Source organism: Pseudomonas sp. CC120222-01a (assembly GCF_003097235.1).
In the GTDB taxonomy this organism is placed as follows: domain Bacteria; phylum Pseudomonadota; class Gammaproteobacteria; order Pseudomonadales; family Pseudomonadaceae; genus Aquipseudomonas.
Window position 1 is genome coordinate 114,799 of sequence record NZ_QEQQ01000007.1, and the last position, 110,879, is coordinate 225,677.

Annotated in this window: 112 protein-coding genes, 5 tRNA genes and 1 pseudogene (2 of these 118 only partly in view); 68 read left to right on the forward strand and 50 right to left on the reverse strand. The window is 59.1% G+C overall.

Annotation, left to right across the window (positions count from 1 at the left end; genetic code table 11):
* From N430_RS11680 to N430_RS11700, 5 genes are all read left to right on the forward strand, one after another.
* On the forward strand, positions 1 to 361 hold the end of the coding sequence (locus tag N430_RS11680) for a proline/glycine betaine ABC transporter permease (RefSeq protein ID WP_110638744.1). It extends 479 nt beyond the left edge of the window; the window shows 361 of its 840 coding nt (coding positions 480-840); the start codon falls outside the window, past its left edge; it ends in the stop codon at positions 359 to 361.
* 30 nt (positions 362 to 391) lie between these two features.
* A complete protein-coding gene (locus N430_RS11685; protein WP_110638743.1) occupies positions 392 to 1,864 on the forward strand; it encodes an aldehyde dehydrogenase family protein in 1,473 nt (490 codons plus the stop codon).
* 205 nt (positions 1,865 to 2,069) lie between these two features.
* Positions 2,070 to 2,924 (forward strand): glycine betaine ABC transporter substrate-binding protein, encoded by an 855-nt coding sequence (locus N430_RS11690; protein WP_110638742.1) that lies wholly within the window; start codon positions 2,070 to 2,072, stop codon positions 2,922 to 2,924.
* A 247-nt stretch (positions 2,925 to 3,171) separates the two neighbouring features.
* Positions 3,172 to 4,500 (forward strand): MFS transporter, encoded by a 1,329-nt coding sequence (locus tag N430_RS11695; protein ID WP_110638764.1) that lies wholly within the window; start codon positions 3,172 to 3,174, stop codon positions 4,498 to 4,500.
* Positions 4,501 to 4,613: 113 nt separating this feature from the next.
* The gene (locus N430_RS11700; RefSeq protein ID WP_110638763.1) at positions 4,614 to 5,219 is read left to right on the forward strand and encodes a helix-turn-helix domain-containing protein; all 606 of its coding nucleotides are present in this window, start codon (positions 4,614 to 4,616) and stop codon (positions 5,217 to 5,219) included.
* Between the two features lie 227 nt (positions 5,220 to 5,446).
* On the opposite strand, the gene N430_RS11705 is transcribed toward N430_RS11700, so the two are convergent.
* Together N430_RS11705 and N430_RS11710 are read right to left on the reverse strand one after the other, a co-directional pair.
* Positions 5,447 to 6,046, reverse strand: a complete 600-nt coding sequence (locus tag N430_RS11705) for a helix-turn-helix domain-containing protein (RefSeq protein WP_110638741.1) — start codon at positions 6,044 to 6,046, stop codon at positions 5,447 to 5,449.
* 209 nt (positions 6,047 to 6,255) lie between these two features.
* On the reverse strand, positions 6,256 to 6,954 hold the full coding sequence (locus tag N430_RS11710; protein WP_110638740.1) for a GntR family transcriptional regulator: 699 nt from the start codon (positions 6,952 to 6,954) through the stop codon (positions 6,256 to 6,258).
* A 308-nt stretch (positions 6,955 to 7,262) separates the two neighbouring features.
* Here N430_RS11710 and N430_RS11715 point away from each other — a divergent pair, with 308 nt between their 5' ends.
* The 3 genes from N430_RS11715 to yddG all read left to right on the forward strand — a co-directional run bounded on the left by N430_RS11715 (position 7,263) and on the right by yddG (position 9,753).
* Positions 7,263 to 8,003: an aldolase gene (locus N430_RS11715; RefSeq protein WP_110638739.1), complete on the forward strand. Its 741-nt coding sequence runs from the start codon at positions 7,263 to 7,265 to the stop codon at positions 8,001 to 8,003.
* 112 nt (positions 8,004 to 8,115) lie between these two features.
* Positions 8,116 to 8,721 carry an NAD(P)H-dependent oxidoreductase gene (locus N430_RS11720; protein WP_110638738.1) on the forward strand — a complete coding sequence of 202 codons (606 nt, stop codon included), beginning with the start codon at positions 8,116 to 8,118 and terminating at the stop codon, positions 8,719 to 8,721.
* A 123-nt stretch (positions 8,722 to 8,844) separates the two neighbouring features.
* On the forward strand, positions 8,845 to 9,753 hold the full coding sequence (gene yddG, locus N430_RS11725) for an aromatic amino acid DMT transporter YddG (RefSeq protein WP_110638737.1): 909 nt from the start codon (positions 8,845 to 8,847) through the stop codon (positions 9,751 to 9,753).
* Between the two features lie 240 nt (positions 9,754 to 9,993).
* Here yddG and N430_RS11730 read toward each other — a convergent pair whose 3' ends face one another.
* Positions 9,994 to 10,743: an SDR family NAD(P)-dependent oxidoreductase gene (locus N430_RS11730; protein ID WP_110638736.1), complete on the reverse strand. Its 750-nt coding sequence runs from the start codon at positions 10,741 to 10,743 to the stop codon at positions 9,994 to 9,996.
* 10 nt (positions 10,744 to 10,753) lie between these two features.
* Positions 10,754 to 12,073, reverse strand: a complete 1,320-nt coding sequence (locus tag N430_RS11735; protein WP_110638735.1) for an MFS transporter — start codon at positions 12,071 to 12,073, stop codon at positions 10,754 to 10,756.
* A gap of 348 nt (positions 12,074 to 12,421) precedes the next feature.
* Here N430_RS11735 and N430_RS11740 point away from each other — a divergent pair, with 348 nt between their 5' ends.
* Positions 12,422 to 13,030, forward strand: a complete 609-nt coding sequence (locus N430_RS11740; protein ID WP_110638734.1) for a helix-turn-helix domain-containing protein — start codon at positions 12,422 to 12,424, stop codon at positions 13,028 to 13,030.
* A 213-nt stretch (positions 13,031 to 13,243) separates the two neighbouring features.
* On the opposite strand, the gene N430_RS11745 is transcribed toward N430_RS11740, so the two are convergent.
* Entirely contained in the window at positions 13,244 to 13,741 is a 498-nt protein-coding gene (locus N430_RS11745) for a heme-degrading domain-containing protein (RefSeq protein WP_110638733.1), read from the reverse strand.
* Positions 13,742 to 14,096: 355 nt separating this feature from the next.
* Between N430_RS11745 and N430_RS11750 the strand changes: the two genes are divergently transcribed.
* The 4 genes from N430_RS11750 to N430_RS11765 all read left to right on the forward strand — a co-directional run bounded on the left by N430_RS11750 (position 14,097) and on the right by N430_RS11765 (position 17,037).
* Positions 14,097 to 14,918 carry an SDR family NAD(P)-dependent oxidoreductase gene (locus N430_RS11750; protein WP_110638732.1) on the forward strand — a complete coding sequence of 274 codons (822 nt, stop codon included), beginning with the start codon at positions 14,097 to 14,099 and terminating at the stop codon, positions 14,916 to 14,918.
* A 54-nt stretch (positions 14,919 to 14,972) separates the two neighbouring features.
* Positions 14,973 to 15,377 carry a heme-binding protein gene (locus N430_RS11755; RefSeq protein ID WP_371922772.1) on the forward strand — a complete coding sequence of 135 codons (405 nt, stop codon included), beginning with the start codon at positions 14,973 to 14,975 and terminating at the stop codon, positions 15,375 to 15,377.
* Between the two features lie 69 nt (positions 15,378 to 15,446).
* The gene (locus N430_RS11760; RefSeq protein ID WP_110638731.1) at positions 15,447 to 16,403 is read left to right on the forward strand and encodes a DMT family transporter; all 957 of its coding nucleotides are present in this window, start codon (positions 15,447 to 15,449) and stop codon (positions 16,401 to 16,403) included.
* Between the two features lie 31 nt (positions 16,404 to 16,434).
* Positions 16,435 to 17,037 carry an SDR family NAD(P)-dependent oxidoreductase gene (locus tag N430_RS11765; protein ID WP_218278052.1) on the forward strand — a complete coding sequence of 201 codons (603 nt, stop codon included), beginning with the start codon at positions 16,435 to 16,437 and terminating at the stop codon, positions 17,035 to 17,037.
* Between the two features lie 870 nt (positions 17,038 to 17,907).
* Here N430_RS11765 and N430_RS11770 read toward each other — a convergent pair.
* Complete coding sequence (locus tag N430_RS11770; protein ID WP_110638730.1) at positions 17,908 to 19,161, reverse strand: arsenic transporter; 1,254 nt, start codon at positions 19,159 to 19,161, stop codon at positions 17,908 to 17,910.
* A gap of 151 nt (positions 19,162 to 19,312) precedes the next feature.
* Positions 19,313 to 20,812 (reverse strand): diguanylate cyclase, encoded by a 1,500-nt coding sequence (locus tag N430_RS11775; protein WP_110638729.1) that lies wholly within the window; start codon positions 20,810 to 20,812, stop codon positions 19,313 to 19,315.
* Between the two features lie 239 nt (positions 20,813 to 21,051).
* Between N430_RS11775 and N430_RS11780 the strand changes: the two genes are divergently transcribed.
* Entirely contained in the window at positions 21,052 to 22,425 is a 1,374-nt protein-coding gene (locus tag N430_RS11780) for an oligosaccharide flippase family protein (RefSeq protein WP_110638761.1), read from the forward strand.
* Positions 22,426 to 22,449: 24 nt separating this feature from the next.
* Positions 22,450 to 23,166, forward strand: a complete 717-nt coding sequence (locus N430_RS11785) for a glycosyltransferase family 25 protein (RefSeq protein WP_110638728.1) — start codon at positions 22,450 to 22,452, stop codon at positions 23,164 to 23,166.
* A 12-nt stretch (positions 23,167 to 23,178) separates the two neighbouring features.
* Here the strand turns inward: N430_RS11785 and N430_RS11790 are convergent, their stop codons facing one another.
* Together N430_RS11790 and N430_RS11795 are read right to left on the reverse strand one after the other, a co-directional pair.
* Entirely contained in the window at positions 23,179 to 24,507 is a 1,329-nt protein-coding gene (locus tag N430_RS11790; RefSeq protein ID WP_110638727.1) for an MFS transporter, read from the reverse strand.
* Positions 24,508 to 24,650: 143 nt separating this feature from the next.
* Positions 24,651 to 25,664: a GlxA family transcriptional regulator gene (locus tag N430_RS11795; protein ID WP_110638726.1), complete on the reverse strand. Its 1,014-nt coding sequence runs from the start codon at positions 25,662 to 25,664 to the stop codon at positions 24,651 to 24,653.
* 355 nt (positions 25,665 to 26,019) lie between these two features.
* Here N430_RS11795 and N430_RS11800 point away from each other — a divergent pair, with 355 nt between their 5' ends.
* Both N430_RS11800 and N430_RS11805 read left to right on the forward strand, forming a co-directional pair.
* On the forward strand, positions 26,020 to 27,255 hold the full coding sequence (locus N430_RS11800; RefSeq protein WP_110638725.1) for an SRPBCC family protein: 1,236 nt from the start codon (positions 26,020 to 26,022) through the stop codon (positions 27,253 to 27,255).
* A 115-nt stretch (positions 27,256 to 27,370) separates the two neighbouring features.
* Positions 27,371 to 28,309 (forward strand): AraC family transcriptional regulator, encoded by a 939-nt coding sequence (locus tag N430_RS11805; protein WP_371922773.1) that lies wholly within the window; start codon positions 27,371 to 27,373, stop codon positions 28,307 to 28,309.
* Positions 28,310 to 28,340: 31 nt separating this feature from the next.
* On the opposite strand, the gene N430_RS11810 is transcribed toward N430_RS11805, so the two are convergent.
* Entirely contained in the window at positions 28,341 to 30,254 is a 1,914-nt protein-coding gene (locus tag N430_RS11810; protein WP_110638723.1) for a tyrosine-protein phosphatase, read from the reverse strand.
* Positions 30,255 to 30,390: 136 nt separating this feature from the next.
* Positions 30,391 to 31,437, reverse strand: coding sequence for an alpha/beta fold hydrolase (locus N430_RS11815; protein ID WP_110638722.1), 1,047 nt, complete (start codon positions 31,435 to 31,437; stop codon positions 30,391 to 30,393).
* A 557-nt stretch (positions 31,438 to 31,994) separates the two neighbouring features.
* On the opposite strand from N430_RS11815, the gene N430_RS11825 reads away from it, so the two are divergent.
* Positions 31,995 to 32,189: a hypothetical protein gene (locus N430_RS11825; protein ID WP_110638721.1), complete on the forward strand. Its 195-nt coding sequence runs from the start codon at positions 31,995 to 31,997 to the stop codon at positions 32,187 to 32,189.
* 116 nt (positions 32,190 to 32,305) lie between these two features.
* Here N430_RS11825 and N430_RS11830 read toward each other — a convergent pair whose 3' ends face one another.
* A complete protein-coding gene (locus N430_RS11830) occupies positions 32,306 to 33,226 on the reverse strand; it encodes a LysR family transcriptional regulator (protein WP_110638720.1) in 921 nt (306 codons plus the stop codon).
* Positions 33,227 to 33,325: 99 nt separating this feature from the next.
* On the opposite strand from N430_RS11830, the gene N430_RS11835 reads away from it, so the two are divergent.
* The gene (locus N430_RS11835; RefSeq protein WP_110638719.1) at positions 33,326 to 34,084 is read left to right on the forward strand and encodes a TSUP family transporter; all 759 of its coding nucleotides are present in this window, start codon (positions 33,326 to 33,328) and stop codon (positions 34,082 to 34,084) included.
* A 1-nt stretch (position 34,085) separates the two neighbouring features.
* Here the strand turns inward: N430_RS11835 and N430_RS11840 are convergent, their stop codons facing one another.
* The 4 genes from N430_RS11840 to N430_RS11855 form a co-directional block, all read right to left on the reverse strand.
* Positions 34,086 to 35,504, reverse strand: a complete 1,419-nt coding sequence (locus tag N430_RS11840; protein WP_110638718.1) for a GGDEF domain-containing protein — start codon at positions 35,502 to 35,504, stop codon at positions 34,086 to 34,088.
* 138 nt (positions 35,505 to 35,642) lie between these two features.
* Entirely contained in the window at positions 35,643 to 37,472 is a 1,830-nt protein-coding gene (locus N430_RS11845; RefSeq protein WP_110638717.1) for an SLC13 family permease, read from the reverse strand.
* 154 nt (positions 37,473 to 37,626) lie between these two features.
* Positions 37,627 to 38,016 carry a glycine zipper domain-containing protein gene (locus N430_RS11850; protein ID WP_103446745.1) on the reverse strand — a complete coding sequence of 130 codons (390 nt, stop codon included), beginning with the start codon at positions 38,014 to 38,016 and terminating at the stop codon, positions 37,627 to 37,629.
* A 74-nt stretch (positions 38,017 to 38,090) separates the two neighbouring features.
* Positions 38,091 to 38,273 carry a hypothetical protein gene (locus N430_RS11855; RefSeq protein WP_027920554.1) on the reverse strand — a complete coding sequence of 61 codons (183 nt, stop codon included), beginning with the start codon at positions 38,271 to 38,273 and terminating at the stop codon, positions 38,091 to 38,093.
* A gap of 173 nt (positions 38,274 to 38,446) precedes the next feature.
* Between N430_RS11855 and N430_RS11860 the strand changes: the two genes are divergently transcribed.
* Positions 38,447 to 38,797 carry a hypothetical protein gene (locus N430_RS11860; protein WP_103446747.1) on the forward strand — a complete coding sequence of 117 codons (351 nt, stop codon included), beginning with the start codon at positions 38,447 to 38,449 and terminating at the stop codon, positions 38,795 to 38,797.
* A 59-nt stretch (positions 38,798 to 38,856) separates the two neighbouring features.
* Here the strand turns inward: N430_RS11860 and N430_RS11865 are convergent, their stop codons facing one another.
* The 4 genes from N430_RS11865 to N430_RS11880 all read right to left on the reverse strand — a co-directional run bounded on the left by N430_RS11865 (position 38,857) and on the right by N430_RS11880 (position 41,985).
* Entirely contained in the window at positions 38,857 to 39,624 is a 768-nt protein-coding gene (locus N430_RS11865) for an SDR family oxidoreductase (RefSeq protein WP_110638716.1), read from the reverse strand.
* Between the two features lie 23 nt (positions 39,625 to 39,647).
* A complete protein-coding gene (locus N430_RS11870; protein WP_110638715.1) occupies positions 39,648 to 40,715 on the reverse strand; it encodes a phosphotransferase family protein in 1,068 nt (355 codons plus the stop codon).
* 185 nt (positions 40,716 to 40,900) lie between these two features.
* Positions 40,901 to 41,218 (reverse strand): SCP2 sterol-binding domain-containing protein, encoded by a 318-nt coding sequence (locus N430_RS11875; protein ID WP_110638714.1) that lies wholly within the window; start codon positions 41,216 to 41,218, stop codon positions 40,901 to 40,903.
* Between the two features lie 56 nt (positions 41,219 to 41,274).
* Positions 41,275 to 41,985, reverse strand: coding sequence for a histidine phosphatase family protein (locus tag N430_RS11880; RefSeq protein ID WP_110638713.1), 711 nt, complete (start codon positions 41,983 to 41,985; stop codon positions 41,275 to 41,277).
* A 195-nt stretch (positions 41,986 to 42,180) separates the two neighbouring features.
* Here N430_RS11880 and sohB point away from each other — a divergent pair, with 195 nt between their 5' ends.
* Complete coding sequence (gene sohB / locus N430_RS11885; protein ID WP_110638712.1) at positions 42,181 to 43,200, forward strand: protease SohB; 1,020 nt, start codon at positions 42,181 to 42,183, stop codon at positions 43,198 to 43,200.
* Between the two features lie 153 nt (positions 43,201 to 43,353).
* Positions 43,354 to 43,427: transfer RNA gene (locus N430_RS11890), tRNA-Cys, on the forward strand.
* Positions 43,428 to 43,538: 111 nt separating this feature from the next.
* On the opposite strand, the gene N430_RS11895 is transcribed toward N430_RS11890, so the two are convergent.
* The 3 genes from N430_RS11895 to N430_RS11905 all read right to left on the reverse strand — a co-directional run bounded on the left by N430_RS11895 (position 43,539) and on the right by N430_RS11905 (position 45,041).
* On the reverse strand, positions 43,539 to 43,910 hold the full coding sequence (locus N430_RS11895) for a type II toxin-antitoxin system HigA family antitoxin (RefSeq protein WP_110638711.1): 372 nt from the start codon (positions 43,908 to 43,910) through the stop codon (positions 43,539 to 43,541).
* A 5-nt stretch (positions 43,911 to 43,915) separates the two neighbouring features.
* Positions 43,916 to 44,218 carry a type II toxin-antitoxin system HigB family toxin gene (locus N430_RS11900; protein ID WP_110638710.1) on the reverse strand — a complete coding sequence of 101 codons (303 nt, stop codon included), beginning with the start codon at positions 44,216 to 44,218 and terminating at the stop codon, positions 43,916 to 43,918.
* A gap of 148 nt (positions 44,219 to 44,366) precedes the next feature.
* A complete protein-coding gene (locus tag N430_RS11905) occupies positions 44,367 to 45,041 on the reverse strand; it encodes a polysaccharide lyase family 7 protein (protein WP_110638709.1) in 675 nt (224 codons plus the stop codon).
* A gap of 617 nt (positions 45,042 to 45,658) precedes the next feature.
* Here N430_RS11905 and N430_RS29590 point away from each other — a divergent pair.
* Positions 45,659 to 45,853, forward strand: coding sequence for a hypothetical protein (locus N430_RS29590; protein WP_103446755.1), 195 nt, complete (start codon positions 45,659 to 45,661; stop codon positions 45,851 to 45,853).
* 1 nt (position 45,854) lies between these two features.
* Here N430_RS29590 and N430_RS11915 read toward each other — a convergent pair whose 3' ends face one another.
* Entirely contained in the window at positions 45,855 to 46,268 is a 414-nt protein-coding gene (locus tag N430_RS11915; RefSeq protein ID WP_110638708.1) for a DoxX family protein, read from the reverse strand.
* Positions 46,269 to 46,372: 104 nt separating this feature from the next.
* A tRNA-Leu gene (locus N430_RS11920) sits at positions 46,373 to 46,457 on the reverse strand.
* 204 nt (positions 46,458 to 46,661) lie between these two features.
* On the opposite strand from N430_RS11920, the gene N430_RS11925 reads away from it, so the two are divergent.
* The 4 genes from N430_RS11925 (at position 46,662) to N430_RS11940 (ending at position 50,008) form a co-directional block, all read left to right on the forward strand.
* Positions 46,662 to 46,946 carry a hypothetical protein gene (locus N430_RS11925; protein ID WP_110638707.1) on the forward strand — a complete coding sequence of 95 codons (285 nt, stop codon included), beginning with the start codon at positions 46,662 to 46,664 and terminating at the stop codon, positions 46,944 to 46,946.
* A gap of 84 nt (positions 46,947 to 47,030) precedes the next feature.
* Entirely contained in the window at positions 47,031 to 48,191 is a 1,161-nt protein-coding gene (locus N430_RS11930; RefSeq protein WP_110638706.1) for a nitrogen regulation protein NR(II), read from the forward strand.
* A 5-nt stretch (positions 48,192 to 48,196) separates the two neighbouring features.
* The gene (locus N430_RS11935; RefSeq protein ID WP_110638705.1) at positions 48,197 to 49,642 is read left to right on the forward strand and encodes an ATPase domain-containing protein; all 1,446 of its coding nucleotides are present in this window, start codon (positions 48,197 to 48,199) and stop codon (positions 49,640 to 49,642) included.
* Between the two features lie 12 nt (positions 49,643 to 49,654).
* Complete coding sequence (locus tag N430_RS11940) at positions 49,655 to 50,008, forward strand: response regulator (protein ID WP_110638704.1); 354 nt, start codon at positions 49,655 to 49,657, stop codon at positions 50,006 to 50,008.
* Between the two features lie 70 nt (positions 50,009 to 50,078).
* Here the strand turns inward: N430_RS11940 and csrA are convergent, their stop codons facing one another.
* The 8 genes from csrA to N430_RS11980 form a co-directional block, all read right to left on the reverse strand.
* Positions 50,079 to 50,276, reverse strand: coding sequence for a carbon storage regulator CsrA (gene csrA / locus N430_RS11945; RefSeq protein ID WP_012315047.1), 198 nt, complete (start codon positions 50,274 to 50,276; stop codon positions 50,079 to 50,081).
* Between the two features lie 254 nt (positions 50,277 to 50,530).
* The gene (locus N430_RS11950) at positions 50,531 to 51,553 is read right to left on the reverse strand and encodes a DNA topoisomerase IB (RefSeq protein WP_110638703.1); all 1,023 of its coding nucleotides are present in this window, start codon (positions 51,551 to 51,553) and stop codon (positions 50,531 to 50,533) included.
* A gap of 57 nt (positions 51,554 to 51,610) precedes the next feature.
* Positions 51,611 to 52,702 (reverse strand): molybdenum ABC transporter ATP-binding protein, encoded by a 1,092-nt coding sequence (modC, locus tag N430_RS11955; protein ID WP_110638702.1) that lies wholly within the window; start codon positions 52,700 to 52,702, stop codon positions 51,611 to 51,613.
* Position 52,703: 1 nt separating this feature from the next.
* Complete coding sequence (gene modB, locus N430_RS11960; protein WP_110638701.1) at positions 52,704 to 53,384, reverse strand: molybdate ABC transporter permease subunit; 681 nt, start codon at positions 53,382 to 53,384, stop codon at positions 52,704 to 52,706.
* A complete protein-coding gene (modA, locus tag N430_RS11965; protein ID WP_110638700.1) occupies positions 53,384 to 54,142 on the reverse strand; it encodes a molybdate ABC transporter substrate-binding protein in 759 nt (252 codons plus the stop codon). Before modA ends, modB begins: the two co-directional genes overlap by 1 nt.
* A 226-nt stretch (positions 54,143 to 54,368) precedes the next feature.
* Positions 54,369 to 55,445 carry a nitronate monooxygenase family protein gene (locus N430_RS11975; RefSeq protein WP_110638699.1) on the reverse strand — a complete coding sequence of 359 codons (1,077 nt, stop codon included), beginning with the start codon at positions 55,443 to 55,445 and terminating at the stop codon, positions 54,369 to 54,371.
* A 24-nt stretch (positions 55,446 to 55,469) separates the two neighbouring features.
* Positions 55,470 to 55,640 (reverse strand): hypothetical protein, encoded by a 171-nt coding sequence (locus N430_RS29450; RefSeq protein WP_165837353.1) that lies wholly within the window; start codon positions 55,638 to 55,640, stop codon positions 55,470 to 55,472.
* 8 nt (positions 55,641 to 55,648) lie between these two features.
* On the reverse strand, positions 55,649 to 55,951 hold the full coding sequence (locus N430_RS11980) for a DUF1883 domain-containing protein (protein ID WP_008090281.1): 303 nt from the start codon (positions 55,949 to 55,951) through the stop codon (positions 55,649 to 55,651).
* Between the two features lie 159 nt (positions 55,952 to 56,110).
* On the opposite strand from N430_RS11980, the gene N430_RS11985 reads away from it, so the two are divergent.
* From N430_RS11985 to N430_RS12020, 8 genes are all read left to right on the forward strand, one after another.
* Positions 56,111 to 56,470, forward strand: coding sequence for a hypothetical protein (locus N430_RS11985; RefSeq protein ID WP_110638760.1), 360 nt, complete (start codon positions 56,111 to 56,113; stop codon positions 56,468 to 56,470).
* A gap of 145 nt (positions 56,471 to 56,615) precedes the next feature.
* Positions 56,616 to 57,266, forward strand: coding sequence for a cytochrome c (locus N430_RS11990; protein ID WP_110638698.1), 651 nt, complete (start codon positions 56,616 to 56,618; stop codon positions 57,264 to 57,266).
* Positions 57,263 to 58,183, forward strand: a complete 921-nt coding sequence (locus N430_RS11995) for a c-type cytochrome (RefSeq protein ID WP_110638697.1) — start codon at positions 57,263 to 57,265, stop codon at positions 58,181 to 58,183. The genes N430_RS11990 and N430_RS11995 overlap by 4 nt, the downstream gene beginning before the upstream one ends.
* A 208-nt stretch (positions 58,184 to 58,391) precedes the next feature.
* Positions 58,392 to 59,231, forward strand: a complete 840-nt coding sequence (gene galU / locus N430_RS12000; RefSeq protein WP_012273146.1) for a UTP--glucose-1-phosphate uridylyltransferase GalU — start codon at positions 58,392 to 58,394, stop codon at positions 59,229 to 59,231.
* 99 nt (positions 59,232 to 59,330) lie between these two features.
* Positions 59,331 to 60,686: a glutathione-disulfide reductase gene (gorA, locus tag N430_RS12005; RefSeq protein WP_110638696.1), complete on the forward strand. Its 1,356-nt coding sequence runs from the start codon at positions 59,331 to 59,333 to the stop codon at positions 60,684 to 60,686.
* 298 nt (positions 60,687 to 60,984) lie between these two features.
* Entirely contained in the window at positions 60,985 to 61,548 is a 564-nt protein-coding gene (gene ahpC / locus N430_RS12010) for an alkyl hydroperoxide reductase subunit C (protein ID WP_004375926.1), read from the forward strand.
* Positions 61,549 to 61,672: 124 nt separating this feature from the next.
* Positions 61,673 to 63,235, forward strand: a complete 1,563-nt coding sequence (ahpF, locus tag N430_RS12015) for an alkyl hydroperoxide reductase subunit F (protein WP_110638695.1) — start codon at positions 61,673 to 61,675, stop codon at positions 63,233 to 63,235.
* Positions 63,236 to 63,340: 105 nt separating this feature from the next.
* Positions 63,341 to 63,529, forward strand: a complete 189-nt coding sequence (locus tag N430_RS12020) for a hypothetical protein (protein ID WP_110638694.1) — start codon at positions 63,341 to 63,343, stop codon at positions 63,527 to 63,529.
* A gap of 5 nt (positions 63,530 to 63,534) precedes the next feature.
* Here the strand turns inward: N430_RS12020 and N430_RS12025 are convergent, their stop codons facing one another.
* From N430_RS12025 to nhaR, 3 genes are all read right to left on the reverse strand, one after another.
* Entirely contained in the window at positions 63,535 to 64,182 is a 648-nt protein-coding gene (locus N430_RS12025; protein WP_110638693.1) for a YceH family protein, read from the reverse strand.
* 173 nt (positions 64,183 to 64,355) lie between these two features.
* Positions 64,356 to 65,567, reverse strand: a complete 1,212-nt coding sequence (gene sstT, locus N430_RS12030) for a serine/threonine transporter SstT (RefSeq protein WP_110638692.1) — start codon at positions 65,565 to 65,567, stop codon at positions 64,356 to 64,358.
* A 74-nt stretch (positions 65,568 to 65,641) separates the two neighbouring features.
* Positions 65,642 to 66,535, reverse strand: coding sequence for a transcriptional activator NhaR (gene nhaR / locus N430_RS12035; RefSeq protein WP_110638691.1), 894 nt, complete (start codon positions 66,533 to 66,535; stop codon positions 65,642 to 65,644).
* A 132-nt stretch (positions 66,536 to 66,667) separates the two neighbouring features.
* On the opposite strand from nhaR, the gene N430_RS12040 reads away from it, so the two are divergent.
* Complete coding sequence (locus tag N430_RS12040; RefSeq protein ID WP_110638690.1) at positions 66,668 to 66,907, forward strand: hypothetical protein; 240 nt, start codon at positions 66,668 to 66,670, stop codon at positions 66,905 to 66,907.
* Positions 66,908 to 66,935: 28 nt separating this feature from the next.
* Complete coding sequence (locus N430_RS12045; protein ID WP_110638689.1) at positions 66,936 to 67,688, forward strand: TerC family protein; 753 nt, start codon at positions 66,936 to 66,938, stop codon at positions 67,686 to 67,688.
* Positions 67,689 to 67,751: 63 nt separating this feature from the next.
* On the opposite strand, the gene N430_RS12050 is transcribed toward N430_RS12045, so the two are convergent.
* Positions 67,752 to 67,931 carry a hypothetical protein gene (locus N430_RS12050; RefSeq protein WP_110638688.1) on the reverse strand — a complete coding sequence of 60 codons (180 nt, stop codon included), beginning with the start codon at positions 67,929 to 67,931 and terminating at the stop codon, positions 67,752 to 67,754.
* Positions 67,932 to 68,087: 156 nt separating this feature from the next.
* Here N430_RS12050 and N430_RS12055 point away from each other — a divergent pair, with 156 nt between their 5' ends.
* Entirely contained in the window at positions 68,088 to 68,831 is a 744-nt protein-coding gene (locus tag N430_RS12055) for a peptidase C39 family protein (RefSeq protein WP_110638687.1), read from the forward strand.
* Positions 68,832 to 68,951: 120 nt separating this feature from the next.
* Here the strand turns inward: N430_RS12055 and N430_RS12065 are convergent, their stop codons facing one another.
* Complete coding sequence (locus N430_RS12065; RefSeq protein ID WP_110638686.1) at positions 68,952 to 70,235, reverse strand: FAD-binding oxidoreductase; 1,284 nt, start codon at positions 70,233 to 70,235, stop codon at positions 68,952 to 68,954.
* A 202-nt stretch (positions 70,236 to 70,437) separates the two neighbouring features.
* Here N430_RS12065 and N430_RS12070 point away from each other — a divergent pair.
* From N430_RS12070 to N430_RS12090, 5 genes are all read left to right on the forward strand, one after another.
* Positions 70,438 to 70,514: transfer RNA gene (locus N430_RS12070), tRNA-Val, on the forward strand.
* Positions 70,515 to 70,694: 180 nt separating this feature from the next.
* Positions 70,695 to 70,771 (forward strand) — tRNA-Val (locus tag N430_RS12075).
* 185 nt (positions 70,772 to 70,956) lie between these two features.
* Complete coding sequence (locus N430_RS12080; RefSeq protein WP_110638685.1) at positions 70,957 to 73,872, forward strand: RHS repeat domain-containing protein; 2,916 nt, start codon at positions 70,957 to 70,959, stop codon at positions 73,870 to 73,872.
* A 104-nt stretch (positions 73,873 to 73,976) separates the two neighbouring features.
* Positions 73,977 to 74,549, forward strand: a complete 573-nt coding sequence (locus tag N430_RS12085) for an SPOR domain-containing protein (RefSeq protein WP_110638684.1) — start codon at positions 73,977 to 73,979, stop codon at positions 74,547 to 74,549.
* Between the two features lie 62 nt (positions 74,550 to 74,611).
* Complete coding sequence (locus N430_RS12090; RefSeq protein ID WP_110638683.1) at positions 74,612 to 75,037, forward strand: GTP pyrophosphokinase; 426 nt, start codon at positions 74,612 to 74,614, stop codon at positions 75,035 to 75,037.
* A 3-nt stretch (positions 75,038 to 75,040) separates the two neighbouring features.
* On the opposite strand, the gene N430_RS12095 is transcribed toward N430_RS12090, so the two are convergent.
* Positions 75,041 to 75,283, reverse strand: a complete 243-nt coding sequence (locus N430_RS12095) for a DUF1654 domain-containing protein (protein ID WP_103446780.1) — start codon at positions 75,281 to 75,283, stop codon at positions 75,041 to 75,043.
* A gap of 185 nt (positions 75,284 to 75,468) precedes the next feature.
* Entirely contained in the window at positions 75,469 to 76,557 is a 1,089-nt protein-coding gene (locus tag N430_RS12100) for an asparaginase (RefSeq protein WP_110638682.1), read from the reverse strand.
* Between the two features lie 405 nt (positions 76,558 to 76,962).
* Here N430_RS12100 and N430_RS12105 point away from each other — a divergent pair, with 405 nt between their 5' ends.
* The 7 genes from N430_RS12105 to N430_RS12135 all read left to right on the forward strand — a co-directional run bounded on the left by N430_RS12105 (position 76,963) and on the right by N430_RS12135 (position 84,021).
* Positions 76,963 to 77,919, forward strand: a complete 957-nt coding sequence (locus N430_RS12105; RefSeq protein WP_110638681.1) for a sugar ABC transporter substrate-binding protein — start codon at positions 76,963 to 76,965, stop codon at positions 77,917 to 77,919.
* A gap of 20 nt (positions 77,920 to 77,939) precedes the next feature.
* Positions 77,940 to 79,493: a sugar ABC transporter ATP-binding protein gene (locus N430_RS12110; protein ID WP_110638680.1), complete on the forward strand. Its 1,554-nt coding sequence runs from the start codon at positions 77,940 to 77,942 to the stop codon at positions 79,491 to 79,493.
* Entirely contained in the window at positions 79,490 to 80,485 is a 996-nt protein-coding gene (locus N430_RS12115) for an ABC transporter permease (protein ID WP_110638679.1), read from the forward strand. Before N430_RS12110 ends, N430_RS12115 begins: the two co-directional genes overlap by 4 nt.
* A gap of 4 nt (positions 80,486 to 80,489) precedes the next feature.
* Positions 80,490 to 81,512: a LacI family DNA-binding transcriptional regulator gene (locus N430_RS12120; protein ID WP_110638678.1), complete on the forward strand. Its 1,023-nt coding sequence runs from the start codon at positions 80,490 to 80,492 to the stop codon at positions 81,510 to 81,512.
* Positions 81,513 to 81,521: 9 nt separating this feature from the next.
* Complete coding sequence (rbsK, locus tag N430_RS12125) at positions 81,522 to 82,430, forward strand: ribokinase (RefSeq protein ID WP_110638677.1); 909 nt, start codon at positions 81,522 to 81,524, stop codon at positions 82,428 to 82,430.
* Positions 82,427 to 82,825, forward strand: coding sequence for a D-ribose pyranase (rbsD, locus tag N430_RS12130; protein ID WP_110638676.1), 399 nt, complete (start codon positions 82,427 to 82,429; stop codon positions 82,823 to 82,825). The genes rbsK and rbsD overlap by 4 nt, the downstream gene beginning before the upstream one ends.
* A 188-nt stretch (positions 82,826 to 83,013) precedes the next feature.
* Positions 83,014 to 84,021, forward strand: coding sequence for a nucleoside hydrolase (locus N430_RS12135; RefSeq protein WP_110638675.1), 1,008 nt, complete (start codon positions 83,014 to 83,016; stop codon positions 84,019 to 84,021).
* Here the strand turns inward: N430_RS12135 and N430_RS12140 are convergent.
* The gene (locus tag N430_RS12140) at positions 83,993 to 84,205 is read right to left on the reverse strand and encodes a hypothetical protein (RefSeq protein WP_103446789.1); all 213 of its coding nucleotides are present in this window, start codon (positions 84,203 to 84,205) and stop codon (positions 83,993 to 83,995) included. The genes N430_RS12135 and N430_RS12140 overlap by 29 nt on opposite strands.
* 261 nt (positions 84,206 to 84,466) lie before the next feature.
* On the opposite strand from N430_RS12140, the gene N430_RS12145 reads away from it, so the two are divergent.
* Positions 84,467 to 84,787, forward strand: coding sequence for an I78 family peptidase inhibitor (locus N430_RS12145; RefSeq protein ID WP_027920506.1), 321 nt, complete (start codon positions 84,467 to 84,469; stop codon positions 84,785 to 84,787).
* 218 nt (positions 84,788 to 85,005) lie between these two features.
* On the opposite strand, the gene N430_RS12150 is transcribed toward N430_RS12145, so the two are convergent.
* The gene (locus N430_RS12150; protein WP_003250656.1) at positions 85,006 to 85,218 is read right to left on the reverse strand and encodes a cold-shock protein; all 213 of its coding nucleotides are present in this window, start codon (positions 85,216 to 85,218) and stop codon (positions 85,006 to 85,008) included.
* 162 nt (positions 85,219 to 85,380) lie between these two features.
* Positions 85,381 to 85,683: a hypothetical protein gene (locus N430_RS12155; RefSeq protein WP_110638674.1), complete on the reverse strand. Its 303-nt coding sequence runs from the start codon at positions 85,681 to 85,683 to the stop codon at positions 85,381 to 85,383.
* A 330-nt stretch (positions 85,684 to 86,013) separates the two neighbouring features.
* Between N430_RS12155 and thrS the strand changes: the two genes are divergently transcribed.
* The 14 genes from thrS to N430_RS29275 all read left to right on the forward strand — a co-directional run bounded on the left by thrS (position 86,014) and on the right by N430_RS29275 (position 100,810).
* Positions 86,014 to 87,936, forward strand: coding sequence for a threonine--tRNA ligase (gene thrS, locus N430_RS12165; protein WP_110638673.1), 1,923 nt, complete (start codon positions 86,014 to 86,016; stop codon positions 87,934 to 87,936).
* Positions 87,936 to 88,487 carry a translation initiation factor IF-3 gene (infC, locus tag N430_RS12170; RefSeq protein ID WP_177328455.1) on the forward strand — a complete coding sequence of 184 codons (552 nt, stop codon included), beginning with the start codon at positions 87,936 to 87,938 and terminating at the stop codon, positions 88,485 to 88,487. The genes thrS and infC overlap by 1 nt, the downstream gene beginning before the upstream one ends.
* A 62-nt stretch (positions 88,488 to 88,549) precedes the next feature.
* Entirely contained in the window at positions 88,550 to 88,744 is a 195-nt protein-coding gene (gene rpmI, locus N430_RS12175) for a 50S ribosomal protein L35 (protein ID WP_003250667.1), read from the forward strand.
* Positions 88,745 to 88,771: 27 nt separating this feature from the next.
* The gene (gene rplT / locus N430_RS12180; RefSeq protein WP_003250671.1) at positions 88,772 to 89,128 is read left to right on the forward strand and encodes a 50S ribosomal protein L20; all 357 of its coding nucleotides are present in this window, start codon (positions 88,772 to 88,774) and stop codon (positions 89,126 to 89,128) included.
* Between the two features lie 109 nt (positions 89,129 to 89,237).
* On the forward strand, positions 89,238 to 90,254 hold the full coding sequence (gene pheS / locus N430_RS12185; protein ID WP_054887103.1) for a phenylalanine--tRNA ligase subunit alpha: 1,017 nt from the start codon (positions 89,238 to 89,240) through the stop codon (positions 90,252 to 90,254).
* A gap of 33 nt (positions 90,255 to 90,287) precedes the next feature.
* Positions 90,288 to 92,669 carry a phenylalanine--tRNA ligase subunit beta gene (gene pheT / locus N430_RS12190; protein WP_110638672.1) on the forward strand — a complete coding sequence of 794 codons (2,382 nt, stop codon included), beginning with the start codon at positions 90,288 to 90,290 and terminating at the stop codon, positions 92,667 to 92,669.
* Between the two features lie 4 nt (positions 92,670 to 92,673).
* On the forward strand, positions 92,674 to 92,976 hold the full coding sequence (gene ihfA, locus N430_RS12195) for an integration host factor subunit alpha (RefSeq protein ID WP_003250679.1): 303 nt from the start codon (positions 92,674 to 92,676) through the stop codon (positions 92,974 to 92,976).
* Positions 92,957 to 93,313, forward strand: coding sequence for a MerR family transcriptional regulator (locus N430_RS12200; protein ID WP_008100384.1), 357 nt, complete (start codon positions 92,957 to 92,959; stop codon positions 93,311 to 93,313). The genes ihfA and N430_RS12200 overlap by 20 nt, the downstream gene beginning before the upstream one ends.
* Before the next feature lie 103 nt (positions 93,314 to 93,416).
* Positions 93,417 to 93,493, forward strand: a tRNA-Pro gene (locus N430_RS12205).
* A gap of 199 nt (positions 93,494 to 93,692) precedes the next feature.
* A complete protein-coding gene (locus N430_RS12210; RefSeq protein ID WP_110638671.1) occupies positions 93,693 to 96,320 on the forward strand; it encodes a Z1 domain-containing protein in 2,628 nt (875 codons plus the stop codon).
* Between the two features lie 11 nt (positions 96,321 to 96,331).
* Positions 96,332 to 97,330, forward strand: coding sequence for a PD-(D/E)XK motif protein (locus N430_RS12215; protein ID WP_110638670.1), 999 nt, complete (start codon positions 96,332 to 96,334; stop codon positions 97,328 to 97,330).
* A gap of 731 nt (positions 97,331 to 98,061) precedes the next feature.
* Complete coding sequence (locus tag N430_RS29720; RefSeq protein ID WP_256592125.1) at positions 98,062 to 99,162, forward strand: hypothetical protein; 1,101 nt, start codon at positions 98,062 to 98,064, stop codon at positions 99,160 to 99,162.
* Positions 99,159 to 100,064, forward strand: coding sequence for a hypothetical protein (locus tag N430_RS12225; protein WP_110638668.1), 906 nt, complete (start codon positions 99,159 to 99,161; stop codon positions 100,062 to 100,064). Before N430_RS29720 ends, N430_RS12225 begins: the two co-directional genes overlap by 4 nt.
* 8 nt (positions 100,065 to 100,072) lie before the next feature.
* Positions 100,073 to 100,810 (forward strand): hypothetical protein, encoded by a 738-nt coding sequence (locus N430_RS29275; RefSeq protein WP_133248842.1) that lies wholly within the window; start codon positions 100,073 to 100,075, stop codon positions 100,808 to 100,810.
* 16 nt (positions 100,811 to 100,826) lie between these two features.
* Here N430_RS29275 and N430_RS12230 read toward each other — a convergent pair whose 3' ends face one another.
* Positions 100,827 to 101,321: a very short patch repair endonuclease gene (locus tag N430_RS12230; RefSeq protein ID WP_110638667.1), complete on the reverse strand. Its 495-nt coding sequence runs from the start codon at positions 101,319 to 101,321 to the stop codon at positions 100,827 to 100,829.
* Here N430_RS12230 and N430_RS12235 point away from each other — a divergent pair.
* Complete coding sequence (locus tag N430_RS12235) at positions 101,287 to 102,996, forward strand: DNA cytosine methyltransferase (RefSeq protein WP_256592126.1); 1,710 nt, start codon at positions 101,287 to 101,289, stop codon at positions 102,994 to 102,996. The two genes, N430_RS12230 and N430_RS12235, sit on opposite strands and share 35 nt — an antisense overlap.
* A gap of 1,015 nt (positions 102,997 to 104,011) precedes the next feature.
* On the opposite strand, the gene N430_RS29280 is transcribed toward N430_RS12235, so the two are convergent.
* Positions 104,012 to 105,361, reverse strand: coding sequence for a hypothetical protein (locus N430_RS29280; RefSeq protein WP_133248843.1), 1,350 nt, complete (start codon positions 105,359 to 105,361; stop codon positions 104,012 to 104,014).
* Positions 105,358 to 106,566: a hypothetical protein gene (locus N430_RS12250; RefSeq protein WP_110638664.1), complete on the reverse strand. Its 1,209-nt coding sequence runs from the start codon at positions 106,564 to 106,566 to the stop codon at positions 105,358 to 105,360. Before N430_RS12250 ends, N430_RS29280 begins: the two co-directional genes overlap by 4 nt.
* A gap of 930 nt (positions 106,567 to 107,496) precedes the next feature.
* On the opposite strand from N430_RS12250, the gene N430_RS29285 reads away from it, so the two are divergent.
* Together N430_RS29285 and N430_RS12260 are read left to right on the forward strand one after the other, a co-directional pair.
* The gene (locus tag N430_RS29285; protein WP_133248844.1) at positions 107,497 to 108,309 is read left to right on the forward strand and encodes a hypothetical protein; all 813 of its coding nucleotides are present in this window, start codon (positions 107,497 to 107,499) and stop codon (positions 108,307 to 108,309) included.
* Positions 108,309 to 108,986, forward strand: coding sequence for a DUF262 domain-containing protein (locus N430_RS12260; RefSeq protein WP_110638662.1), 678 nt, complete (start codon positions 108,309 to 108,311; stop codon positions 108,984 to 108,986). The genes N430_RS29285 and N430_RS12260 overlap by 1 nt, the downstream gene beginning before the upstream one ends.
* Before the next feature lie 22 nt (positions 108,987 to 109,008).
* On the opposite strand, the pseudogene N430_RS12265 reads toward N430_RS12260, so the two are convergent.
* The 4 genes and pseudogenes from N430_RS12265 to N430_RS12280 all read right to left on the reverse strand — a co-directional run.
* Positions 109,009 to 109,382: pseudogene (locus tag N430_RS12265) on the reverse strand (AAA family ATPase); the annotation flags it as partial.
* 158 nt (positions 109,383 to 109,540) lie between these two features.
* Entirely contained in the window at positions 109,541 to 109,807 is a 267-nt protein-coding gene (locus N430_RS12270; protein ID WP_079228827.1) for a DUF3077 domain-containing protein, read from the reverse strand.
* A gap of 103 nt (positions 109,808 to 109,910) precedes the next feature.
* Positions 109,911 to 110,153 carry a hypothetical protein gene (locus tag N430_RS12275; RefSeq protein WP_060513428.1) on the reverse strand — a complete coding sequence of 81 codons (243 nt, stop codon included), beginning with the start codon at positions 110,151 to 110,153 and terminating at the stop codon, positions 109,911 to 109,913.
* 389 nt (positions 110,154 to 110,542) lie between these two features.
* On the reverse strand, positions 110,543 to 110,879 hold the final stretch of the coding sequence (locus N430_RS12280) for a DUF2167 domain-containing protein (RefSeq protein ID WP_110638661.1). Its footprint extends 572 nt past the window's final position; the window shows 337 of its 909 coding nt (coding positions 573-909); its start codon lies off the right edge, out of view; the stop codon is at positions 110,543 to 110,545.

The window sequence follows — 110,879 nt, forward strand, 5'->3', positions numbered from 1 at the left end:
GTTTGGGGTGCCGCCGATGATCCGCCTGACCCTTTTGGCCATCCGGCAGGTGCCTATCAATCGCCTTGAGCTGGGTGCCGCCATCGGTGCCAAGCCCAGTGAAATCTTCTGGAAGATCGAGCTGCCCTCAGCGCTGCCGACTTTGCTGGTTGGCGTCAACCAGTGCGTGCTGTTGTCCTTAGGCATGGTTGTGCTTGCAGGCCTGGTGGGGGCTGGTGGGTTGGGCTCGGAAGTAACACGGGGATTGACCCGCATGGAGTTTGGCCTGGGCGTGCGCGCCAGCTTGGCCATCGTGGTGTTGGCACTGATTCTGGACCGCATCTGTCGCGGCTCGGTGCCCGCCCGTTATTTGAACACTTGAAGTACACCCATCATGAACAAGGGAGTTAGCATGCGTACCAAGCTCTATATCGACGGTCAATGGCGCGATGCCGCTAACGGCAAGCAAGCGGATGTTGTAGACCCGGCAACCGAGGAGGTCGTTCACCAGTTCGCTTCGGCCTCGCCTGAAGACGTCGACCTGGCGGTCAAAGCTGCCCGTCGTGCCTTCGATCAGGATGGCTGGTCGCGCACTACAGGTAAGCAGCGTGCACAGTACCTGCGTCGTATTGCCAAAATCATTGGCGAGCGCCAGCAAGAGCTGGCTGCGCTGGAAACCCTGGACAACGGTAAACCGCTGCCGGAGGCTATGTGGGACGTTGGCGACTCGGCGGGATGCTTCGAGTATTACGCCAAGCTGGCTGAAGAGCTGGATAACGACGAGCACGCCATCGCCGTCTCCGATGATCGCTTCGCATGCCGTATCCGCCGCGAGCCATTGGGGGTGGTCGGTGCGATCACGCCATGGAACTACCCACTGCTGATGGCTTCGTGGAAAGTCGCCCCGGCCTTGGCTGCAGGTTGCACGGTTGTGCTCAAGCCCGCTGAGTTGACTTCGCTCACCGCATTGGAACTGGCCGCCATTGCTGAACAGGCCGAACTGCCAGCTGGTGTGCTGAACGTACTGACCGGCAGTGGCAGCGTCGCTGGCGACGCTTTGGTCAAGCACAAGCAAGTGGACAAGGTAGCGTTCACGGGTTCTGGCCCAATCGGTTCGCAGATCATGCGTGAAGCGGCGACCGATATGAAACGCGTAACCCTGGAGCTGGGCGGCAAGAGCCCAATGGTAGTGTTCGAAGACGCCGATATCGAAGCCACGGTCGAGTGGATGATGTTCGGCATTTTCTGGAATCAGGGCCAGGTCTGCTCCGCAACCTCGCGTGTGCTGATTCACGAGTCGGTGTACGACAAGGTGCTTGAACGCCTGGTCGATGAGGCTGGCAAGATCAAGATCGGCAACGGCAAAGATGAGGGTACGCTGCTAGGCCCGCTGGTCTCGAAGAAGCAGCTGGATCAGGTCAGTGCTGCCGTCGAGCGCGCTCGCTCGGAAGGTGCGACCGTTGTATGTGGCGGCCGTCGTGCGCCAGGCTTCGACAAGGGCTATTACTACGAACCGACGGTGTTGGCAGACCTGAAGCTCGATAGCGATGCCTGGGTTGAGGAAATCTTCGGGCCGGTTCTGTGTGTGCGCTCGTTCAAGACTGAAGCCGAAGCTATCGAAGTGGCCAATGAAAGCCGCTTCGGCCTGGCCGCCGCGGTGATGACCCAGGACCAAGCTCGCGCTGAACGCGTCAGCAATGCGCTGCGCGCCGGTATTGTCTGGGTCAACTGCTCGCAGCCTGGCTTCACCGAGGCACCGTGGGGTGGCTACAAACAGTCCGGCATTGGCCGTGAACTGGGCCCATGGGGGCTGGACAACTACCTGGAAACCAAGCAAGTCACCAGCTACGTGACGCCAGCTCCATGGGGTTGGTACATCAAGTGATCATCCGCGGGGGCTCTTCATGAGCCTCCGTTGATGTATGGGTTGACGAAGAGATCGTCGAGTAATGCAATAGTTTCATGGCTCAAGGAGAACTCAGCGCTTCACCAAAACAAGAATCAATGCCCCAAGCGGGTGGCGACATCACACTGCAAAAAAATAAAAAACCTGCCAGAACTACGACAAGTCAGTACTGAGGAATGTGAAAATGAGTGTGTTTCAGAAAATCCTTGCGATTGTGCTTATGACGTGTGCGTGCGCCTTTGCCAACGCAGACGAGTTGAAAACTATCAAATTAGGCGCCATGGGATGGGAAGACCAGAGTTCTCTGGTTTTCGTGGGCAAACGCGTTCTCGAGAGGGAAGGCTACAAAGTCGAAATTACCAATTTTTCGGAGTGGGGCATCGCCTACGCTGCGCTCGCCCGCGGTGACATTGATCTGATGGTCTCTCAGATCAACTACGTCGCCTTCGACTATTGGAAGAAGAACAAGAACCGCCTGGAGAAAGTCTCTGTGGCCTCCCACGGCCTTAGGCAGGGCATCGTCGTACCCAGCTACATGAATATCGACTCGATCGATCAGCTGAACGGTATCAAGGACCAAGTTGGCGGCAAGATCGTCGGTATCGAACCGGGTTCAGGCTTGATGCGTGAGCTGAAGGAGGCGGTCAAGCAATATCCACTTGACTACACCGTCATTGACTCCAGTACTGCAGCGATGGCCGCCGAGCTCGAAGGGGCTATCCAGCGCAAGGCACCGATTGTAACTGTGCTGTGGAAACCGTCTTGGCAGGTCTACAAATACGACGTCAAGTTCCTTGATGACCCCAAGCATATCTTTGCTCCACCACAAAGCTATTACTGGATTGCCAAGAAAGGCTTCTCCCTGAAGAACCCTCACGCGCGTGAAGCTCTGGCCAGCATGTTCGTTTCTATCGACGATGTCACGCACATGAATGCTGAAATGAATGAAGGTATTAGCGCCGACGAAGCAGCGGAAAGGTGGTGGAAGGCGAATGCCGATGTCACCCAGCGTTGGTCGGAACTCTCCAAGCCCGACTGATAGTGTTGCTGAATGTGGGCGGGCATTTATAGCCCGCTACACAGTCGTGTGACTCGTCGGGTAGCGTTCGATTCAGTAGCGTCTGCCCGGCGAGAGCCGCGGGTCAAAGATAACTTGCTCATTAGTCATGTTGACGTAGCACATGTTGCAGTTCGGCTAGCGCGCAGTGCACCGCTGATTGATCTTGCGATCACCAGTGTAGGGGGGGGGCTGCGCCGCTGTTGGCCTGGTTAAGGAAAAAACAATGATGAAAAAATCCAGTATTTCTATTGAAGACGTGCCCCTCAGTGGCTTCCATCAAAAGCTGACTGTTGCTGCCTGGGGTGGGTCTTTCGTAGACGGCTACGTCCTGAGCATCGTCGGTGTGGTGATGTTGCAGATGTCTCTGGCAGCCGGGCTTGATAGCTTTTGGGAAGGCATGATCGCTGCAGCGGCTTTGATCGGCATCTTTTTTGGCGGTTTGCTGGGGGGGTGGCTTACCAACCAGCTGGGACGTAAACGTATCCTCTTCGTGGGGCCGCTGATTTTCATGTTTGCCTCGTTGGCGCATCTCTGGGTTGAATCAGCCCCTATGTTGTTTGCCATGCGACTGTTGATCGGGGTTGCCGTGGGTATCGAGTACCCTGTGGCCACCGCCATGTTGGTCGAATTCATGCCACGCCGCAGCCGTGGCCCTCGCCTGGCAGCACTGGCGTTGAATTGGTTTATTGGTGCAGCTTGCGCATACGCGGTAGGTGAGCTGATCCTGCGAAGTGGCGTAGGTGACGCCTGGCGCATAGCGCTGGCCAGTGGCGCGTTCTTTGGTGCGCTTCTGTTCATGGTCCGTGTGGGTTTGCCGGAATCCCCACGTTGGTTGATTGCCAAGGGTCGGGCCAAAGCCGCTGAGCTGGTGATCAAACGCGTTTATGGGCCACAGTTCTCACTGGCCAACTTGCCTGAGGCTAGCGCAGAGCAACGTCTGCCGCTGAGTGCTCTGCTGCGTTCCGGCTATGGCAAACGGCTGTTTTTCGTGGTGATGTTCTGGACGTGCTCGATCGTGCCGGTGTTCGCTGTGTACGCCTTTGCGCCCAAAGTGCTGGCAGCACTTAAGCTCGACAGCAACATGGGTTCGCTGGGGTCGGTGGTCATCACGGTGTTCTTCGTTTTGGGATGCCTGGTGTGCACCTGGCTGATCAATCATATCGGTCGGCGAAACATGCTGATCTACAGTTTCCTGCTGTCGACGCTTGCACTCTCAGGTCTGGCTTTCAATCCGGCTGGTCATGGGATGCTGGTGGTGGTGTTCTTCTCGTTGTACGCATTGTTCATGGGCGGTGCGCAAGTGTTGGCGCTGGTCTATCCCAATGAGATTTTCCCTACCGAAATGCGTGCTTTGGCCGTAGGCGTTGGCACTGCGTTCTCGAGAATCGGCGCGGCAGTGGGCACCTACCTGGTTCCGATTTCGTTGGAAAGCCTGGGTGTCGAGCAAACACTTTATATTGCCATTCTGATTACCTTGGTTGGCTTGGTGATCTCTTGGATGATGGCTCCCGAGACAAGTTCTTTGAACTTGCAGCAGGCCGCTGCTCTGAACTGACTAGATCAATCACCGATAATTTAAATGGTTGATTCAGTGCTGGAGTGTCATTGAATCTTAACTAGTAAACTTCGCCAGCAATGGCGGTTAACCAGGGCAAGGCGGGAGGTAAAATGCAAAGCGATGATAGTGAGCTCGCAGATGCGTACGACAGTAACGCCATCACCGGCCGCGTTGCCCTCGGCGAGGAAATTCGAAAACTGCGCAGGGCCAGGGCCAAGACGCTGGCGGAAATCGCCCTCGCCACAGGTCGTTCAGTCAGTTTCATCAGTCAGCTTGAGCGCGGGCGTGCGGAGATTCCGATTTCGGATCTCAAGCGTATCGCGCTCTCGCTGGGGGTGCCGCTAGCCTGGTTTCTCAGGACGGACGAGCAGCCAGAGAACGAGATAGGGCGGATTGTCAGGAGCCGGGCGCGTCGTCGTGTGGGCTCTGTGACGCTTGGCGTCGATGAAGAGTTGTTATCGCCCAGCATTGGCGGCAAGTTTGAAATGTACCTGACCACGTTTGCGCCTGGATCCAGCTATGAAGCCGTGCCCCCCCGGGGCGGGGAAGAAGAGGGGTTTCTGATGTCCGGAGAGCTGACGGTGTGGATCGCGGACAATGAATTCAATCTCAGGGCCGGTGACAGTTTCCGAATTGCCAACGAGCCGTATCGCTGGGCCAACAGGACTGAGAACGAAGCGTTAGCGGTGTGGGTGATTGCCTCTCCTGCGTATTGATCTGCCGGCTAAGGAGGTTGAACGGCGAGTGGGGCAATGCGCTTGGCGTTGCGTACTGTGCTTGATTCACGCGTTGCGCAAAGAAATCACTAACAAAAAAACCATCAAGCGTTATCCCTTTCAGGGGCCGGCATTGTTCTGACGGAGAATGCGCCAGCCCCTTTTTTTTGCAATTCTGAACGGCTACAGGGTCTCGGCCTGCATCCGCAACTGCCGACGTGTCTATTTCAACCGGCAGGCGGGGCTATGACCCACAAGACGACGGCGTCGGCCTCGCCCCTGTTTTCCCACCGGTAGGTTTCCTGCGCGATGCGGAAGCTGTCTCCGGCGCCTAACTGGAAGCAATTGTCACCGATCCACATTTCCAGTTCACCGGCTATCACATAACCTTCCTCTTCGGTTTCTTTGGCAGACTTGATCCCGTTTGAGGCGCCAGGGCTCATGGTACAAATGTACATGTCGAATTTCCCGCCTACGCTTGGAGAGAGCAATTCATCAGCCCCTCCACCTGAAGCCGGGCCAAGCCGTCGACGTTCGCCCAGGCGTACAACCCTGCCAACCTCGGCAGGTGGTTGCGCTTCGGATGTGAAGAACCAGTTCAGAGGAACACCCAAGGTCAACGCAATGCGCTTGAGGTCCGAGATGGGTATCTCTGCTCGGCCGCGCTCCAGCTGGCTGATGAAGCTGACCGAACGCCCTGTTGCCTCAGAGACCTCTGCAAGGGTCTTGGCGCGGGCCTTCCGTAGCTTGCGGATCTCCTGCCCGAGCATGACGCGATCTTTGTAGGTATCGTGCCCCTGGCCGGAACCCGCGTCTTCGATTGCCATTTTTTTTCCTAATCGTTTACGTGGAGTCAGATAACGAAAAATAGCGAAACATGTCTTTGCATCAAAGAAAATTTTTCGCTTCTTCGCTGCACAGAGAATATGAGTATGGCTTCGCTAACACAATGGCGCAGCAGCTCGGCGGCATTTCCAGCTGCCGGCCGGGCAACCTGATCGCTGCGTTACCTAAAGTGGGGCGTACTTTGCAGCGTTCATAGAGAGGCTGTTGAGTGGGCGCGATCGGCCCCCTCGATCAAATCGGCAAGGCGTTCCCCATCGTACGCATTGTGCAGCCAGGCGAGCTCTCCGGCTCGTTCGCTATTACCATCAAGGATGGCCTGTACGAACGCCTTGTGCTGCTCAAGGATAGTATCGGTGGTGGGGTGCATCAGCACGTTCGTCGAACTGATGACCCATCGTATTTGCTGTTGAACCAGGGCGTACTGCCTGATGAGCCGCTGGTGGCCGGTGCCTTCGATAACGGCTTGATGAAGGGCGAAGTCACATTGGTTAATGGTCTTGGTTGAGCCTTTTTCGCAAGCATTCAAAAGGGTGTCGAATGCATTTTTAACCTTGGACAACACCTCGGCATCTTTCTTTTGCGCCACGAGTGTAGCGGCCAAGCGCTCAAGGCTGCCTCGTAACGTCCAGATTTCCCACACATCGGATGGCGTCAGCTTGGCGACTTCCCATCCCACATACGGGGTTTGAACGACGATGCCCTCGGTCGCCAGCCTGTTCAATCCGGTACGAAGGGTGCCACGGGCGATCCCCAACTGATCGGCGAGGGCGGTTTCGGTGATGCGTTCTCCAGGTTTCAGATAGCCCGAAAGAATGGACTCCCTCAGGCTATCGGTCGCTTGTTGCTCAGCGGAGAGCTTCGAGATGGGCCGAAGCTGTGTCGGTTTCATGGCAGGGATCCTGATGTTTGCGGACCGAGATATAGCACTGCAAAGGGGATTTTGTACACGTTTGCCTGGCTGAGGATAGATGATGCGACGAAAAAAAGTACTGATGCGTCATCTAAATCATTGAATTATAATGTGTTGATTGATGATTGTTGACAATAAACGGTGTTGAGATTAGCTTTTCATCGGGCGGTACCCGTTGTGAATGCAAGGCTGCGAGCAACAATGGCATTGAATAGACGGTGAGCGGCTGAGTGCCAGAATTGCCGGCAGCTCGAAATCAGCGTCCCAGCAACCTTCAGAGGTGAATCATGAAAGTAGTGAGTAGTGTCGAGCAGGACCTGTATCACGATACTGAAGTCAGAATTCTGCGTCAGGATCTCGCCTTGGCGTTGCGAGCTGCCGCTTATCATGGGCTCGCCGAAGGCGTGTGCAACCACTTCAGTGTCACCCTCCCAGGGCGCCCGGACTTATTCTTGCTTAACCCGAGGGGGTTGATGTGGGAAGAAGTTCAGGCGGACGACATCGTGCTGGTGGATGATTTCGGCAACCGCATCGCTGGGCGGCATGAAATTGAACCTACGGCAATGTTCATTCACGCAGCAATTCACCGCATTGCCAAGAAAACATGTGTCTTGCATACGCACATGCCGTATGCGACAGCGCTGACCCTGACCGAAGCCGGTGGGCTGGATACGACGCTCTCGCAGAACGCCATGCGGTTCCATGAGCGTACAGTGGTCGATAAACAGTACAACGGCTTTGCGCTGGATCACTCCGAAGGTGAGCGAATCGCGCGTGCAATGAACGGTGCCGATATCGTGTTCCTGGGCAACCACGGGGTGGTTGTCTGCGCTGAGCGCATTGACTATGCATACGACGACCTTTACTACCTGGAGCGCGCGTGCAATGCAGAAGTCCTTGCGCGCTCGACCGGATTGCCACTGCGTCCAGCCGACGCGGGCATTGCAAAAATGGTGGCGGGTCAGGTCGACAGTGAGCGGCTGCAGTCCGAGCTTTTCTTTGAGGCGCTCAGCCGCAAGATAAAGTAATCCCGTGTTGCGTCCTAATATCTCGAACGTGAGCACTTCCCGGAGTTCGTCATTTCGAGAGGTGGTGACCAATCGCCTTTGGATTGGCACCTGACCTGTATGGAGAGTGTTAATGCACGCCCTTATTGTAGTTGCACATCATGACCCCGATTCGCTTACACATCGTGTAGCGGCCACTATTGCCGAGCACGTTTCATCGTATGAATCGCAGCACACCTGTGAGATCGCTGACCTTGCCAAGGAGGGGTTCGACCCGCGGTTTACCGCTTCGGATCGCGATACGTACCATCGCGTTGCACCGGTAGCACCCGATATTGTCGCGCAACAGCAGCGCATCGATAACGCCGATGCATTGGTGTTGGTGTTCCCGGTCTACTGGTGGTCGATGCCGGCGTTGCTCAAAGGCTGGATAGATCGCGTGTTCTGCAATGGGTGGGCCTTTGATTTCGGCGTAGAAAATCCTGAATCCAGCAAGTTGAGGGACCTGCGCGTGCACCTGGTCGCGCTGGGGGCATCTGGCGCTGAAGCTTATGCACGCCATGGTTACGACCAGGCGATGAACACCCAGATTGAGCACGGCATTTTCGGCTATTGCGGTGCGCAGATCGTAAGCTCGCGACTGTTGGGTGAGTCCGAGAGTGGCACCGCGGGCGCTCACTTGCTGACGGCCGCCGAGATTGGCCGGTCCTTGTTCGAACCCTCGCAACCCTCGCTGTAAGGCGCGGAACGAAGTGGGCCCGGCCTTGGGCATCAGGTGCTGATGTTCACGGGCGGGCACCTGATTGCTGGGATATTGACTGCGCAGTGACTCTAAAATAACCGATGGATGTTGGGTCCAAGCATGGAAAGTGAGCGTAAGGCGACCAGTTACGGGCTGCTGGCAATTCTGATCTGGAGCACTGCAGTCGCGTTACTTCGCCGTGTCAGCGAAACATTTGGCGCCATTGGCGGCGCTGCGTTGATGTATACACTCGGTGCCGTGATGCTTGCGGTGCTGTTGGGAAGACCGAGGCTAAGAGGGATCTCCCGATTTTATTTGCTAGCGGGTACAGGCATGTTTGTGCTGTTTGAGGTCGCTTTCTCTCTCGCGCTCGGCTACGCCGGTACTGACCAGCAGGCTATCCAGGTCGGTATCGTCAACTATCTCTGGCCGAGTTTGACCGTTCTGATCGCCATCGTAATGAACAACCAGCCTGCCAGGTGGCCGGTCATTCCGGGCACGCTGATGGCGTTAGTTGGCATTGCCTGGGTAGTGAGTGGGGATACGCTGACTGGGGTGGGTTTCCTTGCTGCTATCGAGGCTAACGCACTGAGCTTCGGGCTGGCGACACTCGGGGCAGTGAGCTTTGCGTTGTACTGCAATGTCACGCGCAAATATGCGAACGGTAAGAACTTGGTCACGTTGTTTTTCTCTGTGACGGCGTTGGCATTATGGCTGGACTATGCGTTCAGTGATGAGCGGGCCATTACGTTGACGTTCAGGGGTACGCTTGAGCTCGTAGCGGCGAGCCTGTCCTTCGCCCTGGGCTACGCCCTCTGGAATATTGGCGTCTTGCGCGGCAACCTCACGCTGCTCTCTACGGTTTCTTACTTTGGGCCAGTCTTTTCCTCTTTATTCGCCGCATTCTGGCTCGATGTTCAACTTTCGGTGCATTTCTGGCAGGGCACGCTTCTGGTGACTTTGGGTTCACTGCTTTGTTGGGGTGCGACCCGGCAGCACCCGGCGGCTCGCCTTGCCCAAGCGGATTGAGCTACCTCGCGATTGCCGGGCGGAAGGCTCTGGCCTTTGCAGCGCATTTGCCCGTGTCTGATACGGTTGAAACCCACGTCAAGGCAGCGGCGGGGAGGGCTCTCAGGTTGGGGAGTTTTCCCTGGCGGGTTGAGCGAACGCTCAGCCCGCCAGGAATGTGCCCCGTTGACCGTTGACGAACCCTGTCACGCTTGGCGGGTTAGCCTGATGAGCCTCGATTTCATGCGCGCGCAGGCCACCTTATTGGGGTAATGGCAGCTTGATGGTGCGACCGCCATCTACCACCATCACCTGGCCGGTAATGAAGGATGCGGCATCGCTCGCCAGGAACAAGGCCATGTCACCGATGTCTGCCGGTTCTCCCAATCGGCCGGCGGGGTGAAGGTTTAGCAGATTTGCCATTGCGCCTTCGCCGAGCTGCTCGTCGAGATAGGCCTTGCTGAGCGCAGAATTAATCCACCCAGGTGCAATGGCATTGCACCGGATCCCCTCTGTACCCAAGTCGACCGCAAGGGCTCGAGTAAGCCCGTGCACGCCGGCTTTTGAGGTGCAGTAGGCCGTATGCAGCGGATTGGCGCCTAGCCCTTCTATCGAGCTGATGTTGATCACACTACCCCCACGTCCCCGAAGTAGCGGCAGCAAGTATTTCACCAGAAACACCGGTGCCCGCAGATTGATCGCCATCATGCGATCCCATTCTGACTCGGCCATGTCGTCCAGGCTGCTTTCGAACATGATGCCGGCGTTATTGACCAGGATATCCAGGCCGACGAATTTGTCTGCCACTGCTGCCGCAATAGTGGCAGGCGCCTTGGATACGGCCAAATCAGCCTCGACCCAAGTTACGTTTGGGTGGTCACTCAATGCCCCATCAAGCGGTTGGCGCTGTGCAATGACCACCTGCGCGCCGGCGGCGAGGAATTTTTCGCAGATACCGCGGCCAATCCCTCGGCCGCCACCGGTTACAAGCGCAATTTTGCCATTCAACATAAAGTGATCCTCAACCTTTATTGAATGTTGAAGGTGCGAATGCGAACAGCATTGCACCGAGAAAAGCACAGGCCGCGACGATGTAAAGCGCCAGGTCGGTGCTGTGGGTAAGGTCCACGGTCCAGCCCACCAACCAGGGGCTGACCAGTCCCGCGAGGTTGCCGATGGAGTTGATGAGTGCTACGCCTGCGGCCGCGCTTGCCCCCAGAAGTGTCGTGGGTACGCTCCAGAACACAGGGAAGGCGGCCATCACTCCGCAGGTAGCCAATGTCAGGCCAACCATTGCGACGGCGCCATGATGAGCGAAGCGAGCCGCGATGATCAGGCCAGCCATGCCTATCAACAGTGAGATCGCCAGGTGCAGGCGACGTTCTCTGCGCAGATCCGAGGAGCGACCCACCACAATCATTACAATGCTGGCAACCAGGTAGGGCACAGCACTGAGCAGGCCGATTGATCGCAGGTCTGAGAAACCGGAGTTCTGGATAATGGTTGGCATCCAGAAACCCAGTGCGTACTCACCCATCTCTATGAAGAAGTACACCATGCTGAAGTACCAGACCACCGGTGAGCGAAGAAACGCTAGCCGGGAGTGGCCTGCTCGCGGGGCGGGAACATTTTTGGCGAGGTCACGCTGCAGCGCTTGGCGCACCAATTGTTTTTGCGTTGAACTGAGAAACGTTGCTTCCTCGAAACTGTTGGGGAGGCAGTGCTTGACCATCAGCCCTACAGCAACAGTGGGCACGCCGTAAATCACAAACAGCCATTGCCAGTTGGACAGGCCCATGGCGCCCCAAGTCATGGCTTGCATTACCCAGCCAGAAATTGGCCCGCCGATGACGCTGGACAGCGGCGCAGCTGCCATGAACATCGCAATGACTCTTCCGCGTCGCTCACTGGGGAACCAACGAGTGAAGAAATAGATCACCCCCGGGAAAAAACCTGCCTCGGCAACGCCGATCAGGAATCTGAACACATAGAAGCTGCTCACGTCAGAGGTCAGCATCATGGCCACTGTCAATAAGCCCCAGGTGACCATCAATGTGCCGATCCAGCGGCGCGGCCCGACACGCTCCAGAATCAGATTGCTCGGTACCGCGAACACCACATAGCCAATGAAGAAGATGCCGGCACCCAAGCCGTAGGCCGTTTCTGAAATGTTCAGGTCGGTCAGCATCTGCAGTTTCGCGAAGCTGACGTTGATCCGTGCGAAGTACGCCAGGATGTAGCAGAGGAACAAGAAAGGTATCAATCGCCAGCTCATGCGACGGTAGGCGGATTCGAGCAAATCGATTGAGGAGTTGCGTATGCCGTTATCGGTCAATTCCATGTGAGTCCCTACAGGCTTGGTGTTTGAGGTTACCCAACCATTCACATTGCTCTGCTGGGTCGGAATCTGCGCACGAGAAGCGTTCGAGCCCACCTGCAGGATCCAGCTGAATGGATGAGGACGCTTGGAAGCAGGCGGCTCCCGCTCGGTATTGCTGACCGCCTGTCAAACATAGCTACAATAATAATTTTTTGTAAAAAATTTTCATAAAATTGATAAAATGTCAGATAATTTCTATATGGGTTATTTATTGGCTTTGATTTGTCTTTTGTGGAAATTCGCTGCGTGCCCCGGTGGAGCGTTTTTGCCGCTCGCTAGGGCTGGCTCGAAGAGAATGATGAGGTTCGTATGACTGGTAATGCTGCAGGCGACGCTTTAATTGAAGGCGGATTCGAGTTGTCAGAGCCTGCCCCTGCTTGGGGTCACGAAATCCGAAAGCTGCGCAAGGCGCGCGGCAAAACGTTGGCCGAGCTGGCCCTGGCCACCGGCCGTTCTCCCAGCTTTCTGAGCCAGCTGGAGCGAGGAAACACCGATATCTCGATCACTGATTTGAGGAACCTGGCGGCCGCTCTTGGAGTGCCGCTCGGTTGGTTTTTTACCGCTGACAGCAAGCCACAATCAGAAGTGGGGCGGGTAGTGCGAGCGGATAGCCGGCGCCGCTTGGGCGCCTTTCTTGATGGCATTACCGAAGAGCTGCTCTCGCCCGACATCGGTGGCAGGTTCGAAATGTTTCTCAGCACATTTGCAAAGGGCGCCACGCGGCCGGCAGCGGTGCCCCGGGATACCGAGGAGGAAATTTACGTCGTCAAAGGGCAGTTCGATATCTGGATAGATGACGACATGTTCAGCCTCAAGGCCGGGGATAGCTTCCGTATCGTCCATGAGCCTTACCGATGGGTGAATACCGGCGATACCGAGGTTGTGGTCGTGTGGGTGATCGCGCCGCCGATTTACTGAAGGTCATCATGACCTGTGGGTTATTCGTGCCGATGTGCGCCTGCTGCGATCATGGGCATGTCGTTATGGTACGCAGCGCTTTGGTAAAGGGCGGGTTAGGTCGCCTGGGGCGTGCTCGGGCGTTCCGGCGTTCTGTACCAGGGCCTGGGTCCCTTGAGTGACTGCGTAGCGCGGTTGCTCGCAGTTGCTCAAGCGCTGCGCATAAGCCAGATATCAGCTGGCGGGAAGTGAGATCGTCTCCGACGACTTGCCGAGCACTGCGCAAAGCGCATCGATGATGATCTGGTGGTCTTGTCTGTCTGGCAGGCCTGAAACGGTCACGCTGCCGATGGGGCCCGTGCCGCGAACGATAATGGGAAACCCTCCTCCAAAACTGGCGTAATCCGCAGGCGGCAGATGATAGCGCTGGCTGATGTCCTTACCTTCCAGTTTGAGCTGGTGAGCAACCCGGTAAGAACTGCGCAGAAACCGTTGAACGGTATTGTTCTTGCGCCGTACCCAGTCATGGTTATCGGCGGTGACGCCCGGTCTGGCGGCCAGGAATAACGGGCGGTCAAAGCGCCTTACATCGATGACCAGCGGCCAGTTCTCGCGTGTGGCCTTGCTGTAGAGAAGGGCTCCTAGCTCCCAGGCGTTGTCCTCGTCGAAGCTTTCGAACTGTAACACCTGCTCTTGGTGAATCAGTACTGCCAACTCTTCCTTTAGATCCATTTAAGACGCCTCTGCTGTGGGTGCTTCACGCCAAGCGAGAAGCATTGGGGGCTTGAGTGAATGGGCAAACGGCTCGGTATGGCTGGCCTGCCCGTGACACCTAGGGCCGCAAGCTGCGGCCTTGGCAGGTGGCACGCCGTCGTCTCGGCGCGCATCACACATTCAATGCAGCATAAAATTCGCTACTCAATAAAAACAGATAAATAATTATCCAATAAAATATAAACTGTCTATATTTATCTGGCGAGGGAGCAGGAATGTTGACCCGCTGGTGCACGGTGCTGGCTCAGCAGTGTCACGAAAGCGAATGGCGGGACGGCGGTAGGTGCATCTGATCACTTAAAAGGAGCATTACATGAAGAACTGGTTCATCACGGGGGTATCCCGCGGTTTGGGCTTGGCCATGGCGCGAGCTGCATTGGCAAAAGGAGATCGGGTGTTAGGCACTGCGAGGGCAGCAGTTCCCGAACTTCAGGGCATGGGCGAGAACCTGCGAATCCTCAACGTCGACATGGGCGATGCGCAGGGTGTGGTGGAGGCCGTTCACGAGGCATTCAAGAGTCTTGGCCGGATCGATGTCGTCGTCAACAACGCCGGTTACGGCGTGCTGGGCGCTGTGGAAGTTTCATCGGATGCGCAAGTCCGGCAGTTGTTCGAGGTGAATCTCTACTCGCCTATTCGCATCGTCCGCACGGCCTTGCCATACCTGCGCGAACAGAAAAGTGGCCATATCATCAACATCACCTCGATTGCAGGGCGCGCTCCTGGTGTCGGTTCTGCTATCTATGCGGCGTCCAAGTTCGCCCTGGAGGGGTTCTCGGCTTCGTTGGCGCAGGAAGTCGAACCGCTAGGATTGCACGTGACGGCCGTAGCGCCCGGTCAGTTTCGTACGGATTTCCTGGCTGAAACCTCGCTGCAAGAGACGGCTGCGTTGGCAGAATATTCGCCGACCGTGGCAGCAGCGCTAAAGTCGATGTCCACTCTCCATGAGCACCAACTCGGTGACCCGGCACTGGCCGCAGAGGCGATCGTGCAGCTGGCGCATACCGAAGAGCCGCCTCTTCATCTGCTGCTGGGTTCGGATGCTTTGGACCGTGCCAAAGGCAAGTTGAAGACGATAACGGCAGAAATGGCACGGTGGGAATCTGTGACTATCGGGACTGATTTCAAGAGCTAAACGGGAACGTGAGTTGAGAGGATGACCCGCCCCTGCTTTTTCAAGGAGCAATGGATGATGCAAACCCGTTACGCATTGGATCTGGACGTTGTCAGCGTCATTTTGCAACAGGCGATAGATCACGCAAGTGCCCAAGGTTGGGCGGTATCGATCGCCGTTGTGGACGAAGGCGGCGGCCTGTTGGCTTTCGCGCGCATGGATGGCGCCAGCCTGCTCAGTGCAGAGCTTGCCCAAGGGAAAGCCAGAACCGCGGCCATTGGCAAGCGCGACTCGAAGGCCTTTGAAACGATGGTCCAGGAGGGGCGCCTGAGCCTATTGAGCGTACAAGGCCTTACCTGCCTGGAGGGCGGCTTGCCGCTGCGATACGAAGGGCAGTGCCTGGGCGCGATTGGCGTTTCTGGCGTTGCATCGCACCAGGACATCCTGATCGCCAAGGCCGGAGCGGCCGTCATCGATTGATTCGATATTCACGAAAGGTCCAGTTGTCACGACGGGCTTTGCTCAGCGTTTTCATGGGTAGCGTTAGCAATGAAAAGAACCACGGCACTGACTTGCTTGGGGCTAGGCCTCATCTGGGGCTGTACTTACACCTTTCTCCAGTGGGCGACGCAACTGATCACGCCGCTGCAGACCACCTTCATTCGCGTGCTGTTCGGTTTTCTGCCTATTGCGGGTTACGGCCTGTTCACCGGCGTGCTGCAGTGGCGGCACATGCGCCACCTTCACCACTTTGCCGCGATGTCCATCCTGGCAGGCAGTGTCTACTTTTTTGCCATTACCGCAGGTACGGCATTGCTACCGTCAGGCGTTGCGGGGTTGCTCAATGGTGCGATCCCGCTGTTTGCCTTTCTGTGCGCTTGGCTGTTCCTGCGTGAGGAGCGGCTTGGGTTGCTCAAAGGCGCGGGTATCCTGATGGGCTTTTGCGGCATGCTACTGATCGCCGCCCCGTGGTCGAGCGCGCAAGCCGTGGATCCCGATGGCGTGGCCTTCATGCTGTTCGGGGCGCTGTGCTTCGGTGCCTCGTTCGTCTACACCAAACGTTTCATATCGCCACTGAAGATACCGGCCGTGGCGTTGACCACCTACCAGTTGGGGTTGACCTTGCTCACCCTGGCCGCTCTCACGCCCATGACAGGGATTGCCAACCTTGCGGCCAGGCCGGCTGCGATGGTGGGTATCGTGCTTGGGCTGGGCGTACTCAGCACCGGCATTGCCTACATCGCATTCTACCGCCTGGTGGAAACCGAAGGCGCGGTGGCGGCCTCGGTGGTGACCTACATCCCACCGGTGGTTGCTCTTTTGATAGGTGTGGCGGCTGGCGAACCTACGTCAGCCACTACCTGGATTGCAATGTTGTTGATTCTTGCTGGCGTGGCTGTGGTTCAGCTTGCGGGCCACTTTGAGCTGCGCTTTGGTTCGAGGTCGACTGATAAAGATAGTGGTCCTGAGCGGTCATCTGGTAGGTCCGAAACTGTCGGAGGCTAACTTCGAAAGGTCCAAGGAGGCGAATTATGAAGTGCTGGATCATTACTGGAGTTTCTCGAGGCTTTGCGCGGCCCTTGCAAATGGCGACAAGGTGATCGGGACCGTACGAAGCGAAGCGCCAGCTCTGGAATACCCCGAAGGCCGCTGGCGCGTGCTCAAGGTCGACATGCATGATGATGAAGACGTTATCGCTGCAGCTCACCAAGCATTCGAAACCTTTGGCAGAATCGATGTGCTCGTCAATAACGCAGGTTATGGGTTGCTTGGGCCGATCGAAAGCTCGACCGATGACGACTTGCACAAGCTGTTTCAGGTAAACGACTTCGCGCCGATCCGGATCATTCGCAAGGCCCTACCTTACTTGCGCAAGCAACAAGGCGCGCACATCGTCAATATTTCCTCAATCTCCGGACGCGCGCCGGGCTTAGGGGCCGGGCTTTACGCCGCCACCAAGTTTGCCGTTGAGGGGGTTACCGCCACTTTGGCTCGTGAGGTCGAACCCTTTGGCACCAATGTTACCGCCGTTGCCCCTAGCCAGTTTCGTACCGACTTTCTCGATGCAGAGCCGCGGCAAGCGGATACGCAAGATGCAGCTTACGGGGCAACCGTGGGTGTAGCACTGGACGCTTTGTAACGCTCGAACCACCTCCAGCCAAGCGATCCTGAAAGCGGTAGCGGCAGAACAGCCACCGCTGCACCTGCTGCTGGGCGCCGATGCGATGGAACGGGTGAGGACAAAAATGAGGGCAGTGGATGAGGAAATAATCCGCGGGGAAGCAGTCAGTGCCAGTACAGGCTTCCGGAAAGCCTAGATTGACTGTCGCCCATGCTGGCTGCGGCTTAGCGCGAGGTGAACTGTGGCCGGAGTGGTCAGCGAGCCGGTGGCTAGAATAGCGCCAGTTCTGCTGCTTGCCATGGCATAACTTTAAGTCCAGAATCAAGGCTATCCCTGTTTCAGGGATAGCTGAAAACCTATAGATTTCAAAGGCTCGCAGGCCCGATGCGAGTCTCGTTTCCCGCTCCAAATTGGCCTTAACGAAGTATTTCGGTAAGGCAAGAAAGAAGGCCCTTCGGGGCCTTTTTTCGTTTCTGGCTACTACAAAAATTCAGATTTTTTCCCTTCCTTGTCCACCCCACGATATTCATTCCCTGGAAAACACGCTTATTCAGGCTGCGGGCTTTGCTCGAGTCAGCCTTGATTCAGGTGCAGATGCCCACCGGGCCTCGGACTTTGCACTGAGGCTCAGGTGATGTGCTGACTGGTCTGGCCTCTTCGCGGGCAATAGAGATCAGGGAGATTTACACAATGTCCACAGACAACCTCTTCCAAGGTGAAAACCTGACCCACCCACTGTTCTGCGTTGAGCCTGGCATCCCTTGCCAGGATGCCCGCGAGCAGCCTCGGAACTGATTGGCCGGGGTTGAGGGCGCGTCAGGACCGCCAGGTGCATGCGCGTGGAGCTCGATTTATGGCTCACCACTGAATCAAGGCAGACATGCTGATTCACACCCACAGCACCAGCAACGCAGCCACCAGGGCTGGAGGCATCACCAGCAGGCCCAGGCGCAAGAATTGCCAGGCACTGACATGTTCGCCTTCGCGACGGATTGCCACCAGCCAGAGCAAGGTCGCCAGTGAACCGGTAATCGACAGGTTCGGCCCCAGGTCTACGCCGATCAGCAGTGCAGCGGTCGCCTGTTGCGGCAGTTGCACCAGCGAACCCATGGACCCGGCTATCAGCCCCGTGGGCAAGTTGTTCATCAGGTTACTGGCAATGGCGACACCCACACCCGCCACCCAGCTGGAGGTGACCGGCGAGTCCTCGGCCAGTGTTGCCAACGCTTGGGCAAGACGCACGATCACGCCGGTTTGAGCGACCGCCTCGACCAATACGAACAAACCCGCCACCAGTGGCAGGACGCCCCAGGCCACATGGCGCAACACCGGCATCGGGCTGCGCCGCTGGCGCAGGTGAACCAGTGCCGTGGTCGCCATACCGGCGCAGAAGGTCGGCAGGCCCAGTGCCCGGTCCAGTGCCGACGCGCCCAGCAACAAGGCTGCGGTAAAGCCGATGCCCACTGCGCTCAGGCGCGCGCCTGCGGTCAATGGCTGGGTATCCACGGTCAAGGCCAGCGGCTGGCGGATCTGCCGGCGCTGGGCCAGGCGCAGCGTCAGGTAGGTGAGGGCAATCGCCGCCAGCGACGGCAGGCTGAACTGCCTCAGCCAGTCCAGCAGCGGTGGCATCTGGCTGCCGAACACTACCAGGTTGGCCGGGTTGGAGATCGGCAACACGAAACTGGCAGCGTTGGCGATGAAGGCACAGATGAACAGGTACGGTAACGGTTCGGCTCTGGCGGCCTTGCACGCGGCATACACCGCCGGGGTCAACACCACTGCCGTGGCGTCGTTGGACAGGAACACGGTAACCAGCGTGCCCACCAGAAACACCAGGTCGAACAGCCGTTGCCCGGAGCCCCGCGCATGGTGCACTGCATAACGGGCCAGCCAGTCGAACAGGCCTTCCTGACGAGCCAGCTCGGCCAGCACCATCATGCCGATCAGAAACAGGTAGACGTCACTGCCTTTGGCTACGGCGGCCAGCGCGTTGCCAGGAGTGATCAGCCCCAGACCGGCCAACAGCAATGCGCCGCCCATGGCCCAGACGTATTCGGGGATACGCCAGGGGCGCAGGATTACGCCGCAGGTGGCCAAGGCGGCCACCGTCCAGATGATCGATGCGTTGTCGCTCAAAGGCATGCTGGGTCAGTTTCCTGAAGGTGCAGAGGAGGGTGACGGCGAGGGGCCGGATGGGGCTCGGGCAGCGCCACCAGCCTGACAATGCCAGGGGTGCATGCCGGCTGCCACTGATGCGCGGCGAGCCTGTGGGCCGTTGCCGTCCGCGTCATTTTCAGCCGATATGCAGGCGGTTGCGCCCCGCGTCCTTGGCGACGTACAACGCTTGGTCGGCGCGTGCCAGCAGCGCCTCGTTGTTTTCCAGGTCGCAGCCTTGGGCACTGGCGACGCCGATGCTCACGGTCACCTGTTCAAAAGGACTGTCAGCGTGGGCAAGAGGTTCCAGGGCCAGGCAATCGAGCATCGCCTGGGCGACCCTGGCCGCGCCTGCGCAGTCGGTATCCGGCAGGATTGCCGCCAGCTCCTCGCCGCCGTAGCGCGCCAGCAAGTCGGGTGGCCGGCGCGTGCAGGCCGCCAGGCGCTGGGCCACTTGCTGCAGGCAGGCGTCACCGGCCAGGTGGCCGTGGCTGTCGTTGTAACGTTTGAAGTGGTCGATGTCGATCATCAACAGCGCCAGGGGCCTGCCACTACGCCTGGCCCTGCCGAGCTCCTGGGCTAGGGTCTCGTTGAAGCAGCGCCGGTTGGCAAGCCCGGTCAGCGCATCGTGCATGGCCAGGCGTTCCAGTTGCTGGTTGCTGTCGAGCAGTTGCTGCTGGGTCACCCGCAGTTCACCTTCTGCCAGGCTGCGACGACGCATGGCGCCGATCAACAGCCAGCCGATACTGCCAGTCAGCAACAGCAGGCCGCTCACCACCAGCGCCGACAGTTGCGCTTCCAGCTGCCAGGCCGCCAGTGCCTCACGCTTGCCCAGGGCGACAGTGGTCACCAGAGGAAGCTGGTCGCTCTTGCGAAACGCATACAGGCGTTCGACGCCATCCAGGCTTGACGTGAACGAAGCGGTACCCACCGACTTGTCGATCAGGTACTTGGCATAAATGGGCGAGCTGGAAAAGTTGCGCCCCATGTCCTGCTCGCGAAACGGGTAACGCACCAGCAGCGAGCCATCGGTGTAGGACAGCCCGATGGCCCCGTCGTGGCCGAGGTCGATCTGGCCGAACAGGCGCAGGAAGTTCTCAACGCCCAAGGTGACGGCCACCACACCGGCGAATTGCCCGGTGGCGTCGTCGAAGCGGCGGCTGATGGTGATGACCCATTCCTGATTGGCGCGGCTGCGAATAGGCAGCCCTATGAAGGGCTCGCGGGAAGGGTCGTCGCGGTGGTGGATGAAGTACGCACGGTCGCTGCTGTTGGCACCGGCCGGGATAGGGCGGTTGGACGACATCAACCAGCGCCCGTCCCTGTCGTACACGGTGATCCCGCTCAACTGCGGCATCAGCGGTTGCTGCCTGCTGACAAGCTGGGTGAGGCGTTCGATCTGCCGTGGCCCGCTGCCTTCGGTTTCAAGGCGTTCGACCAGCCCGAGCAGGATCATGGAGCTTTGCCGGACAATCCCCTCGGAGTAGGTGGACAGGGCTTGGGTCAGGTTCAGGCCATGGATGTCGACTTCTGCAAGGGCGCGTTCGCGGGAAGCCATGACTTTCCAGAGCGTCAGCGAAGCGAGGGAGCAACCAATGACCGATAGCAGCAGAACGACGAGTTGAATGTCACGCTTCACGGTGGTACCTGATGGAAATCCGAATTCCGGCGCTGGCGATCAATCGTTGAAAGCCATGGCATATAGCCATTCCTGGCTGCGGGCAAGCATACAAGGCGCTACCTGAAAGCGCAGTAACTACCGTAAAACCGGGCCATGCCGAGCAGGGTGTCGCCATCGGTAAGCATGAGCACTGGTGCCATAGCAACATGGCAGATTGAGACTATAGTAACGTCTTAAAAACAGGGACTGTGGGTGCCATGTCTACGATCGATCTGTCGTCCTCGCAAAGTCTTCGCAAACGCGTGTTGTTGGCTGGGGCGCTGAATATCGGCTCCATCGTCGCTTCCCAGGTCATACGCCTGGGTGGCAACCTGATCATCACCCGCCTGCTGCTGCCGGAAATGTTCGGCCTCATGGCCATCGCCACCACGGTTTCGGTGTTGCTGCTGTTGCTGTCCGATGTGGGGTTGCGGCAGAACATCATTCAAAGCCCGCGCGGCGACGAGCCGCTGTTCCTCAATACCATCTGGTCGCTGCAGATCATTCGCGGCCTGGGGCTGTTCGTGGTGATGCAGTTGGTGGCGCTGGCGTCGTGGATTTCCCAGCACTTCGAAATGTGGCCGATGCATTCCACCTACGCTGACCCTCAGCTGCCCGGGATATTGGCTGTCACCGGCTTTTTCGCAATCATCTTCGCCTTCCAGTCGACCAAGATCGATGTGGCCATCCGCACCTTCCAGCAGAAGAAAGTGGTGCTGGTCGAGCTGGTGTCGCAAATCGCCGGCCTGGTGGTGATGCTGGTGATCGGTTACCTGTTCCGTTCCATCTGGGCGCTGGTGGCGGCAGGCCTGGTCTCCACCCTGGTCACCACGGTGCTCAGCCACATGATTTTCCCAGGGCACAAAGACCGCCCGCAGTGGGACCCGGCAGCCCTGCGCGAGATCGTCAACTACGGCCGCTGGGTGTTTCTGTCGTCCGCCGTCGGCGTGCTGGCCATGCAGGGCGACCGGATCTGGTTCGGCGGCAGCATGACCGTGGCGCAGCTGGGGGTGTATTCGATTGCCGTGGGCATTCTGGCCGCCTTCCAGCTCAGCCTGCAGCGGCTGGCCGGGGCCGTGGCCTTGCCGGCCTTCAGCGAGGCGGCCAGGACCGGCGACATGGAGCGCCTGCGCAATCTGTATTTCCGCTTCAGGCTGATCTTCGATGTGCTGACCCTCTTCACCTGCGGCTTCCTGTTCACCGCAAGCCCGCTGATCATCCATTGGCTGTATGACGCCCGGTACCAGGACGCCGGGCAGATGATGGCGATCCTGTCGCTGTCGCTGTTCACCTTGCGCTACGGCCTGACGCAACAGATCTGGATGGCCCTGGGGCTGACCAAGTACATGGCCATGGACAACATCATCCGAGTGGTGGCGCTGTTCACCCTGATGCCGTTGCTGCTGGCCATCGGCGGGGTGACCTACGCACTGTGGGGGGTGGCCCTGCATACCTTCTTCACGCTGATCCTGATCTTCAAGGTCAGCCACCAGCTGGGCATGCTGAGTATCAAGCGTGAGCTGGTGGTGCTGCCCGTCATGGTCTTTGGCGCCCTGTGTGGCCAGTTCATCAGCCACCTGTTCGCCTTCTGACCGGCTGTACCAAGGACCTGAACGATGAATGTGATCGACTTTTTTGATCGGACCCGAATCATCAATATCCCGTCCAGAACGGACCGCCGCGAAGAAACCAAAGCCGAGTTCGCCCGCAACGGCTTCCACATCGATGACCAGAAGATCGGCTTTTTCCCGGCAGTGACGCCTACTGACCAAGAGGGCTTCCCCAGCATCGGCGCCCGGGGCTGCTTCATGAGCCACATGCAGATACTGGAAGAAGCCGTGCGCCTGAATGTCGACAACATCCTCATCATGGAAGACGACATCCAGTTTTCCCGGCGCATTGGCCCGTTTGGCAAGAAGGCCATCGAGTCCCTGCAAGGCATGGACTGGGACATTGCCTACCTGGGTCATTCCTGCGAGGGCAATTCCGATACCCCCGGCTGGGTGCTGGTCGATCGCCCCATCCACCTGTCGCACTTCTATGCGGTGAATGGCAAGAGCGTGGGCAAGTTGCGGGACTTTCTCGCGCAGATCCTGCAGCGCCCGCCAGGGCACCCCGACGGCGGGCCGATGCACTATGACGCGGCCCTCAATACGCTGATCCACACCGACAAGAACATCCAGGCCTACTACTTCACCTGGAACCTCGGTTACCAAAGGCCTTCGCGCACCGACCTGCATGCCTTGTCGATATTCGACCGGTTGGCCATGCTGCGGCCGGTGATGGCCCTCTATCGGCGCTTGAAGGCGGAAAAGCTCAGGAGAACCCGATAGCCCTCAGCGTATTTAACCCAGCGCTGCGGCCTGCTGAAGGTTCAATGAGCGTGTCTCCGGCGCCAGCAGCCACGACAGCAGCAAGCCGAAGAAGGTGATGCCTGCGGCCACATACATGGTCTGGGCGATGCCGAGTGTATCCAGCGAAATCGGCACCAGGTAGGTGCCCACCGCCGCGCCAATACGTGAGATCGAAGTGCCCACGCCCACCGCGAATGCGCGGATCTCGGTCGGGAAGATTTCGTTCGGATAGACCAGCGTCAGCACCTGGGCGCCGCCAATGAACAGCGCGTAGAGGGCGAAGAACAGCAACACCCAGATGCCCGCGCCGTTGTTGAATGCGCCAAGGCAGAGCAGCGCCAGGCCCGACACGCTGAAGCTGTACAGCAACAGGTTACGACGGCCGAGGGTGTTGATCAGGCGGGTGGCGATGATGCAGCCGAGCACGAAGAACAAGGTGATCAGCACCGAGCCGATGGCGGCGCTGTCGCCTTTCACGTTCATCGCCGCCAACACCTTGGGCGCGAAGGCGTATACGGCGAACAGCGGGATGATGCAGCAAGTCCAGAACACGATGACGAACAGCATGCGCTTGGCATAGCCCGAATAGATCAGGCTCCACACGTTGACCTTGTAGTTCGGGCTCTCTTCCGGAAGGTTGTTCAGGGAAAAATCATTGCCGTACACGCGTTTGATGATCTGCTCTGCCTCGGCGCCCCGGCCTTTGCCCAGCAGCCAGCGTGGCGATTCCGGGGTGCCGATACGCACCAGGAACAGCGCCAGGCCGATGCTGGCCGAGCTGGCCAGCACCCAGCGCCAGGCGTCGTCACCGCCGCTGCGCAGCACCAGTTCACCGACGATGTAGGCCGCCGCTGCGCCGGCGAACCAGAGGATCGTCAACATCGCCAGGCGTGGGCCGCGATACTTCTTTGGCATGAACTCCACCAGCAGCGAAGTGGCGACCGGGTACTCGATGCCCACGGCAATGCCGATGACCAGGCGCAAAACAAAGATCGTTTCAGCGGAATCAGCCCAGAACTGAGCGATGGAGGCAAGCATGAACAGGGTAGGGCCGACAAAGAACAGGCGCTTGCGACCCAGGCGATCGGTCAGCCAACCACCGAGAAAGCCGCCGAAGAAGATCCCGATCAAGGCCGATGCCGCAATCAGGCCTTCCCAGAAGTTGCTCAGGGACAGCGAAGCGCTGATGTGTGCCAGGGCCACACCGATAATACTGAGCACATAACCGTCGACGAACGAGCCGCCGCCCGAACGCAGCGTGAGTAGCCGGTGGAAGTTGTTGAGCGGTACATCTTCTACTGAAAGTGTGGGGCGGGTCATTTTTATATCCTGATACAAGGCGTTTGAAGTTCGGCAGGGCAACACCGCGAACAATAAATTCCGCGGCGGAACTCTCGCAAAAACATCAGTGGGCGATAGTTGTGGTTATTGTTGTTATGCAACGGGGCCTGTCCTTGACCTGATCAGGTTTCATACCTGATTTCTTTCGACGGCGGGTGCCCGAAAAAAGCACTGTAGGATCGGCTGAAATGCGTGCACGAGACGAAACCGCACGCCAGCGAAACATCGAAGATCGATGCACTGGAGTTTTGTATCAAGCGGCGTGCTTCGGTGATTCTGAGTTGGAAATAGTACTTCTGCGGCGTGGTGTTCAGTTGATCCTTGAACAGCCGCTGGACCTGCCGTATCGACAGGCCGACGACCTGGGCAAGCTGCTCCGGGCACAGCGGCTCTTCGATATTCGCCTCCATCAAGGCGATGACCTCGCGCAGCGCCTTGCTCACCTTGGGTTGCTGCGGCTTCTGCACACTGCGGTACTTGCTCCGGTCGGCATCCAGCGTGTCCAGTACTGCGTCGGCCAGCTGGGGGCCGGCACCCGATGCGAGCCAGCGCATCATCATCTCGAAAGCGCCATTGGGCGTGGCGGATGTCATCCGGTTTCGGTCGAGCACCAGCGGTTCATGGGTCACGTTGGCGTGCGGGGCACGCTCTGCCAGGGCCGTGCGCTGCTCGGCGTGGATCGCGCAGCGGTAGCCATCCAGCAGGCCTGCGCTGCCCAGGTACCAGGCACCGTTCCACAGCCCGCCAAGGGCGATCGGCAGCCTGGCGATCTGCTTGAGCAAGGTCGACAACCAGTTCGGTGCGGTCCTGGCAGCACGCAAGCCGCCACAGATGACCATCAGGTCGAGGTCGGACAGGCGAATGTCGGTCAGCGGCGTGTCAGGCCTGATCGGGATGCCCAGGTCGCTCATGACTTCACGGTGGTCATGGCTGAACGTGTGCACGCGCACCGCGCCCGGCGCCAGCAGGTTGGCGGTGACCAGCACATCCAGTGCCTGGGTGAAGCACGGTAAAGAGAAGTTCTCGAGCAGGAGAAAGCCGACGCTGGAGGTGTTTCGTTCGACGCGCTCCTGGGAGATGAAACCCAGATTACGGTCGGCGAAGGTACGGCTGAACGCTCTTGTACTTGTTTTCATGGCGGCACCCGGTAGCCCAGGCGCAAGGCCTGAGCAACTCATTGAATGACGATGCTTTATTGATGGGTAAAGTTGCCATCAGTGTGCGCATTAATATAAAGGCCGAATCAGGCGTTGGTCTAACGACTTTGTCAGGCCTTTTTCGATAACCCCTTGTTATGGCTGCGTAACATAAGGTCGCGGATGGCTGATTGTCCAGCAGGAATTAAGTGGATTGCTCGCATGAATTTTAGTTATGCGTAAGGTAATTTTTGTGCCGGTGTAACTTTCTCGGCGCGGTGTACTATGTGAGGCAGTGATTAAAGTTTCACTCATTTGCACCACGACAACGGGCTTTGGTGTCTGGAGGATAATAATGAACAGCAACGAATCCGTGATTGGCCTGATCAAGCAGCGCAAGCCTCGCCATGTGTTGCCGCGCGAGCTCTACCTCGACCCTGAGGTCTATCGGCAGGACCTTGAGCACATCTGGCACAAGGACTGGGTGTTTGCCGGGCATACCTTCGAGATTCCAAAGGCTGGGCAGTATTTCACCCTGCAGATCGGCGATTACCCGGTGGCCGTCGTGCGTGGCAAGGATGGCGAGGTTCGCGCGTTCCACAACGCCTGCCGCCACCGCGGTGCCAAGGTGTGCGAGCACGCCAGTGGCAAGGTCGCCAAGCTGGTATGCCCGTACCACAAGTGGACGTTCGAGCTCGATGGCAACCTGATCTATGCCGGCAACATGGGCGCCGAGTTCGATAAATCGAACTACGGCCTGAAACCCGTGCATATCGAAGTGGTGCACACCTACATCTATGTCTGCGTCGCGCAAAAGGCCCCGGACTTCTCCAGCTTCCGCGCCGCCGTCAGCCCGTTCATCGCGCCGCACTTCCTGGAAAACTGCAAGGTCGCCTTCGAGTCGAACCTGATCGAGAAGGGCAACTGGAAACTGGTCTTCGAGAACAACCGCGAGTGCTACCACTGTGACGGCACCCACCCGGAGTTGCTCAACTCCTTCGTCGAGAACCTTTCGGTTGCCGGCGTGGGCGGCGATGACGACCCGGAACTGGTCGCGCACTGGGACCGCTGTGAAGCCGCCGGCATGCCCAGCCGGCTGAACATGGACCCGCTGGGGCGCTTCCGCATGACGCGCATTCCGCTGTCTGCCGGTGCGGTCAGCTACACCATGGACGGCAAGCCGGCCGTTGCCGGTCGGTTGGACAAGAGCGGTGAGCCAGACATCGGCGCATTGCTGTACTTCAACTACCCCTCGACCTGGAACCACTTCTTGGGCGACCACGCATTGAGTTTCCGCGTGCTGCCAATCGGGCCCGGCGAGACGCTGGTGACCACCAAATGGCTGGTGCCGGAGTCTGCCGTGGAAGGGGTCGATTATGATCTCGACCGCCTGACCAAGGTCTGGTTGGCCACCAACGACCAGGATCGTCGCCTGGTCGAAGGCACCCATGCCGGCGTTTCCTCGCCGAGCTACGAGCCTGGCCCGTTCTCCGAGAATGCCGAGAATGGTGTCTGCCAGTTCGATGACTGGTACTGCGAGACCATGCTCGAGCGCCTGGAAGGGCGGCCGCCGCTGAAGTCGGTAGGTTGATTGGGCCAAGACAGGGCGTCACATGCCTGTCATGCGCGGCTGATAGTGTGCCGGTCCCCTTTCGTGGCACAAGGTGTGCGACACGGTGTATCCCGGCACGATCCGCAAGCAGTTCATGCTCCGCTCCAGCGACATGCGCAGCGATGAGTTCGCTGCCTTGTTCACCCAGCTTTACGGCAACCTGTATGCCGACATGCCGCCGCTGGGCGAGGGCATTGCCATCGGTGGCGTCTATGGCCGCTTTGACGGCATGAGTGTGCGGCGCATGCACTACCAGGGCGATTTCACCATCGTCCTGCCGACGCCGCAGGACGAAATCACCTTTGTGCTGCCCACGGCGGGCAAGATCATCTTCGACCACCGCGGCGAGTCGATCGGCGGTGCCCAGGTCGGCCTGGCAGTGGACAAGCTCGACATCCGTTCGGTGCGCATCACCGAGGGCCACGCCCAGTGCGGTATGTCGATCCGCCGTGGCGCGTTCGCCGAGCGGCTTTCGACCCTGCTCGAACAACCCTTGCCCGCGCCGATTCGCTTTGCGCCGCAGGTCGACCTGGGCAACCCGGCGTTTCAGGGGATCCGGGCCTTGCTCGAACTGGCAACCGGGACCGAGTTCGACCAGCTGATCAACACCGGCCTGCTGATGCCTGTACGCTTGCAGGAGATGCTGGTCGACGCGCTCCTCGAAACCTGGCCGCACAACTACAGCGAGGCATTGCGCAAGCCTGCACCGGCGATTGCACCGCGGCACGTGAAGCTGGCCATGGCCTATTTGCGCGAGCATCCGGCCAGGCAGGTCAGTGGCAGCGAGCTGGCGGGGTTGGCCAATGTCAGCCTGCGGGCGTTGCAGGATGGCTTCCGGCGTTTTGCCGGGACATCGATCGTTGGCTATCAGCGGCAGGTGCGGCTGGAGCAGGCACGAGAAGTGCTGGCGCGCGGGGAGGGCGGGTCGGTGGCGGAGGTTGCCTTGCGCCATGGTTTCAGCAATGCCGGGCGGTTTGCCCAGTACTTCCAGCAAGCCTTTGGTGTCAGCCCGGCTTTGATTCGGCGCCGTTAGTCGGGGGCCACAAAGTGGCCCCCTTCAGGCATCAGAAGGCATAGCTGGCCTTGAGGCTGCCACTGACGCCATGGCTGTCCCCGCCCCCCATGGCTGCCACCTCGGCCCCCACACTCAGCGCCCCGAGGTTGGCCATCAGGTTCACGCCACCCACGAACTGGTCACGATTATCAAAGGCCGCCCGCTGCTCGATATCCAGCCCCAGCAGATGGCCTTCGCTGTCGACCTCATGATCGCCCAGCACATGCTCGTAACCCACCTCGACCCCCGGCACCAGCTGCCAGCTGCCCACGGCGACCGGCGCCAAGGAGGCCTTGAGGTTGGCCACGGCAGCGCGACGGGTTTCTTTCAGGTCATCCACCTGCAGGGCCAGCTCGCTGCCTTTCTCGGTGAAGCCATTCATGTCAACGCGGCTGACCCGCAGCCCCAGGCTCGGCTCCAGCACCAGGGCGCCGGTGGGCAGGCGATAGCCCAACGCCAGGCTGCCGCCGGCCAGGGTGCCGTGGCTGTCGCCCTTGGCCGTGCCCAGGCCGCCGCCGAGTTCGCGCTTGCTCGAATAGTCGAGCCAGCCGGCGCTGGCATCGGCGTCGATGAACAGGCCTTGTTCCAGGCCATTCGGTGCGAAGCGCGCCCCCAGGCTGAGGAAGGTCAGGTCGGTGTCCGCCTCGCCACCGGCGCCCCCGACATTGCCATTGCTGTAGCCGAAACCGGCATGGGCGCTGAGCTGTTCGGAGAAGCGCTGGGTCATGCCGACCATCAGGCCCTGGCTGTGCTCGTTGCTGCTGGCCGCGTGGGATGAGCCATCGGTGCCCAGGTAGCCGGCCAGCGCGGTGCTCCACAGGCGCGACTGGCCGACCTTGAGGTCGGTGCCATCGGCAAAGGGTGCGGCCGCTCGGTCGATCATCGCCCCCTGGCGCAGCAGGAAGCTGGCGGCGTCGGCATGTACCTGGCCACCCACGGTCGACTCAACGCCACCCAGCGTGCCGGCGTCGATGGCCGACTGCAGGTAGTAGTTGTAGGCGGTGTAGTTGCCCGAAAGCGCGGTGTCTTGCAGTTGGCCTAGCAGCTGTGCACCCGCCGCGGCGTTGCCCAGCAGGCCGGCTTCGCCGGGCAGCGTGCCGTAGCGCACCATCTTGCCGCGCAGCACGTAGAGGGTTTCCTGTGACAGCCCCAGGCCCTGTTTCAGGTAGTTGTCCATGGTCCCGTATTCGGCGGTGACCTCATCCAGGCCAGCCTGCAGGTAGCTGGCTTCGACCCCGAGCAGCGGCGCGTAGATCGCGGCCATGCTCGCCGGCATGGCGGCCAGTGTCGCGGCCACGCGGGCAGCGGTGTAGTCGTTGGTGGCCAGGTAGTTGCTCATGATGGTCGCGTCGTCGACCCCAGCGATGCTCAGCAGCACGGCGGCGGTCCAGCCAGTGCGGTCCTTGCCGGCGGTGCAGTGGAACAGCGCGGCACCGTCGGCGCTGGCCAGTTCGTTGAACAGCACGCTGAACTGCCCGCGCATGCCGGCATCGCTGACGAAGGCGCGGTTGGTTTCCTGCATCATCGCCCGCGCTTGCTCGGCGCTGGTGAACGAGATGCTGGTGATGTTCGAGCCCGAGGTAGTGCTGCCGATGATGTCGATGTTGGTGTAGCTGGCGCCGGCCGGCAGGGTGTCGGGCGTGCTGGCGATTTCGCTGGCGGTACGCAGGTCGTAGACATCGCTGATGCCCAGGCCGTTGAGGATGGCGAGGTCGGCCGCCGTCGGGGTCAGGGCGTTGGAGCGGTAGAACACGCCAGCGCGCATCACGCCATCATGGCTGGTGGTGTAGGCGCTGGTGGTGCCGGCGATGTCGCGGAAGTTGTCCATGCCGGCCAGGCGCGGGGTGTCGAGTGCGTCGGCGGCATTGGCGGCGGAAATGGCCAGAGCAAGCAGGGACACGGAGCAGAACAGACGTTGCAACACGGAAGTAGCCTCGATCAGGTGCGTTGGGCTGGCTACTGTCCGTGGGCAAGATGAAACTGAATGTTACAAGTTGCCGCGCAGCGCAAATGGCTGCGCGTTCTGTCTGCTGCGTGCGTTTTTCGTCTCTGTGGGCCGGTCAGAGGTGATCGGCATCCACCACTGCCTTGGCGAATGCCTGTGGGGCCTCTTGTGGCAGGTTGTGGCCAACACCGCCAGTGATCAGTCGGTACTCGTACTTGCCGGTGAAGCGCTGTGCATAGGCCTCGGCCGGCGGGTGCGGCGCGCCATTGGCGTCACCTTCGAGGGTGATGGTTGGCACACCGATGCTGGGCAGTTTGGCCAGCCTGGCTTCCAGTGGGTCGTACTGGGTTTCGCCCTGGGCCAGGCCCAGGCGCCAGCGGTAGTTGTGCACGGTGATGGCGACCTGGTCCGGGTTGTCCAGCGCCTTGGCGCTGCGATCGAAGGTGGCGCTGTCGAAGCCCCACTTGGGTGAGGCGGTCTGCCAGATCAACTTGGCGAAATCGTGGCGGTTCTTCTCGTAGCCGGCTTGGCCACGTTCGGTAGCGAAGTAGTACTGGTACCACCACTGCAACTCAGCGCTCGGCGGCAACGGTGCCTTGGCAGCTTCCTGGCTGCTGATCAGGTAGCCGCTGACCGAGACCAGTGCCTTGATCCGCTCGGGCCACAGCGCCGCCACGATATCGGCGGTGCGCGCGCCCCAGTCGAAGCCGGCCAGTACCGCGTGCTTGACCTGCAGTGCATCCATGAAGGCGATCACGTCGCTGGCCAGTGCCGAAGGTTGGCCGTTGCGTGGCGTATCAGGCGAAAGGAAGCGGGTTTCGCCATAGCCGCGCAAGTAGGGCACCAGTACCCGATAGCCCTTGGCGGCGAGGGCGGGGGCGACGTCCTGGAAGCTGTGGATGTCGTAGGGCCAGCCGTGCAGCAGGATCACCACCGGCCCGTCGGCCGGGCCTTGCTCGACGTAGGCGACGTCGAGGACGCCAGCCTTGATGTGTTTCAGCGGGCCGAACGTGTCGCTCGCCTCGGCGGCAGGCTGCGCCTGCGCCGCCTGGGTAGTGGTGGCTGCCGTGACGGCCAGTGGCAGCAGGGCACAGGCAAACAGGATGGAACGGCTGAAGCGACGGGGTGCGGTCGATGCGACGGGTAGTTGGCGAGCTTGCATGGGGCGTCTCCTTGGCTTGGCCATCGGCGCTGTGGGATGCAAGTCATTCAAGACGATCGCTGTATCGAGGATGTGTCGATTGCAGCTGCGGTGAGCGTTCTTGTGTATCCGGTCTCAGTTTGTACACATTGAGATACAGGCGCGGCGCTCGATGCCGTGCGCCGAGCACCTCATCTGATCCGCTTTTTTTCTTCGAACCTGCATCTGTAACCGTATCAGCCTGAAGCCGACAATGCTCTTCATCCCTGCTATCACACTGAAGAGGTTTCGATGGGCAAGCTCGCGCTGTTTCTGGGTGGCTTTCTGCTGTTGACCATTCTGATTGGCCTGTTGGGCACCATTCCGCCAAGCTGATGCTCCCCCCGCCCTCCGGCCCGTCTACCTCGCGAGATGGGCCAGATTGCTGCCAGATCCTGGCAGTCCTCCTCGGCCGTACCGCTGGACCAGTGGTAGGTGCAAGTCGTTCTCAAGTGTAAAGGCCTCGTGTAGTCTCCCGCTGCGTCATAATGGGTCGTACATAACGAACCCAGTCTTTTGCCTTGGGAGTCAGTACATAGATGGAATGCAAGAAGGGCACTTCAGCCATGCTGGAGTGGCGTAGCCGTTATCTCAGCGAAGGCATCCTCGAAGAGGAGCAATACGATCAGGCGCTGCGCTGTGCCGAGTCACTGGAACAGACCGGGGTGATCAGCGCGCAGGAATGGATCGAGCTGGTCAAGGCGGCGAATATCGCGCTGCTGAGCGTACGATAAGTCCTTCATTGCTCGGGGAAATCTGTCCACAAAAAACGTGGGTAGGTCTGTGGATAAAGTTCTGTAAGCCAGGCAAATGGCGGGCTCTGTTAAATTGAGCAGAATTTGAACAGCGCTCAGCACGCCCGTTCAGAGGCGGCTTCCCCGGCCTGGCGCAAGGCCAGCAGCAACTCACGCACCCGGGCCGGCAACTCGCCGGAGGGGTACACCGCATGCATCTGTGGGTCCTGGCCGGTGCTTGAGGTCAGCCGGTAATCCGCGCACACCCGCACCAGGCGCCCAGCCTTCACCTGTGCCTCTGCCACCCAGTCGGCCAAGCGTGCGATACCTGCGCCGGCCAGGGTGCTGTGGTACACCGCGTCGCCCGAACCCAGGCGCAAGCGTGGGTGTGGGCGCAGGCTGGTGATCTGGCCATCACGGCAGAAGTGCCAGGCTTTGAGGATGCGCGGCGCGGTATGCAGGATGAGGGCGTGCTTGTCCAGCTGCTCGGGCCGCTCGGGCATGCCAGCGCGGGCGACATAGGCAGGGCTGGCATACAAGTGGCGATGATAGCGCCACAGCGGATAACCAATCAGCTCACTCGACTGCGGAAAGGCACCGCGGACCACAAAATCGAACTTGCCGTGCAACGGGTCGAGGGCCGCGTCGCTGTACTGCACGTCGAGGGTCACTTGCGGGTGGCGCTGGCTGAAGCTGGCCAGCACGTCAGGCAAGACATGCTCGCCGAGCAGTTGCGGCGCGGCAAAACGTACCCAGCCTTGCGCACTGCCGGTCAGCGCGGCCAGTTCATCGGCAGCGTCGCGTTGCACATCCAGCAAGCGTTCGGCGTGGGGTAGCAGCCGCTCACCGGCTTCGGTGAGGGACACGGCGTTGGCGTTGCGGTTCAGCAGCTTGCACCCGCTATTGTCTTCCAGGGTTTGCACCGCACGGGTCACCGCGCTGGGTGAACGGCCGAGAGCGCGTGCGGCGGCAACAAAGCTGCGCTTGTGCGCAACACTGACGAAGGCCTGGATTTCGCGCAGCATGTCCAATGCCATGGAGGGCTCCTGATTGCAGTTTTCGCAATATGGCATTTCAACACAAGCGCGCCGCTTTGATTAGCCTTGCAGTCTGTTTTCACTGCCTGGAACCGCGCCATGATGGATATCGCCGTACTTTCCCTGTTCGCATTCGCCGCCGGCCTGATCGATGCTGCCGTCGGCGGCGGCGGGTTGATTCAGATCCCGGCGCTGTTCAATGTGCTGCCTACTGCGCAACCAGCAGCGTTGCTCGGCAGCAACAAGCTGGCCTCGGTGTGCGGCACGGCCTTTGCGGCGCGCTCGTTCATTCGCAAGGTGACCCTGGACTGGGGCCTGATCGTGCCGGCGGCGGTCAGTGCTTTCGTTATGTCGTTCGCCGGCGCAGCCACGGTCTCGCTGGTGCCACCTAGCGTGATGCGCCCGGCGGTGCTGGTGCTGATCGTGCTGATGGCGATCTACACCTTCTGCAAGAAAGACTTCGGCACCTTGCACAAGCCGGCCAAGATCGGCCGCCGGGAGCAGTGCCTGGCAGTGCTGATCGGGGGGGCGATCGGCTTCTATGACGGCTTGTTCGGCCCGGGCACCGGCAGCTTCCTGATCTTCCTGTTCATCCGTTTCTTTGCCCTCGACTTCCTGCATGCCTCGGCGTCGGCGAAGGTGGTCAACATCGCCACCAACCTGGCGGCCCTGGTGTTCTTCGTGCCGTCGGGCAATGTGCTTTACGCCATTGCCTTGCCGATGGCCGCGTGCAATATCCTCGGCGCATTGACCGGGACCTGGCTGGCGGTGCGCAAGGGCGCAGGCTTTGTGCGCGGCCTGTTCCTGATTCTGCTGTGCGTGTTGATCGCCAAGCTGTCCTGGGACCTGCTGACCTGATTCAGATTACCTGGCGCTGTGCCTCGGCCTGCTCGACGCGGTTGCGGCCATGGGCCTTGGCCCGGTACAGCGCCTGATCGGCGCGTGCCAGCAGTTCGTCCAGGCTGGGCGCGGTTTCGTCCGCGGCGCAGCCAGCCAGGCCAATGCTGACCGTGATCTGCAGGCGCGCATCGCCCTGGGCCGCATGCAGGTCCTGCACGGCGCGGCGCAGGCGTTCGGCGGTGAACTTGGCCTGCTCCGGTGGCAAGCCCGGGAGCACCACCACGAACTCTTCGCCGCCCAGGCGAGCCAGCAGTTCTTCGTCGTGCAACTGGTCCTGCAGGGTGCGGGCGAACTGGCGCAGGACCTGGTCGCCCACCGCATGGCCATGGCGGTCGTTGATCGATTTGAAATGATCGATGTCGAGCATCATCAAGGTCAGCGGCAGCGCCTGCTGCTGACGGCTCTCTAGCAGGGCATTGGCTTGGCGGGTGAAGGCACTGCGGCTGAGCAGGCCGGTGAGGTGGTCGATGGTGGCCTGGCGTGCCAGGCGTGTCAGCAGGCTGCGATTGGCCTGGCTGACACAGGCGACCACCAGCGGGCCGAGAACCAGCATGGCGATACCCAGGCGTGCCGACATCAGTGTGGTGACCCCGGGTTCGCTCTGCGGCACGCTGAAATGCATGAGGTTCTGCGCCACCGCGACGATCAGCGTGCTGCCAGCGGTGAGTGCCAGCAACGACACCAGAAAGGGTGAGTACGTCCAGGCACACCACAACAGCGCGGCAATCGGAAAGGCGATGGCGCCTGGCCCACCAAAGGCAATGCTGAAGGCCAGTGAGGCCAGCAGCACCAGCAAGGGCGCCAGGCGGATGGCCTGGGCGCCGCTGCGCATCAGTACACGCGCCGAAGGGGCGGTGAGCAGCACCGGCAACACCAGCACGCTGGTCGAGAACTGTTCGCTGAACCAGGCCAGCCAGGTGGCCTGCAGCGATTTTTCGAACCACGGTGCGGCCATCACGCAGGCCATGCTGGCTGCCACCACGGCACCCGCCGCGCAGGCACCGAACACACTGAGCACGCCATGCGGGGTGCGCATGCGCCGATGCAGGCGGGGCAGGCGTGACAGCAGCCACCACACCGTCACCACCACGCCGAGGTTGCACAGGTTGAACCACAGAGCTGGCCCCCAGGTACTGCCACAGGCCAGGTCGGCCGCAACCATCGCCAGCCACACCAGGGTAATGCCCAACAGGCTGGCCTGGCGCGGGTAGCGCAAGAGCACGCCGGCCATCACTGCATTGACTGGCCAGAACAGTGATAACGATTCGATCGGCCGGGCCAGGATCCCGCCAAGGGTCAGGGCAAAGGTCAGCCCGAACAGGGAGATAAAGGGCAACAGACGCGATTGTGCTGGAAAAACCATAGGCTCGACCGACAAGCGGGAACGAAATCCAGGACAACGGCAATAAGCACCTGGGGCGTTGACGCGTCAGTGTGTTGGCACCGGGTGCTTGATGTCAATCTGCCGTAATCGTGCAAGTTGATGTCAAATAGCCTCCATTCCTTGCCAGATTGCCTAAAGGCCGAAGAACCAGGGCACCATCAGCACGGTCACCAGCATCACCAGCACGGTAAAGGGCACGCCAATTTTGACGAAGTCGCCAAAGCGGTACTGACCCGGGCCGAGCACCAGGGTGTTGACGGGTGAAGACACTGGCGTCATGAACGCCGCCGATGCCGCCAGGGCCACGGTCATGGCGAACGGGTAGGGCGACATCCCCAGTTGCGTTGCTGTGCTGATCGCCACCGGTGCCATCAGCACGGCGGTGGCGGTGTTGGAAATGAACAGGCCGATGACGGCCGTTACCGTGAACAGGCAGGCCAGCATGGCCAGCGGCCCGGCCCCGCCCAGCAGGCTGACCAGCCCGCCCACGGCCAGGTCGATGCCGCCGGTTTTCTGCAGTGCCTGGGCGAACGGCAGCATGCCGACGATCAGCACCAGGCTCTGCCAGTGAATGGCCCGGTAGGCGCTGTTCATGTCGATGCAGCGCCCGGCGCCCATCAGCAGGCAGCCGATCAATGCGGCGATGACATTGGGCACGGCACCGCTGACCATCAGCCCGACCATCACCGCCAGGCTGACCAGCGCGTGCGGTGCACGGGTGCGGGCGGGCGCGACCTGATCGATTTCGGCCGGCAGGCTTAACACCAGGAAGTCCTTTGGCTGGCTCTGCAGCTGGCGCACGGCCTTCCACGGGCCGACCACCAGCAGGGTATCTGCGAGGCGCAGTTTCTCTTCCACCAGTTGCTCTTCGATGGCCGCCTGCTCGCGACGCAGGCCGACCACGTTGAGGTCGTAGCGGCTGCGGAAGGCCAGCTCCAGAATGCTTTTGCCGATCAGTTGCGAGCCCGGCGGCAGCGACACTTCTGCCATGCCCAGGTCCTGGGACTGGTCGATGAAGTAGGCCGCCTTGAAGTGCAGCGGTTCCAGTTGCATGGTCTGGCACAGGTTGCGCAAGTCATCGCGGTTGGCGAACAGGTCGAGCAGCAGCACATCGCCCTGTTGCAGGGCGGTGCCCGAGTCGGCGGCGATCACCCGGGTGGTGAACTTGTGCTGGCGTTCGATGCCGATCACGTTGGCGCCGTGCTTGGTGCGCAGCTCCAGTTCACCCAGGGTATGGCCGATCAGGGGCGACTGCGGGCGGATGCGCAGGCGGCGTTCGCGGCCGTTGAGCTTGTAGTCGAGCACCAGGTCGAGCAGCGTACGACGGCTTTCCACGCGGCCGTCCTTGCGCACTTCGCCATTGAGCCAGTGGCGGGTCAGCAGCATGTAACCGATACCCAGTACCAGCACCACCAGGCCGAAGGGGGTGAAGCTGAAAAAGCTGAAGCCGGGCACGCCATGGCGTACCAGTTCGCTGTGCACCACCACGTTGGGGGGCGTGGCCACCAGGCTGAGCATGCCGCTGATCAGGCCGGCGAAGCTCAGCGGCATCATCAGCCGGCTGGGTGACAGCTTCAGGCGCGCGGCAATGCTCAGCACCACCGGAATGAAGATCGCCACCACACCGGTCGAGCTCATCACCGAGCCCAGCCCGGCCACTGACACCATCAGCAAGACCAGCAGGCGGGCCTCGCTGTTACCGGCCCGTTCGCTCATCCACTCACCAATGCGGTAGGCGATGCCAGTGCGTACCAGCCCTTCGCCGATCACGAACAGGGCGGCGATCAGCACCACGTTGGGGTCACTGAAACCGGCCAGGGCTTGTTCCACGGTAAGGATGCCCGACAGCGGCAGGGCGAGGATCACCAGCAGGGCGATCACGTCCATGCGTGGGCGGTTGATGACAAAGAGGATGACGACGACAGCCAGCAGGCCGAGGACCCAGAGCAGTTCCTGGTTCATGGGGCGGGGGTGTTCCTTCACTCAAGGGGGCACGAAAGACAGTAGCAGTCAGTGTGGCAGCTTGCGCTGAAGGTGATGTTGATGTGCTGCAAGGTTTGCACCCCTGCCACAAATGAAAAGGGCCGCAAGTTGCGGCCCTTTTCGTTGTCATTACTCAGTGACGGCGGTGATGGTGCTTCTTGCTGCCACCGTTGTCGCCCAGGTGGTTACCCAGGGCACCACCGGCTGCGCCGCCCAGGCCGGCACCGATGGTGGAGCCATTCTTGCCGCCTACCGCGCCGCCCAGCAGCGAGCCGCCGGCCGAACCCAGGCCACCGCCGATGGCGGCTTCAGTACGGTTGCCTTTCTTCGCTGCTACCGCACTACCGGCCGCACCGCCGACACCGGCGCCGATGGCTGCGCCGGTGCGGCCGCCCATTTGCTGGCCGACAACGTTGCCCAGGACACCACCCAGGCCACCGCCAATGGCGGCAGTACCGTCACCGGCGAAAGCGCCCTGGCACAGCAGCAGGCCAAGAGCGAGGGAAGGTAGAGTCAGACGCATGATTGGAACCTCGAAGGAATCATCAGGTTAAGGTGCCGCACGGTTGGGCGGCGGGTCAGGGTAGGGGAGACGCTTCAGCGGTCGTAACGGTCACCGCGCCATTGGCGGTCGTCGTCATCGTCGCGATCGTGTCGGTGGTGGTGACGGTGGCCGCGATCGTCATCGCGCCAGCCGCCGTCATCACGGTAGTGGTCGTGATAGCAGCCCGACAACAGCAGGAAGGCGGCGATCAGCGAAAAGCTTGCAAAGCGGGTCATCTCGATATAGGTCCTTGATCCGCATAGGTTTACGGGACACTTACTGAGACTGGGATCGATCCATTTGGTTTCCATGCCCTGCAAAATTTTGCCGTGTGGACGATGAATGGCGTACTTGGGCCAATTCATTGGCAGTGCTAGAGTCGCTTTCTTTTTTGCCCCGAGGATGGAACATGCGAGCAATTCTGCCGATGGCTGCGGCGCTGGTGTTGGTCGGTTGCGCGAGCGCGACCATGGATACGGCGCGGGGCGGCAAGCCGACGGCCCAGCTTGATTCGCGCAAGGCGCCGGAGTTGGTGGCGCAGTGCATCCAGTTCAGCTGGCAGAAAGAAGATGTGTTCGGCGACGACGCCAGCGGCTACCTGGAGCCGCGCAAGCAGGGCGGGTTGACGGTTTATACCCGCGAGGCGGAGTCGTTCGTGGATGTGTATCCACAGGCGGGCGGGACGCGGGTGGATTACTACGCGCAGAAGAATGATGGCATGGCCCTGCAGCGCCGGGCGGCGGCGGCGACCTGCTTGTAACAGGTTCGCAGGGCCGGCCTCTTCGCGGGCGAGCCCGCGAAGAGGCCGGCAAGCCATGATCAGGACAGGAAACCACCATCGACATTCAGCGCAGTGCCGGTGGTGTAGCTGGACGCATCGCTGGCCAAGTACAGCACGGCGCCGGCCATTTCCTTGGGATCAGCCACACGCTTTAGCGGGATCTGCTGCAGCGCAGCATTGAGGATGGCGTCGTTCTTCACCAGGGCCGAGGCGAACTTGGTGTCGGTCAGGCCTGGCAGCAGGGCGTTGCAGCGAATGCCGAACTGCGCACATTCCTTGGCGAACACCTTGGTCATGTTGATCACTGCAGCTTTGGTCACCGAATAGATGCCCTGGAACAGGCCCGGCGAAACGCCGTTGATCGAGGCCACGTTGATGATGCTGCCGCCACCGTTTTCGCGCATCAGCTTGCCGGCTTCCACCGACATGAAGAAGTAGCCGCGGATATTCACGTCGACAGTCTTCTGGAAGGCATTCGGGTCGGTGTCGAGCACGTTGCAGAACTGCGGGTTGGTGGCCGCGTTGTTGACCAGGATATCCAGGCGCCCGAACTGTTCACGGATACCGGCGAACACCTGCTGGATCTGCTCCAGTTCGCCAATATGGCAGGCGACCGGCGTGGCCTTGCCGCCCGCTGCGATGATGGCGTCGGCCACCTGCTGGCAGCCCTCCAGCTTGCGACTGGAGACGATCACGTGGGCACCTTGCTGGGCCAGCAGATGGGCAATGGCTTCGCCGATGCCACGGCTGGCGCCGGAGACGAAAGCGATCTTGCCGTCGAGGTCGAACAGTTGGGTCTTGGACATGCTGTTTTCCTTGTTGTCTGGCGTCAGAGCGTGGACTTGCCGATGACCTGCAGGCTCATCTGCTCCAGCAGCCGGTTCATGTGGATGAACTGGGCGAAGCGTTTGTCCTGGGTCTGGCCGTGGTAATAGCGGTAGTAGATCTGCTGGACGATGCCGGCCAGGCGGAACAGGCCGTAGCAATAGTAGTAATCGAAGTTGTCCAGGCGGATGCCGGCGCGCTCGGCGTAGTAGTCGACGAACTGGCGGCGGGTGAGCATGCCCGCGGCATTGCTCGGCTGGCGGCGCATCAGTTGCACCGGCGCCGGGTCGCTGGCCTCGATCCAGTAGGCCAGGCTGTTGCCCAGGTCCATCAAGGGATCACCGATGGTGGCCATCTCCCAGTCCAGCACACCGATGATGCGCATGGGGTTGTCGGCGTCGAGGATCACGTTGTCGAAGCGGTAGTCGTTGTGCACGATGCCCGGGCGCGGATGGTCGGCGGGCATCTTCTCGCGCAGCCAGGCGATCACGTTCTCCCAGCGTGGTGCATCGGGAGTCAGGGCTTTTTCGTAGCGGCTGGTCCAGCCCTCGATCTGGCGCTGTACGTAACCTTCCGGCTTGCCCAGGTCGGCCAGGCCACAGGCGTGGTAATCGACCTGGTGCAGCTCGACCAGGCGGTCGATGAAGCTTTTGCACAGGGCCTCGGTGCGTCCGGCGTCCAGGCCCAGCTCGGCGGGGATGTCGGAGCGCATAATCACGCCCTTGACCCGCTCCATTACATAGAACTCACCACCGATCAACGATTCGTCGGTGCAGTGGGCATAGGCCTTGGGGCAATACGGGAAGCCGCTGTTGAGCTGGTTGAGGATGCGGAACTCGCGGCCCATGTCATGGGCCGACTTGGCTTTCTGCCCGAACGGTGGGCGGCGCAGCACGAATTCACGGCCCGGGTAGCTGACCAGGTAGGTGAGATTGGACGCGCCGCCAGGGAACTGGCTGATGCTCGGCGTGCCTTCGAGGCCAGCAATGTGGTCCTTCAGGTAAGGATCGATGACGGCCGCGTCGAGTTCTTCGCCGGGGCGTACCTGGGTGGACTGGTCGGTGAGCGTCATGCGTTTTCCTTATTATCTGGCGCAAGGACTATTGGTTAATCTAATGGCGTGTTGGCTGTGGAACAAGCGTGCCAGGTGCCATATAGGTGAGGGTGTTGCTGGTCGATCACTGCACCGAATGCCGGGCAAAAAAAAACCGAAGCCGGTCAGGCTTCGGTTTTCTCATCGTGCGTTGTGCCCATCACTCAGGAAGGGAACAGCTCGCTGAGTTTCATCGACAGCATCATGTCGCCTTCGACGCGCAGCTTGCCGCCCATGAAGGCCTGCATGCCGTCGGTTTCACCGCTGACGATGCCCTTCAGGGTTTCGCTGTCCAGCACCAGGGTGCAGTTGGCATCCGGGTTTTCACCTTCCTGGATGTCGCAGGTGCCATCTTTGACGATCAGCGCGTATTGCTTGTTTTCGTCGGTGATATTGAAGCCGAACACCAGGTCCAGGCCGGCAGCAGCGGACGGGTTGAACTTCTCTTGCATCTTTTTCACGGCATCAGCTACGGAGGTCATGGTGCATTCCTTATAGAGTGATATTCACATCCCCGCAGGGACATAACAGGCCGGGCTCAACGGTAGGTAATGAGCTCCGGCGCCCTCAACAGCTGCACATGGGCTTGGCTGTTGAAGGAAGCCAGTGCCACGTCGCGGCCGCGGAACTTCAGCTGGCTGAGCGACGTGTTGATGATCTGCCAGTTCAGCGCAAAGGCCTGGCTGGGGGTGATTCGGGTAATCAGGTGGAGCAGGGCGGCGATGGTGCCTCCGGAGGTGAAAACAGCGATGTTGTCGCCACTCTCAGCAGTGCCCAGCACACGCTGCAGGCCGGCTTCGACCCGCGCGGTGAACGCCTGCCAGGTCTCCAGGCCGTCATCGGCATGCTCGCCTGCGTGCCAACGCTGCACCATCAGGGCGAACAGGCGCTGGAACTCGCTGCGGTTCTGCGCACCGTTGCGCAGGACCTCCCGGGCATGCGGCTCCTCAGCCAACAGGCCAGGCAGCAGGGAACGAATGACACCGTCGGCGTCGAACTCATTGAACGCCGGGTCGGTCTCAATGGCCGGCACCGCGCAACCGCAGGCGTTCAGCGCCTGCAGCGCGTGCCGGGCAGTGTCCTGCTGACGGCGCAGATCACCGGCCACGCAGCGGTCCAGGCGCAGGCCGAGCTGGGCGAGGTGTTCACCCAGGGCCTGGCTCTGGCGCACACCGATGGGCGAGAGGACGTCGTAGTCGTCTGCACCGAAGGAGGCTTGGCCATGTCGGATCAGGTAGAGATTGCCCACTGCGGTATCCGGCGTTGGAGGTTGCTGCGAGGTTAGGATGCGCCACACAGGCTGTCAACGAAAAAACATACAAGCGTTTGAAAAGGTTGTTTGAACTGTGTTGCCAGCGTTTACCTCGGCTGGCGAGGGCACGGGCGCAACGGTATGCTTGCTACAGTTTCGCGCCGATCTGGCGCAGGTTCATAAGGAGTCAACGTGGAGTTTCTTGCCGAATACGCAAGCTTTCTCGCCAAAACCGCCACCCTGGTAATCGCCATCCTGGTGGTGTTGTCCGCCATCGCCGGTTTGCGCGGCAAGGGGCGGCGCAAAGCCGGTGGGCAGTTGCAGGTCACCCGCCTCAACGAATTCTATAAAGACTTGCGCGAGCGCCTGGAAAGCGGCCTGCTCGACAAGGCCCAGCTCAAGGCCCTGCGCAAGCAGCAGGCCAAGGCGGAGAAACAGCAGAAGAAGGGCAAGGGCGAAGACAAGGGCCGTGTGTTCGTGCTCGACTTCGACGGTGATATCAAGGCTTCCGCCACCGAAAGCCTGCGCAACGAGATCACCGCGCTGCTGACCCTGGCCACCCCACGCGATGAGGTGGTGCTGCGCCTGGAAAGCGGCGGTGGCCTGGTGCACAGCTACGGCCTGGCCGCCTCGCAACTGGCGCGCATCCGCCAGGCCGGCATCCCGCTCACCGTGTGCATCGACAAGGTCGCGGCCAGCGGTGGTTACATGATGGCCTGCATTGGCGAGAAGATCGTCAGTGCGCCATTCGCCGTGCTGGGTTCGATCGGTGTGGTGGCGCAGCTGCCCAACGTCAACCGCCTGCTGAAGAAGCACGACATCGATTTCGAAGTGCTGACCGCCGGCGAGTACAAGCGCACCCTGACCGTATTTGGCGAGAACACCGAGAAGGGCCGGGAGAAGTTCCAGGAAGACCTGGACATCACCCACCAGCTGTTCAAGGACTTCGTGGCCCGCTACCGCCCGCAGCTGCACATCGATGAGGTGGCCACCGGCGAAGTCTGGCTAGGCGTTGCCGCACTGAACCGCAAGCTGGTTGATGAGCTGCAGACCAGTGACGAGTACCTTAGCCAACGCGCCCGCACGGCCAACCTGTTCCACCTGCACTACGCCGAGCGCAAGAGCCTGCAGGAGCGAATCGGCATGGCCGCCAGCGGCACTGTCGAGAACACCGTGGTAGGTTTGTGGAGCAAACTCGGGCGCTTGCGCTAACACCTTGAACCCGTTGAAATTTTTTTTCGTTCAGGGGGTTGCAAGGTGAAAGGAATGCGGACATAATGGCGCCCATCGAAACGCAGCAAACCTTGAAAAGGTGCGGTGTTTCAAGGAGATAGCGAAGCGCAAGCTGCTAGATCCGAACTTTGAGGCCGAGTAGCAAAGTGGTTATGCTCCGGATTGCAAATCCGTCTACGCCGGTTCGATTCCGACCTCGGCCTCCACCATTCGAAAGCCCCGCAGATGAGAATCTGCGGGGTTTTTATTTTTAGGCTCACAAAAGCCATGGGTTCCGAAACCCTGGCTTTTCAGTGATCGGGGCCGGATAAAGTGCTTCAAGCTACTTTGACTGGCTTGATCAGGCTTTCCGCTGGAATGCCAAACAGCTTGTGCAACCTCCAAATCATGGGGAGTGTCAATGAGCGCTTTCTGTTAAGCACTTCGTACACCCGATTGGTCTTGCCGATAGCGGGCGCCAGGTCCGCAGCAGTAAGCCCGGACTGCTCCATGCGAAACTTGATGGCCTCGATAGGGTCCGGCAAATCAACCGGAAAATGCTTTGCTTCGTAAGCCTCGATCAACGTGATCATGACTTCAAAAAAGTCACCCTCAGCGGTGCCAGGTTCGGGCTCATTTTCGAACAGTGGTGATATCTCCTTGAGCGCTGCCCGGTAGTCTTCGTCAGTGCGGATTGGGCGGATATTCATGAGGGTCACTCCATCTCCACGGTGTTTGCGTCGATCTTGTCGTACGCCTTGTGAGTACCGACAAACTTTATGTATACCGCGCCAAAGCGGTAGGCAATGGCAGCTACCAACCTGTAGTCGTTGCCTTTGATGTTGAAGACGACACGCCTTCCTTTGAGAATGCTAGCGCTACGGTACTGCCGCTTGATCGCGTCCGGACTGGTCCATGTGGCCTTCCTGGCTTCGTCGATCCATGCAAGTAGCGGCTGTTCGGCGTCTGCGTAGGTTTCCCAAAACGCCTTGAGCTGGCTGATGGCGATGATCTTCATGATTGGTATGTTAGTCCCGCCTTGGGACTTCCGGCAAGGGATGGTAGTGAGTGGCAAGGATTCGCGCCGTATCGGCTCGATTCAGCTCGGCCTCCTCTATTCAAAAAAACCGCAGAAGGAATCTGCGGTTTTTTATTGCGTCCAGCAGTCAGCCATGACTGAGCGAAAGCTCACTGATGATGCACACCGAACCGTCATCAGCCGGCGTCGCATCGGTGTAATCGACCTGGTTGTAGATCCCGCCATGGAACTCGAACAGGCGAGTGTCCCAGCTGTCATCTAGCTGCAGTTCACTCGATGTTCTGGAGACGCCATTGCACCTGGCGGTCACCTTGACCACACCCGCCGAGGTGGCGTGAATGATCACGTCGAATTTCGTACCGAGCGGCACGCCTTGCAGTAGGGTGCTGTTCACCGGGTTGGTCTGGTTATAGGACGTCCGGAAACCCAGGGTGATGTTGCCCTTGTTCCAGAACACCTTCACTGGCGGGCTGTCGTCCCCCCTGACGTGCATCTGGCTGACGACTACCTTCTGCGCCGAGTTGACCTTGGTCAGGGTCATGGTCTGGCGATTCCAGTGATCCGGGGCGCTGCCCAGCGTCCAGTTCTGTGTCTCCGACCACTCGCAACGGGTTCTGTGGGTGCTCTTGCTCGAAGCCCCTTTGGTCGGTGCCGTGAACTGCACTGACCCGTCGCTGAGCACTTTAACCACACTGGGGAACTCGGCGATGGCTTCGGCGCCATTGAGTTCAAGCGCCACGGGGTTCGTTGAAGAGACTGCCACCGGGGTAGCGATCGTTAGATTGCTGATGTTTACGGTCATAAATACTCCTGACGATAAAATCATTGGCCTGGCACGATTGCCTTCCAACCGTGATGCGTTCCTCCGCATCCGGCTGGGCACTCGTAAATGCGCAGGCGGATGATTTGGAATGCGCGATAGCTGTATGCATATACAGTATATTCGAATGATCTTTTTGCAAGGCCTGCAAATAGGTAAGGCGTGATGACAGGTAAGAAAGTGGCTCAGGTCTGCGGGTGACAGCCAAAGAAAAGCCCGGCTCAGGGCCGGGCTTTGCTCAGGTTTTTCTGGCGATGAGGAGCTCGCCTGCGTGCGGTCGGGCATAGGATGCGACAACCTTCCGTACACATTTCCAATACCCGGAAAAAGAAAAACCCGCCAACCAGGGGCGGGTCCTAAAGAACGTACGGAGCAGGGTCAGAATGCCAAAGCGCTTGTCATGAACTCGTGAAGTTCACGTTGATAGCGTGTCGACACGCTTCATGAGCAAAAAAAGCCCGCCATGAAGGCGGGCAACAGACGTTTTGAAGGGAGAGATTTCAGCCTGAGGCCTGCTGGTTAAGTCAGCATTAACCGCAATCCATTGACCACGGCCAACGATGCGCCTATACAGGCGTGCCAGATTTCCAGGAGCCACCATGCGCGACGAAGACGACCTGCACGAACCCGAGCACGATCACCTGCTCGATCACGAATTCCTCTATGAAGACTACGACCCTGAAGCGGATGCCCAAGGCGCCGAAGACGAAGTCGAGGAGGACGAAGAGCTGCTGGATGACCTCGATGACGAAGAGCGCGATCACCCAGCCTGGCACGACGACCTGGACGACTGAATCAGCGCCCGTCGACCGAGAAGCGCCCTGGGCCGCTGACCGCCAACACCAGCAGGCCGCCGCAGATGCTGAGGTTTTTCAGGAACTGGGTCATGTTGGCGGCGCGCTCCGGGTCGACCATGTTCCAGAACGGATGGCCAAGCAGCGCGGTCCCCAGCACGAACAGGGCAAACAGGAAGGCCAGCGGGCGGGTGTAGAAACCCAGGATCAGCAGGATGCCGACAACGAACTCCATGATCACCGCAACCGCTGCCGCCAGCATCGGGGCAGGGGCGCCCAGTGAGGTCATGTAGCCGACCGTGCCTTCGAAGCCGGTGAGTTTGGCCCAGCCGGAAAGAACGAAGAGGATCATGAGCAGCACGCGGGCGATCAGCAGGATGATGTCGCGTTGACCATCGAACAGGGAATAGCGCATGGCGGCATACCGGTGGATGGGGACAAGCTCCACTCTAGCAGTTGTGCGGGGGATTGCTGGCGGGCAGCAAAAAGGCGCCGCAAGGGCGCCTTTTCAAAGGAGTTTGGTGCGAGTGGCGGGACTCGAACCCGCAAGGCTCACGCCGACAGATTTTAAGTCTGCTGTGTATACCAATTCCACCACACTCGCACGCTTGACAGGGTCGTAACGACCGGCGCGCTTCTAGGCAGAAGGGCCTGACAATCAAGTGCGCTTTATAACCCATTGTTATAGTTGAGTCAATCGCAGCACCTATGATCAAAGGAATGAGGGGGTCGATCGATTGGGCAATTGACACCTTGCTGTCATTAGGCCACTGTTGCCCACTTCATTGGATCCAATGAGTGTGACGCCATGTCCCAGGGCACTTCCTCGACTCCTCCCGGGCGTACCGTTCGTCCCCGGTTGTTCTGGCGTCTGCTGTTCGCGCAAGTGTTGCTGCTGGGCGCTTTTCTGTACCTCAGCCTGATTACCCTCGGTGGCTACCTGCTGCTGCTCGGTTTTGATGCCGAGCACCCGCAACCACAGCGCTTGATGGCGCTGGCAGGTGGCAGCCTGATACTGTTGGTGGGCCTGTGGCTGCTGAAGGTGGCGATGCCGCGGCGCATCAGCCCGGTGATGGTCGAACCCGAACGTTGATCATCTGTTGCATCGCGCACTGTTGCAGAAGGGTACGCTTGGCTAGGCTGTCCAGATCCCTCCCGCTGTGCCTGTGGAGTTTGCATGGTTTCAGCTGACTGTATCGATCACCCGGTGATGCCCGCCAGCCGCTATGAGCAGCTGGTGCAATCGGTGGTGGATTACGCCATCTACATGCTTGACCCCTCCGGCCATGTGGTGTCCTGGAACGCAGGCGCCGAACGGATCAAGGGTTACCGCGCCGAAGAAGTCATAGGCCGGCATTTCTCGCTGTTCTTCACCCCTCAGGATTGCCTCGAAGGGCGCCCGGAGCGCCTGCTCAAGCAGGCCCTGGAACAGGGCGTGGCGCAGGACGAAGGCTGGCGCGTGCGCAAGGATGGCACGCAGTTCTGGGCCCTGGCCGCGCTCGATGTCATCCGTGACGAACAGGGGCAGATCGTCGGCCTGGCCAAGGTCACCCGTGATATCACCGACCGGCGCGAATCGGCGCTGCAGCTCGATGCCGTGCGTGCCCAGCTGTTCCAGGCGCAGAAGCTCGAAGCGTTGGGCCAGCTCACCGGCGGCCTGGCGCACGATTTCAACAACCTGCTGACCATCATCATCAACTCGGCGCGCCTGGCGCAGGCCAGCCAGGACCCGGTGCGGGTGCAGCGCATGCTCGAGCACATCCTCGATGCCGGGCAGCGCGGCACCGAGCTGACCCAGCAACTGCTGAGCTTCGCCCGCCACCGGCAGCTCGATGTCTCGCTGATCGCCCCGGCCCAACTTCTGGCGTCCACCCGTGGTCTGCTGGAACATGCGCTGCCGCGTGAGATCGTATTGCAGGAGTACTTGCAGCCCGATCTGCCAATGATCGAGGTGGATACCGGGCAGTTGCAGATGGTGCTGCTCAACCTGCTGTTCAACGCGCGCGATGCGATCGGCGAGCGAGGCACGATCGACCTGGCGGTGCTTACAGTCGATCTGGCGGGCGAAGTGGAGGGGCTGCACGGCACGTTCGTGTGCTTCGAAGTGAATGACAGTGGTGACGGTATAGACCCGCTGGTGCTGCCGCGCATCTTCGAGCCGTTCTTTACCACCAAGCCTTTCGGCAAGGGCACCGGCCTTGGCCTCAGCCAGGTCTACGGCTTTGCCAAGCAGAGCAATGGCACCATCAGTGTCGAAAGCACGCCAGGCCAGGGCACATGCATGCGCCTGTACCTGCCGGCCTATCAGCCCGATGCGGGAACACAAGACGACAGGTAGCGACCATGGTGCAGGCACTCAAGCGGTTGGTCACCGGGATCGATGGGCTCGATGCGCTGCTCAAGGGCGGCCTGATTGCGGGCGCTTCGTACATCGTGCAGGGGCCGCCCGGCGCGGGCAAGACCATCCTGGCCAACCAGTTGGCCTGCAACCACGTGCGTGAGGGTGGCAGGGTGCTGGTGGCGACCTTGCTCAGCGAATCCCATGAGCGATTGTTCCAGTACCTGGCGACCCTTGAGTTCTTCGACCCAGCGCTGGTCGGTGACCGGATCCAGTTTGTCAGTGCCTTCGACACCCTGGAGCAGGAGGGGCTCGATGCGGTGGTCAGGTTGCTGAGCCAGGAAATCGGCAAGCAGCAGGCGAGCCTGCTCATCGTCGATGGCGTGCTCAATGCCCGGGTGCGTGCGGAAACGGCGCTGGACACCAAGAAATTCGTCTCGGAACTGCAGGGCCATGCGGCCTTCGCCGGTTGCACCGTGCTGCTACTGACCAGCGCCCGCCTGGATGACAACAGCCCGGAACACACCATGGTCGATGGTGTGATCGAGTTGGGTGAGCAACTGGTCGGTAGCCGGGCGGTGCGCCATGTGCAGTTGCGCAAGACTCGCGGCAGCGGGGCATTGTCCGGGCGCCACGAGTGCCTGATCGATGAGGCGGGGATGCACGTCTATCCGCGCCTGGAATCGCTCTACAGCCACCCCAGTCAGCTAGGCAGCGCCTCCTTGAGCCGCGTGTCTACCGGTGTCGAGGCGTTGGATGAAATGCTCGGTGGAGGCCTGACGCTGGGTTCGGTCAGTCTGCTGATGGGGCCCTCGGGGATCGGCAAGACCTCTTTGGGCCTGGCATTTCTAGCGGCAGCCAGCGCCGAGCAGCCGGCCCTGCATTTCGGCTTTTACGAAACCCCCGCAAGGCTGCGGCTGAAGGCTGCATCGCTGGGTTACGACTTCGCCGCACAGGAAAGCACGGGTGCCTTGCAGCTGTGCTGGCAACCGACCACCGAAGGCCTGCTGGACCAGGTGGGTGCGCGCCTGCTCGAGCAGGTCGAACGGCAGGGTAGCAAGCGTGTGCTGATCGACAGCCTGGGCGCGTTCAGCCGCCTTGCGATCGAGCCGGCGCGGCTCAACGCCTTCTTCCGTGCCTTGACAGGCGAGCTACGAGCGCGGGATGTCAGCGTCATGCTCACCTGGGAGATGCGTGACATCTTCGGTTCGGAAATCACCGCCCCGGCGCCGGACCTGTCGAGCATCGTCGACAACCTCATGCTGATGCGCTTCGTCGAGCTGGACTCGCAACTGCGGCGCATGCTGTCGATTCTGAAAGTGCGCGACAGCCATCACGACCCTGCGCTGCACGAGCTGCACATCGGGCCGCAGGGCATCAGCCTGCGCAAGGCGTTCGAGGGCGCCTGTGGCGTTCTTTCGGGTACGCCGGTGCCGCAAGGGGGTGGCTAACGGGGCCTGCCGATGAACACTATCCTGATCGTCGATGACGAATACCTGATCGCCGATATCCTCGGCTTTGCCCTGGAGGACGAAGGTTTTCTGGTGGAAAAGGCGAGCAATGGGCGCAAGGCGCTGGAAGCACTGAAGGAAAAACGTGTGGAGTTGGTGATTACCGACTACATGATGCCGGTGCTCAACGGCGAAGAACTGGTGCGGGCGATTCGCGACGAACTGGAGTTGCCTGACCTGCCGGTGATCCTCATGAGCGGCGCCCAGGCCAACCAAGGGCGCCCGGAGCTGTTCGCTGCGGTCTTCGACAAGCCGTTCGACATGGACAGGATGATCGCCAAGGTGCGCGAGCTGCTCGGCACCTGAGGTTCAGGTTGCGGCTTGCGCCGGCCTTTCGATCAAGCGCATCCGTGCGGCTTGAAGCGAGGCCCTCAGGTCAATGTTGGTCGTCGTGCTTTTCCGGAGCCGGGCTGCCGGCCTGGATGCGTTTGAAGATTTCTTCACGGTGCACCTGGACATCCTTTGGTGCATCGATGCCAATCCTCACCTGCATCCCTTTTACGCCCAGAATGGTGACTTTAATGTCATCGTTGATGACGATACTTTCGCCAACCTTACGGGTGAGTATCAGCATGTAGTTCTCCTTGGTGATGTAGAAATCCGATGGGCCAATGGGCCGCAACGGTGGGAGCGTGTCCCTCTTCCTTCTCATTAAAGACGCTTTCGGCGGATAGTAATTCCCCGAAAGACAAATTCTGTTGCGTGTCTTTAGTCGCAGGTGCCGAGGTAAATGCCGTCAAACGTTTCGGCGAAGGTGCTCGATGGCAAGAATAGGGGGCTTCGGCCTTTATGGGAAATTTCTCTGCATGATGGGCTGAATAGTTCGACTCAATCATCGTCTTTTGTTTCCAGGGCCTGAAGAAACAGCAACAGGGTCACCTCTTCGGCGTCCAGTCCTTTGCGCACCCGGCGCCCGGGCAAGTCGGCCAGGCGCCCGAGGGCGTAATGTTCGAGCACTGCCGGGTGGATATAGCAGCGCCGGCAAACGGCAGGGGTGTTGCCCAGGCGTGCGGCCACCTGTTTGACGATGGCCGCGACCTGGCGTTTGGCTTCGCTTTCCGGCTCCCACGCCAGCGGCCGGAGCAGGCTCAGGGCAAGGCTGCTGCCGGCCCAGGTGCGGTAGTCCTTGGCAGTGAAGTCGGCGCCGGTCAGTTGCTGCAGGTACTGGTTGACCTCGCTGGAACCGACACTGTGCCGCTCGCCGTCGTCGTCCAGATACTGGAACAGCGCCTGCCCGGGCAGTTCCAGGCAGCGCTTGAGCAGGTTGGCCAGGCGCCGGTCACGCAGCGTGACATTGTGTTCCACGCCGCGCTTGCCGCGGAACTGAAAGCGCACGGTGCTGCCCTTCACCTGAACGTGACGATTGCGCAGGGTGGTCAGCCCGTAGGACTGGTTGTCGCGCAGATAGCGTTGGTTGCCGATGCGGATCAGCGTGTGGTCGAGCAGGCTGACCACCAGCGCCATGACCTTCTCGCGGTCAAGGCCCGGGCGGGCCAGATGTGTTTCCAGCTGCGCGCGCAGTTTCGGCAGGGCTCGGGCAAAGGCCAGCATCCGCCCGTACTTGTGCTGGTCGCGCAGTTCGCGCCACTGAGCGTGATAGCGGTACTGCTTGCGGCCTCGGGCATCGCGACCGGTGGCTTGCAGATGGCCCTGCGGGTCGGCGCAGATCCACACATCGGTATAAGCCGGCGGGATCACCAGGGCGGCGATGCGTGCCAGGGTCTGCTTGTCGCGGATGCGCTGCCCTTGGGCATCGAGGTAGATGAAGCGGTCACGCCAGCGGCGCCGGGTCAGGCCCGGCTGGCTGTCGTCGACATAGTGCAGGCTGGGTGGCAGAGGGCAGTCGAGCATCGGTGGCGGGCCTCGATCAGGTCACTGATCAATGGACAACGGCCGCTTCGATGATGCTCAGCCCAGTAGTGCCACCGACTTGATCTGCGCGAACAGCGCCTGGCCTGTGTGCAGGCCGAGCTGGTCTGCCGAGAACCGGGTGATGCGCGCCAGCAAGGCGTTGCCGCTGGCATCCAGGCTCACTAGCACATGGGCCGGGTTGTCCGCCGGGCGCGTTTCGCGCACCCGCACCGGCAGGCGATTGAGAATGCTCGAGGTGCTGTCGGCGCGCAGGGCCAGGCTCACATCCCTGGCCTGGACCTTGACCCGCAAGGTACTGCCCATGCTGTGCGCCGGGTGGGCGATACGCAGCAACGGCGCGTCACTGCCGGGCAGGCGCAGGTCAAGCAGGTCGTAATGCGGGTCGTGGCCGACCACCATGCCCTCGAACACCACCCCGGCGTCCTCGCCCTGGGCCAGTGACAGGTCGAGGCGGGCCAAGGTCTCGCCGATCGGCCCGCTGGCCATGGCCCGGCCTTGCTCCAGCAGCACCAGATGGTCGGCCAGCCGTGCCACTTCGTCCTGGGCATGGCTGACATACACCAGCGGGACGTCCAGTTCGTCGTGCAGGCGCTCCAGGTACGGCAGGATCTCGCGCTTGCGAGGCCCGTCGAGCGCCGCCAGCGGCTCGTCCATCAACAGCAGCTGCGGGCTGCTGAGCAGTGCGCGGGCAATGCCGACCCGTTGGGCTTCGCCACCCGACAAGGTGGCGGGCTTGCGATCGAGCAGATGGCCGATGCCGAGCAACTCGCAGGCTTGTTCGAGGCTGACCTTGCGCTCGGCAGGGGCGATCCGTCGCCAGCCGAACTCCAGGTTGCCGCGCACCGACAGGTGCGGGAACAGGCTGGCCTCCTGGAATACGTAGCCCACCGGGCGCAAGTGTGGCGCCAGGAAGTGGCTGCGGCTGCTGTCCTCCCAGACCTCGCCATTGACCTCAATGTAGGCATTGGCTGCCCGCTCCAGCCCGGCCAGGCAGCGCAGGCACGAGGTCTTGCCCGAACCCGAGTGGCCGAACAGCGCGCTGATGCCACGGCCGGGCAGGTTCAGGTCGACGTCCAGGGTGAAGTCGTCGCGCGCCAGCTTCAGGCGCGCCACAATCGATCCGCTCATTTCAGCTCCAGCCAGCTTTGCTACGGCGCCCGGCGTAGAGCAGGAGCAGTACCAGGAACGAGAACACCAGCATGGCTCCGGCCAGCCAGTGGGCTTGCGAATATTCCATGGCCTCGACGTGATCGAAGATCTGCACCGAGACCACGCGGGTTTTGTCGGGGATGTTGCCACCGATCATCAGCACCACGCCGAACTCGCCCACGGTATGGGCAAAGCCGAGGATACTGGCGGTGACGAAGCCGGGGCGGGCCAGCGGCAGCACCACGTGGACGAAGGTGTCCCAGGGGCTGGCGCGCAGGGTCGCGGCCACTTCCAGCGGGCGCTGGCCGATGGCGCCGAAGGCGTTCTGCAGCGGCTGCACCACGAAGGGCATGGAGTACACCGTCGAGCCGATCACCAGGCCCGTGAAGCTGAACACCACGGTACCCAGGCCCATGGCCTGGGTAGCCTGGCCAAGCCAGCCGTGCGGGCCGAGAGCGATCAGCAGGTAGAAGCCGATCACCGTCGGCGGCAGCACCAGTGGCAGCGCCACCACCGCGCCCACCGGCCCGCGCAGCCAAGAGCGCGTGCGCGCCAGCCACCAGGCGATGGGCGTGCCGACGATCAGCAGGATCAGCGTGGTCAGGCTGGCCAATTTGATGGTCAGCCAGACCGCGCCGAAGTCACTGGCGTCCAGTGGCATCAGATTTCATAACCGTAGGACTTGATCACCGCTGCGGCTTTCGGGCCTTTCAGGTAGTCGACCAGGGCCTTGGCAGCCGGGTTGTCCTTGCCTTTGTTGAGGATGACTGCATCCTGCAGGATCGGCTCGTGCAGGTTGGCCGGGACGATCCAGGCCGAACCGCTTTCGACCTTGCCGTCCTTGTAGATCTGCGACAGGGCGACGAAGCCCAGCTCTGCATTGCCGGTGGAGACGAACTGGTAGGCCTGGGTGATGTTCTGGCCTTCGACGATCTTGGCCTTGGTGGCCTCGGTCAGCTTCAGCTTGTCCAGCACCTGGGTGGCGGCCAGGCCGTAAGGGGCGGCTTTCGGGTTGGCGATGGACAGGTGCTGGAACTGGTTCTTCTTCAGCACCTCACCTTTGTCATCCACATAACCCGGCTTGGCCGACCACAGGGCCAGGGTGCCGGTGGCGTAGGTGAAGCGCGAGCCTGGGACGATTTCCTTTTCCTCTTCCAGCTTCTTCGGGGTGCTGTCGTCGGCAGCGAGGAACACTTCGAACGGCGCGCCGTTCTTGATCTGCGCGTAGAACTGCCCGGTGGCGCCATAGGCGGCGACCAGTTTGTGGCCGGTGTCTTTCTCGAAGTCCTTGGCGATGGCCTGGATCGGCGCGGTGAAGTTCGCGGCGACTGCAACCTGTACCTCGTCAGCCCAGGCGCTGTTGAGGGTGATCAGGCTGGCCAGGGCGGTGGTGGCCAAGTGGGACAGGCGAATACGCATGAAGACAGCTCCTTGAGGTGGTTATCGTTATGGTGCTGACTATATAGCGATAGGCCATTTGTCGGGAAGGGGCTGGGGAGGAGTTATATCCTGGGAGTCAGGTTTTGGCAGTGCCGGCCTCTTCGCGGGCACGCCCGCTCCCACAGGATTTTCACAGGCCTCAAGGCATGCACTGTACCTGTGGGAGCGGGCATGCCCGCGAAGCAGCAAACACGGATTCAAAATCCTATTGCTTGATCTGCGCCAATGCCTTTGAGGCAATCTCCCGAGTCAGCTGCTCAGCCGGCATATGCCTACCGAGGCGCAGCGCCTGCCCCGACCACAGGTTGCTGAAATCACTGTTGCCCTGCGCATCGGTAACCGCCCGCAGCGGCATCAGGGCGCCGCCGGCCAGAGGGAATCGTGGGGCCAGTTCACTCATCGGCCCCAGCTCACGCATGATGCGGTTGTTGATGCCACGCGCCGGGCGCCCGGTGAACAGGTTGGTCAGCGCGGTGTCGCTGGCCGGTGCGGTGTCCAGTGCGCGACGGTGGGCAGGGGAGACCTTGGCCTCCGGGCAGAACAGGTAGGCCGTGCCGATCTGTACTGCGCTGGCGCCCAGGGCCAGGGCCGCCACCAGGCCACGGTGGTCGCCGATGCCGCCAGCGGCGATCACCGGCAGGCGCACGGCATCGGCAATTTGCGGCACCAGGGCGAAGGTGCCGACCTGGCTGGTGATGTCATCGCTGAGGAACATGCCGCGATGGCCGCCGGCTTCATAGCCCATGGCGATGATTGCATCGCAGCCATTGGCTTCGAGCCACAGCGCTTCTTCCACCGTGGTGGCACTGGACAGCACCTTGGCGCCCGTGGCCTTGACCCGCTGCAGCAGCGCAGCGTGCGGCAAGCCGAAGTGGAAACTCACCACCTCCGGGCGCAACTGCTCGACCAGCAGGCAGCCCTGCTCATCGAAGGGCGCACGGTTGGAAACAGGCGTCGGCGCATCGAAGTCGGCGCCGACTTCGGCGTAATACCCTTTCAGTGCCTGCTTCCAGCGGGCGTCGCGCTCGGGGTCGGGCGCTGGCGGCTGGTGGCAGAAGAAGTTGAGGTTCAGCGGCTTGCCCGGGCAGGCCGTGCGGAAGGCCTCGATCTCGCCACGCACCTGGTCGCCGCTGAGCATGGCGCAGGGCAGGGCACCCAGGCCCCCCGCGCTGGCCACGGCAATGGCCATGGCCGAACCCGTGGCGCCGGCCATCGGTGCCTGGAGAATGGGCAACGCGATGCCCAGCAGATCGAGGATACGACGGTCGGGCCAGTTGCTCATGCGCTGCTCCTTGTCGCGGCTGCCTTACAGTGCTTTGCTCACCTGGATGTCGCTGATCTTCTCGGCGTCTTCGCCGTGGATCTTGCGCAGGGCTTCCATGGCCTGTTCGTGCGAGGCGTCCGCCATCACCGCGAAGTCCCAGCGGCGCTGGCCGTCGAGCTTGTACTTGATGACGTATTTGATGTTCTGGGTCATGGTAGGCCTTATCCGAGTTTCGACGACGAGCGGCGGATGATCTTGATCTTGTGGGTCAGGGTCGGTTTGCGCGTTACCGAGATCGGGCGGGTGGTCACGGTATCGATGGTGATGTTCCAGAAACCGGTGCTCGGCACGGTGATCTTGGCCGGGAAGCGCTCGAAGTGGCCACCGTGGTAAGTGTGCCGGCCGCCGTTCTTGAAGCTGCGGAAGTTGGCGTCGTTCATCAGGCGGATGTTACAGCGCTGGGAGCACTCGATGACGACGATGTCGTCCTCGTTGAGGTGCTCGCGCTGGTGTACGAATTTCATGGGGTGCTCCGCAAGGTTTGGTTCTGCAAAGGCGAACGATACCACGATGTCGACTTGCACTGCCGCGCCTGATGGCACTTGGCAGATAAAACAGCCAAAGTGGGGAGCAAAACCGCCTGGCTGCTGTCCTACGCTTTCTTGTCATTCGAGGTGCGTCAAATGAAGTGGACGGTGGCGGCGTTATGCCTGGCGCTGGGCGGTTGTGTCAGTGTTGCGGAACTTGAGCAATCCCATGAAACCATGGATGTCATGTCTGGCAAGACGCCGCGCGAATACGCCGATTGCGTCAAGGCGCACCTGGCCAAAAGCCGTGATCCTTTGGTGGAGGAACAGCGTGATGACGGTTTGCGTCTGATCGTGCCGCAAAAGCTCACGGCAGGTTCCGGGCCGGCAGCATTGCTCGACATCCACAAGCGCGGCAGCGGCAGCAGCATCAAGCTGCATGAGCGGCTGAACAACTTCCCGCTGCGCCCGGGTGATGTGCGCAAGGCAACGACCGAGTGCATCTCTGGCAGTTGATCTGGCTCAACGGATCGGTGGTTAGAAGGCCAATTGCCAGCTGGTGGTCGGCTTGGGCGTTGTTGCGAATTCCCTGACAGGGCTAGTATCCATTTGCTTATGTTTTTTAAGCCTAAGCTTATAACAAAAGAAATGGAGATTCGTGATGACACCGTTGAGTCGCGTCGTGATCGGCAGCCTGCTGATCCTGGCCTGGCCCGCGGCGCATGCCGCCGATGGCCAGAAAGTCTTCACCCAGGGCGGGGCCGATCCCGCCGCCATGGCCTGCCTGGGCTGCCATGGCCCGGACGGCAAGGGTATTGCCGCCGCAGGGTTCCCCCGCCTGGCTGGCCTGCCGGCCAGTTACCTGAGCAAACAACTGCATGATTGGCGCAGTGGCAGCCGCCAGCAGCCGGTCATGGCACCACTGGCCAAAGCCCTGAGCGAAGATGAGATCGAGGCCGTCAGCCATTACCTGGCTGCGCTGCCGAGTGATCCTGCGCCAGACTGGCGTCGCCAGCAGATCGCAAGCAACCCCACCGAACGCCTGGCCCTCTACGGCGACTGGAGCCGGCAGATCCCCGGTTGCGTGCAGTGCCATGGCCCAGGCGGCAGCGGTGTCGGTGAGCACTTCCCGCCGCTGGCCGGGCAGCCTGCTGCCTACCTGATGGCGCAGCTCAACGGCTGGCGCGACGGCAGCCGCAGCAATGACCCCAACCAGCTGATGGTCGGTGTGGCCAAGGCCATGACCGACGCCGAAGTCAAGGCGATTGCCGAGTACTTCGCCCACCCCGCCAGCCCGGAGGTCAAGCCATGAAAACCTTGCTGCCAACGTTACTACTGCTGGCCACGGGCACTGCCTTTGCCAATCAGGCCCCCATTGCCATGGAAGATCAGTCGCAACTGAAGGTCCCTGGCGCCCAGGCCGCGCCACAATTCGCCCCCCCTGCCGAAAGCGAGCTGCCGGACAATGCTTTCGGCAAGATGGTCCGCGAGGGCCACGCACTGTTCGTCGATACCCGCCGGCTGATGCCCGAGGCAGTCGGTAATGGCATGAACTGCAGCAACTGCCACCTCGATCAGGGCCGCCTGGCGCATTCCGCGCCGCTGTGGGGCGCTTACCCGATGTACCCGGCCTACCGCAAGAAGAACGACAAGGTGAACACCTTCGCCGAGCGCATCCAGGGCTGCTTCCAGTTCAGCATGAACGGCAAGCCGCCGGCCGCCGACAGCCCGCAGATGACGGCGCTGGCCGTGTATTCATACTGGCTTTCGACCCAGGCTCCCACCGGTGTGGAAATCGCCGGTCGCGGTTACCCCGAGGTGCCACAGCCAAAAGGTGGCTACGACTTCAAGCGCGGCCAGGAGGTCTACCGTGATCAGTGCGCTATCTGTCACGGTGACAACGGTGAGGGGCAGAAGGTAGCCGGTGAGTATGTGATGCCACCCCTCTGGGGCAAGGACTCCTACAACTGGGGGGCCGGCATGCACCGGATCAATACCGCGGCATCGTTCATCAAGTACAACATGCCACTGGGCAAGCCGGGCAGCCTGAGTGACCAGCAGGCCTGGGATGTGGCCGCCTGGGTCAACCGCCACGAACGCCCTCAGGACCCGCGCCTGGTGGAGGGTTCCATCGAAAAAACACGGCTGAAGTTCCATGCCAACGACGGCGTCAACCTGTATGGCCAGCAGGTCGACGGGGTGCTGGTCGGGCAGGGCACAGGTAGCTGAGCGGGCGTTGCGCCAGCCCTTTCGCGGCTGCTCACTCAAGGGCCGCGCAAGGGCCGGATGACGGGATTTTCACGAACTTTTTGGAACTATCTACACTGGGTTATCTCTATGATGGCAGCGGTCGTCACAGGCAGGGCATTGTAAGCTGCATGCCGCCTGATTAGACTGCGCCGAATTCCACAGGCCTCGCCTATGTTTAAGGATGTTTATGATCAAGAAATGCTTGTTCCCGGCAGCCGGCTACGGCACTCGCTTCCTGCCTGCTACCAAAGCCATGCCCAAGGAAATGCTGCCGGTGGTCAACAAGCCACTGATCCAGTATGGCGTTGAAGAAGCATTGGATGCTGGTCTGAACGAGATTTCCATCGTCACCGGCCGCGGCAAGCGCGCGCTGGAAGACCACTTCGACATCAGCTACGAGCTGGAAAACCAGATCAAGGGCACCGACAAGGAAAAATACCTGGTCGGTATCCGTCGCCTGCTCGACGAGTGCTCGTTCTCCTACACCCGCCAGACCGAAATGAAAGGCCTGGGCCACGCCATCCTGACCGGCCGCCCGCTGATCGGTGACGAACCGTTCGCCGTGGTACTGGCGGACGACCTGTGCGTCAACCTCGAAGGCGACGGTGTGCTGGCGCAGATGGTCGCGCTGTACAAGAAGTACCGCTGCTCGATCGTCGCCATCCAGGAAGTCGACCCGCAGGAAACCAACAAGTACGGCGTTATCGCTGGTGAAGAGATCAAGGACGGCATCTTCCGCGTCGATTCCATGGTCGAGAAGCCAAAGCCGGAGGACGCACCGTCCAACCTGGCGATCATTGGTCGCTACATCCTGACCCCGGACATCTTCGAGAAGATCGAGCAGACCGAGCCGGGCAAAGGTGGCGAGATCCAGATCACCGACGCACTGATGAAACAGGCCGCCGAAGGCAACGTGATCGCCTACAAGTTCAAGGGCAAGCGTTTCGACTGCGGTGGCGCCGAAGGCTACATCGAGGCGACCAACTTCTGCTTCGAGAACTTCTACAAGGCCGGCAAGGCGTACTGATACGCCCATGCAGGTTCAAAGAGCCACCCTTCGGGGTGGCTTTTTTGTTTGCGGCGGGTAACAGCGGTATGCTGGGCGCCTGCCTAGGAGAGTGAATACATGGCCTACGATTTTGATCTGTTCGTGATTGGCGCCGGTTCCGGCGGTGTGCGCGCGGCGCGCTTCGCTGCGGGCTTCGGGGCGAAAGTGGCAGTGGCCGAGAGCCGCTACCTGGGTGGCACCTGCGTCAACGTCGGCTGCGTGCCGAAAAAACTGCTGGTATACGGCGCCCATGTCGCCGATGAGCTGGAGCAGGCCGCTGGCTTCGGCTGGACCCTCGAAGAGGGCCACTTCGACTGGGGCACGCTGATCGCCAACAAGAACCGCGAGATCGAGCGCCTCAACGGCATCTACCGCAACCTGCTGGTAAACAGCCGCGTGACCTTGCTGCAGGGCCATGCCCGCATCACCGGCGCCAACGAAGTGGAAGTGGATGGCCAGCGCTTCAGCGCCGAGCACATCCTGATTGCTACTGGCGGCTGGCCGCAGGTGCCAGACATTCCGGGCAAGGAACTGGCCATCACCTCCAACGAGGCGTTCTACCTCAAGGACCTGCCGCGCCGCGTGCTGGTGGTCGGCGGTGGCTACATCGCCGTCGAGTTCGCCGGCATCTTCCAGGGCCTGGGCGCTGACACAACCTTGCTCTATCGCGGTGACCTGTTCCTGCGCGGCTTCGACGGCTCGGTGCGCACCCACCTCAAGGAAGAGCTGGAGAAACGCGGCCTGAACCTGCAGTTCAACGCCGACATCCAGCGCATCGACAAGCTCGACGACGGCAGCCTGAAAGCCACCCTCAAGGACGGCCGCGAGCTGGTCGCCGATTGCGTGTTCTACGCCACCGGCCGCCGCCCGATGCTCGACAACCTGGGCCTGGAAAACACCGGCGTTGAGCTGGATGCCCGCGGCTTTATCCGCGTCGACGAGCAGTACCAGACCACCGCACCGTCGATCCTGGCCGTTGGCGACGTGATCGGCCGCGTGCAGCTCACCCCGGTGGCCCTGGCCGAAGGCATGGCCGTGGCGCGGCGCCTGTTCAAGCCTGAGCAGTACCGCCCGGTGGATTACCAGAACATCCCGACCGCAGTGTTCAGTCAGCCTCCGATCGGCACCGTGGGTCTCACCGAGGAGCAGGCGCTGGAAGCCGGGCACAAGGTGCAGATCTTCGAAAGCCGCTTCCGCGCCATGAAGCTGACCCTCACCGACATCCAGGAAAAGACCCTGATGAAGCTGGTGGTGGACGCCGAGACCGACAAGGTACTGGGCTGCCACATGGTCGGCCCGGATGCCGGCGAGATCATCCAGGGCCTGGGTATCGCCCTCAAGGCCGGCGCGACCAAGCAACAGTTCGACGAGACCATCGGCGTGCACCCGACTGCCGCTGAAGAGTTCGTCACCATGCGCACGGTTACCCGCTGATCGCTTTTGTGGGAGCGGCCTTGTGTCGCGAAAGGGCTGCAGAGCAGCCCCAGCAACATCAGTTTTTTCGCCGATATCCTGGGGCTGCTCTGCAGCCCTTTCGCGACACAAGGCCGCTCCCACAAAGGGTCAGCGCTGCCTTCGAAACCGTTTGCTCAGCCCATTCCCTTCTATTAATTATCCCCGGTTATAGCCAAAACCAATCACAAGCATGAGCTTTGCCAATGAGCCTTTATCGGGACCAGCAGTTAGGATTCTCTCCATCAACTGATTCCAACCCCATGAAGGAGCGTCTCTCATGCCAATCATCAACAGCCAGGTCAAACCGTTCAACGCCACCGCCTACCACAAGGGCGAGTTCGTTCAGGTCAGCGAAGCCGACCTGAAAGGCAAGTGGTCCGTCGTGTTCTTCTACCCGGCCGACTTCACCTTCGTCTGCCCGACCGAGCTGGGTGACCTCGCCGATAACTACGCCGAGTTCCAGAAGCTGGGCGTGGAAATCTACGGCGTGTCGACCGACACCCACTTCACCCACAAAGCCTGGCACGACACTTCGGACACCATCGGCAAGATCCAGTACCCGCTGATCGGTGACCCGACCCACGTCATCTCGCGCAACTTCGACGTGCTGATCGAAGAAGCCGGCCTGGCCGATCGCGGTACCTTCGTGATCAATCCGGAAGGCCAGATCAAGATCGTCGAACTGAACGACGGTGGTGTTGGCCGCGACGCAGCCGAGCTGCTGCGCAAAGTGAAGGCTGCCCAGTACGTTGCCGCTCACCCAGGCGAAGTCTGCCCGGCCAAGTGGAAAGAAGGCGAAGCCACTCTGGCGCCATCGCTGGACCTGGTCGGCAAGATCTAAGGTCATGCATCAACCGCGGGCGGTGAGCAGCCGCCAAAGCTGAACTACCCACCGCCCCGAAAAGCGCCCGGGCGACCTCGCCTGGGCGTTTTTGTATCCGAGTTTTGAAAAAGGAATCGCCCGTATGTTGGACGCCACGCTTAAATCGCAACTGAAAACCTACCTGGAGCGGGTCACCCAGCCGATCGAGATCGTTGCCTCCCTCGACGACGGCGCGAAGTCCCGCGAATTGCACGACCTGCTGGTGGAAATCGCCGGCCTGTCGAACCTCATTACCTTCAGCGCGGATGGCAGCGATGCCCGTCGCCCTTCGTTCTCGCTGAACCGCCCGGGAGCCGACATCAGCCTACGTTTCGCCGGCATCCCCATGGGCCACGAATTCACCTCCCTGGTGCTGGCGCTGCTGCAAGTCGGCGGCCATCCGTCCAAGGCCAGCGCCGAAGTGATCGAGCAGATCCAGGCACTGGAAGGCGAGTTCACCTTCGAAACCTACTTCTCGCTGTCGTGCCAGAACTGCCCGGACGTGGTCCAGGCACTGAACCTGATGGCGGTGCTCAACCCCAATGTGCGCCACGTGGCCATTGACGGTGCGCTGTTCCAGGAAGAAGTCGAGTCGCGCAAGATCATGGCGGTGCCGAGCATCTACCTGAACGGCGAAGTGTTCGGCCAGGGCCGCATGGGCCTGGAAGAAATCCTCGGCAAGATCGACACCAACGCAGGCAGCCGCCAGGCCGAAAAGATCAACGCCAAGGACGCCTTTGACGTGCTGGTAGTCGGTGGTGGGCCTGCCGGCGCTGCAGCGGCTATCTATGCCGCACGCAAAGGCATCCGCACCGGTGTCGCTGCCGAGCGTTTCGGCGGCCAGGTGCTCGACACACTGGCCATCGAGAACTTCATCTCGGTGCAAGAGACCGAAGGGCCGATGCTGGCCACGGCGCTGGAAGAGCACGTCAAGCAGTACGACGTCGACATCATGAACCTGCAGCGCGGCGAAGCGCTGATCCCGGCCACCGACGGCGGCCTGCATGAAGTGCGCCTGGCGGGCGGCGCCTCGCTCAAGGCCAAGACTGTGATCCTCGCCACCGGTGCCCGCTGGCGTGAAATGAACGTGCCGGGCGAGCAGGAATACCGCGCCCGTGGCGTAGCCTACTGCCCGCACTGTGACGGCCCGCTGTTCAAGGGCAAGCGCGTGGCGGTGATCGGCGGCGGCAACTCCGGCGTGGAAGCGGCCATCGACCTGGCCGGTATCGTCGCCCAGGTGACGCTGATCGAGTTCGACAGCCAGCTGCGTGCTGACGCGGTGTTGCAGCGCAAGCTGCACAGCCTGCCGAACGTCAAGGTGATCACCAGCGCGCTGACTACCGAAGTGGTCGGCAATGGCGAGAAAGTGACGGGCTTGCGTTACAAGGACCGCACCACCGATGAGGTGCATGACCTGGCGCTGGAAGGCATCTTCGTGCAGATCGGCCTGCTGCCGAACACCGATTGGCTCAAAGGCACGGTCGAACTGTCGCCACGTGGCGAGATCATCGTGGACGCCAAGGGCCAGACCAGTGTGCCGGGTGTGTTTGCCGCAGGTGACGTGACCACCGTGCCGTACAAGCAGATCGTCATTGCGGTGGGCGAGGGCGCGAAGGCTTCGCTGGCGGCGTTCGATCACTTGATCCGCACTTCGGCACCGGCGTAAGCCTGCACGGGCCTCTTCGCGGGCTTGCCCGCGAAGAGGCCAGCACTGACAAAGCAAAACCTGAGGGTGTCTATGCTTACCGCAGATACCCTCAGGAGCTTCACCATGACCCTGATCAGCCGCGAACCCTGGTGGCTAATCCCCCCCAAGCCCGGGCAGAAAGAGCAGGATCTGCACTGGGGCTACCTCGAGATCTATGCCGACGGCCGCACCGTGTTCGTCGACCAGCGCCCCAGTGAGCGGGAGCTGGCCGAGCGCAAGAGCTGTCGCAACTTCCCCGACCCGGAACCGTAGGTGGCTCAGCCTTCCAGCTCGGCCAGGCGTGCCTCCAGCGCCGCGATCCGCGCCTCCAGGGCTTCAATGCGTTCTTCCGAAACATTGCCACCACTGCCGCGAACGCCGCCTTCCTGCTGGCGTGCGGCCAGAATGGCTTCGATTTCCGCCGGGTCACCGAGGGCATGGGTATAGCGGTCTTCCCGCTGCCCGGCCTGGCGTGGCAGGTGCAGGGCCAGGTCACGCGAAATCAGGCGTTCGAGCTGATGCTGGATCTGTTCGGTGTCGTCGAAGTCGTGCAGGCGGTTGCTGCGGGTCAGCAGTTCGTTGAGGGTCTGCGGCCCACGCAGGAACATCAGGCCCATCAGCACCAGCTGTGCCGGGACCAGTTCCAGGGCCTTGTCCACCCGCTGTTCCCAGCGGTCGGCGCGGCTGCCCATCTGCAGGCGGGTCATGTCCTGGCCCTCGAGGGCGCGCAGGGCCTGGCCGACCTGGCCTTGGGTGAGGTTCATGACCGGTTCCCGGCTGGTCTTCTGGTTACAAGCCAGGACCAGGGCGTTGAGGGTCAGCGGGTAGCTTTCCGGGCTGGTGGCCTGCTTCTCGATCAGCGCGCCGAGAATGCGGATCTCGACGCTGCTGAAGCGGCCTTCGCCTGCGGTTTCGTGTTCTGACATGGCCCTGTCTCATTGCTGGGGAAAGGCCACTAGCGTAGGTAAAGCTGCGGTGTAAGGCAATTGGGACCGCTTCGCGGTCCTTTCGCGACACAAGGCCGCTACTACAGGGGGCCGCGTGCTCTTGTAGGAGCGGCCTTGTGTCGCGAAAGGGCCGCAAAGCGGCCCCGGCAATCTCAAATACTGCGCCGTTCTTCAGCCTGGCAAGCCGCCGCCGTGAACAACACATCGGTCGAAGAATTCAGCGCCGTCTCCGCCGAATCCTGCAGCACGCCAATGATGAAGCCGACCGCCACCACCTGCATGGCAATCTCGCTGGGGATGCCGAACAGGCTGCATGCCAGCGGAATCAGCAGCAGCGAACCACCCGCAACCCCAGAGGCACCGCAGGCGCAGATTGCCGCCACCAGGCTCAGCAGCACCGCCGTCGGCAAGTCGACCGGAATGCCCAGGGTATGCACCGCCGCCAGGGTCAGCACGGTGATGGTGATCGCCGCACCGGCCATGTTGATGGTCGCCCCCAGCGGGATCGACACCGAATAGGTGTCCTCATGCAGCCCCAGGCGCTCCGAAAGCGCCAGGTTGACCGGGATGTTGGCCGCCGAGCTGCGGGTGAAGAACGCGGTAATGCCGCTCTCGCGCAGGCACAGCAAAGTCAGCGGGTAAGGGTTGCGGCGGATCTTCCAGAACACGATCAGCGGGTTCATCACCAGTGCCACGAACAGCATGCAGCCGATCAGCACACCCAGCAGGTGCAGGTAGCCAAGCAGGGCGCTGAGGCCAGACTGCGCCAGGGTCGAGCTGACCAGCCCGAAGATGCCCAGCGGGGCGAAGCGGATCACCACGCGCACGATCAAGGTCACGCCATTGGACAGGTCTTCGACCACGGTACGGGTAGTCTGCCCGGCATGGCGCAAGGCAACGCCCAGGCCGACGGCCCAGGTCAGCACACCGATGAAGTTGCCCTTGAGCAAGGCATTGACCGGGTTGTCGACCGCGCTCAGCAGAAGGTTCTGCAGTACCTCGGCAATGCCACCCGGTGCGCTCAGGGTCGCCTCGCCGGCGCTCAGGGCCAGCTGTGATGGGAACAGCATGCTGGCGACCACGGCCACCACGGCGGCGGCGAAGGTGCCCAGCAGGTACAGCCAGAGGATCGGGCGGATGTGGGTTTCCTGGCCGTGGCGGTGGTTGGCGATCGACGCCATGACCAGAATGAACACCAGCACCGGCGCGACGGCCTTGAGGGCGCTGACGAACACTTTGCCGAGGAAGCCAAGGTCAAGGGCGATGGCGGGAGCCAGCAGGGCCAGGGCGATGCCGGCGACCAGGCCGATGACGATCTGGGTGACCAGGCTGGTGCGGTTGAGGAGGCGGAAAACAGGCGTCATGTGCAGCGAAGTCTCGGAATCTTCAAAGGGCGCGACTTTAGCACAATCAGGCCCGGCCCTATCGCCAGCAGGCACTACCAGTGAAACAGCTCCCGCCGCGCCCCCTCGGTAATCGCCACGATCCCTGGGTGCTTGACCTTGCGCTCCACCGAAATGGCATAGAACGATTCATGCACTGCTTCGGTCTGGCCAACCAGCTCGACGCCATACTGCCGGCACACTTCCTCGGCAATCACGCTCGGTGCGACGAATATCCCGCTGCCCGACTGGCCGAACGCCTGCATCAGTGCACTGTCATCGAACTCGCCAATGATCCTGGGCTGTACCTGCTGCTCGCCCAGCCAGCGCAGCAGGCGGCTGCGCACCACCGTCTCCGGCCCTGGAATCAGCAGCGGCGCATCCTGCAGGCAGGCGGGGAAGGGGCCAGCATGCTGCCGGGCCAGGGCCGGGGTGGCGAAGAAGCTCAGGCCACATTCGCCGAGCTTCTGGCTGTAGCCCTTGATGTCCAGGTGGCTGGGCATCGGGCTGTCGGAAATCACCAGGTCCAGGCGCTGGATCGCCAGGTCTGCCAGCAACCGTTCGAGCTTGTCTTCGCGGCAACTGATGCGCAGCACTTCGTCCAGCTCCATGGTCGGCGCCAGCAGGCGATAGACGATCGACTTCGGCACCACGTCGGCCACCCCCACGCGAAACAGGATCTGCTCCTGCGGGCCGGCCCGGAGCATGGCCTCCAGCTCGCCGCCGATCTGGAACATCTGTTCGGCGTAGACCAGCGTCTGACGGCCGGTCTCGGTCAGCTCCAGTTGCCGGCCGACGCGCTGGAACAGCTCCAGCCCGTAGGTCTGCTCGAGCAGGCTGATCTGCCCGCTGATGGTCTGCGGCGTGAGGTTCAGCTGCTCGCTTGCGCGGGCGATGCTGCCGGTCTTGGCTACGGCCCAGAAGTAGTGGAGCTGGCGATAGTTGAGCACGCGCACGGATCCCGATTCGAAAAAACCGAAGTATACACACTGGAAATACGAATTTTCCTGAAGTATTGGCGTCTTTAGAATGCGACCCCATCAGGCGCTTCGCGCCGCCGGGATTTTTCAAGCGAGGACACCATGCTGCAACTCAAATCCATTGGCACTCCGCTGGTGCTGGCCCTGGCGCTGTTCAGCCTGGCCGGTTGCGACCAGGCCGAGAAGTCTGCCCAGCAGATGCTCGATCAGGCCGCCAAGTCGGCCAAGCAGGCCATCGACGACACCAACAAGGCCGCCCAGCAGGCGTTGAGCGATGCCATCGGTCACGAGGGCCAGAAGCCCAAGGACGCCGAGAAGAAAGCACACACCCAAGAAATCTGACCCCAACCGCCGCTTCAGGATTTGAACAATGGAATACTTGCTGGAACTCGCCGCTAGCCCTACCGCCTGGGTCGCCCTGGCAACACTGGTGGCCATGGAAGTGGTACTGGGTATCGACAACCTGATCTTCATCTCGATCCTGACCAACAAGCTGCCTGTGGAATACCGCTCCAAGGCACGCCGTATCGGTATCAGCATGGCCCTGGTCATGCGCCTGGCCTTGCTCAGCACCGTGGCCTGGATCGTGCAGTTGACCGACCCGGTGTTCGAAGTGTTCGGTAACGCCTTCTCGTGGAAGGACGTAATCCTGATTGCCGGCGGCCTGTTCCTGCTGTGGAAAGCCACCAAGGAGATTCACGAGAACGTCGACCCGCACGGCGCCAAGGAAGAAGCCAAGGTCTCCAACACGGTCACCCTGGGCTTTGCCGCGGCGATCTTCCAGATCCTGTTGCTGGACATCGTCTTCTCGGTCGACAGCATCATCACTGCCGTGGGCATGACCGAGCACCTGCCGATCATGATCATTGCCGTGATCACCGCCGTCATTGTCATGATGGTGGCCGCCGACCCGCTGGCCAACTTCATCAATGACAACCCGACGGTGGTGATGCTGGCCCTTGGCTTCCTGATCATGATCGGCATGACGCTGATCGCCGAAGGTTTTGGCGCCCATGTACCGAAAGGGTATGTGTACGCGGCGATGGCCTTCTCGACGGTGATCGAAATCCTCAACATCCTGGCCCGCCGAGCGCGGGTCAAGCGTGAAGCCGCTGAAGGCTGATCAAGGCGGGTGAAAAAAACAACGGGGCGCTTGGCGCCCCGTTTGCATTAAGGTGAAGAAACCTCAGTGTACCCCGGCATGCCGCCGCGCCCTGCGCACAGGCGGCGCCTTGGCCGGGGCCTGCGGTGGCAGGTGGTGATGCTGGGAATGACGCCGCACGATACGCAGAACGCCCCATAGCATGGCGGCCGCGACGCTCAGCCACATACCCACCAGCATGAGGATTGCCATGGTCAGGCTCATGTGTGCCTCCTTCTCTTGGGCCAACCTGCGGTTCGCCCTCCAGACACAGCTTTAGTCTAGCTGCCCGCCCGTGACGTTCCATTGACCAAAGGTCGATTGCTTAAGCCGATTGGTTCCGTTCGCTTGTCGGACTATACCCGCGCCACGCGCCGCCCTATGATCGGTGGCCAGAGCCGGGCGCTGCCTGCCTGGCACCGGAACAAGCGAGTGTCCATGGAGCAATATTCCTGCAAGCGCTGGGCGACCGTCCCACGTCAGCTGTTGGCCGCCTGCCTGGTGGCCGCGACCCTGGGCGGCTGCGCCAGCGCACCCCCTGCAAGCCTCAAGGGCATGCCCCAGCGGGTCGAAATCAGCAGCGTGCCGTTCTACCGCGGCAATGCCAACCACAGCGGGGCGATGGCCCTGGCCGCGCTGCTCTCGCAGCAAGGTGCGCCAATCACCCCGGGGCTGCTGGACAAACCGCTGAATCTGCCCAAGGGCGCCGATGCGTTGGCAACCAGCATCCCGCGCGTGGCCCGCGAGTACGGCATGGTCGTGTACCCGCTGGACAAGCAACTGGATGCCTTGCTGACTCAAGTGGCCGCGGGTAATCCGGTGCTGCTGCGTTACGAGGAGGGTTCGGCGTGGTGGAGCGAACCGCGTTACGCGGTGCTGATCGGCTATGACAGCTTCAAGAAGCGCGTGCTGCTGCGCTCAGGGATGCATCGGCGCCAGCTGATGGCGTTCGACGACTTTGCCTCGGCGTGGGCGAAGGAGGGGAGTTGGGCGGTGCTGGTGCAGCCCCCGCGCCAGCTGCCGGCCCAGGTGGACCGCCAGCGTTGGCTACAGGCTGCCGACGAACTGGCCCGTGCGGGCCAGGAAGTGGCGGCAAAACAGGCTGTGCGCAGCCTGAACAAGTAGCCTTACCTGCACCGGCCTCTTCGCGGGCACGCCCGCTCCCACAAATACTGCAATGGTTTTGAACCTTGTGCAGTCCCTGTGGGAGCGGGCGAGCCCGCGAAGAGGCCAAGCCTGCTTACATCAGAAGCCCAGACGATCACGCAGGCTGTAGTACCAGGCACCGATGGCGCTGAACGGCACGCGCAGCATCTGGCCACCCGGGAACGGGTAGTGCGGCAGGCCGGCAAAGGCGTCGAAACGCTCGGCCTGGCCGCGCAGGGCCTCGGCCAGCACCTTGCCTGCCAGGTGGGTGTAGGTCACGCCGTGGCCCGAGCAACCCTGCGAGTAGTAGATGTTGTCGCCGATACGGCCGACCTGTGGCAGACGCGACAGGGTCAGCAGGAAGTTGCCGGTCCAGGCGTAGTCGATCTTGACGTTCTTCAGCTGCGGGAAGGCCTTGAGCATCTTCGGGCGAATGATCGCTTCGATGTTGGCCGGGTCGCGCGCACCGTACACCACGCCACCGCCGAAGATCAGGCGCTTGTCGCCGGTCAGGCGGTAGTAGTCGAGCAGGTAGTTGCAGTCTTCCACGCAGTAGTCCTGCGGCAGCAGGGTGCGGGCCAGTTCTTCGCCCAGCGGTTCGGTGGTGATCACCTGGGTGCCGCACGGCATCGACTTGGCGGCCAGCTCCGGTACCAGGTTGCCCAGGTAGGCGTTACCGGCAACGATGATGAACTTGGCGCGGATCTTACCTTGTGGGGTGTGCACCACCGGGTTGGCACCACGCTCGATGCGGATGGCCGGAGTCTGCTCATAAATGACGCCGCCCAGCGATTCGACCGCAGCCGCTTCGCCCAGGGCCAGGTTCAGCGGGTGGATGTGGCCGCCGCTCATGTCCAGCATGCCGCCGACATAGCTGTCGCAGGCAACCACTTCACGGATGCGCTTCTGGTCCATCAGCTCCAGCTGGGTGTGACCGAAGCGTTCCCACAGGCGTTTTTGCGACTCCAGGTGCCCCATCTGCTTGGAGGTCAGCGCGGCGAACACGCCGCCGTCCTTCAGGTCACACTGGATGTTGTACTTGGCCACGCGCTCACGGATGATGCGGCCGCCTTCGAAGGCCATCTTGCCGAGCAGCTGTGCTTCTTTAGGGCCGACGGTGCGCTCGATGACGTCGATGTCGCGGCTGTAGCTGTTGACGATCTGGCCACCGTTGCGGCCCGATGCGCCGAAGCCGACCTTGGCCGCTTCGACGATGCTTACCTTGAAGCCGTTTTCCAGCAGGAACAGCGCGCTGGACAGGCCGGTGTAGCCGGCACCGATGATGCAGATATCGGTTTCCACCTCACCCTGCAGCGCCGGACGTGGCGGCACCGGGTTGGCCGAGGCGGCGTAGTAGGACTGGGGGTAGGGGGTGTTAGCCATGCTGCAGGAACCTCTGTGTTTTATATTTTTAACGAATGTACCGATGCTATCAATAATAATAAACACCCGCTAGTCGTCTGTTGAAAATCCTTTACCGGCCTGCAGCGGGCCCTTCTCTATAAACAGTTTAAGATTCAGTGAGTTAGCGCGAAAAAAAGTGTTGACAGGGTTTTTGGATTGCGTAGAATGCGCACCACACGACAGGCACATAGCTCAGTTGGTTAGAGCACCACCTTGACATGGTGGGGGTCGTTGGTTCGAGTCCAATTGTGCCTACCAAACAAAGCCCCGGTTTTCCGGGCATCGAAAAGGGCGATCCGAGAGGGTCGCCCTTTTTGCATTATGGGCGCATCCGCGGTGGTGGCTACCGGCGCCTGTAGGTTTCTGAAAGTTTTTGATTTTTTTGAAAAAAACGCTTTACAGGTGCGCATTCGATCACTAATATGCGCACCACACGACAGGCACATAGCTCAGTTGGTTAGAGCACCACCTTGACATGGTGGGGGTCGTTGGTTCGAGTCCAATTGTGCCTACCAAATCTGAAGAAGGGCGTCCCGAAAGGGGCGCCCTTTTTTCATTTTCGCTGTTCGACATGGCGGCGCGTTCCAGGGGCGGCTAATCTCGCATTGAATGGTTCGAGAACATCGCCACGGAGTAGGTAGCGGCATTGTGTGAAGGCTGCTTGGCGTCTTCCGCCGATCCCGATGAGGGGAGCCTCTCCATGCAGGGTGCCAACGCGTCGCTTCACAAGAATACGCCTGAAGTCAGCGTCTCCGACAGCCGAGGGCTGACTGTCCGCAGTATTCGTTTTCACCGCCATCCAGATAGCACTGGCTCAACGGATTGTCGGATATCCCTCCTTCATTTCAATGCACGTGGCCACAACGTGCAAAGCATAGACCCGCGGCTGGCCCAATCCCGCCGCGATGCACCAGATGCCCCACCCAATCTGTTGTTGCAGCCAACTCTGACCGGGGCGGTCGTACGTACTCAGAGTGTCGATGCTGGCATTCTGCTTGCTTTGGATGATTGCGCAGGGCGGTCACTGATGCGTCGCAGCGGCGTGGGGGTCACCCGTCGCTGGAATTACCAGCCGACGGCCATGTCAGGGCGACTATTCGCACTTGATGAGCAGGCAGAGGGCGCCGAGCGTGCAGTGTGCGAGCGCTGGATCTGGGCGCTTGATGGTGCTGTCGAGCGAGCGAGTAATCTGGTAGGCGAGTGTGTGCGCCACTATGACACGGGCGGCCTGCAGCAGGTGCGCAGCATCGCTTTGACGGGGACGCCACTGCTCGTTGCCCGGCAAATGCTGAGGGACGCCGAGCGGCCTGAATGGCTTGGCGAGCATGAGCAAGGCTGGCAGGCAAAGCTGGAGCCCATCATCCACGTCAGTGGGTGTAGCGCCGACGCCACCGGCGCGGCACTGACGCAAACCGATGCGCGGGGGCATCGGCAGCGCCATGCCTACGATGTGGCTGGCCGTTTGAGCAGCTGTTCGGTGCGTGTGCAAGGCGAGGAGCACGAGCGCCGTGTGCTTGAGGCCTTGGCCTGGACAGCCGTGGGGCAGAAGCAGCGGGAACTGCATGGCAATGGCGTACTGACCCAATACCTATATGAAGCGCAGACGCAGCGTGTGTCAGCCATCAGGACGGAACGCCCGGAGGACCATCCGGCTGGGGCTCGATTGCTGCAATGCCTGCGCTACGTCTATGACCCCGTGGGCAATGTGGCCAGCGTGGGCAACGCTGCGCAGACTACTCGGTTCTGGCGTAATCAAAAGGTGTCGGCAGAAAACACGTTCATCCATGACAGCCTTTACCAGCTGGTGCAGGCGTGCGGCCGGGAATTGGCGGCGCACGGTCAGCAGGGGGAGGGTGTTCCGCCGGCAGTAGTGCCGTTGGCGGGTGGCCTCGAGGCGTTTACCCGTTATCGGCGCGACTACCAGTACGACAGCGGCGGCAACTTGACCCACATCCGTCACAGTGCGCCGGGCAGCGGCAACAGCTACACCACGCAGCTGGTGGTCTCGCCCCATGGCAATCGTGCGATGCGTTGGCAGGAGGGTCTTGAGCCGGGTGATATCGAGGGGATGTTCGACAAGTCTGGTCACGCGCTGTGGTTACAGGCGGGGCAGCCTCTGCAGTGGAATCCGCGTGGCGAACTGGAGCGCGTGGTGCAGGTCGCCCGCAGCACGGGCGATGATAATGAGCATTACCGCTACGACGGGGCTGGCAGGCGCCTGTTGAAAGTCACTTCCCGGCAAAGCGGTGACGGTATCCAGCAGCGCCGGGTCTTGTACTTGCCTGGGCTCGAGCTGCGCGACCAGGCTTTCGACGGCGCCGCGCAGAAGGCGCTTGAAGTGGTTGCGGTGGGCAGTGCCGGGCGAGGGCAGGTGCGCTTGCTGCATTGGCCCGATGGGTTGACCGGTGACTCGCTGCGCTACAGCTTCGACGATCTGCTGGGCAGCAGTCAGCTGGAGCTGGATGAGCAGGGCGAGGTCATCAGCCAGGAAGAGTATTACCCCTATGGCGGTACTGCGGTGTGGACGGCACGTAGCGAGGTGGAGGCGGATTACAAGACCTTGCGCTACTCCGGGAAGGAGTGTGATGCCACCGGGTTGTACTATTACGGGTTGCGGTACTACCAGCCTTGGCTGGGGCGCTGGTTGAGTGCTGACCCTGCGGGTGTTGTCGATGGGCTGAACCTGTATCGAATGGTTCGCAACAATCCCGTCACGCTCAAGGATCAACAGGGGTTGGACCCGGTTTATCCAGTGCTATCGGCATTTCTGGCTGATGTCATGACCGATGTGAACCACGATGCCTTGGGGTTCGTCGCGTGGGGTGAGCAACTTGATTCAGCTCCGCCATGGGCTATCGCCATCTGGGGTGACAACACCTATGTGTCGACGGTGAACAGGCATATGTCCATTCGGCCGCCGGGTGAGCAGGGTTTTCCGGATTTTGTAGGCGTTTATGATGGGAATGGAATTACTACGGAGACCGGGCATTACCGAACGCCGCCAGATTATGCAGCAGGCATTGAAAACAACAGGCCGCGAATAACCTCGCATGGAAGCACTGCGTCACTGGATTGGCGAATGACAATGTTCAGTGATCCTCAAGCGTACATGGCCAAGGTCAATGAATTCTGGAGAATCAATGATCGGGCAGAAAGGGGCCGAGCAGTATTGGCTTTTCTGAAATCGCATTGGCCGCAAGGTCTTGAAGAGCTCGCCTCTTCGTTCAATCAAAACAGGCCGGTATTGCTTCTGGAAATGTTCCAGGCCAATGGGCAGTTGCGGGATGTCGAGCAGACGGGCTTCCAGTGGGTGAGCCAGTTGTACGCAGAGGCCAATCAAATAATCTATGACTTTGTTGATAGCAAGGTGAAAGCGAAACAGCAGCAGGCCAAGGCGCAAGCCAGATATAAGTACGATGCAGTCATGGACATCTACAAAGGGAGAGAAGGCGATCTGCACACGGTGCGTCGATCCGAAGTCGAGGCGCAACTCCCACCAGCGACGCACTTGACTGCACCTGCACGAGGCCATCAGCGAAGGCCGGTGACGACCGTTACTCAGCCTGTGCGAAGGCCGAATTTATTTTCCAGAATAAGGCATGCCTTCAAGCATTGATGGTTGGCTTGCTCGGGCCAGGTGCCCCTGCTGCGCCAATCTGACCATCGGTCTGTACCGCGCCTCGTGTTAGAATCCGCCCCTTCGAATCTGGAGGTACACGCGTGCGCAAACTGGCAGTGGTATTGGCAGTGCTGGCCCTGGCGGGCTGTGAGAACGAGGTCGAGGGCGTGCACAAGCAGGTTGCCGAGCACCTGCACAACCCCAAGACCGCCAAGTTCGGCAACGTGCGGATCGACACCAAGGGCACCATCTGCGGCCAGGTGCGTGGCAAGGACGATGCAGGCCAGTACGAGGCTTACCGCAGCTACGTAGCGATCAAGGGTGCCGATGGCCAATACGAAATCATCGTCGATGACGGCGGCAACAACCTGCGTATACGCGAGTACTGCGGCGGTGCCGACCTGCAGCGCCGTGCCGAGGCATTGGCCGATCAGCCGGCTCCTGAAGGCTGGGATGTCGAAGTGATCCAGGGTGCCAACATGGGGGCGTTGACCGACATGACCGCACGCCTGATCGAGAAGGGCATCCCGTCCTCGGTCGAATACCGCGACGGCAAACCGGTAGTGCTCATGGGGCCGTTCCCGAGCAAGGCCGAAGCCGATGCGCGCAAGGCCGAGGTGATGGCCAAGCTGGGCACCGATTCGATCGTCATTCAGCATGGCGCGCAGCGTTAACTGTAATCTGTAGTCTTCCCCAGCTATGCTTGGCTTGAGACTAGCCAAACGGGGAGGGCCTCATGTCTACGCTGGAGCGGGCCATTGCCGTGGCCGCCAGGGCACATGAAGGGCAATACGACAAGGGTGGGGCGGCTTACATCCTCCACCCATTGCGAGTGATGATGCGGGTCAGCACGCCGGAGCAGCGCATTGTCGCGGTGCTGCACGACGTGATCGAAGACACGTCGCTGACCCTTTCCGACCTGGCCCGTGAGGGCTTCCCCCTGAAAATTCTCGCCGCCTTGCTGGCCTTGAGCCGGAACAAGGGCGAAAGTTATCAGGACTTTGTAGTGCGCCTGGGCAGTGACCCGCTGGCGCGCACCGTCAAGCTGGCAGACCTGGCCGACAATAGCGACCTTTCGCGTATCGCGATGCCTGGCCCGGCCGACCTGGCGCGGCTGGACCGTTACCGCGAGGCCAGTGCCTATCTGCAGGCGCTGCCCTGAGCCTCAGTCTTCCTTCGGCACCGTCCAGAAAATCTGCACGCCGCCGTCGTCGCGGTGGGCGAGGGTGACGTTGTCGTTCTCGGCGATTTCCTCGAGCAGGGTTGCCCAGTCATCGGGCGACTCGTGTTCCAGGCGGAAGATCAGCGCGGCGCGGCTGCGCTGGGCGAGGGGGTTGTTGATGATCTTCTGGATGCGCAGGCCCAGTTGCTGGTAGCTGCTTGCGGTTGCTTCGGCGGTGTTGGCCACGGAGGCGTTTCCTTGTTGTGCTGTATGTGCGTACAGTATTTCAAGGCAAAGTATTTCGCAACTGCATCGGTGCTGGATTCTTCGCGGGCACGCCCGCTCCCACAGGGGAATGCAGTACCTGTAGGAGCGGCTTTAGTCGCGAAAGGGCCGGTGCAGGCAACGCACCAGCCCAAGTCATACCCGAATCAGTACTCCCAGAAGATCCGCTGCAGCTCCTTGCTGTCCTGGGTCTTGGTCATCGCCACCATCGCCAGGATCCGCGCCTTCTGCGGGTTCAGGTCATGGGCCACCACCCAGTCATACTTGTCATCCGGCTGCTCGGCATTGCGCAGTACGAAGCCACCCTGGTTGACGTGGGACGAGCGAATGATCTGCACGCCGTTCTTGTGCAGTTCCTGCAGCGCCGGCACCACCCGCGACGACACCGAGCCATTGCCGGTACCGGCATGGATGATCGCTTTCGCGCCGCTCTGCGCCAGCGCCTTGTACGCCGTGTCGGTCACGTTGCCGTAGCTGTAGGCAATGTCCACCTGCGGCAGGCTGCTGATCTGCTTGATGTCGAACTCCGACTGGGTGGTATGGCGCTTGGCCGGCAGGCGGAACCAGTACGACTTGCCTTCCACCACCATGCCCATCGGGCCCCAGGCGCTCTTGAACGCTTCGGTCTTGATGTTGATCGACTTGCTCACGTCGCGGCCCGACTGGATCTCGTCGTTCATGGTCACCAGCACGCCCTTGCCGCGCGACTGCTTGTCGCTGGCCACCGCCACGGCGTTGTACAGGTTGAGCATGCCATCGGCAGACATCGCCGTGCCCGGGCGCATGGAGCCGACCACCACGATCGGCTTGTCGGTCTTCTCGACCAGGTTGAGGAAGTAGGCGGTCTCTTCCAGGGTGTCGGTGCCGTGGGTGATGACGATGCCATCGACGTCTTTGCTGTCGGCAAGCTCGGCGACGCGCTTGGCCAGTTTCAGCAGGTCGTCGTTAGTGATGCTTTCGGAGGCGATCTGCATCACCTGCTCACCGCGCACGTTGGCCAGGTCGGCCAGTTCCGGCACGCCGGCAATCAGCTTGTCGACGCCGACCTTGGCGGCCTGGTAGGTGGCGCTGTTGGCAGCGCTGGCGCCAGCGCCGGCAATGGTGCCGCCGGTGGCGAGGATGACCACGTTGGCCAGTTTCTGCTGGGTTTCGGCTTCCTTCGCCGAGGCAGTGGCGGGCAGGATCAGCAGCAGCGCGAGGGCGCTGGGGGCGAAGGATTTCAGTGCAGCATTCATAATTATTGTTCTCTCTCTTCCTAATGAGATGGTTGCTGTGTCGCACATAACGACAGGCAGATTCCGTACCAGCTGTACGCGGTCGATTGTGGGAGCGGCCTTGTGTCGCGAAAGGGCCACAGCGTGGCCCCGGCAATTCAAGCGGCGAAGCTGAGATCCTGGGGGCGCTTCGCACCCCTTTCGCGACGCAAGGTGCCGCTCCTACAAGGGCGTATTCCATTCGGAACCCCGAACAAGCATAGGAAAAGGTGTTCGGTTTTTCGTAAAAATTCCGGATAATCAGTACCAGCCGCGTCTTGCCCCTGCCAGCGAAACGGATTTGACAAAACCAGGTCTTGTTTCCATAGTTACTCAACGCAAACGTTTGCGATCCGATAAAAATCACAAGATTCGGAGTCATCTCCCATGAAGCTGCCCTTCCCCGGTCGTCTGCTGGCGCTCGCCGTCATGTCCTCGCTGTCCCTCGCCATGCCGCTGTCCGCTGCCCATGCAGAGGAAAAACCCAAGGTCGCGCTGGTCATGAAGTCGCTGGCCAACGAATTCTTCCGCACCATGGAAGACGGCGCCAAGGACTACCAGAAAGCCCACCCTGGCGATTTCGACCTGGTGGCCAACGGCATCAAGAACGAAACCGATACCGGTGAACAGATCCGCATCGTCGAGCAGATGGTCAACTCCGGCGCCAAGGCCCTGGTGATTGCGCCGGCCGATTCCAAGGCGCTGGTCTCGGCCGTGAAGAAGGCCATGGACCAGGGCGTCATCGTCATCAACATCGACAACCGCCTGGACCCTGAACTGCTCAAGAGCAAAGGCATCAGCGTGCCCTTCGTCGGCCCTGACAACCGCAAGGGCGCCCGCCTGGTCGGTGATTACCTGGCCAACCAGAAGCTCAAGGCCGGTGACCAGGTCGGCATCATTGAAGGCGTGCCGACCACCACCAATGCCCAGCAGCGCACCGCTGGCTTCAAGGATGCGATGGAAGCCGCGAAGATGAACATCGTCTCGGTGCAGTCCGGCAACTGGGAAATCGACAAAGGCAACGCCGTTGCCGCGTCCATGCTCAACGAATACCCCGACCTCAAGGCGCTGCTGGCCGGTAACGACAGCATGGCCCTGGGTGCCGTCTCGGCCGTGCGCGCTGCCGGCAAGACCGGCCAGGTGCAGGTAGTGGGCTACGACAACATCAACGCCATCAAGCCGATGCTCAAGGATGGCCGCGTGCTCGCCACCCTCGACCAGGCCGCCAGCCAGCAGGCCGTGTACGGCATCCAGGCAGCGCTGAAAGTACTCAAGGGCGAGAAGCCGGACGTGGACGCCGACAACGTCATCCAGACCCCGGTCGAACTGATCACCAAGCCCTGACCTCAGCAGGAGAGATGGCCATGTCAGCATCGGCCAATGAAGTGGTGCTTGCCGCCAGTGGCCTGGGCAAGAGCTACGCCCAGCCGGTGCTGGCCGAGGTCAGCCTGGCCCTGCGCGCCGGCGAAGTGCTGGCGCTGACCGGCGAGAACGGGGCGGGCAAGAGCACGCTGTCCAAGCTCATTTGCGGCCTGGAAACCCCCACCACCGGGCACATGACCTACCGCGGCCAGGCCTACGCGCCGGGCAGCCGCAGCGAGGCCGAGCGCCTCGGCGTGCGCATGGTCATGCAGGAACTCAACCTGCTGCCGACCCTGACCGTGGCGGAAAACCTGTTCCTCGACAACCTGCCCAGCCGCTTCGGCTGGATCAGCCACAAGCGCCTGCGCCAGCTGGCCACGGCCGCCATGGCCCAGGTCGGCCTGGACGCCATCGACCCGGACACCCCGGTCGGCGAGCTGGGCATCGGCCATCAGCAGATGGTCGAGATCGCCCGCAACCTGATCGGCGACTGCCATGTGCTGATCTTCGACGAGCCCACGGCGATGCTCACCGCCCGCGAAGTGGAGCTGCTGTTCGCCCAGATCGAGCGCCTGCGCCAGCGCGGCGTGGCGATCGTCTACATCTCCCACCGCCTTGAAGAGCTGCAGCGCGTGGCCCAGCGCATTGTCGTGCTGCGCGACGGCCAACTGGTGTGCGACGAGCCGATCCAGCGCTACAGCAGCGCCGAGCTGGTCAACCTGATGGTCGGCCGCGAACTGGGCGAGCATATCGACCTGGGGCGGCGGACCATCGGCGCGCCGTTGCTCAAGGTCGACAAGCTGCGCCGCGGCGACAAGGTGCGTGATGTGTCGCTGCAGGTCAGGGCAGGGGAGATCTTTGGCATCTCCGGGCTGATCGGCGCCGGGCGCACCGAGCTGCTGCGGCTGATCTACGGCGCCGACCGTGCCGACAGCGGAAGCATCGAAATCGGCCAGCCGCTCAAGGCGGTCACCATCGATTCGCCCAAGGCGGCGGTAAAGGCCGGTATCGCGCTGATCACCGAGGACCGCAAAGGCGAAGGCCTGCTGCTGACTCAATCGATCAGCGCCAACATCGCCCTGGGCAACCTGCCCGCCGTTTCCCGCGCTGGGGTGCTCGACGGCGAGGCGGAACAGGCCCTGGCCGAACGCCAGATCAGCGCCATGCGCATCCGCAGCGCCAGCCCGGCGCAGGTGGTCGGCGAACTGTCCGGCGGCAACCAGCAGAAAGTGGTGATCGGCCGCTGGCTGGAGCGCGATTGCCAGGTGCTGCTGTTCGACGAGCCCACCCGCGGTATCGACGTCGGCGCCAAGTTCGACATCTATGGCCTGCTGGCCGAGCTGGCGCGCCAGGGCAAGGCCCTGGTGGTGGTGTCCAGCGACCTGCGCGAACTGATGCTGATCTGCGACCGCATCGCCGTGCTTTCCGCCGGCCGCCTGATCGACACCTTCGACCGCGAAAACTGGAGCCAGGATCAACTGCTGGCCGCCGCCTTCGCCGGCTATCAAAAACGTGATGCCCTGCTGCACGACGCAGCGCCCAGGATGGATGCATGAAGACCACACCCCTCGACACCCCGAGCGGCGCGCCGGTGCGCCGCAGCGGCACTTATTTCGGCCTGGGCACCTACTTGGGCCTGGCCGGCGCCTTGCTGGCGATGATCGTGCTGTTCTCGTTCCTGAGCAGCCACTTCTGGTCGTACGCCACCTTCAGCACCCTGGCCAACCAGATCCCCGACCTGATGGTGCTGGCCGTGGGCATGACCTTCGTGCTGATCATCGGCGGCATCGACCTGTCGGTCGGCTCGGTACTGGCCCTGGCGGCTTCCACAGTCAGCGTGGCGATCCTCGGCTGGGGCTGGGGCGTGTTGCCCGCGGCTTTGCTCGGCATGGCCGTCGCCGCGCTGGCCGGCAGCATCACCGGTGGCGTCACCGTGGCCTGGCGCATCCCGTCGTTCATCGTCTCGCTCGGCGTACTGGAGATGGCCCGCGGCCTGGCCTACCAGTTCACCGACTCGCGCACCGCCTATATCGGCGATGCCTACGCCTGGTTCTCCGACCCGGTCGCCTTCGGCATCTCGCCGGCCTTCATCATCGCCTTGCTGGTGATCGTTTTGGCCCAGCTGGTGCTGACCCGCACGGTGTTCGGCCGCTACCTGATCGGCATCGGTACCAACGAAGAGGCCGTGCGCCTGGCCGGCATCGACCCGCGCCCGTACAAGGTGCTGGTGTTCGCCCTGATGGGGCTGCTCGCCGGTCTGGCCGCGCTGTTCCAGATCTCGCGCCTGGAAGCCGCCGACCCCAATGCCGGGTCCGGCCTGGAGCTGCAGGTGATCGCCGCCGTGGTAATCGGCGGCACCAGCCTGATGGGCGGGCGCGGCTCGGTCATCAGTACGTTCTTCGGCGTGCTGATCATTTCCGTGCTGGCCGCAGGCCTTGCACAGATCGGCGCGTCGGAACCCACCAAACGCATTATCACCGGGGCGGTCATCGTCATCGCCGTGGTGCTCGACACTTATCGCAGCCGGCGTGCAGGCCGGCGGAACTGACAACATGGCAACCATCAAAGACGTCGCGGCCCTCGCGGGCATTTCCTACACCACGGTATCCCATGTCCTGAACAAGACCCGCCCGGTCAGCGAGCAGGTACGGCTCAAGGTCGAAGCGGCCATCCTTGAGCTCGACTACGTGCCCAGCGCCGTGGCGCGCTCGCTCAAGGCGCGCAGCACGGCCACCATCGGCCTGCTGGTGCCCAACAGCGTCAACCCGTACTTTGCCGAGCTGGCCCGGGGTATCGAGGATGCTTGCGAGCGCAACGGCTATTGCGTGATTTTGTGCAACTCCGACGACAACCCGCAAAAGCAGCGCAGCTACCTGCGCGTGTTGCTGGAAAAGCGCATCGACGGCCTGGTGGTGGCGTCGGTGGGCGAGGATGCCGACCTGCTGCAGAGCCTGGCCTGTGTGCGCACGCCGATGGTCATCGTCGACCGCGAACTGGAAGGCGTCGATGCCGACCTGGTGCGCATCGACCATGAACACGGTGCCTACCTGGCGACTCGCCATCTGCTGGAGCTGGGCCATCGCGACATCGCCTACATCAGCGGCCCGGCCGAGACCGGTGTCACCCAATTGCGCCTGAGCGGCTTCCGCCGGGCAATGGCCGAAGCCGGGGCCGAGGTGCTGGCCGGCCGTGTGCTGCATTGCGACTTCACCAGCCCGGGTGGCCATGCCGCCGCCGCACAGTTGCTCGACGGCGAGCGGCCGACGGCGATCTTCGCCGGCAACGACATGATCGGTTTCGGCGTATTGCGCGCCGCTGCCGAGCGCAACATCAACGTGCCGGGCGAACTGTCGGTGATTGGCTTCGACGACATCGAATTGAGCCGCTATGTGTACCCGCCGCTGACCACGGTCGGCCAGTCGATTCGCGAGCTGGGCGAAAATGCTGCCGCCTTGCTGCTGTCGCGCATCGCCACGCCGCGTCGCGATGCGGCCGAACAGCGCATTGTCGCCCCGCGCATTGTGCTGCGCGAGTCCACCGGGCCACGCTCGGACCTGTTCAATGATTACCGCTAAGGAATTGCCATGCATGCCAAGGTAGTGGTGGTCGGGAGCCTCAACATGGACCTGGTGGCCCGCGCCCAGCGGCTGCCGCGAGCCGGCGAAACGTTGGCCGGGGAGAGTTTTTTCACCGTGCCTGGCGGCAAGGGTGCCAACCAGGCGGTGGCGGTGGCGCGCCTGGGTGGCAGCGTGGCGATGGTCGGCAATGTTGGCGATGACGCCTACGGCCAGCAGTTGCGCCAGGCGCTGGAAGTGGAAGGCATCGATTGCCAGGCGGTCAGCGTTTGCCCTGGCGTCTCCAGTGGCGTGGCGCTGATTACCGTGGACGCTGCCAGCCAGAACTGCATCGTCATCATCCCGGGTGGCAACGGGCTGCTGACGCCCGAGTCGGTGCAGCGTTTCGATGCGTTACTGCAGGCGGCCGAAGTGATCATCTGCCAGCTTGAGGTACCGGCCGAGACCGTGGCCTGGACCCTGGCCAGAGGGCGCGAGCTGGGCAAGCAAGTGATCTTGAACCCGGCGCCCGCCACAGGCCCGCTGCCGGCAGAGTGGTTCGCCCATATCGACTACCTCACCCCCAATGAAAGCGAGGCCGAGGCGCTGACCGGGGAGCCGGTCAATGACTTGGACAGTGCCCGCCGCGCAGGTGAGCGCCTGCTGCAGCTGGGCGCACGCAAGGTGATCGTCACCCTCGGTGCGCAGGGGGCATTGTTCGTCAGCCGCGACGGCAGTCAGCACTTCCCGGCGCCCCAGGTACAGCCGCTGGACACCACGGCAGCGGGCGACACCTTCATCGGCGGTTTTGCCGCTGCATTGGTGCAGGGCAAGGGGGAGGGCGAGGCCATCGCTTTCGGCCAGCGCGCTGCGGCCTTGTCCGTCACCCGAGCCGGTGCCCAGCCGTCGATTCCCTATCTGGCGGAGCTGACCCCATGAAAAAGACCACGCTGCTCAACGTCGCGCTGTCGCGGACCATTGCCGGGATGGGCCATGGCGACATCCTGGTGATCGGCGATGCCGGGTTGCCGGTGCCGCCAGGCGTCGAACTGATCGACCTGGCATTGACGGCGGGGGTGCCGGATTTTGCCAGCGTGCTGCGCGCAGTGCTGAGTGAGCTGCAAGTGGAGCGGCACGTGCTGGCCGAAGAGATGCAGAAAGTGGTGCCGCCGGCGCTGGTCGAGGTCGAGCGCTTGAAGGGCAAGCTGGGCAAGCGTGAATGGCTGAGCCATGAAGCTTTCAAAGAACTGTCGCGCAGCGCCCGGGCAATCGTTCGTACCGGAGAATGCCAGCCCTACAGCAACATCGCCCTGATTTCCGGCGTCACCTTCTAGCAAGCGAAACGCGATGCGCTTTTTTATTGTGGGAGCGGCCTTGCGTCGCGAAAGGGCCGCGAAGCGGCCCCGGCAATTCATGCGGCGAAGCTGAAATCCTGGGGGCGCTGCGCACCCCTTTCGCGACGCAAGGCCGCTCCCACACAAAAGCGCACCTCGTTCCATTTCACGGCAACAGGAGTGCCCCCATGCTCAAACCCCTGCTACAAGGACTCACCCTCATGGCCGCAGCAGCCACCACCACCCTCCAGGCCGCCCCGCGTGACCTGATCATCGACACCGACCCCGGCGCCGACGACGTGGTCGCACTGTTCCTGGCCATGGCGTCCCCCGAAGAACTCAACATCCGCGCCATCACCACCGTCGCCGGCAACGTGCGCCTTGAAAAGACCTCGCGCAACGCCCGCCTGGCCCGCGAGTGGGCCAACCGCGAAGACATCCCGGTATACGCCGGGGCAGGGCGCCCACTGGTGCGGGCGCCCATCTACGCCGCCGACGTCCACGGCGAAGAAGGCCTGACCGGCGTACCCGTGCATGAGCCGAAAAAGCCCCTGGCTGAAGGCAATGCGGTGCAATACCTGGTCGACACCCTGGGCCAGGCCAAGCCCCACAGCATCACTATCGCCATGCTCGGCCCGCAGACCAACCTGGCACTGGCGCTGATCCAGCGCCCAGACATCGTCAAGGGCATCAAGGAAGTAGTGGTCATGGGCGGCGCCCACTTCAACGGCGGCAACATGACCCCGGCGGCGGAATTCAACCTCTACGCCGACCCGCATGCCGCCGAGGTGGTGCTGGCCAGCGGCGTGCAGCTCACCTACCTGTCGCTGGACGTCACCCACAAAATCCTCACCAGCGACGCCCGCCTCAAGCAGCTGGCTGCCGTGAACAACCAAGCCAGCAAGAAGGTGGTCGACATACTTGAGGCCTACATCAAGCACGACATGGACGTCTACGGCATGCCGGGTGGCCCGGTGCATGACGCCAGCGTCATCGCCTACCTGCTAAAGCCCGAGCTGTTCAGCGGCCGGCGCATCCACATGAGCGTCGACAGCCGCGAAGGCCCGACCTTCGGCCAGACCATCGCCGACTGGTACGGCGTGCTCAAGCAGCCGGCCAACGTGCAGTGGGTGAACGAGGGTGACGCCCAGGGCTTTTTCGACCTGCTCAGCGCGCGCCTGGCTCGATTGCAATAGCCGTGTGCGGCGCGTAGCGCTCGAACACCTGGTCGATGAAGCTGCGCGCCGCCTCGCCGCCGCGGTCGCGCACCAGCAGGTCGATGGCGATCAACAGCAACTCTTCGGGCGTGCTGGGGCTGTAGGCACTCTGGCCTTCGGCCCATTTGACCTTGATATCGGCGTCGATGCTGTGGCTGCTCATGAAAGGCTCTCGCTGCGGGCCCGGGGCGGAGGGGCGAACACCGGATCCTGGTGTTCGAAGGAGGCATTATGCCTTCACTTCCTAAAGTAAATCATGACTTTGCGGCGCAAACCAAGCGGCTCGTCGGTTGAGCGGTAAAATTCGGTCACGATTGCCTTTGGCCTCGGCGTGCCGTGTTCAGGCAGACTTGTGCGGTTTTGCAACAAATTCCTGGCGGAGCTGTCGGATCAGACAGTTCCCAGATAGATTTTAGGAGGATTCATGTTCCGTACCCGCGCTTTCCTGGCAACCCTGGCGGTGGCTGCTGTCCTGGCTGGTTGCAGCACTGGCGGTAACTCTGGGGGTGGCAAGGCGCCTGAGGCTTCGGCCGGCAACGATGGCCGCTGCGAGGCCAGCGGTGCCGACTTCGCCATCGGCAAGCCGGGCAGCGCCGACCTGCTGGAGCAGGCGCGCAAGGCCAGTGGTTCGCAGATGGCGCGCATTCTCAAGCCCCACGACGTGGTGACGCTGGAGTACCGCTCCGAGCGCCTGAACCTGAATGTGGATGAGCAAGGTGTGGTGACCCGCGTCAACTGTGGTTAACCCCGCTGCAACGCAGCCCCTTGTAGGAGCGGCCTTGTGTCGCGAAAGGGGTGCGCAGCGCCCCCAGTATCTCAGCTTCGCTGCAGAAATTGCCGGGGCCGCCATGCGGCCCTTTCGCGACGCAAGGCCGCTCCTACAGAAAAAACGAGCGTCTGGGCCTGATAAGCGCCCATAAAAAAACCCGCCACAAGTGGCGGGTTTTTTTACAGCTGCCCGAATTACTCCGGACGAACCTGCGCAGCCTGCATGCCCTTCTGGCCGCGCTCGGCGACGAAGGAAACAGTCTGGCCTTCTTTCAGGCTCTTGAAGCCGTCGGATTCGATGGCTTTGAAGTGTACGAACAGGTCGTCGCCGCCGCCTGCTGGGGTGATGAAGCCGTAGCCTTTCTCATCATTGAACCATTTGACGGTGCCTTGTTGGCGATTGGACATGAGGTGAATCTCCAGAACATTTAGATTTTTCAGTGGTGCAATGTGGCCGAGGCTACGGAGCACGGGCAACATCATAGTCTAATTCTGCGCATCTAGCGCCTTTTACCTTCGCAGGATGTTGATCCAGGGCAAATGATGCGTCGATCACACCCTGCGCACGGCTCATTTCGGCTTGCAGGCAGCCTGCACAACCGTCTGTGCTTTCTGCATCAGCTTGGCGTCCACGCCGTCGGTGCTGTCCAGATCGGCGATCTCCTTATCGGTGAAATTCTTTTTGATGGCCTGGGCACCACAGTCGCAGTGTTTTTTCGCGGTCGCGGCGTCGACGCCCTGGCCGCTGGCCACCTGTTGGCACTGGGTCATGTAGTGGGCCTCCTTCCCGGCAGGGAAGTTGCCAGCGTTGGCAGCCATCGGCAGCAGCAGGGCGCCAGCGGCCGCCAGGGCCAGAAGAGACGGTACTCGCATAACCAGTTACTCCTTGGGTTAAGGTCTCAACAAGAGTAGGTTGCTTCCCAAGGTCTGATAGGAATTTTTCCGCGTTAGTTCACCGCAGCGGCGTAATTTCCAAATATTTCTACGAGCCACGCAACCCGCGTGCTAGCATGCCTGGCTCGCAGCAAAGCCTTTGCTGCGAGCTTTTTTCTTTCCAGTCACTCTGGTTCGTCCCTGGCAAGCCGAAAGGCTTCTGCCACTGTGAGGCAGGCTTCCCTGAAGGGAAGGCAGGTCGGATCTTGTACTGGCTCATCCCAACCCACGTGACCTTTGGTAGGGGTCACCACTAGGAGAGGAGGCGCCATGCCCGTTATTACTCTTCCCGATGGCAGTCAACGTTCGTTTGATCACGCCGTATCCGTCGCCGACGTCGCCGCTTCCATCGGCGCAGGCCTGGCCAAGGCCACCGTGGCCGGCAAGGTCGACGGCAAACTGGTCGATGCATGCGACCTGATCCACAACGACGCCACCCTGCAGATCATCACCCCTAAAGATGCAGAGGGACTGGAGATCATTCGTCACTCGTGTGCCCACCTGGTTGGCCACGCGGTGAAACAGCTGTACCCGACCGCCAAGATGGTGATCGGCCCGGTGATCGACGAAGGCTTCTATTACGACATCGCCTACGAGCGCCCCTTCACCCCAGAAGACATGGCCGCCATCGAAAAGCGCATGATGGAGCTGATCGAAAAAGACTACGACGTGGTCAAGAAGGTCACCCCGCGCGCCGAAGTCATCGACGTGTTCAAGGCCCGTGGCGAAGACTACAAGCTGCGCCTGGTCGAAGACATGCCGGACGAGCAGGCCATGGGCCTGTACTACCACGAAGAATACGTCGACATGTGCCGTGGCCCGCATGTGCCGAACACTCGTTTCCTCAAGGCATTCAAGCTGACCAAGCTGTCCGGCGCCTACTGGCGCGGCGATGCCAAGAACGAGCAGCTGCAACGCGTGTACGGCACCGCCTGGGCCGACAAGAAGCAGCTGGCCGCCTACATCCAGCGCATCGAAGAAGCCGAAAAACGCGACCACCGCAAGATCGGCAAGCAGCTCGACCTCTTCCACCTGCAGGAAGAAGCCCCGGGCATGGTGTTCTGGCACGCCAACGGCTGGACCGTGTACCAGGTGCTCGAGCAGTACATGCGCCAGGTTCAGCGCGTCAACGGCTACCAGGAAATCAAGACCCCGCAAGTCGTCGACCGCATCCTCTGGGAGCGTTCCGGCCACTGGTCGAACTACGCCGAAAACATGTTCACGACTTCGTCGGAAAGCCGTGACTACGCGGTCAAGCCGATGAACTGCCCGTGCCACGTGCAGGTGTTCAACCAGGGCCTGAAGAGCTACCGCGACCTGCCGCTGCGCCTGGCCGAGTTCGGTGCCTGCCACCGCAACGAGCCATCCGGCGCCCTGCACGGCATCATGCGCGTGCGTGGCTTCGTGCAGGACGACGCGCACATCTTCTGCACCGAAGAACAGGTGAAGAAAGAAGCCGCCGACTTCATCAAGCTGACCCTGGACGTGTACAAGGACTTCGGCTTCACCGACATCGCCATGAAGCTGTCCACTCGTCCGGCCAAGCGTGTTGGCTCCGAAGAGCTGTGGGACCGTGCCGAAGGCGCACTGGCCGACGCCCTGAACGAGTCGGGCCTGGAGTGGGAATACCAGCCGGGCGAGGGCGCGTTCTACGGCCCGAAGATCGAGTTCACCCTGCGCGACTGCCTCGGCCGTAACTGGCAGTGCGGTACCCTGCAGTACGACCCGAACCTGCCAGAGCGCCTGGATGCCAGCTATATCGCCGAAGATAACAGCCGGGTTCGCCCCGTCATGCTGCACCGCGCGATCCTCGGTTCGTTCGAGCGCTTCATCGGCATGCTGATCGAGCACTACGCCGGCGTGTTCCCGGCGTGGCTGGCACCGACCCAGGCGGTGATCATGAACATCACCGACAAACAGGCCGATTTCGCCCTCGAAGTGGAAAATGCCCTGAACGGTAGCGGTTTCCGTGCCAAGTCGGACTTGAGAAATGAGAAGATCGGCTTTAAAATCCGCGAGCATACTTTGCTCAAGGTCCCGTACCTTTTGGTTATAGGGGATCGCGAAGTCGAAACGCAAACCGTCGCTGTGCGTACTCGCGAAGGCGCTGACCTGGGCTCCATGCCCGTCGCCCAGTTCGCTGAGCTCCTGACACAAGCGGTTTCCCGGCGTGGTCGCCAAGAATCGGAGTAATGACTATTAAGCGTGAAATGAGAAACGATAAGCGTGCTGTACCGAAGGCCCCGATCAACGAGAATATCTCGGCCCGCGAGGTTCGGTTAATTGGCGCTGATGGCGAGCAGGTTGGCATCGTCTCGATTGATGAAGCGCTTCGTATCGCTGAAGAAGCGAAGCTGGATCTGGTGGAAATCTCTGCAGACGCGGTACCGCCTGTCTGCAAGGTGATGGACTACGGCAAGCACCTCTTCGAGAAGAAGAAGCAGGCCAACGAAGCCAAGAAAAACCAGAAGCAGATCCAGATCAAAGAAATCAAGTTTCGTCCAGGGACGGAAGAAGGGGATTACCAGGTAAAACTACGCAACCTGGTACGTTTCCTTACCGATGGGGACAAGGCCAAGATCTCTCTGAGATTCCGCGGCCGTGAGATGGCCCACCAGGAGCTGGGCATGGAGCTGTTGAAGCGGGTCGAAGCCGACCTCGCCGAATACGGCTCCGTTGAGCAGCATCCGAAGATGGAAGGACGCCAGCTTATGATGGTCATCGCCCCCAAAAAGAAGAAGTAATCTCCCGGGCACGGCAGGCCTGATGATTATTGTGTAATTTTTATCGAATGCGGAGTTCCAACATGCCAAAAATGAAAACCAAGAGCGGTGCTGCGAAGCGCTTCCTGAAGACCGCTTCCGGCTTCAAGCACAAGCACGCTTTCAAGAGCCACATCCTGACCAAAATGTCGACCAAGCGTAAGCGTCAACTGCGCGGTGCCAGCCTGCTGCACCCGTCTGACGTGGCAAAAGTCGAGCGCATGCTGCGCGTACGTTAATTCTGGTTTAGATAGAGGAAGTTACTCATGGCTCGTGTTAAGCGTGGCGTCATCGCTCGTAAGCGTCACAAGAAAATTCTGAAACTGGCTAAAGGCTACTACGGTGCACGCTCGCGCGTATTCCGCGTTGCCAAGCAGGCTGTCATCAAGGCTGGTCAATATGCCTACCGTGACCGTCGTCAGAAGAAGCGTCAGTTCCGCGCACTGTGGATCGCTCGTATCAACGCCGGTGCCCGCACCAACGGTCTGTCCTACAGCCGTCTGATTGCTGGCCTGAAAAAGGCTTCGATCGAAATCGACCGTAAGGTTCTGGCCGATCTGGCAGTGAACGAAAAAGCGGCGTTTGCTGCGATTGTCGAGAAAGCTAAAGCCGTTCTGGCTTAAGTACCCGCGACAATCACCCGGCGGCGCTTGCGGCGCCGGGCATTGAACGTCATCGATAGGGGAAGAGCCTTCAAAGCTCTTCCCCTATTTTCGTATCTGGAGTCTGTACATGGAAAACCTGGATGCGCTGGTCTCACAAGCCCTGGAGGCCGTCGAGCGCGCTGAAGACATCAATACCCTGGAACAGATCCGGGTTCAGTACCTCGGCAAGAAAGGCGAACTGACCCAGGTGATGAAGACCCTGGGCAACCTGCCAGCCGACGAGCGCCCGAAAGTCGGCGCGCTGATCAACGACGCCAAAGAGCGCGTCACCGTCGTGCTCAACGCACGCAAGGCCGCCTTTGAAGAGGCCGAGCTCAGCGCTCGCCTGGCCGCCGAATGCATCGACGTGACCCTGCCAGGCCGTGGCCAGACCACCGGCGGGCTGCACCCGATCACCCGTACTCTCGAGCGCATCGAGCAGTTCTTCACCCACATCGGCTACGGCATCGCCGAAGGCCCTGAGGTCGAAGACGACTACCACAACTTCGAAGCGCTCAACATCCCTGGCCACCACCCGGCCCGGGCGATGCACGACACCTTCTACTTCAATGCCAACATGCTGCTGCGCACCCACACCTCGCCGGTGCAGGTGCGGACCATGGAGTCCACTCAGCCGCCGATCCGCATTGTCTGCCCGGGCCGCGTCTACCGCTGCGACTCGGATATCACCCACTCGCCGATGTTCCACCAGGTCGAAGGCCTGCTGATTGACCGTGGCATCAACTTCGCCGACCTCAAGGGCACCATCGAAGAATTCCTGCGCGTGTTCTTCGAAAAAGAACTGGCCGTGCGCTTCCGCCCGTCGTTCTTCCCGTTCACCGAGCCGTCCGCCGAAGTCGACATCCAGTGCGTGATGTGTTCCGGCAAGGGCTGCCGCGTGTGCAAGCAGACCGGCTGGCTGGAAGTCATGGGCTGCGGCATGGTGCACCCGAACGTGCTGCGCATGTCTGGCATCGACCCTGAAGAATTCCAGGGCTTCGCCTTCGGCATGGGCGCCGAGCGCCTGGCCATGCTGCGCTATGGCGTCAACGATTTGCGTCTGTTCTTCGACAACGACCTGCGCTTCCTCGCGCAATTCCGCTAGGTCAATGCCCGACGCAACTTTCAGGAGAACAGCATGAAATTCAGTGAACAGTGGCTGCGCGGTTGGGTAAACCCGCAAGTCTCCCGTGACGAACTGGTCGCCCGCCTGTCCATGGCCGGCCTCGAAGTCGACAGCGTGACCCCCGCTGCCGGCCAGTTCAGCGGCATCGTCGTGGGCGAGATCCTCGCCACCGAACAACACCCGGACGCCGACAAGCTGCGCGTGTGCCAGGTGAGCAACGGCCAGGAAACCTTCCAGGTCGTGTGCGGCGCGCCAAACGCCCGCCCAGGCATCAAGATCCCGTTCGCCATGATCGGCGCCGAACTGCCAGGCGACTTCAAGATCAAGAAGGCCAAGCTGCGCGGCGTCGAGTCGTTCGGCATGCTCTGCTCGGCCGCCGAGCTGCAGATCAGTGAAGAAAACGACGGCCTGCTGGAACTGGCTGCCGACGCCCCGGTGGGCGACGACATCCGCCAGTACCTGAGCCTGGACGACGCCAGCATCGAGATCGGCCTGACGCCGAACCGCGGTGACTGCCTGTCCATCGCCGGCCTGGCCCGCGACGTCAGCGCCCTGTACGACACCCCGGTCACCCGCCCGGTCGTGCCCGCCGTTGCCCCGGCCCATGACGAAGTGCGCCCGGTCGAAGTCAGCGCCCCGGCCGCCTGCCCACGCTACCTGGGCCGCGTCATCCGCAACGTCGACCTGAGCAAGCCGACTCCGCTGTGGATGGTCGAGCGCCTGCGCCGCAGCGACGTGCGCAGCATCGACGCCGCCGTCGACATCACCAACTACGTGATGCTCGAACTCGGCCAGCCGATGCACGCCTTCGACCTCGCCGAAATCAACGGCGGCATCCGCGTGCGCATGGCCGAAGAAGGCGAGAAACTCGTCCTGCTCGACGGCCAGGAAGTGGCCCTGCGTGCCGACACCCTGGTGATCGCCGACCACACCCGCGCCCTGGCCATCGCCGGCGTCATGGGTGGCGAGCACAGCGGTGTGAACACCGAAAAAACCCGCGACCTGTTCCTCGAAAGCGCCTTCTTCGAGCCGATCTCCGTCGCCGGTAAAGCCCGTTCCTACGGCCTGCACACCGATGCCTCGCACCGCTACGAGCGCGGCGTCGACTCGCAGCTGGCCCGCGAAGCCATGGAACGCGCCACACAGCTGATCCTCGACATCGTCGGCGGCGAAGCCGGCCCGGTGGTCGAAGCCGTCAGTGAACAGCACCTGCCAAACGTCGCCCCGGTCACCCTGCGCGCCGACCGCATCGCCCAGATGCTCGGCATGGAGATGGACCCGGCCCAGGTCGAGCAGCTGCTCAACAACCTTGGCCTGGCAACTGAAGCTAGTGGGGCAGGGCAGTGGACTGTCAACGTCCCAAGCCACCGCTTCGACATCAGCCTGGAAGTCGACCTGATCGAAGAGCTGGCCCGCCTGTACGGTTACAACAACCTGCCAGTGCGCTACCCGCAAGCCCGCCTCGCGCCGCAAGCCCGCCCGGAAACCCGCGGCGAGCTGCCAAACCTGCGCCGCCTGCTGGTCGCCCGCGGCTACCAGGAAGCCATCACCTACAGCTTCATCGACCCGAAACTGTTCGAGCTGTTCAGCCCAGGCGTCGAGCCGCTGCTACTGGCCAACCCGATCTCCAACGACATGGCCGCCATGCGCGCCTCGTTGTGGCCGGGCCTGGTCAAGGCACTGCAGCACAACCTCAACCGCCAGCAAGACCGCGTGCGCCTGTTCGAAAGCGGCCTGCGCTTCGTTGGCCAGCTCGGTAACCTGCAGCAGCAGCCCATGATCGCCGGCGTCGTCACCGGCAGCCGCCTGCCAGAAGGCTGGGCGAACGGGCGCGACACCATCGACTTCTTCGACGTCAAAGCCGACGTGGAAGCCCTGCTGGGCTACAGCGGCGCCCTGAGCGACTTCACCTTCGCCGCCGGCAAGCACCCAGCCCTGCACCCTGGCCAGACCGCTGTGATCCAGCGCGACGGCAAGGACGTCGGCTATCTCGGCGCCATCCACCCAGAGCTTGCCAAAGCCCTGGACCTGGACCGCCCGGTGTTCGTCTTCGAGCTGGTACTGGGTGACGTGGTCGAAGGCCGCCTGCCGAAATTCAGCGAACTCTCCAAGTTCCCGGAAACCCGTCGCGACCTGGCTTTGATCGCAGGACGTGATGTGGCTTCTCAAGACGTGCTTGAAGTAATTCGTGACAATGCAGGCGAATGGCTCACAGACCTCAGGCTGTTTGATGTCTACCAAGGTAAAGGCATTGATCCTGATAGAAAAAGCCTTGCCGTCGGCTTGACCTGGCAGCATCCATCGCGCACTCTTAACGACGATGAGGTGAACACTACCCTGCAAAACATCCTCACCTCGCTCGAACAAAGGTTGAACACCACGTTAAGGAAATAACGGCATGGGTGCTCTGACGAAAGCTGAGATGGCCGAAAGGCTGTACGAGGAGCTGGGGCTTAACAAGCGTGAGGCCAAGGAGCTGGTCGAGCTGTTTTTTGAAGAAATTCGGCACGCACTTGAAGAGAACGAGCAGGTCAAGTTGTCCGGTTTCGGCAACTTCGACCTTCGCGACAAACGCCAGCGGCCGGGCCGCAACCCCAAGACTGGGGAAGAGATCCCGATCACCGCACGGCGCGTCGTCACCTTTCGTCCAGGGCAGAAGTTGAAGGCCCGGGTTGAGGCCTATGCTGGAACCAAGCCATAACGACGAACTGCCCCCCATACCGGGCAAACGCTACTTCACCATCGGTGAAGTGAGCGAGTTGTGTGCCGTAAAGCCACACGTGCTGCGGTATTGGGAGCAGGAGTTTCCTCAGCTCAACCCTGTGAAGCGGCGGGGGAACCGGCGGTATTATCAGCGGCAGGATGTGCTGATGATTCGCCAGATCCGGGCCCTGCTGTATGACCAGGGGTTTACCATTGGCGGGGCGCGGTTGCGGCTCTCCAGTGATGAGGTGAAGGATGAATCGAGCCAGTACAAGCAGCTGATTCGGCAGATGATTGTCGAGTTGGAGGATGTGTTGGTGGTGTTGAAGAAGTGACCTTTGCGGTTTTGATGGATGGAAATTTTTTTGAGAAAAAGGTTTCATTTATCAGGAGGTTAGGGTACATTCTTCAACGTTCTCAGAGGTTTGAGAATGTATTCGGGGCGTAGCGCAGCCCGGTAGCGCACTTGCATGGGGTGCAAGGGGTCGAGTGTTCGAATCACTCCGTCCCGACCAAAAATCCCTAAAAACCAGTCACTGAAAAGTGGCTGGTTTTTTTTTGCCTTTGAATAGGTCGCCTTAATGTTTTCGTTGTGGTTTGAGGCTCCGTTGTCAGCGAAGAAACTTTCGGGTCACTGCTTTCTCGGATGATTTGCACCCTTCGTCAGCGCGATGTACATTGCGTTAATCTAAAGTGCAATATCATGGAGCTATCATGCCAGGGCCGCAAGTTGAAAAATTGTACGAGCGAATTTCACAGGCAATGCCTAGATTTTCAGATCTTGACTCTGCGGTCGATTCCGTTCGCTTAGAGCTGGATACTCTGTGTCCGGGTTTGGCAGTGTCTCTAACAGCTGAAATTGAAGAAGCGAAAGCGCTCATAGTGAAGCAGTTTGAACAAGTCCAGATCTTGGATCGATATTCTGTTATAGCAGATCGACCAAAATGGTATTTTGGGTCTAAACCGTCAGATTTTCATTGGCCCGCTGTTTACGGATATCTGCTCAATGGGAAGGGGTGGAATCAGGCTGATGTAGAAGGTATCCACTTGGCATCCAATGAGGTCGTTTCTCTCCTCGAGAACCCTAAACAACCTCAATTCTCTTGTCGCGGACTTGTCTTGGGTTATGTGCAGTCCGGTAAAACCGCAAATATGACCGCGACTATAGCTAAAGCGCTAGATGCTGGCTACAACACTGTGATAGTTCTAGCGGGTCTCACTAACGCACTCAGGTATCAAACTCAGTTAAGGTTTTTTGATGATTTGATTGCTCGAAACCCTTTAAATTGGCAGGTTTTGACGCCTAATGAGCTTGAAAGGGACTTCAGAGCCCCTCCTCAAGGAGGCTTCTTATCGCACACTGATAAAGCTCAGTTGGCAGTTATTAAGAAAAACGTATCGCCTCTTGGGGAGCTGAAGTTAGCCATAGAGCGAACCATGCCTGCAGTTTTGTCTAAGTTGCGTGTTTTGGTTATTGATGACGAGTGCGATCAAGCCAGTGTAAACTCTGCGCGTGGTGAGTTTGAGACAACTGTTATTAATGAGAGAATTCGGGAAATTATCTCCCTTTTGCCAGCGGTTAGTTATGTGGGCTATACCGCAACTCCGTTTGCGAACGTACTAATTGATCCTTATCGCCAGGAAGGTCAGGTGCTGGACGACCTTTATCCGCGTGATTTTATTACTGCATTGCCATTGCCTGCATCGTATTTTGGTACAGAGCGGCTGTTCGGTAAAGTGCCAGTCGACCCTGAAAATGTCCTTCCGGAAGAGGAGGGCCTTGATATGATTCGAGAGATTAATGTCGGTGAGGTTTCCTCTCTTCAGCCTCGATCTAGAAAAGAAAGAGATAACTTTCAGCCATTGATGACTGATAGTCTTAGACAGTCTATTCTATATTTCCTTGCCTGCTGCGCGGCACGACGTATTCGTGGGCAATTAAACAAACATATGACGATGCTTGTGCATACTTCTGCCTATGTTACTGCCCATGAGCGCGTGTCAGCCCTAATTGAAGGGTGGGTAGAAGTGAATCACAAGGCAATACTAGATAGCTCAAGTGCAGTTGGTAAGGAGCTTGAGGCTATTTGGAGGCAAGAGCAGGGGAAGTTGCCGCATGACATCTGCTCTGAAGAATCAGTTGATATCGTGTGTATTTTTGATGAGCTGCCAAATGTTCTATCTGTGCTTGAGTTTCCAATTGAAAATGGTGGGAGTGATGATCGGATAGATTATACAGGTAATGCGAAAACCTACATAGTAGTTGGTGGTTCAATTCTTGCGCGGGGTTTGACACTCGAGGGTTTGACCGTAAGCTTCTTCCTGCGCACAGCGGATCAGTACGACACGCTTTTGCAAATGGGGCGGTGGTTCGGGTATAGGCCTGGATATGAGGATCTTCCACGAATCTGGATGCCCGAAACCCTTAAGCTTAGATTTAGAGAGCTCGCGTCGATTGAGCGAGAAATTCGCAGCGACATCGAACAGTATCGCATTAGGCAGTTAACTCCCATGAACATCGCGGTTCGTATTCGCTCAATTCCAGGCATGGCTATCACGGCTGCTACTAAGATGCGGGCTGCTCGAAAATGTGCAGTGAGCTACTGGGGCACCCACAGACAGACCTTCCGGTTTGAGCATACGAATTTCGATAAACTCCGTGCTAATTGGGGCGCAGCAGCTGAGCTCGTTAGTCGCGCAGATGCGCTTGAGCTTAAAGATGATGAAGCGGCAAAGTCTGGGAGACATATCTGGCGCAATGTGCCTAGATCATCAATACAAAGATTTTTGGAGAAGTATGAGCCGCATGTTACGCATGCCGACTTGAATCGGGAAATGTTGATTCCATTTATCTTGGGTGATAACGTTCGATTGCGCGAATGGAATGTCGCCATTGTACAGCCAAAAAAAGGAGCGTCTTCCTTTGAACCTTTGGGTAGCGTAGGCAATGTTTCAATGGTCAAGCGCTCTAAGCTCGATGGTAGTGGTGATGCAGATATTAAAGCTCTCATGTCGAAAAATGATGTTGTGTACGATTGCAATGATGAAGTTGCTCTTGATGGCGGTTGGGAAGAGCTGAAAGCTGCTCGCCGAGAGAAGCTTGGTGAAGTTCCGCTATTACTTCTTTATGCTATTGATCCCGAATCAACACCCGTTCAAGCCGGTACGATCCGGAAACCATTGAATGCGGCGATGGATGTATTGGCTTACGGCATCGTGTTCCCAGGATCAGTAACTGAAAGCGGCAGTTTTGTCTCAGTGGAGCTTCGATCTCTTTCGGCTGAAGATATTGAAGAAATTGCTTCAGAGGAAGCTGCGCAGTTGCAGGCGGCAGGTGTGTGACGAAATCTAATATGTCTTCAAAGAGCATTTGGGCAATGCTTCGTATTAACGATAGCCCTGTTGAACCCTTTGGCATCCGTACGATGCCACTGAGCGTTAGGGCGCCTGCTGGAAGGCTGCGCCTTGCGCTTGGCCCTTCGGGAGAGCCTCGTATTTTGCTGCCCTTGGCCTATAGAGAGCTTGCTTCATGTGTCTCAGTGCCGGGCTCAATTTCTCTAACTGAGTCACATTTCTTCTTAGAAGGACGGTCAGTTAGCTTTGCGGACATGACTTGCATTTCAGACTCGCTCGCTTCTGTGTTTGGCGAGTTTGTTGATGAAATTATCGCTAGGGTTGAGAAGGGGAGTAGTTGTCTTGAAGCAATTGATTCCACGATAAATGATTTCCGCTCCCTTTTAAGCGAATCTAGTGATTCGGAAGTTGATCCAAGCGAAGTGATTGGCTTGGTTGGAGAGCTTCTTGTGCTCAATAGGCTACTTGACCACTCGGCCTCAGGTTGGAAGGCGTGGCGTGGGCCTAGCGGAGATAGGCATGACTTTCGCAACGCAGCTATTTCACTTGAGGTCAAGTCTACGGATCGGGTTGGGAAGTCAGACATAACTATTAATGGACTCGAGCAACTTGAAGCTCCATCGGGAGGGAATCTCTATCTTCTAAGAATAGAGTTAGAACCTGTTCATGGGGGCGCCCTTAGTGTAGCAAGTTTGGCTTTTAGTGCGATTGGAAAATCGGACGATCCAGTTGGGTTGCATAAGGTTTTACGAGCCGCTGGGTGCGAAGATTTTCAGAGTGCGCGATGGAATACAAGGTCCTTTCGTCTTAATTCCGAGTCGTTTTATGAAGTCAAGGATGGTTTTCCAAAATTGACCTCCGCAATGCTTCTTGGTGGGGTCAGGCCGGCGGGATTATTTTCAGTTAAATACTCTGTTGACTTGTCCTTTGCTTGCGACTTTTTACAATCTAACGAAGCTTATAGATCTATTGAGTTGGGGCTTAGTCAATGTCATTAAGGCTGCAGCTGTTTTCGGAGCCGTATGGGTCAACCGGAAATATTGGGGATAATATAACACGCCTTCTTGGTGCTCCCTCCCTTGATCCGCTACAAACTCTGATACGTGAGGCATTGCAAAATGTAGCAGATGCGGCGAAGCTTGGTGTTGGTCCTACGATTGAGATAAGAGTCCGATATTTGACTGACGAACAACGCTCTGTCCTTGAAAATAAAATGATCGGAGTGTTGCCAGTAGGTGCGCAATCTAACGCACTCTTAAAGGAGTCGCTAGCTAAGGATAGGCTGGTAGTTATGGAAATATGTGATTTTCAGACTATAGGCTTAGGAGGGCCAACTCGATCGGATCGAGTGCCTATAGGTACGTCTAATACCCAATTTATAAATTTTCTTCGAAATATTGGGGTGGCGAGGAATACTGTGCGTGGCGGTGGAACTTATGGATTTGGGAAGGTTGCCCTATATAAAGCCAGCCACTGCAGCACAATCATCGTAGATTCTTTGCCCCATGAGGACGGACCTGAAGGGAGACGACTAATTGGGTGTCATTTAGGTCCCTCATTTGAAGTATCGGCTGGAACGATGTCACACCGCTTCACTGGTCGACACTGGTGGGGAGTAGCTGACCCGAAGGATGGGGTGGTAGATCCTGTGACGGGTGTGGCGGCACAGACGCTCGCAGCGGCATTAGGTATGCCAGAAAGGGGGCGGGATCGTACTGGCACTTCTATCATGATTCTTGATTACATCTTAGAGGATGAGGATCTTCGGTCCTTTGCGGGAAGAATTTCAGAAGCGATTCTCTGGAATTTTTGGCCGCGCATGATGCGCGATACGCCACCATCTCTTAAGTTCAATTTGCGGCTTGAGGTTGAGGGTAGGAATTTTGAAATTCCTGCTCCGGAGAATTTCGCTCCGTTAGATTTGTTTTGTAAAGCAATGAAATCCGCAAAATCTGGGAAAGGCAATAATCTTCTTGAGCTTTCTGCGACCAAGTCAAATATAAAGCTTGGAGTGCTCGCTATAGAAAAAGGGCTGCGAGGACAGCGGCGTAATTATGTTGCTGATAGTAGCCTGATTCCACCTGTGGCGCAGCATATTGCGTTGATGCGCCCTGTGGGCTTGGTCGTGAAGTATATGATAGGTACTGCTTTACCGGATGAGAGGTTAGAGTGGGGCGGTGTCTTCGTTGTAAGCGATGAGGAAGAGGTTGAGTCGGCTTTTGCTGAGGCCGAGCCACCTGCGCATGATGACTGGATTCCCGAAAATCTAGAAAAAGGTATTGCTAAGACACTTGTGAATGTCGCGCTTCGAGATTTGAGGAGGATTGCTTCTGAAATAGGCTTGAGTTCAATTTTGAACAAGCCGAAAACGCAGGCTGGGCCGCCATTGGCGAAGCTAGCAAGTCGACTTGGAGCGGCACTTGAAGGTGTCAGTGGAGATGGTGCTGGAAGAGTTAGAAATAAGGCTGGCGGCAGAAGGAAAGTTACACACGCTCTTGCCAGTGGGCCGCATTTTGTTCGGTTAGAGTCCGTAAAAGCTGGAATTGTCGCGGTGTTTAGAACCGAAGTGCGGCAGGATGCAAAACGAAGTGCCAATGCACTAATAGCGAGCGCCTCTGTTGCGGTGGATGGCGGGCGAGCAGTGGAGGCAGGTGTGGGATTGCCAGATCCTGTTGTTTTATCGATTTCCTCTGTGGATGGCCAAAACTTTGCGAGGGGTTGCCGTCTCAATATTGAAGGTGAAGAAGGCATATATGAAATTAGAGTTATGATGCCAGATGATTGTGCTGTGATTGCCAGTGCAGAATTGATTATGGAGGCCAAACGGTGAAGCGTGTTGCGTTTCCATTTCTGACCTTGTCAGAGTTTGCTGTGACTGCATCCACATGGTGGTTTTCCTTAAATAATAGTGAATGGTCCCCATTGGGAGAGTATCTGGAGGATTGGGATCCAGGATCTGTGGTTCGCCTGCGCCGTGAAATTAGAATTGATCCTGCTATCGCTTCTGATGATTTGAGTCTAAATATTTTGGATTCGGAGCTTTTGGTCTTGGTTGCTTTAGGAACTGGGCAAGGGCGGTTGCCTCGATTTATAATTGAGCAGCACTCTAAGTTGATGTGTAAACAGTCTTGGATTGTCGGCTTTGAGTTTGAGGTGCTTGGTGATCTGCTTTCTTCGGTGATAGATGTAAGTACTAGGGTGGTGTTGGCGACTAAAGTCAAAGGTGGCTCGGTTCTTTCCCCGAGCCGATTAGGTGACCTACTTTGGTCGGATCGTGCCCGTAGTAGATTGGAAGGCGAAGAGCCGAGATTTCCAATTGAGATTGCGGATATTGGTTCTTTAGCAGGTGAAGCCATTTCGTCTTTTGCGCCTTGGTATCTGCATTGGTCTCCACGTGAATGGTCTCGTGATTTTCATGGTGCGCTACGACTCTATCTTAGTCACGAGCATGGTGATCTCATTGATCGTGTCGAGTCGGAAGATCCCATGACCTTGCGCATGCTCTTGGCTGACATAATGGGGCAGGTATGTGAGCGCTTTATCACGGATCCTGAGGTTGCGGATTTATTCAACTCTCCTGAACCCGGCTCTCTGGCGTCGCAGGCGGCTTCATGGTTAAAAAAAGCTTGGCCTGGAAAAGATCATGATTTCATAAAGTCGGTTTTTGACAATCGGCCTGGAGTTTTTCGCGCATCATTGGTGGCGCTTGCAGACCTAGGGGAAGGTGAATGATAGCGTTAATGCCGCGGTTAGCTGCTCCGGAAGCAGAAAGGTTACTAGAGGTATTTCTGCAGGAAGGGCCGGAAACATGGAAAGCTTTCAGTGCGGATGAGCTTCCAAGGGCTACGAGATTCGCGCCGACTGGTGGCAGTCCGATATCTACAAAAACCTTGGTTGAACTACGCTTGGAGATTCTAAGAATAAAAGATGAATGTCAGTCTCAAAGGAAAACCTTACGTTCCGACTTTTCAAGCTTTGATTTCCGGGTGGCAATACTTTTGATTAATAAAGATTTTTTATCAAGCGGGGAGTGTTTCAGAGATGATGTATGGGCTTTTTTATCGATTGTCGTAATGCCTGATATTGTGAGCTGGCGGTTCGGTGGAAGTGTAGAGCGGTATTTTGGTGGTGTTAGGAATACTTTTCAGCGGCTCTGGATGAGGGGTATGCTATTTGACAGAGGGATGCAGAGTGATAATCGTTGGGGATTATTAAGCGAGCTCTCTGAAGACGCTTTCTTGCAAATCGTAGAGCGCCCCGGCATTGCAAGTAGTCCCGTTATAGCGACGGCTCTTGCAGAAGCCTGGCTGCGTGCTTCTTTAATTTATGGTCGTGGGTCTATGGAGGCTCTAACCCGGCGGGCCATACTCAAACTTCGTGCAAAAAATGAAATTAGGTTTTTTGGCGGGTTGCCGCCTAATGTTTTGGGGAGTGTTCTTGATGAGGCTTTTCGTGATGCAAGTCGAACAAATCTTTGATGCTAACATATTGATTTTATTTGACTATTTTATGATTTTGTGATTTTTTTTGTGCGCTTATTTGCTTCTCAGGAAAGGTAGGCCATGAGATGTGTTTTTGATTACAATCACGTATTGCGTGAGGCAGCCAGTCCATTTCCGTCACCGGTCTGTGGATTCCGCATTCCCAGATCTCGAAAACTCGCCAGCCTAGGCTAAGGAGATTCGCTCTATTTTGCAGGTCTCGGCCGATGTTTTGGTCGAATTTCGCTTGCCAAAATTCGGGGCGGGTCTTGGGCGTAGTCGTAAATCTGCACCCGGGATGCCTATGCCAGAAGCAGCCGTGAACGAAAATGCACAGCCTGTAGCGTGGTAAGACCACGTCCGGTCGTCCGGGAAGATCCTTGGGATGTAGTCTGAACCGGAAGCCTTGCTTGTGCAGCAGCTTTCGAATTTTCATCTCCGGGGTAGTGTTGCTACCACGGATGGCGCCCATCATGCGAGACCTGACTTCTTTACTGACGATGTCCATGACTGAATCCCAAATGAATTTACCGTTAGAACGAACCCCTGCTATCGAATCCGCCCATGAGTTTTCGAAGGCTATCCAGATCGTTGATCTCTTCGCCGGCCCAGGTGGCCTAGGTGAGGGCTTCGCTTCGTCTGGTAATGGACAACGGTTTGAAATCGTGGTTTCTGCTGAAATGGACCCAGTAGCCCGTGAAACACTTAAGCTTAGAGCGTTTTACAGGCTTCTGAAACTTAAAAACCCTGATTGCCTCTCAGATTATTACGATTTTTGCAATGGTCGCAGTCATAGCCCCTATAGTAAAGATAGCGAGGAACAGTGGCATGAAGCTGACGCTGAAGCGAGATGTATTACGCTTGGCTCGAATGCCGGCGATGAGGAGCTTGACAAGATACTTGATGATAAGCTTGATCACAAAAGGCCCTGGGTATTAATCGGGGGACCTCCCTGCCAAGCCTATTCCCTTGTTGGTAGATCACGAAACCAAGGCAAGGCGAATTATTGTGCAGAAAATGATCATCGGCATTTTTTGTACAAAGAGTATCTTAGAATTATCAAGGAGCGACAGCCGACAGTATTTGTAATGGAGAACGTTAAGGGTATTTTGTCCTCCAAGGTTGGTGGCGAGGGAATATTTACTCAGATACTTCAAGATCTCACTGATCCTCACAGGGCGCTTGGTGATTCCTCGCCGGGCAATAAGTATCGAATCTGTTCGTTAGTGAGTTCCGAGTCATTTGGACCTGATGAAGATGTTTCCGCTGTCGATGCTCGTAAGTTTGTTATAAGAGCTGAAAATCACGGTATACCTCAGGCTCGGCATCGTGTAATTTTATTAGGTATCGCTTTAGATGAACAAGGGCGGGTTCCCGATTTCTTGCCAATTCCGTTTGTTGAACAAGTGAGTACCAAGCAAGTAATTGATGATCTTCCAAAGCTGCGTAGTCGACTAACCAAGCAAGAAGATGATGATGAGGCTTGGTATAAAGTAGTCCTAGATCAGCTAGATGAGCTGATGGCTGAGGTTGACTCTGCAGTTGATCCAAAGCTTGCGGCGGAGATGAAAATAGTTTGGGAAAATATTTTTTCCCCAACGCACGGGGTCGGAGCGCTTCGAGTTCCTCGCAAGAGAGATGATGGCGTTACCGGTATCGCTGAGTTGGATAAATGGTATCGAGATGATAGATTAGCCTTCTGGTTGAACCATGATGCGCGAGGTCATATGCCTTCTGACTTGAGAAGGTATATGTTCGCCAGTGTTTATGCGCGCGCATACAAGACCTCGCCAAAAGGGCATCTTGAATTTAAACTTTCTGGTTTGGCTCCTGCGCACAAAAACTGGGAGACTGGTAAGTTTAGTGATCGTTTTAGAGTGCAGCTTGAGGGCCTGCCAGCAACTACAGTCACTAGCCATATTTCTAAGGATGGGCATTATTTTATTCATTATGATCCGACGCAGTGTCGTAGTTTGACCGTTAGAGAGGCAGCGAGGCTACAAACATTTCCTGATAATTATTTTTTTCAAGGAAATAGGACAAAGCAATTTCACCAGGTTGGAAATGCTGTGCCACCGCTTCTGGCAAACAAAATTGCGTCTGTTGTCTTCAGCGTTGTTGCTCATCATGCTAAGAAACTTGAGTCTAAAAGCTTTTCGACAGATGCAGTTCGTTTGATTTGATTTTTCAATGGATTCGGTGGGGCCTCAGAATAGATGCTGTGCTTGGTTATTAGCCTATAAAAGGTCAGGCTAGGCAAATCACAATGCGGACTAATACAGCATCTTCGGGTCCGCTGGTTTTGGGATTTGAATCCGCGCTAAGTCTAGCAGTTTACGCAGGGCATAAAGTTCACACATTGATGTCTTAATCAATAAGCACACCGTTGATCTGAGCTACTTCAATCTTGCCTGCTGGGTAGCGGCTCGCGGCTCCGGCTCAATTTGCCTTTAGGGGATGGTGGTGAAAGGTCGTTGGGATGGTCTGTAATGAGGGCTGGATTGTTGTCGCTCTAACTGCTCGGGGCATTAATTTGGAGCATTTGTGAGTTCTCCTGGAGGTTGGAGCATGGGCCTGGATTGTTGGTGGCACGTTTTGGGTCCATCGCCTGCAAGCGCTGCTCCTAAAGGGTGGGTAGTGCAGGTGCTTCATTTTTTATCTTGCTAAACTCGGCATCATTGAGCAGGGCCTTGGCTGTGACGCTGAGGTTGTGCGAAGCGCAGAGCAACTTGGCTTTGTCCTCCATACGGGTTAGGGCGTGGATGTTATCCATCAGCGCAGAGGCCTGTTCGCGAGTGCTTTGTCAAGGATGCGGTTCAATGTGGAAGAGTGAATAGGCTGGTTTTCACGTTGATGAAACATGGTTTGCCAGCTGTATATTTAAATGCCGAACATCTGAAGTTGTTAGGCATATAGTTGTGAACTGGAAGCTAACGGTAATCGTTTGATATACAAAACCTTAGCTGTTTTCTGTAGGAGGTTGCTCCTGGGCAATAGGAAACAGTGGGTCCACACCCGTGTTTTCCCATGGCCCAGAAACCCTAGGCTCGGAGTTCGGCGAATTAGCGCTAAATCATGATACATTACGTCGTTGAACAGAGGTCTAGTCTACAGGTATTAAATCCTCGGCGACGATGCGAATGGCTAGGTGAACGGTTCGCCTCATAGACCTCAGTTCGTAATGCAGCCAAAGTGAGCTCAAGCTGATAGGCTCCAAAGCTTTATGGAATTGGAGCGATACCAAACAATATCGTTATCTTCAGCCATCGCTAAGAAAACAAACTCCTCTAGTGTAGGTAGCAGGTATTGCTCCATGACTAGCCGGCATCCAGTGCTGTAAGTCTCGTTAGATATGTGGAACTCTGTTTCTTTATTATGAACTATCGAGCACCTCATCTGGTAAATAAGCGTGGAAAAATACCTGATGAATTGTATTGAAGAGTTGATGGTTTGACTGCCATTAATCAAGCTGGATAGAAAGGTATCGATTTCTAAACCGCTTGCAGCGTGAGTAGTCAAAAAATTTCGCCAAGTAGTGAGCGCGAAATCTCCAAAATTTCCCGTCGCATAAGATAATGAGAAAATCGATTTAACAAGCTTCTCAATTGCGTCCACTTCGGAGATGTCGACTGCTTTATTAAGTCTTCTAAAATCTCTTATGGAAAACATTGCCCCATTTGCTTTTCGCTCAAGCTTAACTATTTGGCTTTTTATCATGAAGTTCTCGATCACATGATACATGGAGAGAAACTTTGCAAGTACATCTTTTCTATCCAGATACTCGCCTAAAATATGAATAACTTCACTAAACTGAGCGTAGCTATTAGCCGGTATGTAATTCTGTTGCGAAGAATTTTGGGGTGGTGCTATATAAAGATTTGAGCGAGTAATTTTATTGCCAGAACTTACCATGTGCAATTTCATGAGCGCAATGACGTTAGCATTCCCGGCGTGGCGATCTGTTACACAGGTTCTTTCGCAAACGATCATCGACTTCCCAAGCCTAAAGTCAATTGTTGTTCCGACCGAAATTAAAAAATACAAAAGATCGAGCGCTACAGCGCTTTCTGAAAGCGCTGTCAACGAATCAATTGAACTAGGATTTACCCAAAGAATATTCCGGTTTAGTGTAGGTAAGTTAGTTGAAAATGCCCTGCACTCAAACTCTATGTCGCAGTAAAAAAAATCAAATCCATCATCGACATCCTCAGCAGGCAAAGGGGAAACTTCATTCTGTAGAATTCGTTCGGCAATCATCAAGCCAAATAAGCAAGCCTGATAGTCAAATCCTGGAAATTGCTCAAAATTGTCCTTGAACTTATTTATAAGAACATGCAGCTGAGGTAGAGCTGGGTAAATATCCAGTTGGTCTCTATAGCTTTCTAAATTTTCTTTTTCATCAATGAATGCTACAAAGAGACTCTCAAAAAGTTCCCTTTCCGAATCATTCTGCAAAGCTTCAGAAAAAATGTCGGCTTTTGTTGTGTCGTCACAGACACTACCAAATTGAGCAATGAGTGTAGAATAAACAGCATCAACCTTTCTCATTGCGGTTCCCTCGCGAATGCCAAGGCCCAATCAATTTTGCTGCTGTAGTCAGAGCTGATGAGAGACTCAATGCCTTGGAAAATTGAAATACGATTAATATTCCCCACATTTACTTTGGCAAGGTCCACGCTATTCCTCGCTTTCTCATAGTCTCCAAGATTAACTAAATGAAAGTTTTTAGCTAGCTGTTCTGCAATATTTACCAGCTCCCCGGAGGGATTGGCAGAAGATCCGATTGCAGCAAACATTGCAGCTAATGACACTTCGCGCCCCATCCACTGGACCCCCTCATCACCAAATGCGTCAGACGCGGCAACGTCTAAGAGATACAATGCACCAATGAAGTCTTCAAGAAATTGGTAGGAAAACATATCGACGAATAATTCTAGTTTTCCTTGGTCATTCTGTATGCTTTCAATAAACATTGTGTTTGTTATTACTGGTGTGCGACTAACGTAAGATACTAACGCGGCGATCAGCTGAGAAAACTGGTAGTCACCAACTTTTCTTACTTTGCTAAACGAGGTGGCAGAAACGTCTTTCTCTCTCTTGATTCTAATTTTATTGCTTTTAGTTTCGGCCATTATTGGCAGTAGATTTAGGAATAAAAGTTCTAGCTGGTGCTTGATGTTGACAGGCTTATGTCCGGCATTCAACAATAGCATTTTTCTTACTTCTTGCTCGGGCGTGAGGCCTATCCAAACTTCGAACCATTGGAAGTTTTCGGTAAAGCACTTTTCTAGGTTTTCTCTACCATTTTTGTCAAAATATTCTTTTACTGAGATAAGGACATTGCCTGCGGAACCTATGTTCGCCAGTTCATCCTTGAACTTTCGCTTTATTTGAAAATCAGTTAAGCCCTCTATCTGTCCGGCGACTTTGCTCAAGAACAAGTCTTTGGTGTCACTTATGATTTTCAGGCGATATGTTCGTTGTAAACCATCTAATATTTTAAACTCGCTGCCCGTGTGAGTGCTGATGCCAATGTCGTTGTCTGTCGTAATCAACGTGATTGAAGGGATATGTCCTTTATTTAAAACGGTATGTATTAAACGATCCAAATAAATATTACTTACAATGGATCGCTGGATAGAATATTCGTCATAATCTTTGGGTAACGAGGAAAGGTATTCTTTTAGCGTGGCTTTTACTAGAAAGCATTTACTTTGACCCTCATCCTTGAAATCTAAAATATGGTATTTCATTTTAACTCATGCTCCTAAGGCCCTATTGCCGCTTTGAGCCATAATTTTTAAAGATCTGCGGTGTTGTGGCTCGTACGAAACACTATGTCAACTCTCACAAAATCGCAAGCCACACTCCCTCTGGCGACCTTTTCAGAGTAGGTACATACGTTGTTTTTAGCAAATAGAACCGTTCCGAACTTTCAGCGTCGCTAGCGAACGGCTGTTTCAGGTCCGAGCTGTATGAAAGAATCTGTGATTGTCTAGCCTTTTGATCGTCAAGATAGTGGAGAGCACGATCACGAAGCGATCGATTGTCGGTGACAAGATCAAAAGGCTGCAACTGCAAGTGCGATTACTCAATGCCGTGGAAGAGTAGCTTGAACCAGTCCCGGTCAGCATATCTCCTTAAACATGTTAAGAAATCGGGAGTTGAGACGCTGAAGAGGGTCGCTGATCTAGGTTATTACAAAAGCCGGAAATCCAAGCTTGCGCGCAGGCTGGCAGCTCCACATTCGCCTAACCACTGACATCGAGCTGCACGCAAGACGTCATCTACGCGTGTTCAAGAGCATGGGACCTAAGCAGCAACTCCCGAAAAGTTGCTTTTGGCTCAAGGCTGGCAGGCAGGAGTGTTTGAGCCGACGGAAACCAGCCAGTCGGCTCAGGGTGTGAGCGGCTAAATGCAGGTTATGGGCGCTTAATTAATATTGTCGTGCTTTGGTCTCAAACCATTTTTCTTGCTAACTATAGTACTTAGCTCTTGCGCGACAGCTAACTCAGAAAGTATGCTACCATATGGCAAGTGTGAAAATGCATAGTTGCTTATGGATAAGGCCATAGCAGTTCATTGAGGTCTTCTGCGGGGTGTTTTTGATGCATGACTGCTGAGCCGCTTTTTAACAAAAATTGATGAAATATTCGCATTGCCTATGAAGAGCGGGATAGTACATGAATAAGCCAGAAGGCATGGATGAGTATATACTCTGGGCAAGTGAAAATATAGGATCTTCTTTTAGCGATCAGCCATTGGAAAGTCTCTATGAAACCAATATGAATAATATTTTCAATGGTGTAACGCAGCACCCGTTTTTTGTGGGTTTTTCAAATAAAGCAAAATCTTGGCTAGCCGATTATAATCGTTCAACACAATCAGATTTATTTACTAGTAGTCACGAGCCTAAGTTGCTTATAAAGCCTTATGCCTCAGTTGTTGAAAAAACGTATCGGCAAAACATTTTGTGGAACAAAGGTTTTCCAAGTGAGCCAAAATCAGGTTGGTTTACTCACGAAAACGTATATTTTCGTTTTAATGATCTAATACGTGGTAGTTTGGTCTGCAGATTTCTCGATGGTCCAGAGTTTGTCGCTGAAGCCATTCGAAACTATGCTGGAGAGCATGGCCTAGACTCAAGGCAGTACACGCAGGAGCGCGATGATGGTTATTATGCATATCATGTTTATATAAAGATTCCAGTGACTATATATGATATTGCCTGGGCGAAGTATAACGTGATGATTGAGATCGAAATTCAAATAACTACTCAGCTTCAAGAAGTACTGAGAAGCCTCACTCATAAATTTTATGAAACTCAGCGCCTACAAATCACGCCTGATAAAGGTAAGTGGAAATGGGATTTTAAGTCTAACAGATTCAAAGTGGGCTATCTTAGTCATACTCTTCACTTGCTAGAGTCTGTAATCCTAGAGTCTAGAGATAGAGTCATGGCGATCAGTGGTGATCAGCAGAAAGGTGAAGAGTAATGGCAGGGTTTCAGGTGACTTCCTTGAGCTTGATAGAGTTACTTCATAAAATGGAAAGTGGCGGTATACTCACGCCAGATTTCAATCGTGGGTTTGTATGGAAAAAAGCTGAGATTAAATCTCTATTCGAAAGTGTTTATTCAGGGTATCCAATAGGAATTATTCTTGCGGCTATAGGGGTATATGACGACTATGCACCATCCCTCCCTGAATCTTCTAATTTCCCTATTCAGAAAAATACTTTCAACTCTTCGGGTCCTATCTTGTGGGTTATTGATGGATCTCAAAGGCTCGCGGCGCTTTATGGTGTGCTGAGAGGGGGGGGTGTTGATGTTGATTTGTATTTCGACTTAATTGAGAAGGAGTTTTTATACAGTCCTAAAGAAAAAAACAGGTTCGCAACAATAAAAATGTCTAGCCTGTTTGATTATAAGGCGTTCATGGTCTTTCAAGATAGCCTTGTGGCAAGCGACTTGCGTGGCAAATTGATTTCAGAAGTTAATGTGCTTCACGCTAAATTTCAAAGTTACCAAGTGGTTTTGCAAGTTATCGATGGCGCGTTTAGGGATGAAGTGGCCAATGTATTTGCTCGTATAAATATGTCTGGTCGATCCTTAAGCAAGGATGAAGTTGAAAAGGTAAAAAAATACAATAGACAATATAAGCTACAAAGATGAATTTCCGAGTGGCTAGCGTCATGCCCAGCTGGTGCTGACGGCAAGGGGGATCTTGTTCGATGCGGAAGCGTTCGTAGGTCCGCCAGTTATTGAGTCGTCATCGTAGCTCGCCGTTCTTTGACGCTTGGCGGGGCGTCTGACTATGTTGACGAAGCTCTCACAACTATCGGCGTGCTGATCAAGCACTGTCCAGCTGTCGCCCTCCCGGGCACGCACCATGGCGTTTCTGCGCTCTACCAACAACGAAGAGGGGTGGTAGACTCCAGCACCCCAGATGGCTTCAGATTTGATCTCGGGGTCGAGCATGAATGCAGTGGGATAGGGCAGGGGAATCGGCATGCTGAGCGAGATGGCAAAGCCGAAATCCTCGTTGGCAAAACGCAAGCGCAGGCGTTTGACGTTGGTCTGAAGCTGTTGTCACTTGAGCTGCTCGGGGTGTTGGTTTGGAGCATTGATGAATTCTTCTGGGAGTTAGAGCAGGGCCCAAATTCTTGGGGCCGCTTTGCGGCCCATCGCCGGCAAGCGCGGCTCCCACAGGGTCGGGTGTCACGACTTTAGTCTTTCATCATGCCCAGTTCGGCATCATCGAGCAGGGCCTTGGCCAAGGCGCTGAGGTAGTGCGAGGCCCAGAGCAGCTGGGGTTTGTCTTCCATCAGGCCGTCGATGGTCAGGTCGCGGACGTAACCCATCAGTTCAGAGGCCTGTTCGCGGGCGCTTTGGCAAGGGATGCCGGGTTCGATGCGGAAGAGGGGATGGGTCTGGTTATCACCTTGGTAGAAGGTGGTTTTGCCGACTGTGAATTTGGTTTCTTCGGTGGCCATTGGTTGATCTCCCTGAAGTTGTAGCTGCCTGGGCTGGCCCAATCGCTCGCAAGCTGGGGACCCGAAGACGAAAGCGTCAGTCCAGGCAGGAACATGATGCGAATTAATGCAGCGTCTGCGGGTCGGCTGGTTTCTGGATTTGAACCAGCGCCGATTCGAGCAATTTGCGCAGGGTTTCGAGCTCGTGCATTGAGGTCATGATCAACAATGACACGGGGGACTTGGGCTGCATCAGCATTGCCTGCTGCGCAACGACCTCTGCGCAAAGTGCGTAGTCAGCCGCCATCATCAGGGTGTCTTCGAGGGAGTGGAGATTGTGGGGTGGATCTGGAACTATTTTTAACATTGGCTGTGTTCTCGATGGGGCCACCGGCATTCCGCTGTCAAACGGAATGGTGGCAGCTGTGCATGGGTTGACAGACCGGCGAACACAGAAACCGGCGCACGCGAACGTGCCCCATACACAACCGCCATGAACGAGTGTGCGCTGTATATCGTCGCGGCCTGTCAAAGCCGGTCGTTGATGTGCAACGACCCACCGAGCCTAAAACTCAGAAATAACAACCGCAACGGAAAACAGGCGTCGGCAGTATCTTTGGGAAAGGTCCTACGAGGAAGGGGCTAAATCTGATTTTATTAGCCAGAGGGCGTAACAATATGTGACTGCTCAGCCCCATAAACCGACTCGAACAGTCGCGGCCGTGGCCCACCCATCAAGGGTGAGCCAGGCCAGCATCAGGCTTGCTTGCGTTTGAACAGCTTGCGGAAGAAGGCGGCAATGGCCAACAAGCCCAGGACGATAAACTTCTTGAACGCCAACAACGCAACCCCGATCTTGGCGAACAGGCCCGCTTTGGCGGCGATGCCACCGGCGACCAGGGCGGCCAGCCCGTAGGGCGCTAGCTTGTCGGTCTTGGCGTCGTAGTCGGCGTAGCGGTTGCCGTCGGTGAAGTTGGTGAAGGCGAGGATCTTCGGCGTTTCCTGCTTGATGGTCTGCAGGTCGGCCATCGCCGCCACGGCGTTGAGCTCCAGCACGCCTTCGCGGCCCAGCACGCGGATGCTGTAGTTCAGC

What these genes read in the sequence shown, in the direction of transcription:
- N430_RS29450 (WP_165837353.1), bottom strand. Translation starts at nt 55,640, where the DNA reads ATGACCCAGAACATCAAATACGTCATCAAGTACAAGCTCGACGGCCAG.
- N430_RS11740 (WP_110638734.1), top strand. Translation starts at nt 12,422, where the DNA reads ATGACTGGTAATGCTGCAGGCGACGCTTTAATTGAAGGCGGATTCGAG.
- N430_RS11685 (WP_110638743.1), top strand. Translation starts at nt 392, where the DNA reads ATGCGTACCAAGCTCTATATCGACGGTCAATGGCGCGATGCCGCTAAC.
- rbsK (WP_110638677.1), top strand. Translation starts at nt 81,522, where the DNA reads ATGCATGCCAAGGTAGTGGTGGTCGGGAGCCTCAACATGGACCTGGTG.
- N430_RS12120 (WP_110638678.1), top strand. Translation starts at nt 80,490, where the DNA reads ATGGCAACCATCAAAGACGTCGCGGCCCTCGCGGGCATTTCCTACACC.
- N430_RS11795 (WP_110638726.1), bottom strand. Translation starts at nt 25,664, where the DNA reads ATGAAAACAAGTACAAGAGCGTTCAGCCGTACCTTCGCCGACCGTAAT.
- N430_RS11925 (WP_110638707.1), top strand. Translation starts at nt 46,662, where the DNA reads ATGTCCCAGGGCACTTCCTCGACTCCTCCCGGGCGTACCGTTCGTCCC.
- yddG (WP_110638737.1), top strand. Translation starts at nt 8,845, where the DNA reads ATGGAAAGTGAGCGTAAGGCGACCAGTTACGGGCTGCTGGCAATTCTG.
- N430_RS12145 (WP_027920506.1), top strand. Translation starts at nt 84,467, where the DNA reads ATGTTCCGTACCCGCGCTTTCCTGGCAACCCTGGCGGTGGCTGCTGTC.
- N430_RS11800 (WP_110638725.1), top strand. Translation starts at nt 26,020, where the DNA reads ATGAACAGCAACGAATCCGTGATTGGCCTGATCAAGCAGCGCAAGCCT.
- N430_RS12200 (WP_008100384.1), top strand. Translation starts at nt 92,957, where the DNA reads ATGCTGGAACCAAGCCATAACGACGAACTGCCCCCCATACCGGGCAAA.
- N430_RS11825 (WP_110638721.1), top strand. Translation starts at nt 31,995, where the DNA reads ATGGAATGCAAGAAGGGCACTTCAGCCATGCTGGAGTGGCGTAGCCGT.
- N430_RS12090 (WP_110638683.1), top strand. Translation starts at nt 74,612, where the DNA reads ATGTCTACGCTGGAGCGGGCCATTGCCGTGGCCGCCAGGGCACATGAA.
- N430_RS11745 (WP_110638733.1), bottom strand. Translation starts at nt 13,741, where the DNA reads ATGGATCTAAAGGAAGAGTTGGCAGTACTGATTCACCAAGAGCAGGTG.
- N430_RS11755 (WP_371922772.1), top strand. Translation starts at nt 14,973, where the DNA reads ATGATGCAAACCCGTTACGCATTGGATCTGGACGTTGTCAGCGTCATT.
- N430_RS11980 (WP_008090281.1), bottom strand. Translation starts at nt 55,951, where the DNA reads ATGAAATTCGTACACCAGCGCGAGCACCTCAACGAGGACGACATCGTC.
- N430_RS12050 (WP_110638688.1), bottom strand. Translation starts at nt 67,931, where the DNA reads ATGAGCCTGACCATGGCAATCCTCATGCTGGTGGGTATGTGGCTGAGC.
- N430_RS12150 (WP_003250656.1), bottom strand. Translation starts at nt 85,218, where the DNA reads ATGTCCAATCGCCAACAAGGCACCGTCAAATGGTTCAATGATGAGAAA.
- N430_RS12275 (WP_060513428.1), bottom strand. Translation starts at nt 110,153, where the DNA reads ATGTTAAAAATAGTTCCAGATCCACCCCACAATCTCCACTCCCTCGAA.
- N430_RS11895 (WP_110638711.1), bottom strand. Translation starts at nt 43,910, where the DNA reads ATGAATATCCGCCCAATCCGCACTGACGAAGACTACCGGGCAGCGCTC.
- N430_RS12110 (WP_110638680.1), top strand. Translation starts at nt 77,940, where the DNA reads ATGTCAGCATCGGCCAATGAAGTGGTGCTTGCCGCCAGTGGCCTGGGC.
- gorA (WP_110638696.1), top strand. Translation starts at nt 59,331, where the DNA reads ATGGCCTACGATTTTGATCTGTTCGTGATTGGCGCCGGTTCCGGCGGT.
- N430_RS11835 (WP_110638719.1), top strand. Translation starts at nt 33,326, where the DNA reads ATGATGGATATCGCCGTACTTTCCCTGTTCGCATTCGCCGCCGGCCTG.
- N430_RS11985 (WP_110638760.1), top strand. Translation starts at nt 56,111, where the DNA reads ATGAAGTGGACGGTGGCGGCGTTATGCCTGGCGCTGGGCGGTTGTGTC.
- N430_RS11935 (WP_110638705.1), top strand. Translation starts at nt 48,197, where the DNA reads ATGGTGCAGGCACTCAAGCGGTTGGTCACCGGGATCGATGGGCTCGAT.
- galU (WP_012273146.1), top strand. Translation starts at nt 58,392, where the DNA reads ATGATCAAGAAATGCTTGTTCCCGGCAGCCGGCTACGGCACTCGCTTC.
- N430_RS11790 (WP_110638727.1), bottom strand. Translation starts at nt 24,507, where the DNA reads ATGACCCGCCCCACACTTTCAGTAGAAGATGTACCGCTCAACAACTTC.
- pheT (WP_110638672.1), top strand. Translation starts at nt 90,288, where the DNA reads ATGAAATTCAGTGAACAGTGGCTGCGCGGTTGGGTAAACCCGCAAGTC.
- N430_RS12105 (WP_110638681.1), top strand. Translation starts at nt 76,963, where the DNA reads ATGAAGCTGCCCTTCCCCGGTCGTCTGCTGGCGCTCGCCGTCATGTCC.
- N430_RS12235 (WP_256592126.1), top strand. Translation starts at nt 101,287, where the DNA reads ATGCGAGACCTGACTTCTTTACTGACGATGTCCATGACTGAATCCCAA.
- N430_RS12210 (WP_110638671.1), top strand. Translation starts at nt 93,693, where the DNA reads ATGCCAGGGCCGCAAGTTGAAAAATTGTACGAGCGAATTTCACAGGCA.
- N430_RS11715 (WP_110638739.1), top strand. Translation starts at nt 7,263, where the DNA reads ATGAAAGTAGTGAGTAGTGTCGAGCAGGACCTGTATCACGATACTGAA.
- N430_RS11690 (WP_110638742.1), top strand. Translation starts at nt 2,070, where the DNA reads ATGAGTGTGTTTCAGAAAATCCTTGCGATTGTGCTTATGACGTGTGCG.
- N430_RS11850 (WP_103446745.1), bottom strand. Translation starts at nt 38,016, where the DNA reads ATGCGTCTGACTCTACCTTCCCTCGCTCTTGGCCTGCTGCTGTGCCAG.
- N430_RS12155 (WP_110638674.1), bottom strand. Translation starts at nt 85,683, where the DNA reads ATGCGAGTACCGTCTCTTCTGGCCCTGGCGGCCGCTGGCGCCCTGCTG.
- rbsD (WP_110638676.1), top strand. Translation starts at nt 82,427, where the DNA reads ATGAAAAAGACCACGCTGCTCAACGTCGCGCTGTCGCGGACCATTGCC.
- N430_RS11760 (WP_110638731.1), top strand. Translation starts at nt 15,447, where the DNA reads ATGAAAAGAACCACGGCACTGACTTGCTTGGGGCTAGGCCTCATCTGG.
- N430_RS11730 (WP_110638736.1), bottom strand. Translation starts at nt 10,743, where the DNA reads ATGTTGAATGGCAAAATTGCGCTTGTAACCGGTGGCGGCCGAGGGATT.
- modC (WP_110638702.1), bottom strand. Translation starts at nt 52,702, where the DNA reads ATGAGCGGATCGATTGTGGCGCGCCTGAAGCTGGCGCGCGACGACTTC.
- N430_RS11860 (WP_103446747.1), top strand. Translation starts at nt 38,447, where the DNA reads ATGCGAGCAATTCTGCCGATGGCTGCGGCGCTGGTGTTGGTCGGTTGC.
- N430_RS12100 (WP_110638682.1), bottom strand. Translation starts at nt 76,557, where the DNA reads ATGAATGCTGCACTGAAATCCTTCGCCCCCAGCGCCCTCGCGCTGCTG.
- N430_RS12045 (WP_110638689.1), top strand. Translation starts at nt 66,936, where the DNA reads ATGGAATACTTGCTGGAACTCGCCGCTAGCCCTACCGCCTGGGTCGCC.
- N430_RS11905 (WP_110638709.1), bottom strand. Translation starts at nt 45,041, where the DNA reads ATGACCGTAAACATCAGCAATCTAACGATCGCTACCCCGGTGGCAGTC.
- N430_RS11750 (WP_110638732.1), top strand. Translation starts at nt 14,097, where the DNA reads ATGAAGAACTGGTTCATCACGGGGGTATCCCGCGGTTTGGGCTTGGCC.
- N430_RS29590 (WP_103446755.1), top strand. Translation starts at nt 45,659, where the DNA reads ATGCGCGACGAAGACGACCTGCACGAACCCGAGCACGATCACCTGCTC.
- N430_RS11845 (WP_110638717.1), bottom strand. Translation starts at nt 37,472, where the DNA reads ATGAACCAGGAACTGCTCTGGGTCCTCGGCCTGCTGGCTGTCGTCGTC.
- N430_RS11830 (WP_110638720.1), bottom strand. Translation starts at nt 33,226, where the DNA reads ATGGCATTGGACATGCTGCGCGAAATCCAGGCCTTCGTCAGTGTTGCG.
- N430_RS12040 (WP_110638690.1), top strand. Translation starts at nt 66,668, where the DNA reads ATGCTGCAACTCAAATCCATTGGCACTCCGCTGGTGCTGGCCCTGGCG.
- N430_RS11720 (WP_110638738.1), top strand. Translation starts at nt 8,116, where the DNA reads ATGCACGCCCTTATTGTAGTTGCACATCATGACCCCGATTCGCTTACA.
- N430_RS12135 (WP_110638675.1), top strand. Translation starts at nt 83,014, where the DNA reads ATGCTCAAACCCCTGCTACAAGGACTCACCCTCATGGCCGCAGCAGCC.
- modB (WP_110638701.1), bottom strand. Translation starts at nt 53,384, where the DNA reads ATGCCACTGGACGCCAGTGACTTCGGCGCGGTCTGGCTGACCATCAAA.
- thrS (WP_110638673.1), top strand. Translation starts at nt 86,014, where the DNA reads ATGCCCGTTATTACTCTTCCCGATGGCAGTCAACGTTCGTTTGATCAC.
- N430_RS12025 (WP_110638693.1), bottom strand. Translation starts at nt 64,182, where the DNA reads ATGTCAGAACACGAAACCGCAGGCGAAGGCCGCTTCAGCAGCGTCGAG.
- N430_RS11870 (WP_110638715.1), bottom strand. Translation starts at nt 40,715, where the DNA reads ATGACGCTCACCGACCAGTCCACCCAGGTACGCCCCGGCGAAGAACTC.
- ihfA (WP_003250679.1), top strand. Translation starts at nt 92,674, where the DNA reads ATGGGTGCTCTGACGAAAGCTGAGATGGCCGAAAGGCTGTACGAGGAG.
- csrA (WP_012315047.1), bottom strand. Translation starts at nt 50,276, where the DNA reads ATGCTGATACTCACCCGTAAGGTTGGCGAAAGTATCGTCATCAACGAT.
- modA (WP_110638700.1), bottom strand. Translation starts at nt 54,142, where the DNA reads ATGCGTATTCGCCTGTCCCACTTGGCCACCACCGCCCTGGCCAGCCTG.
- N430_RS12020 (WP_110638694.1), top strand. Translation starts at nt 63,341, where the DNA reads ATGACCCTGATCAGCCGCGAACCCTGGTGGCTAATCCCCCCCAAGCCC.
- N430_RS29720 (WP_256592125.1), top strand. Translation starts at nt 98,062, where the DNA reads ATGATTCTTGATTACATCTTAGAGGATGAGGATCTTCGGTCCTTTGCG.
- rplT (WP_003250671.1), top strand. Translation starts at nt 88,772, where the DNA reads ATGGCTCGTGTTAAGCGTGGCGTCATCGCTCGTAAGCGTCACAAGAAA.
- N430_RS11700 (WP_110638763.1), top strand. Translation starts at nt 4,614, where the DNA reads ATGCAAAGCGATGATAGTGAGCTCGCAGATGCGTACGACAGTAACGCC.
- N430_RS11865 (WP_110638716.1), bottom strand. Translation starts at nt 39,624, where the DNA reads ATGTCCAAGACCCAACTGTTCGACCTCGACGGCAAGATCGCTTTCGTC.
- N430_RS12115 (WP_110638679.1), top strand. Translation starts at nt 79,490, where the DNA reads ATGAAGACCACACCCCTCGACACCCCGAGCGGCGCGCCGGTGCGCCGC.
- N430_RS11815 (WP_110638722.1), bottom strand. Translation starts at nt 31,437, where the DNA reads ATGCAAGCTCGCCAACTACCCGTCGCATCGACCGCACCCCGTCGCTTC.
- ahpF (WP_110638695.1), top strand. Translation starts at nt 61,673, where the DNA reads ATGTTGGACGCCACGCTTAAATCGCAACTGAAAACCTACCTGGAGCGG.
- N430_RS11805 (WP_371922773.1), top strand. Translation starts at nt 27,371, where the DNA reads ATGCTCCGCTCCAGCGACATGCGCAGCGATGAGTTCGCTGCCTTGTTC.
- N430_RS11940 (WP_110638704.1), top strand. Translation starts at nt 49,655, where the DNA reads ATGAACACTATCCTGATCGTCGATGACGAATACCTGATCGCCGATATC.
- N430_RS12065 (WP_110638686.1), bottom strand. Translation starts at nt 70,235, where the DNA reads ATGGCTAACACCCCCTACCCCCAGTCCTACTACGCCGCCTCGGCCAAC.
- N430_RS11710 (WP_110638740.1), bottom strand. Translation starts at nt 6,954, where the DNA reads ATGAAACCGACACAGCTTCGGCCCATCTCGAAGCTCTCCGCTGAGCAA.
- N430_RS12260 (WP_110638662.1), top strand. Translation starts at nt 108,309, where the DNA reads ATGGCAGGGTTTCAGGTGACTTCCTTGAGCTTGATAGAGTTACTTCAT.
- N430_RS12140 (WP_103446789.1), bottom strand. Translation starts at nt 84,205, where the DNA reads ATGAGCAGCCACAGCATCGACGCCGATATCAAGGTCAAATGGGCCGAA.
- infC (WP_177328455.1), top strand. Translation starts at nt 87,936, where the DNA reads ATGACTATTAAGCGTGAAATGAGAAACGATAAGCGTGCTGTACCGAAG.
- N430_RS11770 (WP_110638730.1), bottom strand. Translation starts at nt 19,161, where the DNA reads ATGCCTTTGAGCGACAACGCATCGATCATCTGGACGGTGGCCGCCTTG.
- N430_RS12080 (WP_110638685.1), top strand. Translation starts at nt 70,957, where the DNA reads ATGCAGGGTGCCAACGCGTCGCTTCACAAGAATACGCCTGAAGTCAGC.
- N430_RS11705 (WP_110638741.1), bottom strand. Translation starts at nt 6,046, where the DNA reads ATGGCAATCGAAGACGCGGGTTCCGGCCAGGGGCACGATACCTACAAA.
- N430_RS29275 (WP_133248842.1), top strand. Translation starts at nt 100,073, where the DNA reads ATGCCGCGGTTAGCTGCTCCGGAAGCAGAAAGGTTACTAGAGGTATTT.
- N430_RS29280 (WP_133248843.1), bottom strand. Translation starts at nt 105,361, where the DNA reads ATGAGAAAGGTTGATGCTGTTTATTCTACACTCATTGCTCAATTTGGT.
- ahpC (WP_004375926.1), top strand. Translation starts at nt 60,985, where the DNA reads ATGCCAATCATCAACAGCCAGGTCAAACCGTTCAACGCCACCGCCTAC.
- rpmI (WP_003250667.1), top strand. Translation starts at nt 88,550, where the DNA reads ATGCCAAAAATGAAAACCAAGAGCGGTGCTGCGAAGCGCTTCCTGAAG.
- N430_RS12215 (WP_110638670.1), top strand. Translation starts at nt 96,332, where the DNA reads ATGTCTTCAAAGAGCATTTGGGCAATGCTTCGTATTAACGATAGCCCT.
- N430_RS11995 (WP_110638697.1), top strand. Translation starts at nt 57,263, where the DNA reads ATGAAAACCTTGCTGCCAACGTTACTACTGCTGGCCACGGGCACTGCC.
- N430_RS11875 (WP_110638714.1), bottom strand. Translation starts at nt 41,218, where the DNA reads ATGACCTCCGTAGCTGATGCCGTGAAAAAGATGCAAGAGAAGTTCAAC.
- N430_RS11990 (WP_110638698.1), top strand. Translation starts at nt 56,616, where the DNA reads ATGACACCGTTGAGTCGCGTCGTGATCGGCAGCCTGCTGATCCTGGCC.
- N430_RS11780 (WP_110638761.1), top strand. Translation starts at nt 21,052, where the DNA reads ATGTCTACGATCGATCTGTCGTCCTCGCAAAGTCTTCGCAAACGCGTG.
- pheS (WP_054887103.1), top strand. Translation starts at nt 89,238, where the DNA reads ATGGAAAACCTGGATGCGCTGGTCTCACAAGCCCTGGAGGCCGTCGAG.
- N430_RS12250 (WP_110638664.1), bottom strand. Translation starts at nt 106,566, where the DNA reads ATGAAATACCATATTTTAGATTTCAAGGATGAGGGTCAAAGTAAATGC.
- sstT (WP_110638692.1), bottom strand. Translation starts at nt 65,567, where the DNA reads ATGACGCCTGTTTTCCGCCTCCTCAACCGCACCAGCCTGGTCACCCAG.
- N430_RS12230 (WP_110638667.1), bottom strand. Translation starts at nt 101,321, where the DNA reads ATGGACATCGTCAGTAAAGAAGTCAGGTCTCGCATGATGGGCGCCATC.
- N430_RS12055 (WP_110638687.1), top strand. Translation starts at nt 68,088, where the DNA reads ATGATCGGTGGCCAGAGCCGGGCGCTGCCTGCCTGGCACCGGAACAAG.
- N430_RS12270 (WP_079228827.1), bottom strand. Translation starts at nt 109,807, where the DNA reads ATGGCCACCGAAGAAACCAAATTCACAGTCGGCAAAACCACCTTCTAC.
- N430_RS11950 (WP_110638703.1), bottom strand. Translation starts at nt 51,553, where the DNA reads ATGCTCGACTGCCCTCTGCCACCCAGCCTGCACTATGTCGACGACAGC.
- N430_RS11975 (WP_110638699.1), bottom strand. Translation starts at nt 55,445, where the DNA reads ATGAGCAACTGGCCCGACCGTCGTATCCTCGATCTGCTGGGCATCGCG.
- N430_RS11900 (WP_110638710.1), bottom strand. Translation starts at nt 44,218, where the DNA reads ATGAAGATCATCGCCATCAGCCAGCTCAAGGCGTTTTGGGAAACCTAC.
- N430_RS11930 (WP_110638706.1), top strand. Translation starts at nt 47,031, where the DNA reads ATGGTTTCAGCTGACTGTATCGATCACCCGGTGATGCCCGCCAGCCGC.
- N430_RS11915 (WP_110638708.1), bottom strand. Translation starts at nt 46,268, where the DNA reads ATGCGCTATTCCCTGTTCGATGGTCAACGCGACATCATCCTGCTGATC.
- N430_RS11855 (WP_027920554.1), bottom strand. Translation starts at nt 38,273, where the DNA reads ATGACCCGCTTTGCAAGCTTTTCGCTGATCGCCGCCTTCCTGCTGTTG.
- N430_RS11785 (WP_110638728.1), top strand. Translation starts at nt 22,450, where the DNA reads ATGAATGTGATCGACTTTTTTGATCGGACCCGAATCATCAATATCCCG.
- N430_RS11695 (WP_110638764.1), top strand. Translation starts at nt 3,172, where the DNA reads ATGAAAAAATCCAGTATTTCTATTGAAGACGTGCCCCTCAGTGGCTTC.
- N430_RS29285 (WP_133248844.1), top strand. Translation starts at nt 107,497, where the DNA reads ATGAATAAGCCAGAAGGCATGGATGAGTATATACTCTGGGCAAGTGAA.
- N430_RS11735 (WP_110638735.1), bottom strand. Translation starts at nt 12,073, where the DNA reads ATGGAATTGACCGATAACGGCATACGCAACTCCTCAATCGATTTGCTC.